The sequence below is a fragment of the Streptomyces sp. NBC_00829 genome (assembly GCF_045161795.1).
GTDB lineage: Bacteria > Actinomycetota > Actinomycetes > Streptomycetales > Streptomycetaceae > Streptomyces.
Genome location: NZ_CP108867.1, coordinates 3093601 through 3208943 on the forward strand (window position 1 = coordinate 3093601; position 115343 = coordinate 3208943).

95 protein-coding genes, 2 pseudogenes and 2 riboswitches (2 of these 99 only partly in view) are annotated in these 115343 nt (G+C 70.6%); of the genes and pseudogenes, 37 read left to right on the forward strand and 60 right to left on the reverse strand.

What is annotated here, in order from left to right; translation table 11 throughout:
- Nucleotides 1-219, forward strand: partial view of an FAD-dependent monooxygenase gene (locus OG293_RS13095; RefSeq protein WP_405998978.1) — the end only. 1245 nt of this gene lie to the left of the window's left edge; 219 of the gene's 1464 nt are visible here — the last part of the coding sequence; its start codon lies beyond the left edge, outside the window; the stop codon is at nucleotides 217-219.
- Here the strand turns inward: OG293_RS13095 and leuE are convergent.
- Both leuE and OG293_RS13105 read right to left on the reverse strand, forming a co-directional pair.
- Entirely contained in the window at nucleotides 206-859 is a 654-nt protein-coding gene (leuE, locus tag OG293_RS13100; RefSeq protein ID WP_405998979.1) for a leucine efflux protein LeuE, read from the reverse strand. The genes OG293_RS13095 and leuE overlap by 14 nt on opposite strands.
- Before the next feature lie 79 nt (nucleotides 860-938).
- Nucleotides 939-2519 (reverse strand): methylmalonyl-CoA mutase, encoded by a 1581-nt coding sequence (locus OG293_RS13105; RefSeq protein WP_405998980.1) that lies wholly within the window; start codon nucleotides 2517-2519, stop codon nucleotides 939-941.
- 234 nt (nucleotides 2520-2753) lie between these two features.
- Between OG293_RS13105 and OG293_RS13110 the strand changes: the two genes are divergently transcribed.
- On the forward strand, nucleotides 2754-3620 hold the full coding sequence (locus tag OG293_RS13110; RefSeq protein WP_405998981.1) for a peptidoglycan-binding protein: 867 nt from the start codon (nucleotides 2754-2756) through the stop codon (nucleotides 3618-3620).
- A gap of 225 nt (nucleotides 3621-3845) precedes the next feature.
- Here the strand turns inward: OG293_RS13110 and OG293_RS13115 are convergent, their stop codons facing one another.
- The 5 genes from OG293_RS13115 to OG293_RS13135 all read right to left on the reverse strand — a co-directional run bounded on the left by OG293_RS13115 (nucleotide 3846) and on the right by OG293_RS13135 (nucleotide 9707).
- Nucleotides 3846-4871 carry a hypothetical protein gene (locus OG293_RS13115; protein ID WP_405998982.1) on the reverse strand — a complete coding sequence of 342 codons (1026 nt, stop codon included), beginning with the start codon at nucleotides 4869-4871 and terminating at the stop codon, nucleotides 3846-3848.
- Complete coding sequence (locus OG293_RS13120) at nucleotides 4871-5635, reverse strand: RNA polymerase sigma factor (protein WP_405998983.1); 765 nt, start codon at nucleotides 5633-5635, stop codon at nucleotides 4871-4873. Before OG293_RS13120 ends, OG293_RS13115 begins: the two co-directional genes overlap by 1 nt.
- Before the next feature lie 328 nt (nucleotides 5636-5963).
- The gene (locus OG293_RS13125) at nucleotides 5964-6548 is read right to left on the reverse strand and encodes a hypothetical protein (RefSeq protein WP_405998984.1); all 585 of its coding nucleotides are present in this window, start codon (nucleotides 6546-6548) and stop codon (nucleotides 5964-5966) included.
- Between the two features lie 336 nt (nucleotides 6549-6884).
- A complete protein-coding gene (locus OG293_RS13130) occupies nucleotides 6885-7655 on the reverse strand; it encodes a DUF4328 domain-containing protein (RefSeq protein ID WP_405998985.1) in 771 nt (256 codons plus the stop codon).
- A 423-nt stretch (nucleotides 7656-8078) separates the two neighbouring features.
- Nucleotides 8079-9707: a beta-N-acetylhexosaminidase gene (locus OG293_RS13135; RefSeq protein WP_405998986.1), complete on the reverse strand. Its 1629-nt coding sequence runs from the start codon at nucleotides 9705-9707 to the stop codon at nucleotides 8079-8081.
- A gap of 265 nt (nucleotides 9708-9972) precedes the next feature.
- Here OG293_RS13135 and OG293_RS13140 point away from each other — a divergent pair, with 265 nt between their 5' ends.
- The 6 genes from OG293_RS13140 (at nucleotide 9973) to OG293_RS13165 (ending at nucleotide 14755) form a co-directional block, all read left to right on the forward strand.
- The gene (locus OG293_RS13140; RefSeq protein WP_405998987.1) at nucleotides 9973-10500 is read left to right on the forward strand and encodes a 2-oxo-4-hydroxy-4-carboxy-5-ureidoimidazoline decarboxylase; all 528 of its coding nucleotides are present in this window, start codon (nucleotides 9973-9975) and stop codon (nucleotides 10498-10500) included.
- Nucleotides 10501-10667: 167 nt separating this feature from the next.
- Nucleotides 10668-11048, forward strand: a complete 381-nt coding sequence (gene sdhC, locus OG293_RS13145; protein ID WP_405998988.1) for a succinate dehydrogenase, cytochrome b556 subunit — start codon at nucleotides 10668-10670, stop codon at nucleotides 11046-11048.
- Nucleotides 11049-11056: 8 nt separating this feature from the next.
- Nucleotides 11057-11533 carry a succinate dehydrogenase hydrophobic membrane anchor subunit gene (locus tag OG293_RS13150; RefSeq protein WP_405998989.1) on the forward strand — a complete coding sequence of 159 codons (477 nt, stop codon included), beginning with the start codon at nucleotides 11057-11059 and terminating at the stop codon, nucleotides 11531-11533.
- A 20-nt stretch (nucleotides 11534-11553) separates the two neighbouring features.
- A complete protein-coding gene (gene sdhA / locus OG293_RS13155) occupies nucleotides 11554-13308 on the forward strand; it encodes a succinate dehydrogenase flavoprotein subunit (protein WP_405998990.1) in 1755 nt (584 codons plus the stop codon).
- Nucleotides 13308-14075: a succinate dehydrogenase iron-sulfur subunit gene (locus OG293_RS13160; protein ID WP_405998991.1), complete on the forward strand. Its 768-nt coding sequence runs from the start codon at nucleotides 13308-13310 to the stop codon at nucleotides 14073-14075. Before sdhA ends, OG293_RS13160 begins: the two co-directional genes overlap by 1 nt.
- Before the next feature lie 134 nt (nucleotides 14076-14209).
- The gene (locus OG293_RS13165; RefSeq protein WP_405998992.1) at nucleotides 14210-14755 is read left to right on the forward strand and encodes a hypothetical protein; all 546 of its coding nucleotides are present in this window, start codon (nucleotides 14210-14212) and stop codon (nucleotides 14753-14755) included.
- A gap of 184 nt (nucleotides 14756-14939) precedes the next feature.
- Here the strand turns inward: OG293_RS13165 and OG293_RS13170 are convergent, their stop codons facing one another.
- A complete protein-coding gene (locus tag OG293_RS13170) occupies nucleotides 14940-16268 on the reverse strand; it encodes a VWA domain-containing protein (RefSeq protein ID WP_405998993.1) in 1329 nt (442 codons plus the stop codon).
- A gap of 265 nt (nucleotides 16269-16533) precedes the next feature.
- Between OG293_RS13170 and OG293_RS13175 the strand changes: the two genes are divergently transcribed.
- Genes OG293_RS13175 through OG293_RS13185 form a run of 3 tightly spaced genes read left to right on the forward strand, consistent with a single transcriptional unit; the run spans nucleotide 16534 to nucleotide 18100 of the window.
- On the forward strand, nucleotides 16534-16977 hold the full coding sequence (locus tag OG293_RS13175) for a hypothetical protein (RefSeq protein ID WP_405998994.1): 444 nt from the start codon (nucleotides 16534-16536) through the stop codon (nucleotides 16975-16977).
- Nucleotides 16978-16982: 5 nt separating this feature from the next.
- The gene (locus OG293_RS13180; protein ID WP_405998995.1) at nucleotides 16983-17387 is read left to right on the forward strand and encodes a thiol-disulfide oxidoreductase DCC family protein; all 405 of its coding nucleotides are present in this window, start codon (nucleotides 16983-16985) and stop codon (nucleotides 17385-17387) included.
- A gap of 11 nt (nucleotides 17388-17398) precedes the next feature.
- Nucleotides 17399-18100 (forward strand): TetR family transcriptional regulator, encoded by a 702-nt coding sequence (locus OG293_RS13185; protein WP_405998996.1) that lies wholly within the window; start codon nucleotides 17399-17401, stop codon nucleotides 18098-18100.
- 92 nt (nucleotides 18101-18192) lie between these two features.
- On the opposite strand, the gene OG293_RS13190 is transcribed toward OG293_RS13185, so the two are convergent.
- The 3 genes from OG293_RS13190 to OG293_RS13200 all read right to left on the reverse strand — a co-directional run bounded on the left by OG293_RS13190 (nucleotide 18193) and on the right by OG293_RS13200 (nucleotide 21456).
- The gene (locus OG293_RS13190; protein WP_405998997.1) at nucleotides 18193-19749 is read right to left on the reverse strand and encodes an ABC transporter substrate-binding protein; all 1557 of its coding nucleotides are present in this window, start codon (nucleotides 19747-19749) and stop codon (nucleotides 18193-18195) included.
- A 142-nt stretch (nucleotides 19750-19891) separates the two neighbouring features.
- Nucleotides 19892-21193 (reverse strand): metallophosphoesterase, encoded by a 1302-nt coding sequence (locus OG293_RS13195; protein ID WP_405998998.1) that lies wholly within the window; start codon nucleotides 21191-21193, stop codon nucleotides 19892-19894.
- An 11-nt stretch (nucleotides 21194-21204) separates the two neighbouring features.
- The gene (locus OG293_RS13200) at nucleotides 21205-21456 is read right to left on the reverse strand and encodes an SCO4848 family membrane protein (RefSeq protein ID WP_405998999.1); all 252 of its coding nucleotides are present in this window, start codon (nucleotides 21454-21456) and stop codon (nucleotides 21205-21207) included.
- A 148-nt stretch (nucleotides 21457-21604) separates the two neighbouring features.
- On the opposite strand from OG293_RS13200, the gene OG293_RS13205 reads away from it, so the two are divergent.
- Complete coding sequence (locus tag OG293_RS13205) at nucleotides 21605-22813, forward strand: D-alanyl-D-alanine carboxypeptidase family protein (protein WP_405999000.1); 1209 nt, start codon at nucleotides 21605-21607, stop codon at nucleotides 22811-22813.
- Here the strand turns inward: OG293_RS13205 and OG293_RS13210 are convergent.
- The 4 genes from OG293_RS13210 to OG293_RS13225 form a co-directional block, all read right to left on the reverse strand.
- The gene (locus OG293_RS13210; RefSeq protein ID WP_405999001.1) at nucleotides 22782-23729 is read right to left on the reverse strand and encodes a YihY/virulence factor BrkB family protein; all 948 of its coding nucleotides are present in this window, start codon (nucleotides 23727-23729) and stop codon (nucleotides 22782-22784) included. The genes OG293_RS13205 and OG293_RS13210 overlap by 32 nt on opposite strands.
- Nucleotides 23717-24169, reverse strand: a complete 453-nt coding sequence (locus OG293_RS13215; protein WP_405999002.1) for a GtrA family protein — start codon at nucleotides 24167-24169, stop codon at nucleotides 23717-23719. Before OG293_RS13215 ends, OG293_RS13210 begins: the two co-directional genes overlap by 13 nt.
- A 62-nt stretch (nucleotides 24170-24231) precedes the next feature.
- The gene (locus tag OG293_RS13220) at nucleotides 24232-25182 is read right to left on the reverse strand and encodes a decaprenyl-phosphate phosphoribosyltransferase (protein ID WP_405999003.1); all 951 of its coding nucleotides are present in this window, start codon (nucleotides 25180-25182) and stop codon (nucleotides 24232-24234) included.
- Nucleotides 25175-25732 (reverse strand): phosphatase PAP2 family protein, encoded by a 558-nt coding sequence (locus OG293_RS13225; RefSeq protein ID WP_405999004.1) that lies wholly within the window; start codon nucleotides 25730-25732, stop codon nucleotides 25175-25177. Before OG293_RS13225 ends, OG293_RS13220 begins: the two co-directional genes overlap by 8 nt.
- 152 nt (nucleotides 25733-25884) lie before the next feature.
- On the opposite strand from OG293_RS13225, the gene OG293_RS13230 reads away from it, so the two are divergent.
- Both OG293_RS13230 and OG293_RS13235 read left to right on the forward strand, forming a co-directional pair.
- Nucleotides 25885-27279 (forward strand): FAD-binding protein, encoded by a 1395-nt coding sequence (locus OG293_RS13230; protein WP_405999005.1) that lies wholly within the window; start codon nucleotides 25885-25887, stop codon nucleotides 27277-27279.
- 12 nt (nucleotides 27280-27291) lie between these two features.
- Nucleotides 27292-28047 carry a decaprenylphospho-beta-D-erythro-pentofuranosid-2-ulose 2-reductase gene (locus OG293_RS13235; RefSeq protein ID WP_405999006.1) on the forward strand — a complete coding sequence of 252 codons (756 nt, stop codon included), beginning with the start codon at nucleotides 27292-27294 and terminating at the stop codon, nucleotides 28045-28047.
- A gap of 105 nt (nucleotides 28048-28152) precedes the next feature.
- On the opposite strand, the gene OG293_RS13240 is transcribed toward OG293_RS13235, so the two are convergent.
- From OG293_RS13240 to glyA, 3 genes are all read right to left on the reverse strand, one after another.
- A complete protein-coding gene (locus tag OG293_RS13240) occupies nucleotides 28153-28734 on the reverse strand; it encodes a 2'-5' RNA ligase family protein (protein ID WP_405999007.1) in 582 nt (193 codons plus the stop codon).
- A gap of 196 nt (nucleotides 28735-28930) precedes the next feature.
- Entirely contained in the window at nucleotides 28931-29944 is a 1014-nt protein-coding gene (trpS, locus tag OG293_RS13245; protein WP_405999008.1) for a tryptophan--tRNA ligase, read from the reverse strand.
- Between the two features lie 236 nt (nucleotides 29945-30180).
- Complete coding sequence (gene glyA, locus OG293_RS13250; RefSeq protein ID WP_405999009.1) at nucleotides 30181-31446, reverse strand: serine hydroxymethyltransferase; 1266 nt, start codon at nucleotides 31444-31446, stop codon at nucleotides 30181-30183.
- 101 nt (nucleotides 31447-31547) lie between these two features.
- Nucleotides 31548-31638: riboswitch (ZMP/ZTP riboswitch) on the reverse strand.
- Between the two features lie 121 nt (nucleotides 31639-31759).
- Between glyA and rocD the strand changes: the two genes are divergently transcribed.
- Complete coding sequence (gene rocD / locus OG293_RS13255; RefSeq protein ID WP_405999010.1) at nucleotides 31760-32965, forward strand: ornithine--oxo-acid transaminase; 1206 nt, start codon at nucleotides 31760-31762, stop codon at nucleotides 32963-32965.
- Nucleotides 32966-33064: 99 nt separating this feature from the next.
- On the opposite strand, the gene OG293_RS13260 is transcribed toward rocD, so the two are convergent.
- On the reverse strand, nucleotides 33065-34246 hold the full coding sequence (locus tag OG293_RS13260; RefSeq protein WP_405999011.1) for a glutathionylspermidine synthase family protein: 1182 nt from the start codon (nucleotides 34244-34246) through the stop codon (nucleotides 33065-33067).
- A gap of 221 nt (nucleotides 34247-34467) precedes the next feature.
- Entirely contained in the window at nucleotides 34468-34743 is a 276-nt protein-coding gene (locus OG293_RS13265) for a hypothetical protein (protein WP_405999012.1), read from the reverse strand.
- Between the two features lie 122 nt (nucleotides 34744-34865).
- On the opposite strand from OG293_RS13265, the gene OG293_RS13270 reads away from it, so the two are divergent.
- Nucleotides 34866-35720 (forward strand): hypothetical protein, encoded by an 855-nt coding sequence (locus tag OG293_RS13270; protein ID WP_406003584.1) that lies wholly within the window; start codon nucleotides 34866-34868, stop codon nucleotides 35718-35720.
- Between the two features lie 28 nt (nucleotides 35721-35748).
- Here the strand turns inward: OG293_RS13270 and OG293_RS13275 are convergent.
- Nucleotides 35749-35859: pseudogene (locus OG293_RS13275) on the reverse strand (PLP-dependent aminotransferase family protein); the annotation flags it as partial.
- On the opposite strand from OG293_RS13275, the gene OG293_RS13280 reads away from it, so the two are divergent.
- On the forward strand, nucleotides 35846-35980 hold the full coding sequence (locus OG293_RS13280) for a hypothetical protein (protein WP_406003852.1): 135 nt from the start codon (nucleotides 35846-35848) through the stop codon (nucleotides 35978-35980). The pseudogene OG293_RS13275 and the gene OG293_RS13280 overlap by 14 nt on opposite strands.
- A gap of 50 nt (nucleotides 35981-36030) precedes the next feature.
- Here the strand turns inward: OG293_RS13280 and OG293_RS13285 are convergent, their stop codons facing one another.
- The 7 genes from OG293_RS13285 to OG293_RS13315 form a co-directional block, all read right to left on the reverse strand.
- Entirely contained in the window at nucleotides 36031-36549 is a 519-nt protein-coding gene (locus tag OG293_RS13285; protein WP_405999013.1) for a hypothetical protein, read from the reverse strand.
- Nucleotides 36522-37487, reverse strand: a complete 966-nt coding sequence (locus OG293_RS13290) for an ABC transporter substrate-binding protein (protein ID WP_405999014.1) — start codon at nucleotides 37485-37487, stop codon at nucleotides 36522-36524. The genes OG293_RS13285 and OG293_RS13290 overlap by 28 nt, the downstream gene beginning before the upstream one ends.
- Before the next feature lies 1 nt (nucleotide 37488).
- Nucleotides 37489-39441: an ABC transporter permease gene (locus OG293_RS13295; protein ID WP_406003585.1), complete on the reverse strand. Its 1953-nt coding sequence runs from the start codon at nucleotides 39439-39441 to the stop codon at nucleotides 37489-37491.
- Between the two features lie 40 nt (nucleotides 39442-39481).
- A complete protein-coding gene (locus OG293_RS13300) occupies nucleotides 39482-40600 on the reverse strand; it encodes a glycine betaine/L-proline ABC transporter ATP-binding protein (protein ID WP_405999015.1) in 1119 nt (372 codons plus the stop codon).
- On the reverse strand, nucleotides 40597-42132 hold the full coding sequence (locus tag OG293_RS13305) for a GMC family oxidoreductase (protein ID WP_405999016.1): 1536 nt from the start codon (nucleotides 42130-42132) through the stop codon (nucleotides 40597-40599). Before OG293_RS13305 ends, OG293_RS13300 begins: the two co-directional genes overlap by 4 nt.
- 16 nt (nucleotides 42133-42148) lie before the next feature.
- The gene (locus tag OG293_RS13310) at nucleotides 42149-43633 is read right to left on the reverse strand and encodes an aldehyde dehydrogenase family protein (protein ID WP_405999017.1); all 1485 of its coding nucleotides are present in this window, start codon (nucleotides 43631-43633) and stop codon (nucleotides 42149-42151) included.
- Nucleotides 43634-43948: 315 nt separating this feature from the next.
- The gene (locus OG293_RS13315) at nucleotides 43949-46318 is read right to left on the reverse strand and encodes an LPXTG cell wall anchor domain-containing protein (RefSeq protein WP_405999018.1); all 2370 of its coding nucleotides are present in this window, start codon (nucleotides 46316-46318) and stop codon (nucleotides 43949-43951) included.
- A 198-nt stretch (nucleotides 46319-46516) separates the two neighbouring features.
- Between OG293_RS13315 and OG293_RS13320 the strand changes: the two genes are divergently transcribed.
- Complete coding sequence (locus OG293_RS13320; protein ID WP_406003853.1) at nucleotides 46517-47044, forward strand: hypothetical protein; 528 nt, start codon at nucleotides 46517-46519, stop codon at nucleotides 47042-47044.
- Between the two features lie 27 nt (nucleotides 47045-47071).
- Here the strand turns inward: OG293_RS13320 and OG293_RS13325 are convergent.
- From OG293_RS13325 to OG293_RS13365, 9 genes and pseudogenes are all read right to left on the reverse strand, one after another.
- Nucleotides 47072-47191, reverse strand: a pseudogene (locus tag OG293_RS13325) (IS5/IS1182 family transposase); the annotation flags it as partial.
- A gap of 76 nt (nucleotides 47192-47267) precedes the next feature.
- Nucleotides 47268-47885, reverse strand: coding sequence for a DUF3455 domain-containing protein (locus tag OG293_RS13330; RefSeq protein WP_405999019.1), 618 nt, complete (start codon nucleotides 47883-47885; stop codon nucleotides 47268-47270).
- A gap of 682 nt (nucleotides 47886-48567) precedes the next feature.
- Nucleotides 48568-51453, reverse strand: a complete 2886-nt coding sequence (locus tag OG293_RS13335) for an Hsp70 family protein (RefSeq protein ID WP_405999020.1) — start codon at nucleotides 51451-51453, stop codon at nucleotides 48568-48570.
- Between the two features lie 2 nt (nucleotides 51454-51455).
- Entirely contained in the window at nucleotides 51456-51797 is a 342-nt protein-coding gene (locus tag OG293_RS13340; protein WP_405999021.1) for a hypothetical protein, read from the reverse strand.
- Nucleotides 51798-51862: 65 nt separating this feature from the next.
- On the reverse strand, nucleotides 51863-53242 hold the full coding sequence (locus tag OG293_RS13345; RefSeq protein WP_405999022.1) for a B12-binding domain-containing radical SAM protein: 1380 nt from the start codon (nucleotides 53240-53242) through the stop codon (nucleotides 51863-51865).
- An 89-nt stretch (nucleotides 53243-53331) separates the two neighbouring features.
- Nucleotides 53332-54321, reverse strand: a complete 990-nt coding sequence (locus OG293_RS13350; RefSeq protein WP_405999023.1) for a malate dehydrogenase — start codon at nucleotides 54319-54321, stop codon at nucleotides 53332-53334.
- 151 nt (nucleotides 54322-54472) lie between these two features.
- The gene (locus OG293_RS13355) at nucleotides 54473-55579 is read right to left on the reverse strand and encodes a DUF2690 domain-containing protein (protein WP_405999024.1); all 1107 of its coding nucleotides are present in this window, start codon (nucleotides 55577-55579) and stop codon (nucleotides 54473-54475) included.
- A 525-nt stretch (nucleotides 55580-56104) separates the two neighbouring features.
- Nucleotides 56105-56965: a DUF3017 domain-containing protein gene (locus OG293_RS13360; RefSeq protein WP_405999025.1), complete on the reverse strand. Its 861-nt coding sequence runs from the start codon at nucleotides 56963-56965 to the stop codon at nucleotides 56105-56107.
- Between the two features lie 24 nt (nucleotides 56966-56989).
- Complete coding sequence (locus OG293_RS13365; protein ID WP_405999026.1) at nucleotides 56990-57850, reverse strand: bifunctional methylenetetrahydrofolate dehydrogenase/methenyltetrahydrofolate cyclohydrolase; 861 nt, start codon at nucleotides 57848-57850, stop codon at nucleotides 56990-56992.
- 253 nt (nucleotides 57851-58103) lie between these two features.
- Between OG293_RS13365 and OG293_RS13370 the strand changes: the two genes are divergently transcribed.
- The 6 genes from OG293_RS13370 to OG293_RS13395 all read left to right on the forward strand — a co-directional run bounded on the left by OG293_RS13370 (nucleotide 58104) and on the right by OG293_RS13395 (nucleotide 63693).
- A complete protein-coding gene (locus OG293_RS13370; protein ID WP_405999027.1) occupies nucleotides 58104-58661 on the forward strand; it encodes a hypothetical protein in 558 nt (185 codons plus the stop codon).
- A 148-nt stretch (nucleotides 58662-58809) separates the two neighbouring features.
- The gene (locus OG293_RS13375; RefSeq protein WP_405999028.1) at nucleotides 58810-59556 is read left to right on the forward strand and encodes an FHA domain-containing protein; all 747 of its coding nucleotides are present in this window, start codon (nucleotides 58810-58812) and stop codon (nucleotides 59554-59556) included.
- On the forward strand, nucleotides 59553-61022 hold the full coding sequence (locus tag OG293_RS13380; protein WP_405999029.1) for a protein kinase domain-containing protein: 1470 nt from the start codon (nucleotides 59553-59555) through the stop codon (nucleotides 61020-61022). The genes OG293_RS13375 and OG293_RS13380 overlap by 4 nt, the downstream gene beginning before the upstream one ends.
- A gap of 108 nt (nucleotides 61023-61130) precedes the next feature.
- On the forward strand, nucleotides 61131-62063 hold the full coding sequence (locus OG293_RS13385; RefSeq protein ID WP_405999030.1) for a peptidoglycan DD-metalloendopeptidase family protein: 933 nt from the start codon (nucleotides 61131-61133) through the stop codon (nucleotides 62061-62063).
- 163 nt (nucleotides 62064-62226) lie between these two features.
- A complete protein-coding gene (locus tag OG293_RS13390; RefSeq protein WP_405999031.1) occupies nucleotides 62227-63138 on the forward strand; it encodes a hypothetical protein in 912 nt (303 codons plus the stop codon).
- 75 nt (nucleotides 63139-63213) lie between these two features.
- Entirely contained in the window at nucleotides 63214-63693 is a 480-nt protein-coding gene (locus tag OG293_RS13395) for a hypothetical protein (protein WP_405999032.1), read from the forward strand.
- Between the two features lie 103 nt (nucleotides 63694-63796).
- On the opposite strand, the gene purH is transcribed toward OG293_RS13395, so the two are convergent.
- Nucleotides 63797-65359 carry a bifunctional phosphoribosylaminoimidazolecarboxamide formyltransferase/IMP cyclohydrolase gene (gene purH / locus OG293_RS13400; protein ID WP_405999033.1) on the reverse strand — a complete coding sequence of 521 codons (1563 nt, stop codon included), beginning with the start codon at nucleotides 65357-65359 and terminating at the stop codon, nucleotides 63797-63799.
- Nucleotides 65356-66066 carry a phosphoribosylglycinamide formyltransferase gene (gene purN / locus OG293_RS13405; protein ID WP_405999034.1) on the reverse strand — a complete coding sequence of 237 codons (711 nt, stop codon included), beginning with the start codon at nucleotides 66064-66066 and terminating at the stop codon, nucleotides 65356-65358. Before purN ends, purH begins: the two co-directional genes overlap by 4 nt.
- A gap of 231 nt (nucleotides 66067-66297) precedes the next feature.
- On the opposite strand from purN, the gene OG293_RS13410 reads away from it, so the two are divergent.
- Entirely contained in the window at nucleotides 66298-67050 is a 753-nt protein-coding gene (locus OG293_RS13410) for a hypothetical protein (protein ID WP_405999035.1), read from the forward strand.
- Here the strand turns inward: OG293_RS13410 and OG293_RS13415 are convergent.
- Nucleotides 67040-69160 (reverse strand): DUF6350 family protein, encoded by a 2121-nt coding sequence (locus tag OG293_RS13415; RefSeq protein ID WP_406003586.1) that lies wholly within the window; start codon nucleotides 69158-69160, stop codon nucleotides 67040-67042. The genes OG293_RS13410 and OG293_RS13415 overlap by 11 nt on opposite strands.
- 125 nt (nucleotides 69161-69285) lie before the next feature.
- On the opposite strand from OG293_RS13415, the gene OG293_RS13420 reads away from it, so the two are divergent.
- Entirely contained in the window at nucleotides 69286-70800 is a 1515-nt protein-coding gene (locus tag OG293_RS13420) for a helix-turn-helix domain-containing protein (protein WP_405999036.1), read from the forward strand.
- A gap of 121 nt (nucleotides 70801-70921) precedes the next feature.
- Here OG293_RS13420 and sucD read toward each other — a convergent pair whose 3' ends face one another.
- Nucleotides 70922-71806 (reverse strand): succinate--CoA ligase subunit alpha, encoded by an 885-nt coding sequence (sucD, locus tag OG293_RS13425; protein ID WP_405999037.1) that lies wholly within the window; start codon nucleotides 71804-71806, stop codon nucleotides 70922-70924.
- A 16-nt stretch (nucleotides 71807-71822) separates the two neighbouring features.
- Complete coding sequence (gene sucC, locus OG293_RS13430) at nucleotides 71823-73001, reverse strand: ADP-forming succinate--CoA ligase subunit beta (RefSeq protein WP_405999038.1); 1179 nt, start codon at nucleotides 72999-73001, stop codon at nucleotides 71823-71825.
- 413 nt (nucleotides 73002-73414) lie between these two features.
- Between sucC and OG293_RS13435 the strand changes: the two genes are divergently transcribed.
- A complete protein-coding gene (locus OG293_RS13435) occupies nucleotides 73415-73753 on the forward strand; it encodes a hypothetical protein (RefSeq protein WP_405999039.1) in 339 nt (112 codons plus the stop codon).
- Between the two features lie 4 nt (nucleotides 73754-73757).
- Here OG293_RS13435 and OG293_RS13440 read toward each other — a convergent pair whose 3' ends face one another.
- Genes OG293_RS13440 through OG293_RS13450 form a run of 3 tightly spaced genes read right to left on the reverse strand, consistent with a single transcriptional unit; the run spans nucleotide 73758 to nucleotide 78495 of the window.
- The gene (locus OG293_RS13440; protein ID WP_405999040.1) at nucleotides 73758-74915 is read right to left on the reverse strand and encodes a VWA domain-containing protein; all 1158 of its coding nucleotides are present in this window, start codon (nucleotides 74913-74915) and stop codon (nucleotides 73758-73760) included.
- Nucleotides 74912-77386 carry a DUF5682 family protein gene (locus OG293_RS13445; RefSeq protein WP_405999041.1) on the reverse strand — a complete coding sequence of 825 codons (2475 nt, stop codon included), beginning with the start codon at nucleotides 77384-77386 and terminating at the stop codon, nucleotides 74912-74914. Before OG293_RS13445 ends, OG293_RS13440 begins: the two co-directional genes overlap by 4 nt.
- Complete coding sequence (locus OG293_RS13450; RefSeq protein WP_405999042.1) at nucleotides 77383-78495, reverse strand: AAA family ATPase; 1113 nt, start codon at nucleotides 78493-78495, stop codon at nucleotides 77383-77385. Before OG293_RS13450 ends, OG293_RS13445 begins: the two co-directional genes overlap by 4 nt.
- A gap of 130 nt (nucleotides 78496-78625) precedes the next feature.
- Between OG293_RS13450 and OG293_RS13455 the strand changes: the two genes are divergently transcribed.
- Complete coding sequence (locus OG293_RS13455) at nucleotides 78626-80008, forward strand: SWIM zinc finger family protein (protein ID WP_405999043.1); 1383 nt, start codon at nucleotides 78626-78628, stop codon at nucleotides 80006-80008.
- Nucleotides 80009-80024: 16 nt separating this feature from the next.
- The gene (locus OG293_RS13460) at nucleotides 80025-81671 is read left to right on the forward strand and encodes a DUF5691 domain-containing protein (protein ID WP_405999044.1); all 1647 of its coding nucleotides are present in this window, start codon (nucleotides 80025-80027) and stop codon (nucleotides 81669-81671) included.
- Between the two features lie 182 nt (nucleotides 81672-81853).
- On the opposite strand, the gene OG293_RS13465 is transcribed toward OG293_RS13460, so the two are convergent.
- On the reverse strand, nucleotides 81854-82267 hold the full coding sequence (locus OG293_RS13465; protein WP_405999045.1) for a cobalamin B12-binding domain-containing protein: 414 nt from the start codon (nucleotides 82265-82267) through the stop codon (nucleotides 81854-81856).
- Between the two features lie 383 nt (nucleotides 82268-82650).
- Between OG293_RS13465 and OG293_RS13470 the strand changes: the two genes are divergently transcribed.
- Together OG293_RS13470 and OG293_RS13475 are read left to right on the forward strand one after the other, a co-directional pair.
- Complete coding sequence (locus OG293_RS13470; protein ID WP_405999046.1) at nucleotides 82651-83505, forward strand: esterase/lipase family protein; 855 nt, start codon at nucleotides 82651-82653, stop codon at nucleotides 83503-83505.
- 305 nt (nucleotides 83506-83810) lie between these two features.
- Nucleotides 83811-85424, forward strand: a complete 1614-nt coding sequence (locus OG293_RS13475; RefSeq protein ID WP_405999047.1) for a M23 family metallopeptidase — start codon at nucleotides 83811-83813, stop codon at nucleotides 85422-85424.
- 103 nt (nucleotides 85425-85527) lie between these two features.
- Here the strand turns inward: OG293_RS13475 and pcrA are convergent, their stop codons facing one another.
- A complete protein-coding gene (pcrA, locus tag OG293_RS13480; RefSeq protein WP_405999048.1) occupies nucleotides 85528-87969 on the reverse strand; it encodes a DNA helicase PcrA in 2442 nt (813 codons plus the stop codon).
- A gap of 272 nt (nucleotides 87970-88241) precedes the next feature.
- Nucleotides 88242-88407: riboswitch (cyclic di-AMP (ydaO/yuaA leader) on the forward strand.
- Between the two features lie 2 nt (nucleotides 88408-88409).
- Here pcrA and OG293_RS13485 point away from each other — a divergent pair.
- From OG293_RS13485 to OG293_RS13495, 3 genes are all read left to right on the forward strand, one after another.
- The gene (locus OG293_RS13485; protein WP_405999049.1) at nucleotides 88410-89558 is read left to right on the forward strand and encodes an NlpC/P60 family protein; all 1149 of its coding nucleotides are present in this window, start codon (nucleotides 88410-88412) and stop codon (nucleotides 89556-89558) included.
- Between the two features lie 501 nt (nucleotides 89559-90059).
- The gene (locus tag OG293_RS13490; protein ID WP_405999050.1) at nucleotides 90060-91118 is read left to right on the forward strand and encodes an NlpC/P60 family protein; all 1059 of its coding nucleotides are present in this window, start codon (nucleotides 90060-90062) and stop codon (nucleotides 91116-91118) included.
- A gap of 93 nt (nucleotides 91119-91211) precedes the next feature.
- Entirely contained in the window at nucleotides 91212-91967 is a 756-nt protein-coding gene (locus OG293_RS13495; protein WP_405999051.1) for a GNAT family N-acetyltransferase, read from the forward strand.
- Here the strand turns inward: OG293_RS13495 and OG293_RS13500 are convergent.
- The 3 genes from OG293_RS13500 to OG293_RS13510 form a co-directional block, all read right to left on the reverse strand.
- Nucleotides 91956-93212 carry an alpha/beta hydrolase gene (locus tag OG293_RS13500; protein ID WP_405999052.1) on the reverse strand — a complete coding sequence of 419 codons (1257 nt, stop codon included), beginning with the start codon at nucleotides 93210-93212 and terminating at the stop codon, nucleotides 91956-91958. The genes OG293_RS13495 and OG293_RS13500 overlap by 12 nt on opposite strands.
- A 97-nt stretch (nucleotides 93213-93309) precedes the next feature.
- On the reverse strand, nucleotides 93310-94005 hold the full coding sequence (locus OG293_RS13505) for a LuxR C-terminal-related transcriptional regulator (protein ID WP_405999053.1): 696 nt from the start codon (nucleotides 94003-94005) through the stop codon (nucleotides 93310-93312).
- Nucleotides 94002-95294 (reverse strand): PspC domain-containing protein, encoded by a 1293-nt coding sequence (locus OG293_RS13510; protein ID WP_405999054.1) that lies wholly within the window; start codon nucleotides 95292-95294, stop codon nucleotides 94002-94004. The genes OG293_RS13505 and OG293_RS13510 overlap by 4 nt, the downstream gene beginning before the upstream one ends.
- 152 nt (nucleotides 95295-95446) lie before the next feature.
- Between OG293_RS13510 and OG293_RS13515 the strand changes: the two genes are divergently transcribed.
- Entirely contained in the window at nucleotides 95447-96745 is a 1299-nt protein-coding gene (locus OG293_RS13515) for a PspC domain-containing protein (protein ID WP_405999055.1), read from the forward strand.
- Between the two features lie 168 nt (nucleotides 96746-96913).
- Here OG293_RS13515 and OG293_RS13520 read toward each other — a convergent pair whose 3' ends face one another.
- The 4 genes from OG293_RS13520 to guaA all read right to left on the reverse strand — a co-directional run bounded on the left by OG293_RS13520 (nucleotide 96914) and on the right by guaA (nucleotide 101681).
- Nucleotides 96914-97435 carry a DoxX family protein gene (locus OG293_RS13520; RefSeq protein ID WP_405999056.1) on the reverse strand — a complete coding sequence of 174 codons (522 nt, stop codon included), beginning with the start codon at nucleotides 97433-97435 and terminating at the stop codon, nucleotides 96914-96916.
- Nucleotides 97436-97720: 285 nt separating this feature from the next.
- Nucleotides 97721-98962, reverse strand: a complete 1242-nt coding sequence (locus OG293_RS13525; RefSeq protein WP_405999057.1) for a hypothetical protein — start codon at nucleotides 98960-98962, stop codon at nucleotides 97721-97723.
- Nucleotides 98963-99118: 156 nt separating this feature from the next.
- Nucleotides 99119-99913, reverse strand: coding sequence for a class II aldolase/adducin family protein (locus tag OG293_RS13530; protein ID WP_405999058.1), 795 nt, complete (start codon nucleotides 99911-99913; stop codon nucleotides 99119-99121).
- A 175-nt stretch (nucleotides 99914-100088) separates the two neighbouring features.
- Entirely contained in the window at nucleotides 100089-101681 is a 1593-nt protein-coding gene (gene guaA / locus OG293_RS13535; RefSeq protein ID WP_405999059.1) for a glutamine-hydrolyzing GMP synthase, read from the reverse strand.
- A 303-nt stretch (nucleotides 101682-101984) separates the two neighbouring features.
- On the opposite strand from guaA, the gene OG293_RS13540 reads away from it, so the two are divergent.
- Nucleotides 101985-102296: a chorismate mutase gene (locus tag OG293_RS13540; protein WP_405999060.1), complete on the forward strand. Its 312-nt coding sequence runs from the start codon at nucleotides 101985-101987 to the stop codon at nucleotides 102294-102296.
- A 976-nt stretch (nucleotides 102297-103272) separates the two neighbouring features.
- Complete coding sequence (locus OG293_RS13545) at nucleotides 103273-104286, forward strand: LPXTG cell wall anchor domain-containing protein (protein WP_405999061.1); 1014 nt, start codon at nucleotides 103273-103275, stop codon at nucleotides 104284-104286.
- Between the two features lie 120 nt (nucleotides 104287-104406).
- Here the strand turns inward: OG293_RS13545 and OG293_RS13550 are convergent, their stop codons facing one another.
- The 6 genes from OG293_RS13550 to OG293_RS13575 all read right to left on the reverse strand — a co-directional run.
- Nucleotides 104407-106212 (reverse strand): GMC oxidoreductase, encoded by a 1806-nt coding sequence (locus OG293_RS13550; RefSeq protein WP_405999062.1) that lies wholly within the window; start codon nucleotides 106210-106212, stop codon nucleotides 104407-104409.
- 31 nt (nucleotides 106213-106243) lie between these two features.
- Entirely contained in the window at nucleotides 106244-107860 is a 1617-nt protein-coding gene (locus OG293_RS13555) for a succinic semialdehyde dehydrogenase (protein WP_405999063.1), read from the reverse strand.
- A gap of 134 nt (nucleotides 107861-107994) precedes the next feature.
- Nucleotides 107995-109653: a protein kinase domain-containing protein gene (locus tag OG293_RS13560; protein WP_405999064.1), complete on the reverse strand. Its 1659-nt coding sequence runs from the start codon at nucleotides 109651-109653 to the stop codon at nucleotides 107995-107997.
- Between the two features lie 29 nt (nucleotides 109654-109682).
- A complete protein-coding gene (locus OG293_RS13565; RefSeq protein WP_405999065.1) occupies nucleotides 109683-111278 on the reverse strand; it encodes a serine/threonine-protein kinase in 1596 nt (531 codons plus the stop codon).
- A gap of 89 nt (nucleotides 111279-111367) precedes the next feature.
- Nucleotides 111368-114316, reverse strand: a complete 2949-nt coding sequence (locus OG293_RS13570) for a protein kinase (protein WP_405999066.1) — start codon at nucleotides 114314-114316, stop codon at nucleotides 111368-111370.
- A 138-nt stretch (nucleotides 114317-114454) separates the two neighbouring features.
- Nucleotides 114455-115343, reverse strand: the final stretch of a protein-coding gene (locus OG293_RS13575) for a protein kinase domain-containing protein (RefSeq protein ID WP_405999067.1). The gene runs 1865 nt beyond the window's last position; the window shows 889 of its 2754 coding nt (coding positions 1866-2754); its start codon lies beyond the right edge, outside the window — the gene reads right to left on this strand; it ends in the stop codon at nucleotides 114455-114457.

A 115343-nucleotide genomic window follows, 5' to 3' on the forward strand; every position in this document is an offset into this window, starting at 1 on the left:
TTCGATCTCTTCCGCGGTCCGCACTTCACCCTGCTCGCCATCGGCACGGACGCCGAACTGCCACCGCTGGAGACCGCGTCCGTGCATGTGCACCGCGTCGAGGCGTACGAGGCGTACGGCAAGGGCCTCTTCCTGGTGCGCCCTGACGGCCATGTCGGCTGGGCCGGCGAGGACGCGTCGGGACTGGCCGACTACCTCACGCGCGTCATGTGCTGCTGAGCGACAGCTTCACCGCGAAGCCGAGGAACAGCGCACCGGCCGCCGATGTCGCTCCCGCCGACAGTCGCTTGCGGCGGCGGAAGGCCGCCGCCAAGTGCGTGCCGGTGAAGATCAGCAGGGTCAGATAGAGGAAGCTCGCCAGCTGGGCGAGGGTGCCGAGCACCACGAAGGACAGCGCGGGGTAGGCGTAACCGGGGTCGACGAACTGCACGAAGAAGGCGATGAAGAAGAGGATCGCCTTCGGGTTGAACAGGCTGATCACGAAAGCCCGGCGGAACGGCCGCTCGACGGCGGACGCGTCCGGCGGGACCGGCGTGCCGGCCGTCGTCTCGCGCCGGGTGCGCCACATCGACCAGGCGGCGCGCAGCATCCCGATCGCCAGCCAGGTCAGATAGCCGGCGCCCGCGAACTTCACGATCCCGAAGAGCACGGCATTGCCCTGGAGCAGCGAGGCCACACCGGCGGCGGAGAGCACCATCAGCACGGTGTCGCCGCACCACACACCCGCGGCGGCCCGGTAGCCCGTGCGCACACCTCGGCGTGCGGCGACGGAAAGCACGTAAAGAGAGTTCGGCCCCGGCAGCAGGACGATCAGGACAAGTCCCGCGATATAGGTCGGCAGATCGGTAACACCCAGCATGAGGCGGAGTGTCGCACACGGGTACGACACTCCGCTCTTGCGTTTCGGATGGCGGAAACCGGGTCAGAACGGAAACGGGTCAGAACGCGTCAGTCGGGACATAGGTGCCCCACACCGCGCGCAGCGCGTCGCACACCTCGCCGACCGTCGCCCGCGCCTTGAGCGCGTCCTTCATCGGATACAGCACATTGTCCGTGCCCTCCGCGGCCCTGCGCAGCGCCTCCAGCGCCGTGTCCACCGCCCGCTGGTCGCGCTCCGCCCGCAGCTTCGCCAGCCGCTCCGCCTGCCGCGCCTCGATCGCCGGGTCGACGCGCAGTGGTTCGTACGGCTCCTCCGCATCCAGCGTGTAGCGGTTGACCCCGACGACGACCCGCTCCCCGCTGTCGGTCTCCTGCGCGACGCGGTAGGCGCTGCGCTCGATCTCGCTCTTCTGGAAGCCGTGCTCGATCGCGCTCACCGCGCCGCCCAGGTCCTCCACCCGCCGCATCAGCGCCAGCGCCGCCTCCTCGACGTCGTCGGTCATCTTCTCGACGACGTACGAACCCGCGAAGGGGTCGACGGTGGCGGTGACATCGGTCTCGTACGCGAGGACCTGCTGGGTGCGCAGGGCCAGCCGGGCCGACTTGTCGGTCGGGAGCGCGATGGCCTCGTCGAAGGAGTTGGTGTGCAGGGACTGGGTGCCGCCGAGGACCGCCGCCAGGCCCTGGACGGCGACGCGCACCAGGTTCACCTCGGGCTGCTGTGCGGTCAGCTGCACGCCCGCGGTCTGGGTGTGGAAGCGCAGCATCAGCGACTTGGGGTTCCTCGCGCCGAACTCCTCCTTCATCACCCGGGCCCAGACGCGCCGCGCGGCCCTGAACTTGGCGACCTCCTCCAGGATCGTCGTACGAGAGACGAAGAAGAAGGACAGCCGTGGCGCCAAGTCGTCGACGTCCATGCCCGCGGCGACGGCGGTGCGGACGTACTCGATGCCGTCCGCGAGCGTGAAGGCGATCTCCTGCGCGGGTGAGGCCCCGGCCTCGGCCATGTGGTAGCCGGAGATGGAGATGGTGTTCCACTTGGGGATCTCTGCGCGGCAGTACTTGAAGATGTCGGCGATCAGCCGCAGCGACGGTTTGGGCGGGAAGATGTAGGTGCCGCGGGCGATGTACTCCTTGAGCACATCGTTCTGGATGGTGCCGGTGAGCTGGTCCGCGGGGACGCCCTGCTCCTCGCCGACGAGTTGGTACAGCAGCAGGAGCAGTGCGGCCGGGGCGTTGATGGTCATGGACGTGGAGACCTTGCCGAGCGGAATCCCGCCGAGCAGCACCCGCATGTCGTCGACGGAGTCGATGGCGACGCCGACCTTGCCGACCTCGCCGTGCGCGATCGGGGCGTCCGAGTCGTAGCCCATCTGGGTGGGGAGGTCGAAGGCGACCGAGAGGCCCATGGTGCCGTTGGCGATCAGCTGCTTGTAGCGGGCGTTGGATTCGACGGCGGTGCCGAAGCCCGCGTACTGCCGCATCGTCCAGGGACGGCCGGTGTACATCGACGGGTAGACGCCGCGGGTGAAGGGATATGCGCCGGGCTCGCCCAGCTTCTCGGCCGGGTCCCACCCCTCCAGCACCTCGGGTCCGTAGACCGGTTCGATCGGCAGTCCCGACTCGGACTCGCGCGCCATGTCTGTGCCTCCGCTCGAAAGCTACTCGCCGGTGACCGGTCCGGGCGAGGGACTGTGACCGGTCCCCGGGCGAGGGACTGTAACCGGTCCCCGGGCGGGCGGAGAGGGAGAGCCTCGCGCCGGGACCTTCTCCACAGACCTTCCTCAGAGCCTCTTCCCCATGATGCGCGGGATCGCGCAACCGAGCAGGGCCGGATTCTGTCTCATCATGCACAGGTGATACAGGGGGGCGACATGCTTCGGAAAAACGTCATACGCAGAACACTCGCCGCAGCCGCGGTGCTCGCCGTGACCGCGGGATGCACGGCTCAAGCCGCCGTGTCCGACCGCCCGGGGGACCCGAAGGCGGCCACCTCGGCCTCCGCGGCCTCCGTGGCCGAGGCCACCGGCACGCCGTCCGGCGCCGGTGAGGCCACGCCCTCGAAGAGGCCCGGCGAGAAGCCGAGCCCGTCGGCGACCACCGCGCCCGAGGTGCTGATGGCGAGTGGAAGCAAGAGCGAGAAGGTCCGCGAACTGCAGGCCCGACTGGCCCAGATCGGCTGGTTCGACGACACCCCGACCGGCACGTACGGTCCGGTGACGGTCGCGTCCGTCAAGGGTTTCCAGGGCAAGCGCGGGCTGCCCGCCACGGGTGACACGGACACCGTGACCTGGCAGAAGCTGCTCGGTATGACGAAGAAGCCGACGAGCGACGAGCTGAAGGGAAAGACCGTCAACAAACCGGCGGCGAAGCTCGACGCGCGGTGCATGATGGGCCGCGTGCTCTGCATCAGCAAGACCACCCGCACGCTGTCATGGGTGGTCGACGGCACGGTGCGCTCGACGATGGACGTGCGCTTCGGCTCCCAGTACACACCGACCCGCGAGGGCTCGTTCACGGTGTTCCAGAAGTCCAGGGACCACGTCTCGACGATCTACCACACGTCCATGCCGTACGCGATGTTCTTCAGCGGCGGCCAGGCGGTGCACTACTCCTCGGACTTCGCGGCCCGCGGCTACAACGGCGCCTCGCACGGCTGCGTCAATGTCCGGGACAAGGGAGCGATCTCCAGCCTCTTCGCCCAGGTCCACAACGGCGACAAGGTCGTCATCTACTGGTGAGAGCCGGCATCTGCTGGTGAAGCCGGCGGGAGAAGAAACGTCAGGGGCGCGGGCGGGACCGGGGGAACGTGTCCCGCCCGCGCCATTTGCGCCGAGTCGCAGGTACGGGGGGAACCCCGGCTCAGGCGCAGCCGATGACCAGTCGGCTCACTCTCTACAGCGCCGATGCGTCGAAAAACGTCACACCTGGCGGTCCGAAACTCATCCTGTCCAAGAAACCGCAGGTCAGAACGTTCCGATAGAGGCGTGCCCGGACGACGGGGAGCTACTTTCGGACGGCAGGGGCGGGACCTCCGCGGGCAGCGGGTTCCAGGAGACGGGCGGCAGGGAGGCCCCGTGCTGATGGAAGTCGCCGGGAGGCTTCGCGCCTCCACCGCTCCCTCCGGAGGCACCGTCACTGTCGCCGTCGTCACCGTCACCGCTGCCGCCGTCGTCACCGCTGCCGTTGAAGTCGTCGCTCAGCAGCCGGTCGCAGAAGCGCTCCACCCGGGCCGAGCCCTTGGCCGCCCTCTCCAGCCGGCGCTTGCGCTCCGGGTCGATGCGGCCGGACCGGTAGTCGCGGCACGCCTCGGCCGTCTTGCGGTACAGCTGGTCCCGGTCGGCGGTCATGTCGCCGACGTCGCCCCTGTGCTTGTCGGTGCCGCCTGCGGAATCACCGTCGCCGCTGCCGGCCGAGGGGCCCGGGTACGTGCCGTTGGACGCACCGGGCGAAGGCGAGACCTGCGAGGTGCCGGACGGGCTCGGCCCGCGCGAGGGGGACAGCGCTTCCCCGTCGGTGGGCGGCTCCTGCGAGGCCAGCGGCTCCGGAGTCTCGGCCGCCGAAACAGTTGAGGCGGGCAGCGGATTGCCGCCGAAGGGACTGGGCAGAAGGCCGCTGCCCGCGGCGACCGCGACACCGCCGAGCGCACAGCCGGCCACCGCGGCGACGAGGCCGAAGCGCATCGGGCGGGCGAGACGCGTGCCGAGCGTGGGGGGCGGTGAGGACACCAGCCGTACGGTCCCCACACTGTCACCGGCGGGCGCGGCGGCCCCGGCGCGCGCCTTGCGGAACGCGGCGAGCGCGGCTGCCTCACCGGGCATTTCACCGTCTGCGGCGCGGTCGTGGCCCCCGGCCGCGCCGGTGTCGTTCAGCGCACGGGAAAGCCGCGCGGCCTGGGCGCGGGCGTGTTCGTCACGGGTCTCGACCGGTTCGCCGCGCAGCAGCCGCTCCGCCGCTTTCCTGTCAAGCCACTCGTAACGCTCGTCGGCCATCACATGTCCTTCTGCGTCCGCAGACGCGAATGCGTCACACCGGCGGGCGTCGTCGCGCCCGGCCGGGGGCCGCGCTGCGGCGGAACACCGTTCAGATCCGCGGCCCGCTCGGCGGGTGCGGCACACGTGCCCACAGAGTCCCCGTCGGCGCCCTCAGCCCCACGAGCCCCAGGGAATACGTCAGAACTATCCGCATTGTCCGAGAAGTCAACGCGGTCGGCGCCGAGCAGCTCGGCGAGCCGCTTCAGTCCGCGGTGCGCCGCCGTCCGTACGGCTCCGGGCCGCTTGCCGAGCGTCTTGGCCGCGCTCTTGGCGTCGAGGCCGACGACGACCCGCAGCACGACCGCTTCGGCCTGGTCCTGGGGGAGCTGGGCGATGAGGGCCATGGTGCTGCCGGTGGTGAGCGACTCCATGGCCTCGTCGGCGGTGTCCGACTCCGCGGGCTTGCCCGTCAGTTCGCTCTCGTCGCCGCCGACCGCGGGGCGCCGGCCCCGCATGCGTATGTGATCGAGAGCACGGTTGCGGGCGATCCGCGCGGCCCAGCCGCGGAACCGGTCCGCGTCGCCGCTGAACCGGTCGAGGTCCCGGGCTATCTGCAGCCAGGCCTCTGACGCGACGTCCTCGGCATCCGGGTCTCCGACCAAAGTGCGTACATAGCCGAGCAACCGCGGGTGCACGGCGCGGTACACAGTCCGGAACGCATCTTCGTCCCCGCCCTGTGCCGCGAGCACCGCGGTGGTCAACTCCGCGTCGTCCCCCAGCACTACCTCAACCTGTCTTGAATCGCAGCCGGTCACTGCCGCGCCACTCTGCGCGAATCAGCACGCTACGTCCTACTGTGGGGCCACGTCCATGTCTTGTACAACCTGCAACAAAATGCGGACACAGGTCGGTGTGACAGAAAACGCCCGCCCGGCGCTGAGAGAAGTACGGAGCCGCCCCGCGGCTCTGGCGGACGACGACCGGGGCCTCTCCTGTGGGGGGTGGCGGCCCCGGTCGTCCTTCCACCCCACGGCACACGCCACCGCGCACCCACCGCGCACCCCACAGCTTCCCTCGGGCGGGCACGGCCGAGCCCACCGCGTCAGCGTGTCAGCGCTTGACGCGGGCGCGGCGCGAGACGACCGCGCGCAGCACTCTCTGGCCCTCGGTCGAGACATCCAGCGCCTGGCGCAGCCCGACACCGCCCTGCGCCTCCTCCAGGATTTCCAGTATCTGGATCTGGCGGCGCAGTTCACCGGCGACGAGCGGACCCGCGCCGCCCGGGTCGCCCTCACGGCAGCGCTTGAGCACCTCGACTACCTCGGCGGCGGCGGGCTCCTCGGCCCCGGGGCCCGCGTCGAAGCGGTTGTGGAGTTCGAGCGCGGCGACCGAGCAGTCGTCCGCCCACTCCCGCAGCGGCTCCGTCTCCCACTCCGAGGGGGCGGCACCCAGCATCTGGCGCACGAGCGCGGCGGCTTCGTCGTCGACGGCCGTGCCCTCCATGGTCGTTCGCGCCTCGGCGAGGCGTCCCGACCAGTCCTCGGCGCCGTCCGCCAGACCGGCCCACAGCGGGCGCAGCGCGTCGGCCTCCGACGCGAGCAGCGGCAGACAGCGGTCCAGACAGGCGAGCCCGCTCGCGGCCAGGCCTCGCTCATCCGCCTGTGCGATCAGTTCCCTCAGGCTCTTCGAAGCCACGGACGCCTCCCATTGCGGACGCAGTACTTCCTTTTACTGCGCCCCGTGGCTCAAATGCGTCACTCCGCCGAACCGGAAAACCCCAGATCCTCCCACGAATGGGAAGAAGGGTTCTCCGGCTCGGGCCTCGGGCCGCTTGGCGCAAAGTACCCCCTCGGACACCCGGCCCGCCACCGCCTTGCCCAAGCTGCCAACCACCGGTTCCCCGCCGATCGCACACATTTACGCCACAACTCTGTTACATTCTGCGCACCTGGAACTCGGCCTGCAGAGCGCCCTGATTGGTGCGCCGCGGCCGAGGCCCCGCGGTGTGAGCCCGCAGACCCCCGGGTGGGCTCACACCGCGACCTCCTCGGCCCGGCGCACCGCCTTCGCGCACTGCATGCCCGTCAGCCGGCGGACGACCGCCACGGCGAGCAGGGCGGCGGCGATGTCGACGAGACCGCCGACGACCAGGGCGTCCCCGGCCGTTCTGATCGCGTCGGCCGTCTCGGCATCGTCGTACTGCGCGCCCGCGATCCCGTCGACCAGCCCGGAGACGAGCCAGGTGATCCACCAGATGTTGAGGAGGGTGTGCCGCTCCTTCTGCCCCGCTCCGTACGGGTCCTGGCTGCTCGCCGCCCAGATGTCGGCGGCGATCCCCCGCGGGATGAAGAGATTGCCGATCGGGACGAACCAGCCGCCGATCGCCCACCCGCGCCCGCGCCGGTGCACATCCGGCGCGAAGACCTCGGCGTTGGCCCGCACCCGGTGGAACCAGATGATGAACAAGACCCCCGTCGCGAGATACCCGATCGCCTGAAGGTTCGCGGCGTGGCCCGTCAGCATGTCGGCCCGGTCCGCGCCCCTCGATGCGAAGGCCTCGAAGCCGCCGTCCTGCAGCGTGGACTGGAGGCTGCGCAGGTTGACCGCGGCGGCGATGGAGAAGACGTCGGCCAGGATGACGAAGCAGAGCAGCGCCACCACGGCGTGGGAGAGTCCCACCGGCGAGCGAAAGACGTCCGCCCGCCGCGGGGTGTGCGCCACCGGCGGCACCGGCGGCGTGAAGTCGACCGGGCTGCTCGTGCAGCCCCCGCAGAGCCCGTCCTTCGTCGTCGCCGTGTCCATCCGGCAGTTTGTGCAGAGCATGGCTGAGCAGCCCCCCGTGAGTGAGAAGACGCCCCTCCCCAGAGGCGTCGTGGCATCGCCGCCGGGCACCGCACGGCAGCGTGCGGAAGATATGCGCCGCCGGCTCCCGCCGTCCACCGGGATAACGGGGATCAGCCTGGCCCGGGCCTCGGATCCGCCCCCGTGGGGGCCGCGGCCCGCCCAGGATGGGACCCGCCGACCGCCCCGGCCCGGCACCTCGGCCGAGCCGATCGGCGCCGCGGCTCGGCCCGATCGGCACCGCAGCTCGGCCCGATCGGCACCGCAGCTCGGCCCGATCGGCACCGCGGCTCGGCCGGGGCGGAGATCCCCGGCTCTGCCCGGTTCACCATCAGCGGCCCCGGCCGGCTGCCGCGGATGGTGAACCGGGCACCGGAATCCCGCTCAGGCCAGCTGCAGCTGCCGCGCCAGCGCCTGGAAGCTCTGCCAGCCGCGGGTCGGCGTGCGCGGGTCCCACAGCTTCTGGGCCGTCGCCGCCAGCGGCAGCGCGATCCCGCGCGCGACCTGCTCCTGGGTCTGGGAATTGGCCAGATCGGCCCAGATCGCGAACCGGCCGCCCAGGATCTGGTCCGAGTACGTCCGCGGCACCGGCTGGGTGCCCCGGAGCACGAACGGCGTCCACTGCTCGTAGATCCGGCGGCCGGTGGGATAGGTGAAGTCGTTGGGCTCGCCGAGCACGTAGTACAGATACTCGTCGTTCAGGTTGACCAGGCGCCGGCCCTGGCTCAGATACTCCGTCGGCTGCCGCGCCCCGATCTCCTTGCCCGTCCAGTACTCGACCTCGATGTCCTTGTCCGCGGAAACCGCACCGCCCCGGAAGAAGCCGTCGTTCCAGGCCTTGGGCTTCTTGCCCAGCGGACGCACCACGGCCGCGCGGTCGTTCACCCAGTCGACCGCCAGGTCCTGGACGCGGCCCTGCGGTCCGTACTTCTGCCGGGCAAGCGCCGCCAGCTGCGGGAAGGACGCCTCGGGGTTCTTGCGGACCAGTGCCTGGTACTCGTCGCCGCCGAGGTGCCAGTACGCGCCGCCGAAGAGATCGGCGTACTCCCGCAGCAGCTCGTCCACGATCTTGGCCGAAGCCGGCTGCCCGATGTCGATCGCGCCGCGCACGGGCCTGCCCGCCGCGTCCTTCAGCTGGAGCTGCGGGTGCGCGGCCAGGACGGCGCCGAGGTGGCCCGGGGAGTCGATCTCGGGAACGACCGTGATGTGCAGCCTCGCCGCCAGGTCCACGATCCGGCGGACCTCGTCCTTGGTCAGATGCCGGCTCGAGACGATCTCGGGGTGCGAGTCCGAGGCGATGCGGAAGCCCTGGTCGTCGGAGAAGTGCAGACCGAGCTGGTTCATCTTGAGGTCGGCCATCTCCCGCAGCCGGTCCTCGATCCAGCCGGCGGTGAAGTGCTTGCGCGCGATGTCGACGTTCAGCCCCCGCTGCGGCCGGTCCGGCCCGTCGCGTACGACGCCCTCGGGCATCGCGCCGCCGGACTTCACCGCCTGCTTGAGCGTGCGGGTCCCGTAGAAGACCCCGGCCTCGTCATGGCCGGATATCGCCACCTTGCCGTTGCCGGTGCGCACGGTGTATGCCTCGGGCGCGCCCGAGGACGCCAGCGCCAGCTCGACATCGCCCGGGCGGGCGGCCACCGCGCCCCGGTAGCCGAGCTTCAGCTCACCGGCGATGAGCCTGCCCTCGTCGGCGAGGGCCTCGCTGCCCTTGGCGACGACGACCGCGCCGCCCTCTCCCGGCTTCCAGCCCGGCCCGCGGGCCGGCTCGAACATACGTACTGACGGAATGGTGGCGGGGGCCTTGGACAGCGGATAGGTCCGGGAAGGGGAGGGGCTCGGGGTGGGGCTGGCGGCGACGGGCACCTTGGAGACTCTCTGGACAGCGCCGTCAGCCTTGGCAGGTGTGTCGCCGGAACAACCGGCCAGCGTCATCGCGCCCGCGACCGTCGCGGCGAGGACCGCACCGGTGAACCGAGCATGCCCGAAGTGGCGTATCACTCGGATACCTCCCATGTATCGCTTACCTGGCCAAAACACCCCCACCATCGTCCATCACACGCTTTGAAACTCTCCCGTCCGGGTGAAAATCGCGCATCCGTCGGACAGTCCCCACCGGGCGTGGATAGCTTTGTGACTCACCCACCCCTCGCTTCCCAACCGTCCCGCTGTCCTTTTCGAGGAGTCCCCGCTGTCCAGCGAATCCCACGCCGGCCTCCCGAAGCGATCGCCGACACTCCACCACACTCCCCGCGCACCCGCCCCTTCGGCCATACCGTCCATGCTGCCCGGTCAGCCCCCCGGCCGGCGCGGCGGAGCCCCTGGCCTGGCGCGTTTCAACACCGCCGCGCCGACCGCCGCCGAAGCGACCCTGCTCTCCTGCTGCGGCAGCCGCCGCTGGGCCCAGCGGATGGTGGCCCACCGGCCCTACCCCGATCTCGACGCCCTCCTCGCGGCCTCCGACGAGGCCGGCTACGACCTCGCGCACGCCGACCTCTCCGAGGCCCTCGCCGCGGAATCGTCGGCCGGACTCCACCCCGGCGCCCCTCATGCCGCGCACACCGCGCTCTCGGCCGCCCATGCCGCGTACGAGTGCCGCTTCGGACATGCCTTCGTGATCTGCCTCGACGGATACCGCCCCGAGGAGTACCTCGACCAGGTACTCGCAGGCATCCGGGCCCGGCTCGGCCATGAACCGGACGAGGAGCGGGCCGTCTCCGCCGAGCAGCTCAGGGGCCTCACCCGCTCCCGGCTGACACATGTAGTGGCCAACCACCCGGAATCAGACGTGGCCGGGGCTTCCCGGTAGCCCGTCCGAGGCTGTTTGATTGCCTGTTTGATCACACCTGTGGACCCCGGGCGAGCGAACCGACAAAGCGTCGCTACGATGGCGAGGGCCGGTGGACCGTACCCGGCCGGGCCAGACCGACACCCCAAGCCGGCAGGCTCCAATCCCCGCTCCCGGAGGGTTCTTCCGTGCCGGCTGGAACGCTGTACCGCGGCCGGGAAGGAATGTGGTCCTGGGTGGCTCATCGAGTCACCGGCGTCCTCATCTTCTTCTTCCTGTTCGTACATGTGCTGGACACTGCTCTCGTCCGTGTCTCGCCCGAGGCGTACGACGATGTCGTCGCCACGTACAAAACGCCGATCGTCGCGCTGCTGGAATACGGCCTGGTGGCCGCCATTCTCTTCCACGCGCTCAACGGCCTGCGTGTGATCGCCGTGGACTTCTGGTCCAAGGGCCCGCGCTACCAGAAGCAGATGCTCTGGACCGTGGTGGGCATCTGGTTCGTGCTGATGGTGGGCGCCCTTTACCCGGTGCTCGGCCACGCCGCTCGTGAATTGTTCGGGAGCTGACGCAAGACATGTCCGCTGACACCTCTTCCGTGATCGGTCCCGTCGAAGGCGAGAGCCAGTACGGCGTGGACAATCCGGCCCCGTACATCGAGGCGCCCCGCAGGCGCACCAAGAAGACCCCGAAGTCCACCCGCGGCAACTTCGAGATGGCCGCATGGCTCTTCATGCGCCTCTCCGGTGTCGTCCTGGTCGTCCTGGTCATCGGTCACCTGCTGATCCAGCTCGTGCTCGACGGCGGCGTCTCCAAGATCGGCTTCGCCTTCGTGGCCGGCCGCTGGGCCTCCCCGTTCTGGCAGGTCTGGGATCTGCTGATGCTGTGGCTGGCGATGCTGCACGGCGCCAATGGCCTGCGTACTGTCATCAATGACTACGCGGAGCGTGCCAACACGCGTCTGTGGCTCAAGGGCCTGCTGTACACCGCCACGGTGTTCACCATCCTTCTGGGCACGCTGGTGATCTTCACCTTCGACCCGAACATCCGCTAAAGCCGGGGCTGACGAGACCAATGAAGATCCACAAGTACGACACCGTCATCGTCGGCGCCGGCGGCGCCGGCATGCGCGCCGCCATCGAGGCGACGAAGCGCAGCCGCACCGCCGTGCTGACCAAGCTGTACCCCACCCGCTCCCACACGGGCGCCGCGCAGGGCGGCATGGCCGCCGCGCTCGCCAATGTGGAGGAGGACAACTGGGAGTGGCACACCTTCGACACGATCAAGGGCGGTGACTACCTGGTCGACCAGGACGCCGCCGAGATCCTGGCGAAGGAGGCCATCGACGCGGTCCTGGACCTGGAGAAGATGGGCCTGCCGTTCAACCGGACCCCGGACGGCACCATCGACCAGCGCCGCTTCGGCGGCCACTCCCGCAACCACGGCGAGGCCCCGGTCCGCCGGTCCTGCTACGCCGCGGACCGCACCGGCCACATGATCCTCCAGACGCTGTACCAGAACTGCGTCAAGGAGGGAGTGGAGTTCTTCAACGAGTTCTACGTCCTGGACCAGCTGATCACCGAGGTCGACGGCGTCAAGAAGTCGGCCGGTGTGGTCGCCTTCGAGCTGGCCACCGGCGAGATCCACATCTTCCAGGCGAAGGCCGTCATCTACGCCTCGGGCGGCACCGGCAAGTTCTTCAAGGTGACCTCGAACGCGCACACGCTCACCGGTGACGGTCAGGCCGCCTGCTACCGCCGCGGTCTGCCGCTGGAGGACATGGAGTTCTTCCAGTTCCACCCGACGGGCATCTGGCGCATGGGCATCCTGCTGACGGAGGGCGCCCGCGGTGAGGGCGGCATCCTCCGCAACAAGGACGGCGAGCGCTTCATGGAGAAGTACGCGCCCGTCATGAAGGACCTCGCGAGTCGTGATGTCGTATCGCGCTCCATCTACACGGAGATCCGCGAGGGCCGCGGCTGCGGTCCCGAGGGCGACCACGTCTACCTGGACCTCACGCACCTTCCGCCGGAGCAGCTGGACGCCAAGCTCCCGGACATCACCGAGTTCGCGCGTACGTACCTCGGCATCGAGCCCTACACGGACCCGATCCCGATCCAGCCGACCGCGCACTACGCCATGGGCGGCATCCCGACGAACGTCGAGGGTGAGGTCCTCTCGGACAACACCACCGTCGTGCCGGGTCTGTACGCCGCCGGTGAGGTCGCCTGCGTCTCGGTCCACGGCGCCAACCGTCTGGGCACCAACTCGCTGCTCGACATCAACGTCTTCGGGCGCCGCGCCGGTATCGCCGCCGCCGCGTACTCCGCGAAGGCCGACTTCGTCGAGCTGCCGGAGAACCCCGCCTCGCTGGTCGAGGAGCAGGTCGAGCGGCTGCGCAGTTCCACGGGCAAGGAGCGGGTCGCGGACATCCGCCGCGAGCTGCAGGAGACCATGGACGCCAACGTCATGGTGTTCCGCACCGAGCAGACGATCAAGACCGCGGTCGAGAAGATCGGCGAGCTGCGCGACCGCTACAAGCACGTGTCCATCCAGGACAAGGGCAAGCGTTTCAACACGGACCTGCTGGAGGCCGTCGAGCTGGGCAACCTGCTCGACCTGGCCGAGGTCATGGCCGTCTCGGCGCTCGCCCGCAAGGAGTCCCGCGGCGGTCACTACCGCGAGGACTTCCCGAACCGCGACGACGTCAACTTCATGCGCCACACCATGGCGTACCGCGAGGTGGGCGACGACGGCGCCGAGTCGATCCGGCTCGACTACAAGCCGGTCGTCCAGACCCGCTACCAGCCGATGGAGCGTAAGTACTGATGGCTACACCGACGATGGACAAGCTGGAGGCACTGGAGGCGGACTCCACCTCCTCGCACCTCATCACGGTCACGTTCCGGATCCGCCGCTTCAACCCGGAGGTCTCCGCCGAGGCCGAGTGGCAGGACTTCCAGATCGAGATCGACCCGAAGGAGCGTGTACTCGACGGTCTCCACAAGATCAAGTGGGATGTCGACGGCTCGCTCACCTTCCGGCGCTCCTGCGCGCACGGCATCTGCGGCTCCGACGCGATGCGGATCAACGGCAGGAACAGGCTCGCCTGCAAGACGCTGATCAAGGACATCAACCCGCAGAAGCCCATCACGGTCGAGGCCATCAAGGGCCTGACGGTCCTCAAGGACCTGGTCGTGGACATGGACCCGTTCTTCCAGGCGTACCGCGACGTGATGCCGTTCCTCATCACGAAGGGGAACGAGCCGACGCGTGAGCGGCTGCAGAGTGCCGAGGACCGCGAGCGCTTCGACGACACCACCAAGTGCATCCTGTGCGCCGCGTGCACGTCGTCGTGCCCGGTGTTCTGGAACGACGGCCAGTACTTCGGCCCGGCCGCGATCGTCAACGCGCACCGCTTCATCTTCGACTCGCGGGACGAGGCCGGGGAGCAGCGCCTGGAGATCCTCAACGACAAGGACGGCGTGTGGCGTTGCCGCACGACGTTCAACTGCACGGACGCCTGCCCGCGCGGTATCGAGGTCACCAAGGCGATCCAGGAAGTGAAGCGCGCGCTGATCACGCGTCGCTTCTGAGCCCACGCCACACAGAAGGACCCGTCTCCCGCCCTCCCGGGAGGCGGGTCCTTTTCGTGCGGGCTTCACCACACGCCGGGATACCTGGCAGGATCGGAGCGGTCTGACATGAACAGCAGGGAAGCGGGGACGAGATGAGCGAGCCGAATCCGTACGCGGACGGAGAGCCCGAGTACAAGTGGGGGCCGGCACAGCCGCCGGGAGGAACGCCGGCCTACGGCTACCCCAACCCGACGCAGCCCGGGTACGGCTACCCCGACCAGTCTCCTTCGTACTCCCAGACTCAGCCCGCCCTGCCCATACCGGCATCGGGTCCGCCCGCTCCGATGGGCGGCGCTCCCCTGGTGTCGATCGGTGACATCACGGTCATGGGCGACTCGATCGTGACGCCGGCGGGCACGCTCCCTCTGCGGGGCTCGGTGTGGAACGCCACCGACATGTCGCGTACGGAGGAGAAGATCCCGACGCACGCCATCATCCTGGCGGTCATCTTCTTCCTCTTCTGTCTGCTGGGCCTGCTCTTCCTCCTCATGAAGGAGAAGAAGACCACGGGCTTCATCCAGGTCACGGTGACGAGCGGCGGCAAGCACCACTCGACGATGATCCCGGCGCAGGGGCCCGAGACCTTCCAGATGGTGATGGGGCAGATCAACTACGCCCGGTCGCTCAGCAGCATGTAGTCAGGGGCGGGACGCGCGGGGCTGGCGACCGCACCGGGTTCTGGTCGGCCGGCCCGCTGAGTCGGGGAGCGGTCGGGCCGGGAGTACAGCGCGCGGCGCGACCGGGACCCGGCCGTCGGGGGTGCCGGCCGGTGGGCAAACCGGGCCGGGTGGGCGACCGGCCCGGACGGTGATCCCGGGTCCATCAGTCGATGATGCCCGCCCGGCGGGCCGCGACGAGCCAGGCGGGGAACTCCGAGAGGAGCCTGTCGTACAGCTCGGGGTCCGAGGTCCCGGCGATGTCGTCGACGGCGAAGAAGCCGACGTTGTCGACCCGGCGGCCGGGGAGCGTGTCGAAGTGCTCCAGGACGCCGTAGTTCGACCGGCCGAGGCCCACGAACTGCCAGAACAGCGGCTCCTCGACGGCCTCCCGCAGCTCGCGTTCGATCTCGTTGTTGCGGTAGACGCCGCCGTCGGAGAAGAAGAGCACGAGCGTGGGGGCCTGCGCCGGGTTCTGGCGCACATACGCGCGGACTTCGGCGATGACCTTCTGTTCCTCGTTCTGGATGCCGACGAGCCGCATGTCGACCTGGTCGGGCAGCTGACCCTTCCTCGGCTTCTTCGGGCGGCCGAAGAGGCTGATCTCGCCGCCGCGGACGTGCAGGCTCAGCCACTCGGGCAGTTCGCCCAGGGTCAGGTCGGGCAGCCTCGCGGGGTGCGTGGCGAACGTCCATGCCTGCATCTCGCCGTCGTCGTCCAGTTGGGCGGCCACCGCGGCCATCCGTTCCACCACGTCGGCGACCACACCCCGCGTGTACAGCGCGGCCATGGAGCCGGAGGCGTCGAGGACCAGGATCACCCGGGCCGTGACCCCCACCGCTCCGTGTTTGCGCAGGCTGACGGCGACCTGTTCCTTGCGCAGTGACAGGCGTTCGCGCATGTCGACGGGGAGGCGCTCCTCGCCCTTGGCCGGGCGCATGTTCGGCAGGGGGGTGGTGGCCGCGGGCGGCGGCGCGTCGTCCACGGTGATGCCGAAGTCGGTGGCGAGCCCGGCCAGTCCGGCCGCGTATCCCTGTCCGACGGCACGGAACTTCCACTGGCCCGCGCGCCGGTACAGCTCTCCGCCGACGAAGGCCGTCTCGGTGGTGGCCGTCATGTCGAAGCGGGCCAGCTCCTCTCCCCGGACCGACTCCAGCAGCCGCAGCCGCAGTCGGCGAAGGTCACCGAAGGTGCCACCGTCGGAGGATGCGCAGAGGATGACCCGCTCGATACTCGGTTCGAGGGTGCCCAGGTTGACTTCGACGGTATCGGCGCCGGGCTGTTTGCCGAGGTGGCGGACGGCTCCCGAGGAGTGGCGCGGCTGGTTGTAGAAGACGAAGTCTCCGTCGTCGCGCACGCGCCCGTTGGCCGTGAGCAGCAGCGCCGAGGCGTCCGCGTCCGGTCCGTCCTGGCCCGGCGCCCAGCTGAGTTCGGCGCGCACGGCGGTGGCGGCGACCGGCACGTTGGCGCCCTTGCTGAGGGATACGGATGCCATCGGGCCAGTGTGGCCGGTCAGGGGGCCCCTGGGGAGACCGGTCGCTCGAAAAGGGTCTCCAGGGAGACCGTTGCCTGTGGGCGTGCGCCCGCGACGGATCCGCGGAGCCTGCCCGGGGACGGCGGCGGTGCCGGGAGTACGGCACTTCGGCGCCACCGCCCCCCGCCGCGGAAGAGCCTGCCCGCGAGGTGACTTGAACATGTTCAAAAGAGGGTCTACAGTCCATGACACCAGCTTTTGAACACGTTCAAGGGGAGGGTGGGGGATGGACCTCACTGTTGTCGCCTATGTCGTCTACCTGCTGATCAGCGTGGCGCTCACCATCTGGGTGGCGCGGACCCTGAGCCGCAACGGCCGGATCTTCATCGCGAGCGTCCTGCAGGGGGACGAGAAGCTCGCCGACGCCGTCAACCACCTTCTGGTGGTCGGCTTCTACCTGGTGAACCTCGGGTTCGTCGCCCTCTACCTCAAGGCGGCGGAAGCCGTCGAGAACGCCCGCGGGCTCTTCGAGGCCCTCTCGGTCAAGCTCGGCGTCGTCCTGCTCGTCCTCGGCGTGATGCACCTCGGCAACGTCTGGGTGCTCAACAAGATCCGCCGGCGCAGCGTGATGGAGCGTGGGCAGGTGCCGCCGGTCGGGCCGCAGGGCTGGACCAACCAGGCGGGCCCCGGCCCGTGGGCCGCCCCCGGCGTCGGTCCCGCGGGAGCGTGAACGCCATGGGCACCCCGGTCCGTTCGCTGACCGTCCTGTACGACGCCCGGTGCCCCCTCTGCGTGCACCTGCGGAACTGGCTGCTGCGCCAGCCGCAGCTCGTACCACTGGACCTGGTGCCCGCCGGCTCGGACGAGGCGCGACACCGGTATCCGCACCTCGACCACGCCATGACCCTGCGGGAGATCACCGTCATCGGGGACCTTGGCCAGATCTACACCGGGCCCGCCGCCTGGATCGTCTGCCTCTGGGCCCTGGCCGAGTACCGTCCGAAGGCCCACTGGCTCGCCACCCCCGCAGGGCAGCCGTTCGTCCGCGTCACCATGCTCGCCGCCGCCAAGTACCGCCAGGCGGCGGGGGGCGGGGCCATCGGGACGCCCTGCGACGACCGGTGCTCCGTCCCCGGTTAGGCTCGGACACCGTGACTGAGGCAAAGGCCCCCAAGAGCGAGCAGACGCGCACGCTGATTCTCGAGACCGCGCTCCGGCTCTTCCAGGAGCGCGGCTACGACAAGACGACGATGCGGGCCATCGCCAAGGAGGCCGGGGTCTCCGTGGGCAACGCCTACTACTACTTCTCCTCCAAGGAACATCTCGTCCAGGGCTTCTACGACCGGATCGCCGCCGAGCACCAGGCGGCGGTCCGGCCGATGCTCGACCGGGAGACCGATCTGGAGGCCCGGCTCGCCGGGGTGCTGCTGGCATGGCTGGACATCGCCGCCCCGTACCACGAGTTCGCGGCCCAGTTCTTCAAGAACGCGGCCGACCCGGAGAGCCCGCTCAGCCCCTTCTCGCCCGAGTCGGAACACGCCCGCGAGTCGGCCATCGCCGTCCACCGGGAGGTGCTCGCCGGATCCAAGGCCAAGGTGGCCGAAGAACTGGCCGACATCCTGCCCGAGTTGATGTGGCTCTCCCAGATGGGGCTCGTCCTGTACTGGGTCTTCGACCGCTCGGAGGGCAGGGAGCGCAGCAGACGGCTGGCCGAGCGCGGCGCGCGGCTCACCACGCGCGGTGTCGCACTCGCCCGCTTCCGGGTGCTGCGCCCGCTCGTATGCGAGGTGCACGAGCTATTCAGGGACTTCCTGCCCGGGATGGCGGAGACGGTCGCCTCCCGCAAGAAGTAGCGGGGACGGCCGCCCATGGAAAGCAGGAGCGGGGACGGCCGCTCAAGCCGCTCAATGTCTCAGCCGTCCGGGCCCTCTGGGACATCTGGGCCTCAGATCCGGCCGAGCTCCCACAGCCGCCAGACACCGGTGCCGTCCGACAGATACTGCGCGCCGGTGACGTCCTCACCGCTGAGGACGTAGTCCTTCTTCTGCCACAGCGGCAGCAGCGGCACATCCTCGGCGATCTCGTCCTGCAGTGCCTTGAAGTCCTTCATGGCGCGGGGGCGTTCGCTGTACTGCTGCGTGGAGGCGATCAACTGGTCGACCTCCTTGCTCCGATAGCCGTTGTGGAGGGTGGAGCCGGTGCCGACGAGGGGCTGGCTGAAGCTGTCCGGGTCGGGGAAGTCCGGGAGCCAGCCCACGGTGTACGCGTCGTACCTGCCGGCCGCGTATCCCTTCTGGAAGAGCTTCCAGTCCTCCGCCAGGACCTTGACCTTGAACAGCCCGGTCGCCTCCAGTTGACGGCGCAGCTCGGCCGCCTCCTGCGCGGGGCCGCCGTCGTCCCGGTGCCCCAGCGTGAAGCTCACCGGCGTCCTGATCCCGGCGTCGTCGAGCAGTTCCCGGGCGCGGGCCGCGCTGGGCCTCGGATAGGCGTCGAAGAAGGAGTTGCTGTGCGCGAGGGTGCCCTGCGGGATCAGGGAGTACAGCGGCTCCACGGTGGAGTGGTAGACCTCGGTGACCACCTCGGGGCGGTCGACGACGGAGGCGACCGCCTGCCGTACGGCCTTCTTCGCCATCGGCGAGCCGGGCCGTACGTTGAAGACGAGGTTGCGGATCTCCGCACTGTCCGACTCGCTGACCCGTACGCCCGACGTGCCCGGGTCGAGACCGGCGAGCAGCTTCGGCGGCAGCTCGCGGTGGGTGACGTCGACCCGGCCCGCCTTCCAGGCCGCGGCGAGCTCGTCGGACGCCTTGAACCAGCGGATCTCCACCGGCTCGCCGGTCCTGGTGAGCGCCCCCTTGTACGCGGGGTTGGGCACCAGCCTGGCGCGGACACCCGGTTCGTACTCCTTGAGCAGATACGGTCCCGAACCGTCCACGGCGGGGCCCTCGCGCAGGCGCTTGTCCGGGTACTGCGTGCGGTCGACGATCGAGCCCGCGCCGGTGGCGACCTTCTGCGGGAAGGTCGCGTCCCGGCTTCTGAGGTTGAAGGTGACGATCCGGCCCTTGGCGTCGACGCTGCTGAGCGTGCCGAAGAGGGGCTGCGGGCCGACGTCCGTCGTGATGCGGAGCATGCGTTCGAAGGAGTACTTGACGTCCTCGCCGGTGATCTTGCGGCCGTTGGCGAAGGTGAGGTCGTCGCGTAATTCGCACCGGTACGTCTGGAGCTGCATCCCCACGAACCCGCAGCCGGTCGCGGCGTCGGGGACGGGTGTGACGCCGCCGGGCTTGAAGGTGAGGAGCGACTGGTAGACGTTGCTGTACAGCGCCCAGGAGCCGGCGTCGTAGGCTCCCGCCGGGTCCAGCGAGGTGACCTGGTCCGTCGTGCCGACCGTGACCGGGTCGCCGCTGACGGCGTCGGAGGGCAGTAACTGCCAGCCGCCGCCGACGGCGGCGGCCAGGACCACCGCACAAGTGACGAGCACCCGCGGACGGATCGACCGCATTGTCCAGCCCCCTTCACGCCGACCCCTGATCGTGATGTGTCGTCAGCCAATCACAGAGCGTGCGGCGGAAGGGAAGAGTCCGGACGCTCACAGACAACCGTGGCCCCAGCGATGCCTGGACTACGCCTGGACTATTCCTGCGCTATGCCTGGCGCGAAGCGAGCTGTACGACGGTGATGTCGGAGGGCGCTCCGACACGCACCGGCGGGCCCCAGGCGCCCGCTCCACGCGATACGTACAACTGGGTGTCGCCGTAGCGTTCGAGCCCGGCGACTGTGGGGTTGGCGAGCTCGGCGACGAAATTGCCGGGCCAGAGCTGGCCGCCGTGGGTGTGGCCGGAGAGCTGGAGGTCGACGCCGTGCTCGACGGCGTCGTCGATGACGACGGGCTGGTGCGCGAGGAGCAGGGAGGCACGGGTACGGTCCCGGTCGCCGAGCGCCTTGCCGAAGTCGGGGCCCTCGCCCTCGCTCTCGCCCGCGACGTCGTTGACCCCGGCGAGATCGAAGCCGGCGATCTCGACGCGCTCGTTCTGGAGGGGGTGGAGTCCCAGTTCGCGGACGTGATCGACCCAGGCATCCGCGCCCGAGAAGTACTCGTGATTGCCGGTCACGAAGAATTGGCCGAAGGGCGCGCGCAGGCGGGAGAGCGGCTCGGCGGCGGGGCCGAGGTCGGCGACGCTGCCGTCGACGAGGTCCCCGACGACCGCGACCAGGTCCGGGGAGGTGGCGTTGATGGTGTCGACGATCCGCGTGGTGTGGGCACGGCCGAGGATCGGACCGAGGTGGATGTCGCTGACGACGGCGATCCGGAACCCGTGGGCGGAGCGCGGAAGCTTGGCGAGCGGCACGGTGATCCGCTTCACCCGGGGGCCGCGGAGGACTCCGTACGTTCCGTACCCGACGGTCCCGAGTGCGACGGCCGCGGCACTGCCCCCGACGATCCGCGCGACGAACAGCCTCCGCGAGAGCGCGGCTTGCCCGGGTGTGTTCCCGGGCACGTCGGAGGCCGGTTTCACCGGTGCCCGTACGGCCGCGCCCGTTCCGGCCGGTGGCGTGTCGCTCGGGGCGGTCTCGGCGCCGCCGGGGGTCCCGGGCGCCTGCCCGCCACTCGGCGCAACGGGCGGGGCGGGGGTGAGCACCCGTCCCAGCAGAGGCCGGACGGCCTCCCCGACGAGCAGCGCCAGCACCAGGTACAGCAGTACGGCCAACCAGAGATACCCCGGCCACGCCACCATCTGCTGGACCAGGAACGGCGCTCCCGCCCGCCCGGAGACGAGCGCGGCCACCGAGAGCAGCGGTAGCACCCACACGGCGACGGTGCCCGCCCTGCGCGCAGCCGTGCCGGGTGCCGTCGTGTCACGGACGAGGCGCCGCCAGACGTACCAGTGCGCCCCCGCGAGCACGGCGAGGACCGCGGCCACCACGAGCAGAACGATCACCAGCACGGAGCGTGCTCCTATTCGTTGTTCGCTGCGTGGCGCAAAGCGCGAACGCCGCGCAACCCGATACCGCCGACGGCCGTCCCCAGAAGAAAGGACGTAATGGCGAGCAGCAGATGGACCCAGAAGTACCCGGTCGGGTCACCCGCGTCGTCGAAGGCGAGCCCGCTGCCGTCCTTCCACAGGTTCTTGACGAAAGTGATCCAGATGAACCAGCTCCACACCCCGAAGGCGAGCAGGAACCAGGAGACGGGGCGGCTGAGCTTCATGTACTCAGTATCGCCGCTGCCCTCGGGCCGGGTCCTGCGGGGTGGCCGGGGCGCCGGGATCGCCCACGGTGGGCTGTCTCGGGGTACCTCTCGGCGGGTCATTGGACTGATGAGCATATTTTCTTCAAGGCCCTGTACGTTCTCGTCCGTGTCTGCTCTGAAGAAGACCGCGTTGACGGTCACCGCCGCCGCGTTGTTGCCCGCCCTCGCCATCGCACCCGCATGGGCGGACACCCATGACGACAAGGGCGGCAAGAAACAGCCGAACCCGCCGGCCTCCATGTCCACGGTCGGCGGCGCCCTGCTCGGGAAGGCGGGCACCCAGGTCAGCCTCGGGCCCGGCGTGCCTGTCCTGCCCAAGGACCTGAGCGGCCGTTCCTGGATCGTCGCGGACGCGGAGAGCGGCGATGTGCTGGCCTCACACAACGCCCACTGGCGGCTGCCCCCGGCGTCCACGCTCAAGATGCTGTTCGCGGACACCGTCCTCCCCCGCCTGCCCCAGACCCAGGTCCACCTGGTCACCGAGCCCGAACTCGCGAAGGTCGGCGAGGGCAGCAGTCTGGTCGGGGTCAAGGAGAACCAGACGTACTCCGTCCACGACCTGTGGCTCGGCGTGTTCCTGCGCTCCGGCAACGACGCCGTGCACGTGCTCTCCGAGATGAACGGCGGCGTCCCCAAGACCGTCCAGGACATGCAGGCACACGCCGAGGAGCTCCAGGCCCTCGACACCCATGTCGTCTCTCCCGACGGCTACGACGCCGACGGCCAGGTCTCCTCCGCGTACGACCTCACCCTCATCGCGCGCAGCGGCATGCAGAAGAAGGACTTCCGGGAGTACTGCTCCACGGCCAGCGCCAAGTTCCCCGGCGAGAAGGTACCGGGCAAGCAGCGCGGCTACTTCGAGATCCAGAACACCAACCGGCTGCTCACCGGGGACTACGGCATCTCCCCCTACAAGGGCATCGCCGGCGTCAAGAACGGCAACACCACCCACGCCGGCGCCACCTTCACAGGGGTCGCCGAGCGGAACGGCAAGGTGCTGCTGGTCACCGTCATGAACCCCGACTCGGGCGAGAGCCACGCCGTCTACAAAGAGGCGGGCCGCCTCCTCGACTGGGGTTTCGCCGCGGCCGGGAAGGTGAAGCCGGTCGGTGAGCTGGTGGCACCGGCGTCCGCGACTCCCCCCGTGTCCAAGGGCAACGAGCCGGCCAAGAACGGCGCTCCGGCGAAGACCGCCACGAAGAAGAAGAGCTCCGGCGGCATCGGTACCGCCCTCGGCATCACGGGCGGAGTGCTGGTGGTGCTCGCGGCAGCGGTCTACCTGGTCAACCGTCGCTGGCCGCTCCGCCACCGCTAGTGCCGGGGCTTCCGGGCCGCCCGGCGGACGGTTCGTCCCCCGGGCCGTCGGCCGGAACGGACGTCTCCTCGCTCTGCGTCGCCGTCCAGGCGGCGCAGAACAGCAGCAGTTTCGCCGTGAAGTTGATCCACAACAGCAGGGCGACCGGGACGCCGAACGCCCCGTACATGCTCTTGGAGGCGACGTCCCTCATATAGCCGCCGAGCAGCAGCTTCAGCAGTTCGAAGCCGACCGCTCCGAGCAGCCCCGCCACCACCAGGCGGCGGCGCGGCGGCTCCACGCCCGGTAGCAGCGTCAGCAGGTACAGCAGCATCAGGAAGTCGGCGGCCACGCCGATCGCGAGGCCCGCGGCCTGGAGCAGTACGCCCTCGGCCCCGCCCTCGTCGAGGCGGACTCGTTCGGCGCTCCATCCGACGGCGGTCGAGCCGAGGCCGGAAGCGGCGATCGAGGCGAGCGCGGTGGCGCCGAGCCCCAGCAGGACGATGCCGTCCTTGAGCTTGCGCACGATCGGGTTGCCCTCGTCCTGGTCGTCCAGATCCCAGACGGCGCGCAGACAGTCCCGCATGGAGCCGACCCAGCCGATGCCGGTGAACAGCAGCAGCGCGCCGGCGATGAGGCCCACCGTGCCCGCGTTGGCGACCAGGGAGTTGACGTCGAGCTGGTCGGAGATGCCCGGCACCTGCTCGGTGATCTTGTCCTCCAGCTTGGCCAGCTGCTCCTTGTCGAGCAGTGCGGCCCCCACCGCGGCGGCGACGGTGATCAGCGGGAAGAGCGCGAGAAAGCTGATGAAGGTGATCGCCGCGGCGAGCCGCGTCCAGTGGGCCCGGTCGAGCGTCTCGTACGAACGCCAGGCGTGGGTGTGCGTCATCCGCTCGACGAGGGGGCCGATGACGGGGAGCTTGGTCAGCCAGTCCATGGCGTACGCCTACCCTCCACACGGAAGACCAGCGTCCGGGTACCCCAGAATCGCAGGCAGGTGGCGAGGAACATGCCGACGCCGAGCCCGGAGACCGTGTCCGCGCGGGGTGAGGTGAGTCCCAGGCCGTGGTGCGAGATGCCGAGACAGAGCAGTTGCACGACCGCTCCCGCGAGGTTGACCGCGAAGAAGACGGCGTACTCCCGCAGACCGACGCCGCGGCGGCGGTAGGTCCCGAGCGCGTTGCCGAGATACGCGACGGTGCACCCGGCAAGGAACGAGAGCGCCTTCGCCCCGAGCGGCTCCCACCCCAGCGATCCGCGCAGCCAGAGGAAGGCCGCGACGTCGGTGGCGTAGGCGCAGCCTCCGACCAGGGCGAAGGAGACCACCTCCGGCCAGGGGATACGTCCGGACCGCAGGACACGCCCCCGCCGGAGCACGCGCCCAGGCCGCAGGACGTGCCCCCGGAGCACGCGCCCTGCCCTCTCGCCGCGCCGCGGGCTCACAGGTCGGCGACCGCCAGTCCGTACATCGCCACCCACACCAGCCCGATGACGGCCAGCGCCCGGTCCCGCAGCACCACGTCCTCGGGAGCGCCGGCCGCGCCCCGGTCGGCGAAGACGGCATAGCGCAGTACCGCCAGGATGAAGGCGATCATCGACAGCTGCCGCCAGGGAAGCAGAGCCTGGGCGGCCACTCCGCCGCTCTCCAGGGCCCACAGACAGTAGGCGAGTACGGCGACTCCGGCCGCGAGTTGCCAGACGAAGCGCAGATAGCCGGTCGAGTACTCGTTGAGCAGGGCCCGGGTCGCGCCCTGTGCCTCCTCCATCTGGACGGCTTCGGAGTAGCGCTTCGCCGCCACCATGAACAGCGCGCCGAAGCCGGTCGTGATCAGGAACCAGCGGGAGAGCGGGATGCCGAGCGCCACCCCGCCGATCATCGCCCGCATCAGGAACCCGGTGGTGACGACGGCGAGATCGACGACGAGGACGTGCTTGAGCCAGACGCAGTAGGCCAGTTGCATGGACAGATACGCGGTCAGCAGTGCGCCGGTCATGGGGTTGCTCAGGGCCGCTGCCCCGGCGACGGCGGCGGCGGCGAGGACACCGCCCGCGGTGTACGCCAGGGACACGGGGACTTCCCCGGCGGCGACGGGCCGGCGGCATTTGACCGGGTGCGCCCGGTCGGCCTCCGCGTCGCGGGCGTCATTGATCAGATAGACGGCCGCTGCCGCGGCGGTGAACAGGACGAAGACGATGGCCAGTTGGAGCGCGGTGTGCCGGGAGGCGAGGTCTCCGGCGGCGGCGGGCGCGGCCACGACCAGGACGTTCTTGACCCACTGGCGCGGGCGGGCGGTCCGGAGCAGGCCGGCTGGCAGGCTCCCCCGCCGGGGCGGGGCGGTCCGCGGGGGCCGTTCCGGGCGCTCAAGCAGCGCGGCCCCGCGCTCAGCCATGCCGTCCCCCTCCTGCCGAGAGGTCCGCGAGGGGACGGGTCATCCATGCCACGCCGAGGCCCGCGGTAAGACCGCCGAGTGCGGCCCCCGCGGCGACGTCCGTGGGGTAGTGGACACCGACGACGATCCGGGACACGCACATCACGGCGGCCAGTGGCGGCACGATCCGGTGCCCGGCCGGGCAGAGCGCGCCGAAGGCGACGGCCGCCGCCGCGGCCGATGTGGCGTGCGAGCTCGGGAAGGAGTGGCGGCTCGCGGCGCGGACGAGGGGCTCGTGGGAGGCGAGACGGGGGCGGGGGCGGCGCACGGCCCGCTTGATGCCCATGCTCGCCAGATGCGCTGCGGCGACCAGGGCGGTGGCCCGCAGCCAGGCTCCGCGCCGCTCACGGTCGGCCGCGGCGCCGGCGAGCCCGGCGGCCAGCCAGAGCGCACCGTGCTCGCCGGTGCGGGAGAGTGCTCGGGCGGCCGTGGCGATGCGCGGGTGTCCGCCGCAGTCGCGCATCGCCGCCAGCAGCCGCCGGTCGGCCGCCGCGCAGTCGACGTATCTCATTCGCCACCCCTTCTCATGAGCCAGGGGCGACTCTTCTCGGCGACCGGCCGACTTTCACGTCATTCTTTGATGACACTCGTTTAATCACCCATTCCGGCGAGTCTCATGACGCACCACCTAATTGGGGCATAAGCGGCTATACGGTCGCTTTTATGGTTGCCGACACCTCCATCACCGACGCCGGCGGTTCGGGGTTCCCCTTCGTGCCCGTCACCGGCTGGGGGCGCACGGCCCCCACGCACGCCCGCATGCTGCGCCCGCGCACCGCCGAGGAGGCGGCGTCCGCGGTACGGGACTGGGGCGCTCGCGGCGGTATCGCACGCGGCCTCGGCCGGGCGTACGGAGACGCCGCACAGAACGCCGGCGGATCCGTCCTCGACATGACGGCCCTCGACCGCATCCGCACCATCGACGCCGAGACGGGCACGCTCGTGTGCGACGCGGGCGTGAGCCTGCACCGGCTGATGGAAGTACTGCTCCCGCTCGGCTGGTTCGTGCCGGTCAGCCCCGGCACCCGCCAGGTCACGGTCGGCGGGGCGTTCGCCGCCGACATCCACGGCAAGAACCACCACGTCTGCGGCTCCTTCTCCCGCCATGTGAGCGCCCTGGAGCTGCTGACGGCGGACGGCCGGATCCGCACGGTTCTGCCCGGCACCGGCCTGTTCGACGCGACGGCCGGCGGCATGGGCCTGACGGGCGTGATCCTCGGCGCGACCGTCAGACTCCACCGGGTCGAGACCTCCTTGATGTCCGTCGACACCGAACGGGCCACGGATCTGGACGACTTGATGTCCAGGCTCGCCGCGACCGACCACCACTACCGGTACTCCGTCGCCTGGATCGACCTCCTCGCGCGAGGCCGTGCGCTGGGGCGCTCGGTCCTCACCCGCGGGGAGCACGCACCACTGGACGCGCTGCCCCCGCGCGCCCGGCGGGACCGGCACGCCCCCCTCGGCTTCCGCCCCGGGCAACTGCCGGCCGCGCCCCGCTTCGTACCGGAGGGCCTGCTCGGACGAACCACGGTCGGGCTCTTCAACGAGCTCTGGTACCGCAGGGCGCCCCGCGCGCGCACCGGTGAGCTCCAGCGGATCTCGACCTTCTTCCACCCGCTGGACGGCGTCCCGCACTGGAACCGGATCTATGGCCGGAGCGGCTTCGTCCAGTACCAGTTCGTCGTCGGGTACGGGCAGGAGGAGGCCCTGCGCCGGATCGTGGGGCGCATCTCGCGGCGCCGCTGCCCGTCGTTCCTCGCGGTCCTGAAACGCTTCGGCGCTGCCGACCCCGGGTGGCTCTCCTTCCCGATGCCCGGCTGGACGCTCGCTCTCGACCTCCCGGCCGGACTGCCCGGACTCGGGGCCTTCCTCGACGAACTGGACGAGGAGGTCGCCGTCGCCGGCGGGCGGGTCTATCTGGCCAAGGACTCCAGGCTGCGGCCCGAACTGCTCGCCGCGATGTATCCACGCCTGCCCGATTTCCGTGCCCTGCGGGCCGAACTCGACCCGCAGGGAGTCTTCACCTCCGACCTCGCCCGCCGTCTCGCCATCTGAGGAGCCCCTGCCATGAAGGACGCCTTCGGCACCCCGCAGTCCCTGCTCGTTCTCGGCGGTACGTCCGAGATCGGGCTGGCCACGGCCCGCCTGCTGATCGCCCGCCGCACCCGCACGGTCTGGCTGGCCGGCCGCGACACACCGGCCCTGGAGGAGGCGGCCACCGATCTGCGTGCTCTCGGCGCCGATGTCCGCACCGTCCCCTTCGACGCCCTGGACCGCGCCGCCCACGCGGAGGTGCTGGGCAAGGTCTTCACCGAGGGCGACATCGACATGGTGCTGCTGGCCTTCGGGGTTCTCGGGGACCAGGCGAACGACGAGGCCGACCCGCCCGCCGCCGTGCGGGTCGCCCAGACCAACTACACGGGTGCGGTCTCGGCCGGTCTGGTGTGCGCGGCGGCCCTCCAGAACCAGGGGCACGGCTCGCTGGTCGTGCTCTCCTCGGTCGCGGGCGAGCGCGCCCGCCGGTCGAACTTCATCTACGGCTCCAGCAAGGCCGGCCTGGACGCCTTCGCCCAGGGCCTGGGCGACGCGATGGACGGCACAGGAGTGCACGTGATGGTCGTACGGCCCGGCTTCGTGCGGACGAAGATGACGGCGGGACTGCCCGACGCCCCGCTCGCCACCACCCCCGATGCGGTCGCCGCGGCCATTGAACAAGGACTGCGGCGCAGGTCGGAGACGGTGTGGGTGCCGGGTACGCTCCGCGTGGTGATGTCGGCGCTACGGCATGTGCCGCGCCCGCTGTTCCGCAGACTGGCGCTCTGACGGCGGTGCTCCGAAGCGGCGGGCGCTCCGGGCACGGGCGCCACGGCGGGCAGCCGCTGGCTCCGCGGGCAGGCGCTGCGACAGGCAGAGCGGGGCGCCGGCGGGTCAGGAGGTCGCGGCCGGCTCGTCGACCGGGGCGCCCTGGGCGGGAACGGCCGCGATGCCGCCCCCGAAGGCGTACTCGTGGAGCTTGCGCCACACGCCGTCCGCGCCCTGCTCGTACAGCGCGAAGGAGGCGCAGGTCCAGGCCGCCTCGAACGCCGACAGCTCCTCGTACGCCCGGTCCATCGCCTCCTCGGCGATACCGTGCGCCACGGTCACATGCGGGTGGTACGGGAACTGCAGCTCACGCACCAGCGGCCCGGACGCGCCCCGGATCCGCTTCTGCAGCCAGGAGCAGGCCGCCGCGCCCTCGACGACCTGGACGAAGACGACGGGCGAGAGCGGGCGGAACGTCCCGGTGCCGGACAGCCGCATCGGGAACGGGCGGCCGGTCGCGGCGACCGCGGCCAGATGCGCCTCGACCGCGGGCAGGGCCTCGGCCTCGGCCTCGGTGGGCGGCAGGAGGGTGACATGCGTGGGAATCCCGTGCGCGGCGGGATCACCGAAGCCCGTGCGCTGCTGCTGGAGCAGGCTGCCGTAGGGCTCCGGGACCGCGATCGAAACGCCGAGCGTTACGGTCCCCACGTCGTTCTCCTCAGTCGTCGGTAGGTCGTCGGTAGGTCGTCGGCAGGAATGGTGTGCAGCCGCCAGTGTGGCGGCTGCACACCATGTGTGGCCAGAGTCCCTGGACACAGTGCTGATTCCGTGACGACGCGCTACGGAATCGGCACCGATCAGCACGGTCCGGACATCCCGCCCGAAACGTCGTCCGGTGCGTGGTTCAGTGCTTGGCGGGAAGGAACCCGAGCTTGTCGAATGCCGAGGCCAGGGTCTCGGCGGCGACCGCGCGGGCCTTCTCGGCCCCCTTGGCCAGGATCGAGTCCAGCGTCTCGGGGTCGTCCAGATATTCCTGCGTACGGCTCCGGAACGGTGTGACGAAATCCACCACGATGTCGGCGAGGTCCGTCTTCAGCGCGCCGTACATCTTGCCCTCGTACTCCGCCTCCAGCTCGGCGACGGTCTTGCCGGAGAGCGTGGAGTGGATGGTGAGGAGGTTGGACACGCCCGCCTTCTCCACCGGGTCGAAACGGATGACCGTGTCGGTGTCCGTGACGGCGCTCTTGACCTTCTTGGCGGTCGCCTTGGGCTCGTCGAGCAGATTGATCAGGCCCTTGGGGGTGGACGCCGACTTGCTCATCTTGATCGACGGGTCCTGGAGGTCGTAGATCTTCGCGACCTCCTTGACGATGTGCGGCGCCGGGATGGTGAACGTCCGGCCGTAGCGGGTGTTGAAACGCTCGGCGAGGTCACGGGTGAGCTCGATGTGCTGGCGCTGGTCCTCACCGACCGGGACGGCGTTCGCCTGGTAGAGCAGGATGTCCGCGACCTGCAGTATCGGGTACGTGAAGAGACCGACGGTGGCGCGGTCGGTGCCCTGCTTGGCGGACTTGTCCTTGAACTGTGTCATCCGGGAGGCCTCGCCGAAGCCGGTGATGCAGTTCATGATCCAGCCGAGCTGGGCGTGCTCGGGGACGTGGCTCTGGATGAAGAGGGTGCAGCGCTCGGGGTCGAGTCCCGCGGCGAGCAGCTGGGCCGCGGCGAGGCGGGTGTTGGCCCGCAGCTCGGCCGGGTCCTGGGGCACGGTGATCGCGTGCAGATCCACGACCATGTAGAAGGCGTCGTGGGTCTCTTGAAGCGCCACGTACTGGCGGATCGCACCGAGGTAGTTCCCGAGGTGGAACGAGCCTGCGGTGGGCTGGATACCGGAGAGCGCGCGGGGTCGGTCTGAGGCCATGTTCATCATTCTCTCAGGTGTGGAACCGATCTCCGGCCGCCGGTGCATCAACGGAAACACCGTGTGCTCGGCGGTGCGGCTGCGGGCGCTCGCCGGGTGGCCCTGGGGGCCGGTGGCGGCAGCTGCCCCGGGTGTCCGGCAGACGGCCGGACACCCGGGGCCTCCCCCAGAGCCCGGCCCCGGGGCCACTCACAGGCCCTGGGGCCGGGCCCGCCGACGGCGGGGGCCCCGGGCCCTTAGGAGAGGCCGGGCGCGGGGAATGCGGCCATCAGCTCGGCGACCTCGGCGCGGATCGCGGCCAGAGCGTCCTCGTCGCCGGTTCCGGCCGCGGTCACCCCCCGGTCGATCCACTCGGCGACAGCGGCCATGTGCTGCGTGCCGAGACCGCGGGAGGTGAGCGAGGGGGTGCCGATACGGACGCCGGACGGGTCGAACGGCTTCCTCGGGTCATAGGGCACCGTGTTGTAGTTGACGACGATCCCCGCCCGGTCGAGCGCCTTCGCCGCCACCTTGCCGGGGACGTTCTTGGGGGTGAGGTCCATCAGGATCAGATGGTTGTCGGTGCCGCCGGAGACCAGATCGAAGCCGCGGGCCAGCAGTTCTTCGGCAAGCGCGCGGGCGTTGGCCACGACCGCGTGGGCGTAGTCGCGGAAGGAGGGCTGGGCCGCCTCGTGGAGTGCGACCGCGATGGCGGCGGTGGTCTGGTTGTGGGGACCGCCCTGGAGGCCGGGGAAAACGGCCTTGTCGATCGCCTTGGCGTGCTCCTCGCGGGACATCAGCATCGCACCACGCGGCCCGCGGAGGGTCTTGTGGGTGGTCGTGGAGACCACGTCCGCGTGCGGGACCGGCGAGGGGTGGGCGCCGCCCGCGATCAGACCGGCGATATGGGCGACGTCGGCGACCAGGACCGCTCCGGACTCCTGGGCGATGTCCGCGAACGCGGCGAAGTCGATCGTGCGGGGAAGGGCCGTGCCACCGCAGAAGATGATCTTCGGTCGCTCCTTGAGCGCGAGTTCGCGCACCTCGTCGAAGTCGATCAGCCCGGTGTCCTGGCGCACGCCGTACTGGACGCCGCGGAACCACCGGCCGGTGGCGGAGACGCCCCAGCCGTGGGTGAGGTGGCCGCCCATCGGCAGGGCCATGCCCATCACGGTGTCACCGGGCTCGGCGAAGGCGAGATAGACGGCGAGGTTGGCCGGCGAGCCGGAGTAGGGCTGGACATTGGCGTGCTCGACGCCGAAGAGGGCCTTGGCCCGGGCGACGGCGAGCCGTTCCACCTGGTCGATGTTCTGCTGGCCCTCGTAGTAGCGGCGGCCGGCGTAGCCCTCGCTGTACTTGTTCTGCAAGACCGTCCCGGAGGCTTCCAGGACGGCTCGGGATACGTAGTTCTCGCTGGGGATGAGGCGAAGGGTGTCGGCCTGAAGCTGTTCCTCGGCGCCGACGAGGGCCGCAAGCTCGGGGTCCGCGGCCTGGAGCGCGGGGTGCGGCAGGGGAAGAGTCATGGTGTCCTCCGGGGCGATCCGTGCTGGTCGTGGTCCCGGGATGCCGCTCGGGATTCCCCTCGACGAAACGGGAGGACGCGCGGCACCACACGGGACGTGTCCCGCGGTGCCCAGGCGGGCGGCACCTCGTGTGATCTTCCGCGCGCGGTTCCCTCGGGGTTACTTCCCCGTACGCCAGTCGCCGTGCGTACTGTCCAGCCTAGCGGCCCCACCCCGCAGCAAGGTTTCTTCGTCCGCCATACGAGCGACGATAGAAACAGGGGCACACCCCGTCCCACGCCGAATACCTTGTCACTACGTGAACGGAGATCCCGTGTCGCAATCGGAGAGCGCCATCGCCTCTGCTGAGGCCCACAGCGCGCACAACTACCACCCGCTCCCCGTTGTCGTCGCCTCGGCGGACGGCGCGTGGATGACCGATGTCGAGGGGCGCCGCTACCTCGACATGCTCGCCGGGTACTCGGCGCTCAATTTCGGCCACGGAAACCGCCGGTTGATCGACGCCGCCAAGGCGCAGCTGGAGAGAGTCACGCTCACCTCCCGCGCGTTCCACCACGACCGGTTCGCCGACTTCTGCACACAGCTCTCCGAGTTGTGCGGCATGGAGATGGTGCTGCCGATGAACACCGGGGCGGAGGCGGTGGAGACCGCCGTGAAGACCGCCCGGAAATGGGGATACCGGGTCAAGGGCGTCCCGGACAACATGGCGAAGATCGTCGTGGCCGCGAACAACTTCCACGGCCGCACGACCACAGTGATCAGCTTCTCGACGGACCAGGAGGCACGGGCGGACTTCGGTCCGTACACCCCCGGCTTCGAGATCGTTCCGTACGGGGATCTGACCGCGATGGAGGCGGCGCTCACCGAGAACGCCGTGGCCGTGCTGCTGGAGCCGATCCAGGGCGAGGCCGGGGTGCTGGTGCCGCCGCCCGGGTATCTGGCCCGGGTCCGGCAGCTGACCCGCGAGCGGAATGTGCTCTTCATCGCGGACGAGATCCAGTCCGGCCTCGGCCGGACCGGCAAGACGTTCGCCTGCGAGCACGAGGGCGTCGTGCCGGACATGTATGTGCTGGGCAAGGCGCTGGGCGGCGGTGTCGTCCCGGTGTCGGCGGTCGTCTCCTCCCGCGACGTGCTCGGTGTCTACCGTCCCGGTGAGCACGGCTCGACCTTCGGCGGCAATCCGCTCGCCTGCGCGGTGGCCCTGGAGGTGATCGCGATGCTGCGCTCCGGCGAGTTCCAGCAGCGCGCCACCGAGCTGGGTGAGCACCTCCACCATGAGCTGGGCCTGTTGACCGGCGGTGGCGCGGTGGAGGCGGTACGCGGCCGCGGGCTGTGGGCAGGCGTCGACATCGTGCCGAGCCACGGCACGGGCCGCGAGATCTCCGAGAAGATGATGGACCGCGGAGTCCTGGTCAAGGACACCCACGGTTCGACGATCAGGATCGCCCCGCCGCTGGTGATCAGCAAGGAGGACCTGGACTGGGGCCTGGACCAGTTCAGGGCGGTGCTCGGGGCCTAGGGTCTCTCGTTTGGATCTTGCCGGGCTCGCGTGCCCTGGTGCCGCGCCTCGCGGCGGGGCCGCCGACGACGGGAGGCCTGGGCGTCAGAGGCCGGGACGTCAGAGGATGACGTGGGGCAGGAAGCGGGCGTACTCGTCCGTGACCGGCCCCGCCGACTCCCTGATGCCGAGGCCCGCCGCCTCGTCCTCGACCACCCAGGCGCCGAGCACCACACGGTTGCCTTCGAAGTCCGGCAGCGGAGCGAGCTCCTGGTAGCAGCACGGCTCGTCCCGCAGCACCGGCTCGGCGCCCGGCTCGTGGAGCGTGACGCCCGCACCCTCCCGGCCGAGGAGCGGCTTGGCGACGTACCCCCGCTCGGCGGCGAGTTCGCGCGGGCCGTCGAGATAGGCGGGGAGCAGGTTCGGGTGGCCCGGGTTCAGTTCCCACAGGACCGCCAGCAGCGCCTTGTTGGAGAGCAGCATCTTCCAGGCCGGCTCTATCCAGCAGGTGGTGCCGGTGCCGCCGCCGTTGTCCAGCGTGTCGAGGACGTGCGGTCCGAAGCGGTCGGTGGTCAGCCACTCCCACGGATAGAGCTTGAAGCAGCTGCGGATGAACCGCAGCCGGTCGTCGACGAAGCGTCCGGACAGCCGGTCCCAGCCGATCCGTTCGACGGACAGTGCCTCGGTGGCGAGCCCCGCCTGTTCCGCGGTCTCGCGCAGATACGCCACGGTCATCAGATCCTCGCCCAGTTCGTCGCCGTCCGAGTGGACGAAGTGCAGCGGCCCGGGCGGCAGCAGGGGCGCCTGTCGTTTCCAGGCGTCGATCAGGCGCTCGTGGAGGGAGTTCCACTGGTCGGCGCCGGGGAAACGATCCTCCATCCAGAACCACTGGGGACTGGCGGCCTCGACGAGGGACGTGGGGGTGTCGGCGTTGTACTCCAGCATTTTGGCCGGCCCCGTGCCGTCGTAGCGCAGATCGAACCGGCCGTAGACGGAGGGGAGTTCGTCACGCCGTCGCCAGGATTCGGCGATCAGCGAGGCGAGCCTCGGGTCGGTGATGCCGAGATCGGCGAAGCGGTCGTGCTCGACCATGTGCGCGGCGGCGGCCAGGCACAGGGCGTGCAGTTCCTCGACGACTTCTTCCAGGGCCTCGACCTCGGGCAGCGAGAAGGAGTAGTAGGCGCTCTCGTCCCAGTAGGGACGCAGGGATTCGTCGGGATAGCGGGTGAGCGGATAGACGAGGCCCTGCTCCTCGACGATCTCCTGCCAGCCGGGCCGGGGTTCGATGGTGTGCCGCTTCATGCTCGGCGCGCCTCGCCCGCTCGTACGCTCATCTACCTGTCCGCCTGTCCGCCGTCCACGCCTTCGCTCGCGCGTGCCGGTGTGCCCGAAAGCCCGTGTGTCCGTGTGTCCGTGTGTCCGTGCGTCCCCATGCCCCCGGGGCTGGGGCCTCTCGCTGGATCCTGCCGGGCTCGCGTGCCCTCGCACCGCTCACCGATCCGGCCTGATCCAGACGAAGGAACCTAGCCGCCGCTGGAACCGGAGTGGCCGAAACCGCCGCTCTCGACGGCCGACCGGTCGAAGCTGCCGCCGCCGGCCTTGCCGTTGCGGTAGTTGCCGCCGTAGTAGTACCGGCCGCTGCCGTCACTGTCGTCGCACTCGTAGCTGGGCAGCTTCTCGTAGGTCACCGGATCGACGCAGCGCCGGTCCGGGTCCGAGCCGCAGGAGGTCAGCGTCGCCGCGAGCATCCCCATGCCACCGAGCACGACCGTGCCCGACCTCAGCCTGCGTCCCGCCATCAGCCCGTCTCCCCGTTCGATTCCAGCCAGTGAGCCGCCGGACAGACTAGAGGGCCGCCCCGCCCGCCTGGAAACCCGGCCCGCCAACCCTCCTCATCTACAGTCGCTTTGTGCTCTTTGGGATGCTCTGCGCGCTCGGTTCCGCGGTCTGCTTCGGCACGGCCTCCGTCTTCCAGGCCGTCGCCGCCCGCGCCACGGAGCCGGGTACCGGCTCCGGCGTGGACGCCGCACTGCTGCTGCGCGCCCTGCGCCAGTGGCGTTATCTCGTCGGTCTCGGCCTGGACGGCCTCGGTTTCGTCCTTCAGATCATCGCCCTGCTCTCCCTCCCCATCTATGTCGTCGGTGCGGCGCTCGCCGCCAGCCTCGCGGTCACCGCGGTCGTCGCGGCCCGCCTCCTCCATGTCCGCCTCAGCGGCACCGAGTGGGCCGCGGTCGGCGTGGTCTGCGCCGGTCTGGCGATGCTCGCGCTCTCCTCGGGCGAAGAGGGTGACCGCACGGGATCGACCGCGCTGCGCTGGTCGATGCTGGGCGTGGCGTTCGGCGTGCTGCTGCTGGGCGCGGCGGCGGGCCGCCTTCCCGGCAAGCCGCGCGCGCTTGCCCTCGGCCTCGGCGCGGGCTTCGGTTTCGGCGTCGTCGAGGTCTCGGTCCGGCTGATCGATTCGCTGGCGCTGCCCGAAGTGCTCGCCAACCCGGCCCTGTACGCGCTGCTGATCGGCGGCGGCGCGGCGTTCCTGCTGCTCACCTCCGCCCTGCAGCGCGGCTCGGTGACGACGGCCACGGCCGGCTTGGTGCTGGGCGAGACGATCGGTCCGGCGGTCGTGGGAGTGGTGTGGCTGGGCGACCGGACCCGGGAGGGTCTGGAGTGGCTGGCGATCACGGGCTTCGCGGTCGCGGTGGCGGGCGCGCTCGCGCTGGCGCGGTTCGGCGAGCCTCCGGCCGTCCCGGGTGAGGCGCCCGAACCCGCTGCCCCCGCATGAAAACCTGAAGGCCGTGGACGTCACGGCCTCACGGCAGCGCCCGGCACAGCGCGTCCAGCGCGGGTGTCCATGCGCTGTCCGGTGGCGTCCCGTACCCCACCACCAGGGCGTCCCTCCCCGCCGGCGTGTCCTTGTGCCGGAGCCCGCCCATCCCCGAACTGGGACGCCTGGGCGCGACCCGGATCACCTTCGGTCCGGGCCTGCACAGCAGGGCGATGGAGGCGGTACGGAAGATCGCCGAGACCCTGCGCCGGAACTAGGGTCTTTCGTTCGGACCTTGCCGTGCTCGACCTGGTCCGGTCGGAAGACCCTAGGGCGTTGTCTGCGGACCAGGCCTGGTCGCCTCGGCGTCCTTCGCCAGGTTCACCGCCGACAGCAGGCTCAGCCCCGGCTCCGCCTGCCGCAGCGCCTTGATCGCGTTGATCGAGTCCGCGGGTTCCTTGATGCCGGCCGCGTCCAGCTGCTGGCGCACCCAGCGGCCCCGCAGTTCGGCGACCGAGGTGTCCGCGGCCTCGGCGACGATGGCGGCGGCGCGCTCCAGTCCGGGGCGCTCCTCCGGGGTTGCCGTGGACAGCGCGGCGCGGACGGCATCAGCGATGCCGTCCGCGTCACGCAGGACCAGTACGTTGAGTTGCTGCTGCCTGCCGAGTCCGAACATGCACCGATCCTCGTACGCGCCCGCCGTCCGTTCAAGCCACTTGAGCCCTTTCAGAGGTGGCGGACCGGCGGCAGAGGCGGCGGACCGTCCCCGCAGCGGCGGCGAACGCGACCACAGGCGGGCGACCATCGAGAGCCGGCGGGCTACTTCTTCGCCAGCCAGGCCTTCCATGTCGGCCCGTTCTCCTTGACCCATTTCTCCGCCGCCGCCTCCGGCGACATCTTCCGGTCGGCGATCATCAGCGCGACGTCGTTCTGCTCCTTGGTGGTCCAGGCGAAGTTCTTCAGGAAGGCAGCCGCCTTCCCGCCTGACTTCTCGAACCCCGCGTTGAGGAACTTCTGCAGCGGCGTGTGCGGATAGGCGCAGGCCACCTTCTTCGGGTCGGCGTCGCAGCCCTCCTTGTACGGAGGAAGCTTCACCTCCGTCATCGGCACCTTCTCGAACAGCCACTGCGGCTTGTACCAGTAGGTGAGGAAGGGTTTCCTCTCCTTGGCGAACTGCTTGATCTGGGTGATCTGCGCCGCCTCCGAACCGGAGAACACGACCTGGTAGTCGAGCTTCAGGTTCGAGACCAGCGCCTTGTCGTTGGTGATGTACGACGGCGAACCGTCCAGGAGCTGCCCCTTGCCACCGCTCTCCGCCGTACGGAGCCGGTCGGCGTACTTGTCGAGGTTCCTCCAGTCGGTCACGTCCGGATGGGCCTCGGCGAAGTACGCAGGGACGAACCAGCCGATGTGGCCGGTCACGCCGAGTTCGCCGCCGGGCGCGATCGTCTTCTTGTCCTTGACGTACCGCTGTTCCTGCTCCGGGTGGCCCCAGTCCTCCAGGATCGCGTCCACCCGCCCCTGGCTGAGGGCGTCCCAAGCGGGCACCTCGTCGACCTGAACCGTGTCGACGCGGTAGCCCAGCTCGTGTTCGAGCAGATATTTCGCCACGGCGACATTGGCCTGCGCGCCCACCCACGACTGGACGGAGAGGGTGACCGTCTTCGCGCCCTGGGCTGCCGCGTACGGCGACGACTGCTTGGTCATGTCGGCGGCGCCGCAGCCGGTGAGCGCCATGAGCGCGGCAGCGGCGGCGAGTGCGGTGATTCTTGTACGAGCGGCCATCTCAGGCCCCCTTTCCGGCGCGGCGTTCCGTCGGCTGTGTGATCCGGTCGAGCATCAGGCCGAGGCAGACGATCGCCGCGCCCGCGACGAGGCCGGTCGCCAGGTCGCCCTGGGCCAGGCCGAACACCACGTCGTAGCCGAGGGCTCCCCCGCCGACCAGGCCGCCGATGATGACGACGGCGAGGACGAGAACGACGCCCTGGTTGACGGCGAGGAGCAACGCGGGCCGGGCAAGGGGAAGTTGAACCTGCCACAGCTGCTGCGTCGCGGTCGCGCCCAGGGAGCGCGAGGACTCCGTCGCCGCCGGGTCGACACCGCGCAGGCCCTGGGTGGTGATGCGTACGACGGCGGGCAGCGCGTAGACGACGGCCGCGGCCACCGCCGGGGCCCGCCCCACGCCGAACAGCGCGACGACGGGGATGAGGTAGACGAACTGCGGCATGGTCTGGAAGATGTCGAGCACCGGGCGGAGCAGCCGTTCGAGGCGCGTGCTGCGGGCCGCGGCCACGGCCACGGCGAAGCCGAGTACCAGCGTGACCGCGACGGCGGCGAGGACCTGCGAGAGGGTGTCCAGCGCCGGGTCCCACACCCCGAGCACCCCGATCGCCGCCATCGCGACGACGGCGGTCAGGGCGGTGCGCCAGGTGCCGATCAGCAGCGCGAGGACGCCCACGATCAGCAGGACGGACCACCAGGGCAGCGCCTGGAGGCCTTGCCGTACGGGGTCGAGGACCCAGGTGGTGAAGTGGGCGGCCCAGTCGGCGGTGCCGCCGACGACGGGGACACCGGAGTAGAGGTGCGCGGTCATCCAGTCGACGGCACGGTTGACGGGCTCGGCGATGTCGGCCGTCCAGTCGTCGGGCCAGGTGAGCCGGCCGGCGAGGCGCCCCGCGACCGCGACGGCCACGACCGCGACCCCCGCCAGGGCCCGGCGCAGACCCGGGCGGCTGTCCGGCTCGGTGCCGATCCGCTCCCCCGCCGCGCCCGCGGTGCGGTCCAGGACGACGGCGAGCAGCACGATCGGGATGCCCGCGGCGAGCGCCGCGCCCACGTCGACGGAGGCGAGGGCCTGGTAGACCCGGTCGCCCAGGCCGCCGGCGCCGATCACGGACGCGATGACGGCCATCGAGAGGGCCATCATGATCGACTGGTTGACGCCGAGCAGCAGTTCCTTGCGGGCCAGCGGGAGCCGGGCGGTCAGCAGCCGCTGCCGGGCCGTCGCGCCGAGTGAGGCGGCGGCTTCCATGACCCCGCTGTCGGCGCCGCGCAGACCGAGCGCGGTGAGCCGGGCCATCGGCGGAGCCGCGTACACCACGGTCGCGAGGACCGCGGCCGGGACGCCGATGCCGAAGACGAGGACCACCGGCAGGAGATACGCGAACGCGGGCAGCACCTGCATGGTGTCGAGGACGGGCCGCAGGGCCCTGTTCGTACGGTCCGAGAGCCCGGCCGCAAGCCCGAGCAGCGCCCCGACGGCGACGGACGCGGCGACCGCGACCACCATCAGGGCGAGGGTCTGCATGGTCGGCACCCACATGCCGAGCAGTCCGCAGGCGGCGAACGCGGCGACCGCGCCGAGGGCGAGGCGCACACCGGCGACCCGCCAGGCGATCAGTCCGGCCGCGGCGGTGACTCCGGCCCAGCCGCCGGCGAGCAGCACCAGGTAGACGCCGCGCACGGACAGGACGACGGCGTTGCTGATGTGCCCGAAGAAGTAGAGGAACAGCGGGTGGCTGTCCCGGTTGTCGATGATCCAGTCGCTGGCGTGGCCGAGCGGCCCGGACGGGTCGACGGAGAGCGAGTCCGGCCAGTTGCTGCCCGCGAAGGTGATGCCGAGCGGTACGAGCACGATCACGGCGAGGGCGAGCGGCAGGAGCCTGCGGACGGCAGGGTTCGAGAGCGGCCCGCGGGTCGCGGGGCCGGCCTTGCGTACGAGCGTGGTGACGGCGGTCATCGGCGCCACCGCCTCGGGTTCCCGGCGGGTTTCGCGCACCTCATGCCGCCGCCTTCCCGGTCGGCACGCCCGCCACGACCCCGAGCAGGCCCGCGTGGTCGACCACGCCAAGACACCGGCCGTTCTCGACGACCCGCGCCGACACGCCGCTGCGGGCAACCGCCTCGATCGCCTCGAAGACGGTCGCGTCGGGGCCGATCGACGGACCCGCCTCGGCCTCGCCCGCGACCGCGGGGCGCATCGCCGTACGGACCGTCATCACCTGCTCGCGCGGCACATCGCGCACGAAGTCCCGGACGTACTCGTCGGCGGGCGAGCCCACGATCTCCTCGGGCGTGCCCAGCTGCACGATCCGGCCGTCCCGCATCAGCGCGATGCGGTCGCCCAGTTTCAGCGCCTCGCTCAGATCGTGCGTAATGAAGATCATGGTGCGGCCCTCCTCGCGGTGGAGCCGGATGACCTCCTCCTGCATGTCACGGCGGATCAGCGGGTCGAGCGCGCTGAACGGCTCGTCGAAGAGGAGCACTTCGGGGTCGACGGCGAGCGCGCGGGCGAGTCCGACGCGCTGCTGCTGACCGCCGGAGAGCTGGCTCGGCCTGCGGCTCTCCATGCCTTCGAGGCCGACCTTGGCGACGATCTCGGCCGCCTTCTCGCGGCGGGCCGCCTTCCCGAGGCCCTGGATCTCCAGCCCGTAGGCCACGTTGTCGATCACCGAGCGGTGCGGGAGCAGCCCGAAGTGCTGGAAGACCATGGAGGCACGGTGGCGGCGCAGTTCGCGCAGCCGCGCCGGGCTCATCGCCAGCACGTCCTCGCCGTCGATGGCGACCGACCCGGACGTCGGCTCGATCAGCCGGGTCAGACAGCGCACAAGGGTCGACTTGCCGGAACCGGAGAGGCCCATGACGACGAAGACCTCGCCCTTGCGCACGTCGAAGGAGACGTCGCGAACGGCGGCGGTGCAGCCGGTGCGTTCGCGCAGTTCGGCGGCGGGAAGCGCGGCGAGTTCGGAGCCGGGTATCCGGTCCGCCCTCGGCCCGAAGACCTTCCACAGGTCGCGCACCGAGAAGACGGCCGGCGCTTGTGTTCCGTCGCTGCCCGGGGCTGCGACGGCGGTCGTGGTCCCCGTATTCGTTGCCTTGCTCGTTCCGGCTCCGGTCATCGGACGGGACCCCTTTCCTCGGGCGCCACTGCGAGCAGCTCCGCGCATTTCTCGCCGACCATGAGCACCCCGATCATCGGGTTCACGGCCGGAATGGTCGGGAAGACGGACGCGTCGGCGATCCTGATGCCGTCGAGCCCCCGGATCCTCAGGTCCGGTGCCACCACGGCCTGTTCGTCGTCGGCCGCGCCCATGCGGCACGTACCGGCGGGGTGGTAGACGGTGTGGGCGACCTTGCGGGCGTACTCGCTCAGGTCTTCGTCGGAGGTGATCTCCGGCCCCGGGCAGACCTCCCGCTTGAGCCAGCCGGCCAGCGGCCGGGCCGCGGCGATCTCGCGGGCGATCTTGATCCCGTCGACGAGCGTGCGGCCGTCGTGGTCGTCCTCGTCCGTGAAGTAGCGGAAGTCGAGAGCGGGCTTGGCGTGCGGGTCCGCGCTGGTCAGAAAGAGCCGGCCGCGGCTGCGTGGCTTGGGGATGTTCGGTGTCATCGACACGCCGTGCGCGGGCCGTTCGTAGCCCAGCCGCTCGGGATGGTCGGTGAAGGGGATCTGGTAGAAGTGGAACATCAGGTCCGGGCCCTGAGCTGCGGGATCACGCTGTACGAACAGGCCCGCGTCGCTGTCCGTCGCCGAGTTGCCGGGGATGGGCCCGTGTGTCTCCCAGACGATCACCGACTCCGGGTGGTCGAGGAGGTTCTCGCCGACGCCCGGCAGGTCGTGGACGACCGGGATGCCGAGGGCTTCGAGGTCGGCGCGGGGGCCGATGCCGGAGTGCAGCAGCAGCCGCGGGGTGTCGACCGCGCCCGCGCAGACGAGGACCTCGCGCGTCGCACCGACGAACCGCTCCTCACCGTCCTTCGTCCACACCTGCACGCCGGTCGCCCGCGTGCCCTCCAGCTCCAGCCGGTACGCCCAGGTCTCCAGGGCGATATGGAGGTTCGGCCGGTCCAGGAAGGGGTGGAGATAGGCGACCGAGGCGGAGGAGCGCTTGTTGTTCTCCGGGTGGTACGCGAGGTCGAAGAAGCCGACGCCTTCGTGGAAGGGCTTCTTGTTGAAGCCTTCGACGCGCGGGACGCCGAGCGCCGCTCGGGCGGCGTCGACGAAGTCGCGGGCGACGGCGTTACGGTCCGCCTCGTCGACCGGGACGATGTTGTTCCGCAGCCGGTCGAAGTACGGGTCCATGGCAGCCGCGTCCCAGCCCTCGGCCCCGGCAGCCGCCCACTCGTCCCAGTCGGACGGCAGCGGCCGGAAGGCGATGAGGGTGTTGTGGGAGGAGCAGCCGCCGAGCACCCGGGCACGGCTGTGCCTGATGTGGGAGTTACCGCGGGGCTGTTCGGTGGTGGGGTAGTCGTAGTCGAGTTCGCCGCCGAGCAGTCCCGTCCACCGCCGCAGGGTGAGGACGTCGTCCCGGCCGACATCGCTCGGCCCGCCCTCGATGACGGCGACGGTGACGTCCGGGTCCTCGGTGAGCCGGGAGGCGAGCACCGATCCGGCGGTACCGCCGCCGACGACGACATAGTCGTACCTGGTCATGGTCTGCTCCCTCCCGTCAGCCCGCGAACCAGCGCAGGGGGCGCGGGGCGAGGTTCTGGTAGATGTGCTTGGTCTCGCGGTACTCGGCGAGACCGGAGGGGCCGAGTTCGCGCCCGATGCCGGACTTGCCGAAGCCGCCCCACTCGGCCTGCGGGAGGTACGGGTGGAAGTCGTTGATCCAGACGGTCCCGTGCCGCAGCCGCCCCGCGACGCGCCGCGCCCGGCCCGCGTCGGCGCTCCAGACGGCGCCCGCGAGCCCGTACTCGGTGTCGTTGGCGAGGCTGACGGCCTCGTCCTCCGTGCGGAACGTCTCGACGGTCAGGACGGGCCCGAAGATCTCTTCGCGGACGACGCGCATGGTGCGGTTGCACTGGTCGAGGACGGTGGGCCGGTAGAAGTACCCGTCACCGGCGGGCCGCTGTCCGCCGGCCCGCAGCACGGCGCCTTCGGCCAGCGCGGAGGCGACGTACTCCTCGGTCCTCGCGAGCTGCTGCCTCGATACGAGGGGGCCGCACTCGACACCGTCGTCGGTCCCGCGACCGAGGCGGATCTTCTCGGCGCGCCGGGCGAGTTCGGCGACGAAGCGCTCCCGCAGGGACTCCTCGACGATGAGCCGTGATCCGGCGGAGCAGACCTGTCCGCTGTGGATGAAGGCGGCGTTGAGGGCCTGGTCGACGGCGGTGTCGAAGCCTTCGTAGCTCGCGCAGGCGTCGGCGAAGACGACGTTGGGGTTCTTGCCGCCGAGTTCGAGGGCGACCTTCTTGACGCTGTCGGCGGCGGCGCGCATCACCTTCGTACCGCTGGTGAGTCCGCCGGTGAACGACACGAGGTCGACGTCGGGGTGTTCGGACAGCCGGGCGCCGACGGTGTCGCCCGGGCCGGTGACGATGTTCGCCACTCCGGAGGGCAGGCCCGCCTCCTCCAGCAGCTGGATCAGCTCGACGGTGGTGAGCGGAGTGATCTCGCTCGGCTTGATCACAAAGGTATTGCCGGCGGCCAGCGCCGGGGCAATCTTCCAACTCGCTTGGAGGAGTGGGTAGTTCCACGGAGTGATCAGGGCGCAGACGCCGACGGGCTCGTGGACGACCACACTGTGGATGTCCGGCGAACCGGCGTCGACGACGCGTCCCGCGCTCTCGTTGATGACGAGGTCCGCGAAGTAGCGGAAGGCGTCGCTGACGCAGTCGACGTCGACGCGCCCTTCCTCGACGGTCTTGCCCGCGTCCCGGCTCTCCAGCTCGGCGAGCGCCTCCCGGTTCCGCTGAAGCAGGTCCGCGACGCGCCGCAGCACGGCTGCCCGCTCGGCGACGGGGGTACGCGGCCACTCACCGTGGTCGAACGCGGCACGCGCCGCGGCGACCGCGGCGTCCGTGTCCTTCACGCCGCCCTCGGCGACGACGGCGAACACGGTCCCGTCAGCGGGGTCGAGTATCTCGCGCGCGGTGCCGGATGCGGCGCCGCGCCACTCTCCGCCCACATGAATGGTCAATTGTGCCGACACGTCCCGTTTTGCCTTCCGTTACTGATGGATTTCCTGCTGGCAGGGCCAGCGGACGGGGCGCCTGCCCCTCGGGCAGGAATCCATGCGCAACGGGTAACCGGAAGTGTCCGGTGTCACTTGTTCACCAGCTATGTCCCCGCGGCGGGCGAAGACAGGTGGCGCGGCTCACACCTGAGCCAGGTCCGCGACCTGCCCGGCCGTGCTCACCGGGCGTCCGGCGGCGCCCGTCCCGCCTGCTCCGTTCCAGCAGGCGTTCAGCTCCGGCGCCGGCCCCCGCACCCTGCCCGAAAAGCGGGTGCGGGGGCCGACGTCGTCTCACCCGACAGGCGTCCGAGGACCGGCTGTCCTGCGGCGGCGCCACCAGACGAGTGCCGCGCCGGAGGCCGCGAGGGCCGCGGCGATGCCGCTGATGAGGCCGACGGGGGTGTCGGAGCCGGTGTGGGCGAGGCCGCCGTCGGGGGCGGGCTTGTTGCCGTCCGGCTTCGGGCCGCCCGGGTCGGGAGCAGTCGGGTCGGGGGCCGGGGTGGAGGGCCGGCCGGTCGGCTTCGAACCGGTGGGGGTGGGCGTGGGCGTGGGCGTGGGCTTCGGGTCCGTGTCGTCGTCGCCGCCGTCACCGGTCTGGGTGTCGGTGCTGCCGCCCAGGAGCAGCAGGCTCTCGTTCTCGGCGTCGTCGGTCATCGCGCCGGTGGAGATCTTCGTGGTGCGCGGCAGGTGCCGGTGCTCGGCGGTGAACTGGACGCGGGTGGTGTTGCGCTTGGGGGCCTTGGAGAAGTCGACGCCGCCCATGACGCAGGTCTTGTTCTGCCCGTTCATCTCGCAGGGGTAGCTGTAGTCGCCCTTGGTGAACGACTTCACGTAGTCGTCGAAGGTCTGCTTCGGCTTCCAGTTCTTGTTCTCGCCCCGCAGAGGCCACCGGGTGACGTCGTTGCTGTTGATGACCGGCCGGTAGTCGGTGGCCTGCCGGGCGTCCTGCTGACGGATCCACTCGGCGGCGACGCGGGCGGTGTAGGTGCGGCGCAGGTCCGCGTATGCGGGCGCCTCGTTCACCTTCTTCTCCACGAGCGGGATGATGAACTGGTTGACCAGTCGCTGGGACGTCTGGCGCTGGGCCTGGGTGAGTTCGCAGTCACCGTTGGGGCTGGGGGTGTCGACGTCGGACGCTTCGGAGTTGACCTTCAGCGGTGCGTCGAGGATGTAGATGCCACCGTCCTGTTCCCGGACCTTCGCGGGCTGGGGAACGATCCAGTTGCGGACGACGGTGCCGCAGGGGATGTTCGCCGCGCGCATGGCGTCCCAGTACTGCTTGCCCGGGGCCACGCGGGGATCCATGGCCTTGGCGTAGTCGTGCTTCATCTCCAGGTCGGCCACGAGCAGGACACGTCCGGCGTCGGTCTGGCCGAACTTCCTGTCCATGACGCGGTCGGGCTCGTCCGGGTTGAGGTTGACCCAGAACTTGTCCGGGGTGAGCGCGAGCCAGGTGAGGAAGGAGTCGGAGATGAGCTGCGACGTGGCCTTGCCGCCGTAGCCGAGCCCCGCGTCCTCGTCGACCTTCTGTGCGGAGAACGCGTACGGCAGACCCTTGCCCTTGACCGGCTTGCCGACGTAGGAGAGTTCGAGGGTGGAGAAGTCGACGCCGCCGGCCCCCCGTCCACGCATGCCGTTCGGATCGGCCGCGCGGATACGGTCCATGCGCTCCTTCATCTCCTTCGGGGAGGGAGCGGAGCCGTCGATGATCCGGGATGCTCCGCCGGCGGCGCGGTTGTTGCCTCCGGGGCTGAAGTTGGTGTCGGGCTTGGAGTACTTGCCGCGCGTGTAGTCGGGCTTGCTGGTGGAGCGGTGCTCGTAGGCGGTGACCCTGGGGCGGCCCTTGTCGTCCATTCCGCCCTTCTCGCTCAGCCGCTCGAGGTACCTGCCGGTGGCGCCGTCCTTCGACTCGCCGTTGACGTAGGTGATGCGGGCGTTCTTGCGCCGCGGGTCCTCCAGGAACTTCTCGTTGGCGAAGTCCTGATTGGTGTCGCGCGTCGGGCCGGCCTTGAACTCCAGGAACTGGTTGGTCTTGTAGTTGACGGCGTCGAACTTGCGCACGACTGGCTTGCCGTCCTTCATGACCGGCTTGCCGTCCTTGTCCAGGACGGGGACGTCTTCCTGACACAGCCAGTCAGGACCGAGCAGGCGCATGTCCTTGACGACCTTCTTCTCGAAGAAGTAGCCGCGGCGGTTGTTGTTGTTCGGCAGGATCCAGGCGTCCGACAGCCACTTCTCGAAGCCGCCGTAGCGGGTGTCCTGCCAGGAGTTCCTCGTGAGGTAGTCCCGGTACTGGGCGTAGACGCGGTCCGGGCTGCCCTTGGGGTAGTCCGTGTAGGGCTTGTCGAGGCTTTCCAGGAACTTCCTCTGCTCGTCCTTGGTGCCCTTGAGGGTCAGGCCGTCCAGGGACTGGCGCGGGGCGTCGTAGGTGTACGAGTCCCAGTTCCTCTTGTCCCGGACGTGGATCGACTGCTCCCACGGGAAGTCCGAGCCAGGGTTGCCGGTCAGCTTGAACGTGTCGTCGCAGCGCTTCCCCTTCGCCGCGTGGGCAGTGCCCTGAAGGCCGGGAAGACCGGTGAAGGTGAGCACGCCGGCGCAGCTGAAGGCGACCGCGGCGCGTATCCACATGCGTCGCCGACGCGGCGGTATCGGTTGAGTCACGAGGGTTCTCCAACGGGAGCCCTGTCTACAGATGGCGTGCGGCGCCAGGGGCCCCCGTGACGTGTGTGGCGCCGCAACTACCCACACTAGGCGTCGAGTTGCTGCGGCGGCATACGATATTTCCTGCGCGTCACGGGTCAACTCCCTTTGCTCACAGGATCTTTACGAGCCCATGAGCATCTGCCTTAGGGTGATTCCGTGGATGACATCGACACGCCCGCGTGGGCCGACAACCCCCGGCTGAACGCGTGGCTGGCCGCGCAGCAGGCCGACTTCCCCGCATGGGACGCCGCGCACGGGGGTGGCTGGGACTTCGGCCCGTCGTCGCTGGACCGTCTCGAAAGGCTGATCCGCAGCCGGTTCTCGACGTGGGAGGAGACCGACGGGGCACGCGACACCGTCCTGCTGTCCGTTGCGGCCTGGTACCTGGGCGAGGTCCAGGTACGCCACTGCGGAGCGTCATGGCGCTGCGACCCGGACGAGCCCGACGAGCCGGTTGTGGCGGGCGGCCACCCACTGGTGACCATTGCCCGCGAGAACATGACCGCGGACGAGTGCGCCCGGCTGGACACCGGCGATGACGACGATGACGGCTTTGTTCCGGTCCCGGTCATCGACCCCGCGAGCAGGATCCGCTCCCTGTACGCCTCTCCCGACAGCCACCTGCACGACGTGTTCACCTGGTACGCCCGCTTCACACGATGGCGCCACAGCGTCGCGGACTGAGTCGCCGGCCGGTGCGGGGAAAGGGGCGGCGCGCTCGTCCGGCTCGGCGGCCGGGGCCCTGGTACGGGCCCCGGCCGCATGCTGATGAGCGCGCACGATCGTGGAGTCCACCGAGACGGCCCAGTTCAGATCCTCATCGGCCTCAGACGGTGTGAAGGCCGCCGGGATCTGCCGGGATCCCTTCATCTGGGAGTGCCGGAATGCCCTGCGTGTCAGAGGCGGGTCACAGGCGGGCCGGAGTCGAGGGCGCGGGCGTGCGCTTGCACAGACTGATGAACTCGTAGTCGGCGCCGTAGCGCACTTCGGTGGTCGGAGTCTTCGCCGGGTCACAGGCCCCGGCCGGGGCCACGCCGCCGCTGGTGTTCAAGCGGCGGATCTTCACCACCTCGGACAGCTTGCCGGTGGACTTGCCCGACTGTGTGGCGGTCAGCTCCAGTTCGGGGATGTTGCCCGCACCGTGCGGGGTCTTGCTCGCCACCTTGCCGGTCACGGCACTGCCGTCGCGGGCGATCCACTGCGGGGGGCCGGAGTCCGGGTTGACGAACGAGTGCTTGATGCCGCCCTGAAGGGTGGCGCGGACGCCGCGCTGGGTGAAGGCGAAGGTGTTGTCCGCCTGCTTGGTGCAGGCGTAGATCTGGACGCCAGAGACCACCGACGCCGTGAATCTGCGCTCGACCTTGCCCTGCGCCTCGGCGGCAGCCTGGGGCGCGGCGGCCTGGACCCCGGGCTGAGACGCGAAGCCGGATCCGGTCGTCACGGCGAAGCCGCCCCCGACTATTCCGACGCCCGCAACCAGCCAGGCGATCTTCTTTTTCCCGGTGGCAGTTCGTTTCCTGGACATTCCACTCCTCATTTCGTCATCACGTACAAGCAATCGCAAGCGCGAAAGGATGCATTTCGGGGAACGAAGGCACTGCGCGCTTTCCGGCCTCACCTTCTCCATTCTCCGGAGCGGATGTCAACCGCGAACATTCGCATTTCCGGAGCTACTTTGATGGTGATTACCGGCATCCTTCCCAGCCATTCGACCGGTGCGGAGATCCGCTCTGCGCCCTGATGTACGCACCGGGTCCACCAGGCACTCAGCCATCGCCGGACTCATTGCGGGGATGTGCCGGAACGTCGTGGCAGAGGAGTGCCCAACCCCGGACGCGGAGAGCAGATGTTATGAATCACTGCAGGTCAGAGCAGCGTGATGAACCCGCCTCGATCTCCTTCGCAGGGTCCCGAAATCTTTGGCACGAGGACCGAAACGCCACACCGAAGCGACCGAAATGTTACGACCCGCGGGCTGTTGCTCTTGCCAGAATCCATCGCACTGTGATGCTATGACCCTTTTGGCCTGCGTGCTTTTCTGGTCTCCGGGTTCCCGAAAATGCAGTACGACGCGCACGACCGGGCCGACCGAGAAGAGGTAAGGGGAGCGGCGGATGCGGACTTCCGCATCCGATCCGCATTCTCCCCCTGCGGGGGGGCGCGGTGGCTGTTCGCGCATTCCTCGGCGCGAAACGGCGCCGCCGGTCTCACCCGGCGGTCAACCGCTCCAGGTGTCGCGCCTCCTTTTTCGCGCCGATGCCCTTCAGAGCATCAACCGCCACCGTCATGCCCTTGAGGGCGTAGGCCGGAATCGACCCGTCCAGGTCGAGCAGGCGTGTCAGGGGCTGCCGTACCAGGGAGAGGGACGCGCGGTCCTGGGACAGTTCCCGCCGGGCCAGCCCGAGGTCGTCGGCGAGGCGCGACCACCACAGCGTGCCGTCCGGGCGGGTCGTGAGTGAGGCGCGCAGGGAGTCCGCGAGGGCGTTCGCACCCTCTTCCCTGCGATCGGCGGCGAACAGAAGGCGGGCCTTGCGGCGAAGGGCCGTTGCCTGGGTAATGCTGATTCCCGCGGCGTACCATCCGCTCGCGCGGTGGGTCGCGACATCGCGTTCGAGGTCCGACTCCAGCTTGGCGATCTGCTCCGGGATGTCGAGTCCGGCCAGGGTCTTCGGCGGCCTGCCGACCGACGCGTCCGTGGTGCGGAAGGCGGGATCGATCGGTTCGATGTCGTAGACGGCCCAGCCGTCCAGCAGCAGATCAAGAGTGTGGTGGTAGACCCAGTTCGGATCCCGGAAGTACTGGTTCAACTGGTAGCGACGGCGCGTGCGGTTCGTCAGGTCCGCCACATGCAGCAGGATCGCGCTGTTGGCGTCGATCTCGACCGTCAGCTCGATATCCACCTGCTTCTGCTTCACGGGGAAGGTGATCGTGCCGATCTCCACGTCCTCGTGGGACGTCTTGGACTTCTCGATGACAGGCAGAACGATCTCGCCGCCCGCCCTGCCCACGAAGGAAAGGAGCTCGCTGCGCTGCGTGGGGATGGTCGTCAGCCGCTCCAGCAGGACATGGCCGGCACCGTCCGGGCCCGGCGACTTCTTCATCCTCAGGACGCCGGCGTTCTCTCCTGCGGAGGAGCAGACGATGCCGATGCCCCGGTGGCTGAGGTCCAGCAGCAGCGGGACGGCCCCCTCCCGGGCCGCTGTGGAGCCCGAGAGGAGAGAGGAGTACAGCGCCAGCCCCTGACTCACGGCGAGATCCTGGTACGAGGCCACGAACTCGACATCGCCCAGGATGGCCTCCAGGGACTCCCTGACGGTGAAGATCTTCCCGCCCTGCCCGCTGAGCAGCACGACACCGATCGGCTCGTCGAGGTAGGCGTCGTCGATCGCCGCCCGTACCACCGCCGCGAACCGCTCGGTCAGTTCCTCGCAGACCTCCCTGAACAGCGCCCGGTCGATGGTGAAGTGGTGCGACAGCACCTGGGATCCGACCTCGATGTCCTGGAGCGAGACGACGGCCGACTCGTGCACGGTGAGAAGTTGTTTGGCGCGTTCGGCCTCTCTGAGGATCTGCGCCTCCAGTTCGGCGTCGAACGTCACCTCGCCGTTCCATGCGAACAGGTGCGCCTTGAGCAGCCCCGCGAGCGCGATGTCGAAGTCGAGGCCCCCGAGGTGGTTGTCGCCGTAGACCGACTTGATCTCGTGCACACCGTCGCCGATCTCCGCGACCGCCACGTCGAGGGTGCCGCCGCCGAGGTCGACCACCAGCGTGCAGCCCTCCCACTGCGGCCGGTCCGTGTGCAGCAGTACGCAGGCGATATTGGGCTCCCCGACCATGCGGCGGATCTTCAGCCCGGCCAGCTCGAAGGCTCGCAGCAGGCTGTTCGCCTGCTTGATGCTGAAGTTCGCCGGGTAGGCGATCATCGCCTCGCGCGGCAGCCGCCCCAGCACGTCCTCGGCGTTGCTGCGCAGGCTCCGGATCACGAGCGACGACAGCAGCTCCGCCGAGAGCTCCTTCCCGTCCAGGGAGAGGGCGTAGTCGGTGCCGAGGTGCCGCTTGACCGCGCGTACCGTACGGCCCGCCGAGAACCGTTCCAGGTCGACCGCGCGTGAACCGACCAGATAGTCGAGATCCGGCACGAAGGTGACGACGGACGGCACGAGTCTTCTGCCGTCGCCCGCCGGGACGAAGTGGATCTTCGATTCGTCGTCCGCGACCGCGATGGCGGAGCTGGTGGTCCCGAAGTCGATGGCGAACAGCGGGTTCTCAGGAATCTTCGCGCTGCTCAACCGGATGACAGAGCGCTGCCTGAGCTCCTCCCCCACCCCCGCCGAGGCCCGCCACTCGTTCCGCTTCCTGGGCGAGACGATCTCCAGCTCCACCAGCGCCGCAGGCTCGACCCGTGAGTACGGCTCCTGGAGCGGCTTCTCGTACTCCCGGGCCAGCCGTGGCACCTGCGTCGTCAGATACGCGTCGAGGTTCTCGACGGTGACGCACCGGCCGTCGTCACCGAAGGCGCCGCAGAGGGCTTCGGAGAAGATGCCGGACTTCAGCCGGTCGCTCTCGTACGAACTGGTCCCCGGGGCACACGAACAGAACGAGACCATGCCGGGCGGACAGAGGTTCTCGACATCGACCTTCTCCGTGGTGGCGAAGAGCGACTTGCCCCCCGCGACCGGCGTCCTGCACGCGTCCAGCAGCAGAACGATGTGCATGGCCCCTGTCGCCCGGAGCATCCGGACGAGGAGCTCGAACCTCAGGCTGGTCTCCTCCAGGGCGGAGGTGATCGACTCGCTGGTGATCAGGTAGTCGTTGCCGTCCGCCGTCGAGTGGAAGCCGTGGCCGCTGAAGAAGAAGAACAGCCGGTCGATCGGGTCCGCCGCGTGCCGGGCCAGTTTGGACAGGGTGCGGAGCACGTTGTGCCGGGTCGGGCCGGCGTCCGGCAGACCGTCGGCGAACGTGAAGACGGCTCCGGCCGGGATGTCCATCGAGGCCATGAACATCTCGCGCATTCTCATGGCGTCGAGATGGGCGAACCGCAGGTCCGCGATGTCCTCGTCCTCGTAGTGGGAACAGCCGACGGTGACCGCCACGTTCAAGACGTGGCCCCCGGCTTCCGCTGGAAGATGAGCTTCATCCCACCGTTGACCTCGGCGGAGGTGGCACCGATGAGCCGGACCTCGCCCTTGCCCGTGACCTGGACATGCACTTCGAGCCCGGTCAGTTCCAGGGTGTCCGAGGCGGTCGACGCCTGCTCGAAGACGCCTCCGACGTACTGGCAGAGAGTGGCCACGTTCTGTGCCAGTACGTCGGAACTGATCCGGGTGATGTGCGTGACCGCCGTGCGGGTGCGGGTGAAGACCGACTTCTCGCCGTCGTCGACGCCGTAGTCGATCGTGATGACAGGTACCTGCGCGTCGAGGTGATCGCTGCTCATCTGAACAGTGTTGCGGTTCGGATACCGGCAGACCCGGTAAATCCCCAACTCCCCCTGAAAGAACGTCAATGTGCCTCTCTGCCCCCGAAAGCCGCCAGCGTCCGCTCCAGCATCGGCATCGCCCGCACCACCCTCCGGCTGCGGATCAGCGCGTCCCAGGCCGGCTCGAACTTCTTCCAGCCGCCCGCGTACGCGAGGTGCCGCAGCCGCTCGTGGGTGCCCGGCTGGGCCCCGGCGCCCCGCCAGATGTTCCGCCAGCGGTAGAAGTCCCGGTACGCGCGCCAGTAGCCGTCCTCCAGCTGGCGCGGGGTCATTCCCTTCGGGCGGTAGACGACATGGCGGGTGTCGTACAGGTCCCAGTCCCGGTGGACGATCCGGTCCTCCGCCTCCATCTGCTTCCACAGGCCGGTGGACGGGTACGGCGTCATGATGTGGAAGGTCGCGGTCTCGATGCCCTGCCCGACGGCCCACTCCACCGTCCGGTCGAAGACGTCGGGGCCGTCGTGGTCGAGGCCGAAGACGAAGCTTGCGTTCACCATGACGCCGGCGTCGTGCAGTCTGCGCACCGCTGCGGCGTAGTCCTTGCCGATGTTCTGGTCCTTGCGGCGCTCCGCGAGGTTCGCGCCGTTGACCGTCTCGAATCCGACGAAGAGGCTCCGCAGTCCCGCGTCGACCGCCCGTTCCAGCAGGCGTGGCTGGAGCACCGAGTTCACGGTGCCGGCCGCCTGCCACAGGCGGCCCATGCCGGACATTCCGTCGAACAGCGCCTCGGCGAACCGCCGGTTGCCCAGCAGATGGTCGTCGAGGAAGTACAGATGGCGGCCGGGCAGCCGCTCGATCTCCGCCAGCGCGTCGTCGACGGCCTGGGTGTAGAAGGACTTCCCGCCCTCGAAGAAGGCGTCCTTGTAGCAGAAGTCGCAGTGGTGCGGGCAGCCGCGCGAGACGACGATCGAGTTGGGCACGAGATAGAGATGCCGCTTGATCAGGTCCCGGCGCACGGGCGGGAGTCCGGAGAGGGTGCGCAGCCTGGAGTCGTAGCGGCGCCCGGGGACGCCGTCCCGGAACTCCTTCAGGAACAGCGGCCAGGTGTCCTCGCCCGGTCCGGTGAAGATCGTGTCGGCGTGCCGGGCGGCCTCCTCGGGCAGTGAGGTCACATGCAGGCCGCCCATGGCGACATGAACACCCCGGGCGCGGAAGTGGTCGGCTATCTCGTAGCCGCGCCGGGCCGAGGTGATGTACGGCTGGACGACCAGCAGATCGGGACTCTCCAGCGACTCGATGTCGATCCGCTCGACATGCTCGTCGTACAGCGTCACCTCGTCGTCAGGGCCGAGATAACCGGCGAGGGTCGCGAGTCCCAGCGGCGGGAAGAGCGAGTACTTGATCGGGCGGAACAGCGGGCTGGTCGCTTCGGTCAGTGCGGGCAGGATCATCATCACGCGCATGACAGCCTAGACTCACGGGGCGGCGCGTCCGGTTCCGGCAGAACGCCCCCGGCAGCGATGGCTGCCGGGGGCGGTCGGGTTCAGGCGCCTCAGATGAGGCCGAGCTCGCGGACCGCCGCGCGCTCCTCCTCGAGCTCCTTCACCGACGCGTCGATGCGCGCACGCGAGAACTCGTTGATGTCCAGGCCCTGGACGATCTCGTACGTGCCGTTCTCGGTGGTGACGGGGAACGAGGAGATGAGGCCCTCCGGCACACCGTACGAACCGTCCGAGGGGATGCCCATGGAGGTCCAGTCACCCTCGGCGGTGCCGTTCACCCAGTCGTACACGTGGTTGAGCGCGGCGTTCGCGGCCGACGCGGCCGAGGACGCGCCACGCGCCTCGATGATCGCGGCGCCGCGCTTGGCGACGGTCGGGATGAACTCCTCGGCCAGCCACTTCTCGTCGTTGACCGTCTCGGCGGCGTTCTTGCCCGCGATCTCCGCGTGGAAGATGTCCGGGTACTGGGTCGCCGAGTGGTTGCCCCAGATGGTGAGGCGCGTGATGTCGCCGACCTGCGCGCCGGTCCGCTTCGCCAGCTGCGAGATCGCGCGGTTGTGGTCCAGACGGGTCATCGCGGTGAAGCGCTCGGCCGGTACGTCCGGGGCCGCGGCCTGCGCGATGAGCGCGTTGGTGTTGGCCGGGTTGCCGACGACAAGGACCTTGATGTCATCCGCGGCGTTGTCGTTGATGGCCTTGCCCTGCGGCTTGAAGATGCCGCCGTTGGCGGCGAGCAGGTCGCCGCGCTCCATACCCTTGGTCCGCGGGCGGGCGCCCACGAGCAGGGCCACGTTGGCGCCGTTGAAGGCGACGTTCGGGTCGTCGGTGATGTTGATCCCGCGCAGCAGCGGGAAGGCGCAGTCGTCGAGCTCCATCGCGGTGCCCTCGGCGGCCTTGAGGCCCTGCGGGATCTCAAGGAGGCGCAGCTTGACCGGCACATCCGCGCCGAGCAGGTGGCCGGATGCGATGCGGAAGAGCAGCGCGTAGCCGATCTGGCCGGCCGCGCCGGTCACGGTGACGTTGACGGGAGTGCGGGTCATGGCGATCTCCGTAAGACAGCTGGCGGTAGGGGTCTTCGCCCCTGGTGCTGGACATCTCCTTGATCGATCGGTGTCTCGACATGAAGAGATATCCAGCGGTCAGGCTATCCGACCCGGCACCCTGCCCGCCCGCACCCCCTTGTGGTGCGGCTCACTGCTGTCCGGTGCAGCCGGTGACTCCCGTCTTCAGCTTCGCGCACGCCTTGGCCGCGGTCGGCGCGGTCACCGCCGTCATCGGCGTGTACGCGTCGGTGTCGGTGTTCACCAGACCGTTCTGCGCACGCTCGCCGCCCGCGCTTATCGTCACCGTGTCGCCGAGAGCCGCCTTGGTGATCCGGGCCCAGGACGCCTGGCAGGTCTTGCTGTAGCGGACCTCGACGAGGGTCTTGCCCACCGTCGCGGATGAGACGGTCCTGGCCAGCTCGCCGCCGCAGCCCATCGCCTCCGGGTCCTGGCCCGTGCAGTCCTTGCCGGCGCACTTCACCCCGGCGGGCAGCGGCGGGGTGCTGGTGGCCGGGGGGACCGAGGGGGGCTTGGCCGCGGGCTTGCCGTCGCCGTCGCCGCCGAGGTCGGTCAGGAGAACGGCCGAGGCGATCACCAGGAGCGCGCCCACGACACCGGCCAGGAACATGACGACCTTGCGCTTGCCGCCTTCCCGGCCGGGGGCGGGCGTGGCGCGTCCGGGGGCCGAGGGGCCCTGGTGACCGGATGCTCTCCCGTTGCCGGGCGCGCTGCCGGCGGATATGTACGGCGGGCTCTGGGACGGGTCCTGCGGGTGGCCGTGCGACGGAGGCTCGGTGACGTCCGGCTCCCCGGCTTCCGGCCCTCCGGTGCCCTGGTTACGGCCGCCTGCCGGGTCCGCGGGCGCAGCGGTGCGCCCGCCGGACCGGCCGCTCGCGGCGCCGGCAGCCGCGGGCCCGGATTCTCCGAGCGCCGCGCGCGCCTGGGAGATCCGTATCGCCTCCATCGTCATGTCGTGACGCATCTCGGAGCGGCTCCAGGCGCGCTCCGCGAGCTCCCACATCGTGGTCAGATGGGCCGTGTTCGTGCCGGTCACCTCGGCCAGGGCGACGATCGCGCCCTTGGGCGCGAGCAGCCGTCCGTTCAGATACCGCTCCCACGACGTCTTGCTGTATCCGGTCCGGTCCGCCACCGCCGCGATGTTCAGCCCGCTGCGGTCGACAAGCCGCCGCAGCTGGCTTGTGAACTCTCTGACCTGCGGGTCCAGCTCTTCCGGCAGTGCCTTCCAACGAGGCATGTGTTACCCCCCTTGTCCCCCGAACGTGCCTGATGTGCTCCGCGCAGGCCGACCCCCCGCCGTCCCCACCCGGAGTCCGTGTACCGGACTACCCAGTGGGATGCGCAGGGTCAGGATGTCAGTTCCTGTTGGCGGCGTGCACGGGAGCATCCGGAACGAAGGGCGCGCCCCGTTGCGCGCCCCGCCCCGGCTGCCGCAACAGTCTCCCACCCGTTGCGAGACGATCACACCGTGGCGGAACGGTCACTTCCGTGCCACAGGCACCTGGCGTCCCTTGTCCAGGCTTGGCGCGTCCATGACCCTTGAAACACGGCAGCGCCCGTCCTCCCACGGGGGAGAGGACGGGCGCTGCCGACGTCACAGGGCCGTTCACCGAGGTCGAAGGTGGTCAGAAGCGTCATCCCGGCCAAGGGGCGTATCCGCATCGCCGCAGCGCAGCTCCGGCGCGAGGGCCCTACGTCAAACCCTCGATGTACCGCGGAAGTTGCAGGAATCGCGCGACTACCGCCGCAGGAGGGACAGCCCTTATCTGACGGTGAAGTGGACCGCGTCCTCCAGGAACGGGACGTCCAGCCACGGCTTGGGCTGGGTCACCAGTGCGAGCAGGACGATCAGCGTGCCGAGCAGCCCGTACGTGACCATGTCGGTGAAGCGGGAGCGCACGGCGAGCATGCCGACGGACGGCAGCGTCCGGCGCATCGCGGCGCCGGTGATCAGGGCCACGCCGATGAGCATCGTGCCGACGCGGAAGGCGTCCGCGAAGGCGTCGGTGCCGACGACGATGAGCCCGAGCCCGGCGAGCGAGAGCACGGTGAGCAGCGGCCACTGGCGCGCGGGCGCGGGCGCGCCCCCGGGGGCGGCCCGCCCGCCGCCCTCGGGCCTGGCTGTGTCCCGGGTGAGGGACGGGGGCCGGCGGGAGGGGGGCTTGGGGGCGGCTTCGGGGGCTTCAGGGGCTTCGAGGGCGGGCGTACCGGGCGTGCTGTCCGGGGTGCCGGGCTCGGAGGCTTCGACGTCGGTCCCGGCGCCCGGGGTGCCCGCTTCGGCGTCGGGGGAGTCGCTCTGCGCGTTCATCCCGGCCACCCTCTCTCCGTCCTTGTCCGTGTCCCCGTGCATGTCCCCGTGCGTGTCCCCCTGCGTGTTCCTGTCGTCGGCGCGGCCGGGCCGGGGGTGGATCGCCTCGGCGAGCACGGCCGCTGCCGCCGCGTCCGGGGCGGCCCCTTCGCCGGTGCCCGACCCGCCGGTGCCGCCGCTCCCGTCCCTACGGCCGCCGTCGGCGCCCGCACCCCGGTCCGGGCGCTCGGCCGCAGGGCCGGAGGCCCCGCCACTGCCGACGGGACCCGTACCCGCACCCGTGGGCTCCGATTCGTCGTTCGTGCGTACGCCCATGGGCTCAGCCCTTCCCGGTCCCGGTCAGCCCGCGGCGACGGCGCGCTCGGCGGCCTCGACGACGTTGACGAGCAGCAGCGCGCGGGTCATCGGCCCCACGCCGCCCGGGTTCGGCGAGATCCAGCCGGCGACCTCGGCGACGCCCGGGTGGACGTCTCCGGCGATCTTGCCGTCCTCGTCGCGGCTGACGCCGACGTCGAGGACCGCGGCTCCGGGCTTGACGTCCTCGGGCTTGATGATGTGCCGCACGCCCGCCGCCGACACGATGATGTCGGCCTGCCGCAGATGCGAGGACAGATCGCGGGTGCCGGTGTGACACTGCGTGACCGTCGCATTCTCGGACTTGCGGGTCAGCAGCAGCGGCAGCGAGCGCCCCACGGTGATGCCACGGCCGAGAACCACGACGTCCGCGCCCTTGATCTCGACGCCGTGGTGGCGGAGCAGCGCGATGATGCCGTTCGGGGTGCAGGGCAGCGGGCCGTCGATGCCGAGCACGAGCCGGCCCAGGCTCACCGGGTGCAGCCCGTCCGCGTCCTTGGCCGGGTCCATCAGCTCCAGGACACGGTTGGTGTCGATGTGCTTGGGCAGCGGGAGTTGGACGATGTAGCCGGTGCACTCGGGGTTGTCGTTGAGCTCGCGGACAACCGCCTCGATCTCCTCCTGGGTCGCGGTGTCCGGCAGCTCGCGCTGGATCGAGGCGATGCCGACCTGCGCACAGTCACGGTGCTTGCCGTTGACGTACCAGCGGCTGCCGGGGTCGTCGCCGACGAGCAGCGTTCCGAGGCCGGGGGTGATGCCCCGCTCCTTGAGGGCCGCCACGCGGGCGGTCAGATCGGACTTGATCGCGGCTGCGGTGGCCTTGCCATCGAGAATCTGGGCAGTCATGGCCCCATCCTCGCGGATGGACCCGTCCCGGTTCCAATTCGGGCCACATCCGGGCCTCCCGAAGCGGCCGGAGCCCGGACACAAGAGGTTGCACTTGCACAACACATACGGATACTGACTGGACAAATTGTCGATGTAATAACACGATGATCCGCGCAGTACCGCGGCAGCGTTGGGGGGCAAACCGCTGATCTTGTGACGTTCCTCCGCCCGGACCGCATCGTCCCCGCACTTTCAACAGAGGAATCACGCCATGAGCTTCGGCGACCCGAACAACCCCTACGGCCAGCAGCCGGGCTACCCCCAGCAGCAGCCGCAGGGCCAGCCCGGCTACGGCTATCCGCAGGCCCCGCCCGTACAGCCCTACGGTTCCGGCGGCTTCGTCCCCGGCCCCACCGAGATGCCGGGTATCACCAAGGCTGCCCGTATCTTCCTGTATGTGATCGCGGTCTGCCAGGTCATCGTCGCGGGCATCTACGGCTACACCCTGTCGCAGTTCGACGCCGCCGCCGACGACGCCGGTCTGAGCGGCTCCGACGCCCAGACATTCGCCAACTTCGGCAAGGGCGTCATCGGCTTCTTCCTCGTGCTCGCCCTGGTGTTCGCCGTGCTCGGGCTGGTGCTGGCGCTGAAGTACGGAAACGGCGCCAACGGCGTCCGTGTCTGCTCGATCGTCTATGGCGCCTTCGCCATCATCAGCGGCATCTTCACCATCCCGGTCGGGCTCATCACCCTCATAGTCGCGATCCTCCTGGTCGTGTTCGCGTCCAAGAGCGCCACGGCCGAGTGGTTCCGGCGACCGCGCCACTGAGCCCGGTCACCGCACAAGTACTGCGCGAAGGCCGTAACACCCGCCAACGGCGCGGTGTTACGGCCTTCGGTACAGGTGGCCATTGTTGTGCGGACGTTTAACGGCGCTTCCTACTCTGGCCCCGAGACCTCGGGGAAGGAATCGCTCCATGTACAGCATCATTGTGGTGCCGGCCCACACGGCGGATCCCACGGACCAGATCCGGCTCGCACCGGGAGAGAAGCTCTCCTTCGGCCGTACGGCGCCACCGAACGCGGAACGCCATCTCACGCTGCGGCACCAAGGGGTCTCGCGGCGGGCAGGGGAACTGGCCGCCACCGGGACGTACTGGTCGCTGAGCAACTCAAGTGCCGACCAGACCTATGTCGTCGAGAATCCCGAAGGCGCCGGGGAACACATCAAGATCGCACCGGGCCGTATCGACGCGCCCGTACCGTTCGAGTTCAGCCGAGTCGTGCTGCCCGCGGGCGGCGAACTGCTCCACTTCGACGTATGGGCGCCACGCCACGAATACGCCGAGGCGGCTCAACCGTCTCCCGGCGGCGAGCCCACCGCGACCGCCTTTCCCCTCGATCGCTCCAAGCGGTACTTCCTGGTCCTGGCCGCTCTGTGCGAGCCCCGGCTGCGTGGTGAGCCGCACGCCCCGCTGCCCACCGCCGAGCAGACCGTCGAGCGCCTGCGGCCGATCTGGCCGGCGGCGAACCGCGCGGCCGTGCAGTGGAACATCGACTACCTGGCGGTCAAGCTGCGCCTCAAGCCCGGCCCCGACACCGCCGATCCGGGACCGCGGCTGAACGGCAAGAAGGAATCGCTCGTCTCGCTCGCGCTCCGCTTCGACCTCGTACGCGAGACGGACCTGCTCGCCCTCACCGCCGAGAACGGAGGGCTCGGATGACCGGCACCAGTGGACCCGGGGCGAACGGCCCCGGCGCAAGCGGATCCGGGGCGAGCGGGCCGTCACTTCCGGTGTCCGCGGGGTACCGGATCGGCTCCTGGGTGGTGGACCGGCCCCTGGGCGCGGGTGCGTTCGGCAGCGTGTACGCGGCCCGGCGCGACGCGTCCGTACCGGGACAGCCGGAGCGGGCCGCGCTGAAGTTACTGCCGACCGGCACACGCACCCCTCGCCAACTGCGTCATCTTCGGGAACTGGCCGAACGGGAGGTGGACCTGCTGCGCAGGGTGCGCTCCCCCCGCCTGATCCGGATGTACGAGACGCTGACGGTGGACGACCCCGCGCAGCCGGAGCTCGACGGCGCCACCGTCGTCGTCCTGGAAGAGGCTTCGAGCTCGCTCGACGCCGTCCTTGCGGCAGGGGCTCCCCCGCCCGAGGGGCCAACGCTCCTCACCGAGGTCTGCGAAGGACTCGCCCAACTGCACGGCGCAGGATGGGTGCACGGCGATCTCAAGCCCGGGAACGTCCTGTTGATGCGGGACGGGTCCGTCCGGCTCGCCGACTTCAACATGGCGGCGGAAATGGAAGGCACCCACGCCTACTCCCCCGCCTTCTCGACGGCCGACTACACACCGCCGGAGCTCCTCTGGTCCGAGATCGGCGAGCGCGGCAGGCAGATCCGTCCGACCTCGGACATCTGGGCCTTCGGTGTCCTGGCCCATCTCGTACTGACGGGCACCCTGCCCCTCCCCGGCGGCACGCCGACCGCTCGCCGGGACGCGGCACTGCGCTACGCACGGGGCGAGGACGAGCTGCGTCTTTCGCCTGAACTCCCTGGTCCCTGGCATGACATCGTTGCCGACTGTCTGACCCGTACGCACCGCGAGCGTGCGGCGCACGACGCGGAGTCACTCCTGCGGCGGGTGGAGGCGGCAGGGGCGACCGGCGCGGGCTCAGAAGGCCCCGGACGGCGACGACGCGGGCTCAGACGCCGACGCCCCCTGCTGGTGCTGCGCCGGCCCCTCCCCGCGACCGTCGCGGCGGTGGCCGCCCTGGCCGGACTCGGGCTCGGCCTGAGCACCCTGGCCGACGCGGGCGAACCGGAGGGCTACGACCGCTGCGCCGCCGGCACCGTGTGCTTCTTCGCCCAGGAGAACGGCCGCGGCGAGATGTGCACCTGGGTGGACGGCGACGAGGACTGGCTGAAGGGGACGCTCGTCTGCCCGTGGACGCGGACCGGGCCGCCGCGGTCCGTCTTCAACAACGGCTACGACACGGACATGGGAGCGCACCTCGTCGATGTCGTCTACTTCGCGCGGACGGGATGGAAGGAGCGCCTGGGCTGCATCAAGGTGCGTACGAAGACGAATCTCCCCGACGTGGTGCTCGCCCGGTCCCACAAGTGGGTCGAGGTCTGCACGGCGTCGACACCCTCGGAGGTACCAGTAACGGACGGCGGGGGTCAGTAGGGACCGTGGGCCGGAACCGCCCCGGCCGGGACACCTCCCGGCACCGGCACCCCGTGCCCCGGGGCCCTGAACCACTGGCCCCCTGAAAGGGATTCGATGCTTCGGTACATGAGAAGGCCCGAGCGCCTCGCGCGGCGCCTGCGGCCTGCCCTGCTCGCCTGTGCGGCGGTGCTCGCCCTCGGTGCGGGTACGGTCACGCCCGCCGCCGCCACCGCCGATGAGCCGGCGGGCTCGACGGCCAGGGGCTCCGCGCGGGGCTCCACGGCGGCGGTCGCGGAACGGCCCGCGTTCCAGATGCCGTTCCCCTGCGCGACGACCTGGCAGCTGAACACCTGGGGCCACAACCCCGCGCTGGACATGGTGGTGGAGGGCAACACCGGCTCCGACGCGAAGCCGGTGCAGTCCTCGGCGGCCGGCACGGTGTCGGCCACGTACAGCCACCCGGGCTCCGGGAACACCATTCAGATCAACCACGGCAACGGCTGGTTCACGGCGTACTACCACCTGAAGGACGCGCCCGACGCGTATGTGCACAAGGGCGACGCCGTCACGACGTCCACGCAGATCGGCCGCATCGGCACCACGGGCAACTCGACGTGGTCGCATCTGCACTACGAGCAGCGGTACTTGGCCGACGGCGACTTCACCGACGAGAGCCACCGGGTGGCGGTCCGGTTCGACGGCGTCGAGTACACCGGCGCGGCCCGCGAGTGGCTGAGTGTGCGGAGCAACAACTGCGGGGGCGGCGGTAATCCGTCGCCGCCCTGGAAGGACTGCCCGTCCGGCTTCGTCTGCTTCTACTCCGGCGCCGACGGCACCGGCAGTGTCTGCAGGACCGGGGGCGACGACCCCAGCAGCGATTGCGGGCTGAGGAAGTCGTACTTCAACAACGGGACGGAACTTCCCGGTTACGACCATGTCCAGGTCGCCTTCGCCGAGGGCGGCGGCCAATGCCTGCACTACGGCTCGGACGAGGGCCGCGGGAACTTCCCGTCCGGCGGAAGAACCGTCGCGTCCGTCACCTGGCGGGGTGAATGCTGATCTGCCGGCCTGCCGAGCGGACAGAAGGCCGAGTGACCAGGTGACCGGGTGAGACGCGCCACCACGGAGCCCTCAGAGGTACGAGGTACCTCTGAGGGCTCCGTACTCCGATGGTGGTCGTGTGCCGCCGCGGGGGAGCGGCACCCGACCGAGGGGGACGCTCGTGCGACGCGCCATCGCTGCTCTGTTCACCGCGACGGTCGTCGCGGCCATTCTGACCGGCTGCGCCGGCACGCGGGACACGCAGACCCGCACGGCCGAAGCCGCCGCCGAGGTGCGGCCGCTCACCGACGCCGAGCAGCTGCGGATCTCGGACGCCCAGCAGCGGCTGATCAGGCAGTGCATGAACCGGCAGGGCTTCTCGTACTGGGAGGCTGAGAAGCTGAGCCTGGAGGAGAGCCGCACCCTCGGCTATGTGTCGGACGACGTGGAGTGGGCACGCAAGCACGGCTACGGCAGCGAGATCCGGGCCAAGGAGGACCGCGCGCGAAGCGCCAACCCCAATGCGGCCTACCGCAAGGGGCTGCCGCCGAAGCGGCGCGAGGCCTACGACACCGCCCTTGACGAGGGGGTGGACGCCCCGGTGATCTCGGCCGAGCTGCCCAATGGCGGCACCGTCCGCAAGCGGGTGGGCGGTTGCGTGGCCGCCTCCGAGAAGGAGCTGTACGGAGACTCGGCGGCATGGTTCCGGGCGCAGAAGACCACGGGGAGTCTCCAGCCGCTCTACGTTCCCCGGGTGATGGCCGATCCCCGGTTCACCAAGGCTCTGACGGCCTGGTCACGGTGCATGGAACGGGCGGGCCACCCCTACAAGGACCCTGGCGCGGCCCGCCAGGCAGCTCTCCGGCTGGGCCTGAAGACCACGCCGGGCACGGCGTTCGCGGCTGAGCGGACGCTGGCCGTCGCCGACGCCACCTGCACTCGGGACACCGGGCTCCGGTCCATCGGCGAGGAGCGCGAGACCCACTATCTGAACGGGTTGCGCGGCCGGTACGGCGAGGCGCTCGACGCGCACGGACGGCTGCAGCACAAGGCTCTCGCACACGCCATGGAGATCGTCGGGCCCCGGTCCTGACCCCACCACAGATGTCCGCGGTCACCGGCCGTGGATCAGTTCGCCTCCGACGAGGCAGACAAACGGGAGTGAATCATGCGCAAGTTGGGCACAGCTATCGCAGTTCTCGGTCTGACGGCCCTCGGCCTCGCTGTCCCCGCCACGTCTGCCCAGGCAGCCGCGTTGGGGCCCACGTGCAACGCCAAGTGGCCGGGCCGTGACGGGAATGTCCGCGCCTGGCAGCACAACGACTGCACGGGCGACCTTCTCGGCGTGACCCAGGGCAGTGACCCGAACTGGGGCGACGGCGCGGGCCCCTTCCAGGGCAACGACTTCAACGATGCGTCGTCCGTCATGAACAGCGGGTACACCGGGGGCAAGGATGTCGTCGCCTTCTATCTGACAGCCGACTACGCCTACCAGTACGGGTACGTCTGCCTCTCGCCGAACGAGCTGTACGCGGACAACCTGACCGACAACTACTTCACCAGCAACGGCGGGGTGGTGAACGACCGTATCGGCTCACACACATGGGTGACGGCCTCCGCCTGCGCGGCAGGAAGCTGGCTCACCTGACCGTGACACATCGTGTACGGCCCGCCGGTTCCTGACCGGCGGGCCGTACACGATGTGCGTTGCGTCGTACGCGTCGTACGCGTCGTACGCCGTGCTTTGTGCGTCAGTGGAAGAAGTGGCGCGTCCCGGTGAAGTACATCGTCACGCCCGCGTTCTTCGCGGCCTCGATCACCAGCTCGTCACGGACCGAACCGCCGGGCTGCACCACTGCCTTGACTCCCGCCGCGGTCAGGATCTCCAGTCCGTCCGGGAACGGGAAGAACGCGTCGGAGGCCGCGTACGACCCCTGCGCACGCTCCTCGCCCGCGCGCTCGACCGCGAGCTTGGCGGAGTCGACGCGGTTGACCTGGCCCATGCCGACACCGACGCTGGCGCCACCCTTGGCAAGGAGGATCGCGTTCGACTTGACCGCGCGACACGCCTTCCAGGCGAAGGCGAGGTCGGCCAGCTCATCGGCGGACAGGGCATCGCCCGTGGCCAGGGTCCAGTTCGCAGGGTCGTCGCCTTCGGCCTGGAGACGGTCGGTCACCTGGAGCAGCGCACCGCCGTCGATCGGCTTGAGCTCGACCTCGCCGGCCGGCGCACCCTCGGCGCGCAGCACCCGGATGTTCTTCTTGCGGGCCAGGACCTCGACCGCGCCGTCCTCGTAGCCGGGGGCGACGATGACCTCGGTGAAGATCTCGGCGACCTGCTCGGCCATCTCCTTGGAGACCGGGCGGTTGACCGCGATCACACCGCCGAACGCGGACAGCGGGTCGCAGGCGTGCGCCTTGCGGTGCGCCTCGGCGACATCGGCGCCGACCGCGATCCCGCAGGGGTTGGCGTGCTTGATGACCGCGACGCACGGCTCGTCGTGGTCGTACGCGGCCCGGCGCGCGGCATCGGTGTCCGTGTAGTTGTTGTACGACATCTCCTTGCCGTGCAGCTGCTCCGCCTGTGCGAGGCCGCCGGAGCCGGACGTGTACAGCGCGGCGGGCTGGTGCGGGTTCTCGCCGTAGCGCAGCACGTTCTCGCGCTCCCAGGTGCCGCCCAGGAAGTCGGGGAAGTCCGACTCGTCGGCCGGGGCGTAGGAGCCGGCGAACCAGGACGCGACCGCGACGTCGTACGCGGCGGTGTGCTGGAAGGCCTCGGCCGCCAGGCGCTTGCGGGCGGCAAGGTCGAAGCCGCCCTCCTTCACCGCGGTGAGGACGTCGGCGTACCGCGCGGGGCTGGTGACGACCGCGACGGAGGGATGGTTCTTGGCGGCGGCGCGGACCATCGACGGCCCGCCGATGTCGATCTGCTCGACGCACTCGTCGGGGGACGCGCCGGAGGCGACGGTCTCCTTGAAGGGGTACAGATTCACGACCACCAGGTCGAACGGCTCCACGCCCAGCTCGGCGAGCTGCTCGCGGTGCGATTCGAGGCGCAGGTCGGCGAGGATCCCGGCGTGCACACGCGGGTGCAGCGTCTTGACCCTGCCGTCGAGGCACTCGGGGAAACCGGTGAGCTCCTCGACCCTGGTGACCGGCACTCCGGCCGCGGCGATCTTCGCGGCGGTCGATCCGGTGGAGACCAGCTCCACGCCCGCCTCGTGCAGACCCCGGGCGAGCTCCTCAAGACCCGTCTTGTCATACACACTGACCAGCGCTCGCCGGATGGCCCGCTTCGCAGCCTCAACAGTCACGGGAAAACTACCTTTCGTCCCTCAATGCGGTAGCCGTTACGGGCCAGACGCCCCACGACATCGACGAGCAGCCGTCGCTCGATTTCCTTGATGCGCTCATGAAGAGCGTCACCACCGTCTGCGTAATCCTCGTCCCGGACCTCGACCACGCCCTGGGCGATGATCGGACCGGTGTCGACGCCGTCGTCGACGAAGTGGACGGTGCACCCGGTGACCTTCGCGCCGTACGCGAGCGCGTCGCGCACGCCGTGGGCACCGGGAAAGCTGGGCAGCAGGGCGGGATGCGTATTGACGCAGCGACCGCCGAACCGGGCGAGGAATTCCTTCCCCACGATCTTCATGAAGCCGGCCGAGACGACGAGGTCCGGTTCGTACGAGGCAGTGGCCTCGGCGAGCGCCAGGTCCCATGCCTCGCGGGACTCGAAGTCCTTCACCTTGCAGACGAAGCCGGGGATCCCGGCGCGTTCGGCGCGCTCAAGGCCGGCGATCCCGTCCCGGTCGGCGCCGACGGCGACGATACGGGCGCCGAAACCCTCGGGGTCCTCGTCGATGGCGTCGATCAGGGCCTGAAGATTCGTGCCGGATCCGGAGACCAGAACCACCAGGCGGGCCGGTCGGGCGGAAGGGGGCGGGGAGGCCACGGCGGGTCTCTTTCTCGCGGTGCGGTACGGCTTGCGTGCGTTGGTGTGCACCGTGCGGTGCGTCATGCTTGCGCCTTGCGGCGCGTCTTTGTGCGGTCGTACAAACGAATCGTGCTTCCCGATAGGGGAACTCTACGAACGGGCCGACCGTCAGCAACGATACCGGCACACAGAACGGCCCCCACGGGACGGGGGCGTGGCCGGGAGGTAGCGTCTGGGGACAGGGCCCGTTCCCAGGCGGGCACGACGACACAAGACCCCATGTGCGCACGGGTCTGAGGGGAAGACGTTCACCTGATGCCGGACCGACGCCGCCGTACGGACCTCCTGTTGCCGCGGGAGCGCCAGTCCACGGACGACAACAACCCCTTCGCGCCCCCGCCCGAGGGCAGGCCGGACCAGCCCTGGCAGCCGCGCCGACCGTCGAACGAGGACAATCCCGGCGACTCGCCCTCATCCGGCGGCCCCGAGGAATCCGGCGATCGCGAGAACGCGGGCTGGGGCAGCCAGTGGAGCAGCCGCCAGCCCGGCCGCACCTCGGGCGGCGGCTTCGGTGGCCGGCCCGGCGGGCAGAACGGCGGCGGCCAGCAGAGCGGCCCCGAAGGCGGCGGCCCCGCCGGCGGCCTGAAGTGGGACCCTACGGACCCGGCTCAGCGGCGGGCACGGTATGCGCTGCTGTCCGGGATGTGGGCGTTCTTCTTCGCGCTGTTCGACTTCCCGGAGATCGCTCTGCTGCTCGGTGCACTGGCGCTGTACTGGGCGATCAGCTCTCTGCGCGCCAAGCCCGGGCGCCCCGCCCCGGACCCGTTGTCCCCGCCGCCGCCTCCGTCGGCCCCGGCCGCGCCGAACAAGCCTCAGCTGACGGCGGCCGTGAGCGGCCTGGTGATGGCGAGCATCGCCCTGGTGATCGTGGCGGCGTCCTTCACGGCGCAGCTCGTCTACCGCGACTTCTACACGTGCGTGAACGACTCGCTGACGAAGTCGGGCCAGGTGGCCTGCAACGACCTGCTGCCCGAGCCGCTGCAGGGCGTGATCGGCGTCAAGGAGTAGCCGAAGGGGGCGGGCCGGGGGCGTCGGGCGCCTGCGGCGGCGCCCAGCCCTCGGGCGTGCCCTCCGGTTCGCAAGGCCCCCAGATCTCGGCGACGCCGGGCACCTGCGACACCCAGGCCTCGGGCGCGCCCGGCATCCGCGGCACCCGGACTTCGTGTACTTCGTGTACTTCGTGTACCGGCGGTCGCTCGACGTCGGCCTCGGCCCCTTGCGGTTCCGCGCCGCCCCGGGCCGCGTGCGGTTCCGGGACCGACAGGATCTCGGCCGCCCGGGGCGCGCCCGGCCGCGGTGCCCAGGACTCTCGCGGACCGTGTTCCGGCGGCGCCTCGGCCTCGTACATCTCGGACTCCGGGCCCCAGAGCCCGGCCGCTTCCCGGTCGGGCGGTACCAAGGCCCCGGGCACTTCCGGTTCGGGCTGAGTCCAAGGCTCGGGCATCTCCGGCTCCGGCTCCAGTTCCGGCTCCGGCTCCGGCTCCGGCGAACCGCAGGCATCGTCCGGAACCGGTCCGGCCGCCGTCCACGCCTCGGGCACTTCCGGTTCCCGCGCCGTCCCGGCCTCGGGCGCGACCAGTTCGAGCGGGACCCATGCCTCGCGCCCTTCCGCCTCGGGCTGCGTCCGTGCCCGGGGTGTACCCGGTTCCCGCAGCGCCCAGGCGACCGGCGTCGGCTTCAGCGCCTCGGGCTCCGACGTCACAGGCACCGGTACAGCCCGTGCCCTGCGTACCGCCCGCGCGCCCGCCGGCAGGAAGTCGTACCCCTGCGCCTGCCCCCGCCACTGCTCCTGCCCCCGCTCCTGTTCCTGTTCCTCGTCATCCGCGGGCGGGATGACCAACTCGTCCCCGCCCCACTGCCTCCGTACCCGCCACGCCCGCACCACCAGCGCCGCCGGCATCGCGATCACCGCCGACCACGCCATCGCCGCCGCGCCTGTCAGCCACCACACGGGACCGAAGGCCGCCAGCCGTCCCGTGCCCATCGGGCCGCCCGCCGTCGACGCCAGCAGAGCCGCGAGGAGCCCGCAGCCCGCCGAGCCGAGCAGTGCGGTCAGCGCCGTCTCGCCCGCGCCCCAGGCCAGCTCCCGGTCGCCGTAGCGCGGCGCCGCCCTCCGTAGCGTGAACGACACGATCACCGCCCCTGCCAGCACCGGCACGGCCACCGCAGCCCAGTTCAGCGGGGTCCCCCGCCCCACCGCAGGAACCGCGGCGAGCAGCGGGAAGTGCGGCAGCGCGGGGGCGCCGACGAACGCGAGGGGGGTGGCCGTCGCGCCCGTGCCCAGTGCGAAGCCGGGACCGAGACCGTACGCCGCACCCCACACCGCCGCGTTCGGCACCAGCGCCAGTCCCAGCAGGAGCACCGCGAGCCGCCCCGACCACACTTCCGCGAGCTGGAGGAACGATTCCTGCGTCGCGTTCGCGTGCCACAGGAGCGACACCGCGACCAGCAGCGCCCCGCCCCCGAGCAGCCCCGTCGCTCCCGCCGCCGCGGCGCGCGCCGCGACCGTCGTGCGGGTGCGGGCGAGTTCGATCCGCAGGCGCCGGGGCAGCCACAGGGGCAGCGGCCCGAGTGGCCGCCCGCTCGCCGTCCATGCGCCGACCGCCGCCGAGAGAACCGCCATCGCCGGCAGATGGATCAGCGCGCTCAGCGGATCAGCCGCGAGCGGGCCGCCCGCCGCGTAGATCACCGTGGCGGTGCCGATGAGCAGATATCCCGAGGTCACCGCCCACAGCACCCCGCGCACGGAGGCCCTCGGCCGTTCCTCGTCCGGTTCCAGCGCATCGCGTGCGGCCCGGTGCACGAGCGCGGCCGGCAGAGCCACGAGCAGCAGCGGTACGACACCGACCGGCACGGGGGCGCCCGAGACGGTGACCGTGCGCACGAGCTCCGTGCCGTGCGCCAGCAGCCACAGTCCGGCAGCGACATGCAGCGCTCCGCTCGGGCCGCTGTCGGGGTAGGGGGAACTGATCCACAGCACCATCACCAGGACGGCGAGCGCGCCGAGCCCGAGCCCCGCCGCGGTGGCCCCGCGCACGAAGGCAGCGGCCAGCGCGGGGGCGCGGCCCCCCTGGACGATGGCCGGAGCCTGCGGCACGGGCGGGCTGAGCTCGGTCATCTGGGTCACGCGGCCATGCTGCCAACGACACGCGCTTTATCCATGTAACAGGCGAATGACCGCTGTGTCGCTCAAGATGCGTTTATGTACTTTTTTGCCGAGTGCAGAGCCGCGGGGAGCCTTCCATGACTCAGAGCACCGGACACGCCACCTCCTCCCTGCCCTCTCCCAAGGAGCTGCGCAGGCTGCGCGAGGCGATGTCCCTGAGCGAGGAGCAGGTCGCCGCGGCCGTCGGCGTCACCCGGGCGACGGTCAGGAACTGGGAGACCGGGCGCGGCAGACCCCGGGGACGCAAGCTCAAGCTGTACGCGCGACTCCTCGCGGACGCCGACGGAGGCCCCGACGGCACAAGCCCGGCGGAGACGACGTCGAAGATCACGACGAAGACCACATCGAAGATCACGGAGAGCCGGGAAGCGAGCCGGGAAGCGGCGCCCGCGGGTACGCCGGGCGCGCACCCGGCCATGGCACCCACTCCGGCACCCGCAATCGCACCCGCACCCGCGCCAGTGTCCGTGTCCGCGCCCGTGTCCGCGAAGAGTCCCGAGGCCGAGTCCGGGCCGCCCACGCTTCAGCCGCCGGTCCGGACCGAGGCCCCCGCCCCGGACCGCCCCACGTCCCAGACCCCTCCCGCGCCGCCCCCGCGCGCGAAGCGGTCGCATGCCACCACCCGGCCGAAGCCCGCCGTCAAGCGCGCGGCCAAGCCGCCCACGATCCCCGGCAATCCGGCACCGCCGCACTCGGCCGTACCCCAGAAGCCCTGGCACGCCGAACCGTCGCACGCCGAACCGCCGCCTCCCGTCGACGCCCCGCCGCCCGCCGGATCACCGGCGGTCCCCGAGCCGACTCCCGCCGAGGCCTTCGACGCGCTGTACGCGTTCGCCGCCCCCGCCCTCGTACGTCAGACCTATCTGCTGACCGGCCGGCGCAGGCTCGCCCACGAGTCGGTCGAGCGCGCCTTCCACCTCGCCTGGGAGCGCTGGCCCGAGGTCGCCGTCGACCGGGACCCGGCCGGCTGGGTGCGGGCCGCCGCCTACGAGTTCGCCATGTCCCCCTGGCAGCGGCTCCGGCGCGCCCACCGTCACCCCGACGCCCCGCTCGCCGAGCCCGACCGGCGCGAACTGCTCGACGCGCTGCTCCAACTGCCGCCGACCTACCGTCGCACGCTGCTGCTGTACGACGGTGTGGGCCTCGACCTGCCCGAGACGGCCGCCGAGACCGAGGCGAGCACCCCCGCCGCGGCGAACCGAGTGCTCCACGCGCGCGCCGCCCTCGCCGAGCAGCTGCCGGAGCTGACGGCCGCCGAGACACTTCACGAACGGCTCACCGACCTGGCGCTCGCCGGACCGGCACCGACGCTGCTGCCCTCCCAGGCCGTACGGACGAGCAGTGAGCGCCGGGCCCGGTTCTGGACGCGGGCCGCCGTCACCGTCACCACGCTGATCATCGGGGCCACCGCGTTCACCGTGAACAACGCGCCGACCCGGTACGAGCCGCCCGTCTCCCCGGGACAGCAGGTCGGCGGCGTACCTCCGCGCGAGGGGCCGCAGCGGCTCACCGACCAGGACAAGAAGCTGCGCGCGAGGCTGCTGTCGGAGCCGGTGCACGGTCCGGCACGGCTCGTACCGCAGGAGCGCTGACACGGCCGGGACGGCGGGGACCGCCGACACGGCCGGGAACACGTGTGGGCCCGCGCCTCGGAGCGAGGTTCGGGCCCACACGTACGTACTGCGTTACTTCCGTACTGCTGTACCGCGAAGGTCAGGCGCCGAGGATCTCGCGCGCCAGCTTGGCCGTCTCGGTCGGCGTCTTGCCGACCTTGACGCCCGCGGCCTCAAGGGCCTCCTTCTTCGCCGCGGCCGTGCCGGAGGAGCCGGAGACGATGGCGCCGGCGTGGCCCATGGTCTTGCCCTCGGGCGCGGTGAAGCCCGCGACGTAGCCGACGACCGGCTTGGTGACGTTCTTCGCGATGAAGTCCGCCGCACGCTCCTCGGCGTCGCCGCCGATCTCGCCGATCATGACGATGAGCTCGGTCTCCGGGTCCGCCTCGAACGCCGCGAGGGCGTCGATGTGCGTGGTGCCGATGACCGGGTCGCCACCGATGCCGACGGCGGAGGAGAAGCCGATGTCACGGAGCTCGTACATCATCTGGTAGGTCAGCGTGCCGGACTTGGACACGAGACCGATGCGGCCGGGCTTGGTGATGTCGCCCGGGATGATGCCGGCGTTGGACTGGCCGGGGGTGATCAGGCCGGGGCAGTTCGGACCGATGATCCGGGTCTTGTTGCCCTTGCTGACCGCGTACGCCCAGAAGGCGGCCGAGTCGTGGACGGCGATGCCCTCGGTGATCACAACGGCCAGCGGGATCTCGGCGTCGATCGCCTCGACGACGGCGGCCTTGGCGAACGCCGGCGGCACGAAGAGAACTGACACGTCGGCGCCCGTCTTCTCCATCGCCTCGGCGACCGAGCCGAAGACCGGTACCTCGGTGCCGTCGAAGTCGACGCTGGTGCCCGCCTTGCGGGGGTTCACGCCACCGACGATGTTGGTGCCGTCGCCCAGCATGAGCTTGGTGTGCTTCATGCCCGTGGAGCCGGTCATCCCCTGGACGATGACCTTGCTGTCCTTGGTGAGGAAGATAGCCATGGTGGTCTGAATTCCCTTACTTCGCGGCCGCGAGCTCGGCGGCCTTGTCGGCCGCGCCGTCCATGGTGTCCACGCGCTGCACGAGCGGGTGGTTGGCGTCGGACAGGATCCTGCGACCCAGCTCCGCGTTGTTGCCGTCGAGGCGCACGACCAGCGGCTTGGTGACTTCCTCGCCCTTGGACTTGAGCAGCGCCAGGGCCTGGACGATGCCGTTGGCGACCTCGTCGCAGGCGGTGATGCCGCCGAAGACGTTGACGAACACGGACTTGACGTCCGGGTCGCCGAGGATGATCTCCAGGCCGTTCGCCATGACCTCGGCCGAAGCGCCGCCGCCGATGTCGAGGAAGTTGGCAGGCTTCACGCCGCCGTGGTTCTCACCGGCGTACGCGACGACGTCGAGGGTCGACATGACCAGACCCGCGCCGTTGCCGATGATGCCGACCTCGCCGTCGAGCTTGACGTAGTTGAGGTTCTTGGCCTTGGCAGCGGCCTCGAGCGGGTTGGCCGCGTCCTTGTCCTCCAGCGCCTCGTGCTCCGGCTGGCGGAAGTCGGCGTTCTCGTCGAGGGAGACCTTTCCGTCAAGCGCGATGACACGGCCGTCGGCGACCTTGGCCAGCGGGTTGACCTCGACGAGGAGCGCGTCCTCATCGATGAAGGTCTTCCACAGCGTCACCATGATGTCGGCGACCTGGTCGGCGACCTCGGCCGGGAACTTCGCGGCCGCGACGATCTCGCGGGCCTTCTCCAGGTCGACGCCCTCGTTGGCGTTGACGGGGATCTTCGCGAGAGCCTCGGGGTTCTCCTCCGCGACGACCTCGATCTCCACGCCGCCCTGAACGGACGCCATGGCAAGGAAGGTGCGGTTGGTGCGGTCAAGGAGGTACGAGACGTAGTACTCCTCGGCGATCTCGGGCGCGGTCTCGGCGATCATCACCTTGTGGACCGTGTGGCCCTTGATGTCCATGCCGAGAATGTCGGTCGCCCGTGCGACCGCCTCGTCCGGGCTGGAGGCCAGCTTCACGCCGCCGGCCTTGCCGCGGCCACCGACCTTCACCTGCGCCTTGACGACCGAACGGCCGCCGAGACGCTCGGTCACCTCGCGCGCCGCCTCAGGCGTGTCGATGACTTCACCGGCCAGCACCGGTACACCGTGCTTGGCGAAGAGGTCCCTCGCCTGGTACTCGAACAGGTCCACGCGCGTCCGTCCCTTTTCTGATGATCGCGGTTCGTTGTCTGCGTGGGCGTGCCGCTACGGGCAACGTGACTGCGCTGTCACAAGGGAGGCGTACACGGTGTCCGGGTACGCGGCATGTCCGCCTCGCAGGTTATCCCCGGCGGACGTGGGTCCCTAAATCGCAGGTCACACCTGAGCGGTGATACCTGTCACAGATCGCGTGCGAGAGAGAACCCTGCGATACGACGGCGGGCGGCCCTCACCCCAATGAGGACCGCCCGTGGAGCACCGGGCTCGCCGGCCGGCCGCATGTCAGATTCCGGCCGTCGGATTCCGGCCGCCGGATTCCCGGCGTCAGATTCCCGGCGTCAGATTCCCGGCGTCAGGTTCTGGAGGTAACCGGGGGTCACCGAGGACGCGGCGCCCTGCGCTTCGTGGACCGCGTTGCCGGCGAGCGGGGTCGAGGCGGCCGTACCCGTCAGGTCCTGCCCGAAGGGCCGGACCCCGGAGACGACACCGCCCGCGAAGGGCTGGACCTCGCCGACGATCCCGCCGGCGAACGGCGTGACATCGCCGACGACACCCTGCGCGAGGCCACCGATGTCACCGACGGCCTCACCGGCGACCGGGAGGACTCCGGCCACGGCCCGGCCCGCGACGGGCGGCAGCACATCCTGTGCGGCGGCGTCCGCGACCGGCGTGGCGGCGGTGACGGCACCCTGCGGGGCGATGCGCGCACGACCCTCCAGGGCACGCGAACCCCCGGTTACTGATACATCACTTGTCCGGTATGGGCAGGGGCCGCTTCTCGATCGCGGCGGCCATCACCTCGGGGAAGAGATCCGGTGTGCACGCGAAGGCCGGTGCGCCCAGCGCCGCGAGAGCCGCCGCGTGCTCGCGGTCGTACGCGGGCGTCCCCTCGTCGGAAAGCGCGAGCAGCGCGACGAACTGCACGCCCGACGCCTTCATCGCCGCGACCCGCTTCAGCATCTCGTCCCGGATGCCGCCCTCGTAGAGATCGCTGATCAGGACGACGACGGTGTCGGCGGGGCGGGTGATCTGCGACTGGCAGTACGCGAGGGCCCGGTTGATGTCCGTGCCGCCGCCGAGCTGGGTGCCGAACAGGACGTCGACCGGGTCGTCGAGCTGGTCGGTGAGGTCGACGACCGCCGTGTCGAAGACGACGAGGCGGGTGGCGATGGAGCGCATCGACGCCAGGACCGCCCCGAACATCGAGGCGTAGACGACGGAGGCGGCCATGGAGCCCGACTGGTCGATGCAGAGCACGACGTCCTTCTTCACGGACTGCGAGGACCGCCCGTATCCGACGAGGCGCGCGGGCACGACCGTGTTGAACTCCGGCAGATAGTTCTTGAGGTTGGCCCGGATCGTGCGGTCCCAGTCGATGTCCCGGTGACGCGGGCGGTTGATCTTCGCCGAGCGGTCGAGCGCGCCGGTGAGCGTCGAGCGGGTGCGGGTGGCCAGCCGCTTCTCCAGGTCGTCGACGACCTTGCGGACGACGGCTCGCGCGGTCTCCTTGGTCGTCTCGGGCATGGCCTTGTTGAGCGAGAGCAGGGTGCCGACGAGATGGACGTCCGCTTCCACGGCCTCCAGCATCTCCGGCTCAAGCAGCAGTGTGGACAGCCCGAGCCGGTCGATCGCGTCGCGCTGCATGACCTGGACGACGGAGCTGGGGAAGTACGTACGGATGTCGCCGAGCCAGCGGGCGACGGACGGTGCGGACGCCCCGAGCCCGGCCGAGCGGCTGACGCTGCGGCTGTCCGATCTGCCTCCGCCGTTGCCGTAGAGGGCGGTCAGGGCGCCGTCCATCGCCGCATCGGTGCCGGCGAGGGCACAGCCTGTGCCGTCGGCCGACTCGCCGCCGAGGACCAGGCGCCACCGGCGGAGCCGCTCGGCGCGCGCGATCTCCGTCATCGGGCCACCCCCACAAGGTCGTTGTCGTCGATTCCGAGCAGCAGCCCGAGCACGGGCAGCACCCCGTCCGCACGCTGCTCGTCGAGGCCCGCGCCGAAGCCGGGCACCGTGGCCTCGGCGCGCGGCGGGCCGGAGGCCGCCGTGGGACCCCGCCGGACCAGCTCGCCCAGGGTGCGGCGCACACCCGCTTCGTACGCGGAGAAGGTGCGGCGCAGCAGCGGCAGCACATCGGTGAACGCGTCCGCCGCAACCCCGGTCAGCCAGGCGTCGACGAGCCCGAGGAGCCGCTCGTCGTGGACGAGAAGCATCCCGCCTCCGGACGCTCCGCCGACGAAGCCCTCGATCCACGTCGCCGCGTCGGTGGGTGGGGTGCCGGGCGAGAGTGCGAGGCCCATGAGCCGCGCGGCCTCGCCCTCCTCGAGCCGTCCGTCGTCGAGCAGCAGCCGGGCGGCCCGGCCGCGGATCACACCGGGCACGGTGTCCCTCTCCCCGAGCCGGTGCAGGACGGAGCCCCAGCGCTCGCTCAGCTGCTGGGCCTCGGGCAGCAGCCCGATCGCGGTGTGCACTCCGTCGAGGTGCCCACGCATCTCGGCCGCGCCGTCCGCGTCGAGCCCGGTGCACGCGGGCGGGAGGCCGACGCAGATGCGCTCGGCGATCCCGGCCGCGACCTCGCCGAGCGCTGCCGTGTCCGTGGACCGCACGTCTCCGTAACGCAGGGAGCGGGCCAGGGCGGGGAGTGCCTGGGCGAGATGGCCGACGTCGGTGTCGAGCGCGGCCCGGTCGGCGAGGGCCCGCATCACGACGGGCAGTGCGTCCGGCAGTTCGGCGAGGAGGCAGCGCTCGGCGAGCGCGGTGACATCGGCGAGCGCGGACGCCGACACCGCCTCGTGTTCGGCCTTCGCCGTGGCCGCGGAGAGGACCGTGGTACCCCACACTCCGGCCTCCGCGACCTTGACGAAGAGCTCCGGCTCCCAGCGCAGCCGCCAGCTCTCCCGGAAGGTGCCGGTGCTCCCCCGCCCCGTGACGGGCTCCCCCCAGCCGATGCCGAGCAGCCGCAGCCGGTGCAGCAGCCGGCTCTTGGCCGCGTCGGTGTCCTTGCGCAGATCGAGGTCCAGCTCTCGCTCCAGCGCCTGGGGTTTGAGCCTCAGGCTGCGCTGGAGCCGGCTCAGGTCGCGCTGCAACGGCACGGCCGGAGCGTCGTCGGGGACCTCGCCGAGGACGTCCCCGACGATGAGCCGGTCCCTGATGAGGTCGAGCGGGACGTCGGAGCCCTCGCACATCACCGCCCGCACCGCATCGGTCGTCTCGGTGAGACCGGCGAGCGGCCTGCCGCGCATCGCGGCCAGCGTCGCGGCCAGCCGGACGGCCTCGATGACGTGGGCCGACGAGACCATCCGGTCCTCGTCCCGCAGGAGTCGCGCGACTTTGGTCATCCAGCGCTCGACGGGCCGGTCGGGCACGCCGAAGAGATGTCCGTACCAGCCCGGCGAGTCGATCCCGGCGCCGTACCCGCTGTGCCGGGCGAGCCTGCGGTGGGTCCAGGGCACCCAGGTCATCTCGGTCCTGACCCTGGGCAGCCCCTTGAGGAGCGCCCTGTCGGCGGCGACGGTGGTCTTCTCGCCGAGAGCGGGAACATGCCAGGCGCCGCAGACGACGGCGACGCCGTCCCCGAACTCCTTTCGCGCGGCCCGCAGCTGGATCCGCATATGGGCCTCGCGGGCCAGATCGCGTTCGTGTCCCCCGTGCCCGTACATCTCACGCAGCGCGGTCATGGCTTCGCCAAGGGCCGCGAAGGGCGCGCGGGGGTCCATGTCGCCGTCGCCCGTCCCCCGGTGCTCGATGACGTCCTCCCACCACCGCTCGGGGTCGTCGTACCCGGCTGTCTCGGCCAGGACGGCGATGGGGTCGATACGCATGTCGGCGGCATCGGGCACGGCGTCCCGCTCCGGGTCGCCGCGCTGCGCCTGCGCCCGCTGCGGTTGCCGCCCTGCCGGGGGTACGTCCTGTGGGACCGCGTCCCACTCGGGGTCCGCCGAGAGGGCCGTGGGGACAGCGTGCTCGGCGCCTTCCGGCGGACCTGGCTCGCCCGCGTGGTCCGGGCATGCCGGCTCCTGCGGATGGCTGCGGTCCGCCGACTCCTCCTGTGCCGCCAGGGCCAGCGAATGCGCCGCCGGGAGGTCGATGAAGCGCACCGGCACTCCCCGCCCGAGCGCCCAGCGGATCGCCACCCACTCCGGCGAGAACTCGGCCAGCGGCCAGAACGCGGCCCGGCCCGGGTCGTCCACGGCATGGGCGAGCAGCGCGACCGGGGGTCGCATCTGCTCATGTGCCGCCAGCGCCAGCAGCGCGTCGGCCTCGGGCGGCCCCTCGATCAGCACCGCGTGAGGCTCCGCGGCCTCCAGCGCCGCCCGCACCGCCCGTGCCGAGCCGGGTCCGTGATGGCGCACCCCGAGCAGCAGCGGGCCCGTCATGCGCTCACCTCGCGGCAGGCGCGGTAGAAGTCCTTCCAGCCGTCCCGCTCGCGGACCACCGTCTCCAGATACTCCTGCCAGATGACACGGTCGGCCGCCGGGTCGCGCACGACCGCGCCGAGAATGCCGGCCGCGACATCGGCGGGGCGCAGCACGCCGTCGCCGAAGTGCGCGGCGAGCGCGAGACCGCCCGTGACGACGGAGATCGCTTCGGCCGTGGAGAGCGTGCCGGAGGGTGACTTGAGCTTGGTGCGGCCGTCGGCCGAGACCCCGTCCCGCAGCTCGCGGAAGACGGTGACGACCCGGCGGATCTCCTCAAGTCCCTCGGGCACCGCGGGCAGATCGAGCGAGCGCCCGATCTGGTCGACGCGGCGCGACACGATGTCGACCTCGGCCTCGGATGTGGCGGGCAGCGGCAGCACGACGGTGTTGAACCGGCGGCGCAGCGCGCTGGAGAGGTCGTTGACCCCGCGGTCGCGGTCATTGGCGGTGGCGATGAGGTTGAACCCGCGGACGGCCTGCACCTCCTGACCCAGCTCCGGGATCGGCAGGTTCTTCTCGGACAGGATCGTGATCAGTGTGTCCTGTACGTCCGCGGGGATGCGGGTGAGCTCCTCGACCCGTGCGGTCATGCCCTCGGACATGGCGCGCATGACGGGGCCGGGCACGAGGGCGTCGCGGCTGGGGCCGTGGGCGAGCAGCTGCGCATAGTTCCAGCCGTAGCGGATGGCCTCTTCGGGGGTGCCCGCGGTGCCCTGGACGAGCAGGGTCGAATCGCCGCTGACGGCCGCGGCGAGATGCTCGGAGACCCAGGTCTTGGCGGTGCCGGGAACGCCGAGCAGCAGCAGCGCACGGTCGGTGGCGAGTGTGGTGACGGCGACCTCGACGATCCGTCGCGGTCCCACGTACTTGGGCGTGATCACCGTGCCGTCGGGCAGCGTGCCGCCGAGCAGGTAGGTGGCCACGGCCCATGGAGACAGCTGCCAGTTGACGGGCCGGGGCCGGTCGTCGGCCGCGGTGAGCGCCTTGATCTCCTCGGCGAAAGCGTCCTCGGCATGCGGCCGCAGAGCCTCGGCGCCCGTGCCTGCGCCGGTTTCGGACACGGTCATGGATCCCCCTCCAGATCGTCGACCAGATCGTTCGACCCGATGTGGGATCCACCGTGCACCATGCCACTGACAATCGGCCGTCTCCGCAGGTCAGAGGCGATTGTCAGTGGTGGCCCTTAGCGTCGTTCCCATGCTGCTATCCAATGGGGAAGAGCCCCCGAACCTCTCCGGGCAAGAGGTGCGCTGGACGTCGGAACAGGTGCTGGCACTGGCTCCTGACGATGCGTCACGCAAGGCGGGAAACAGACTCGGCGCGGCCGGGCCCTGGTCCGGTGCGGGCCGCAGCGCCTCGGGGGCCGTGTGGGGCCTGTGCAAAGGCAGCGGAAGCAAGCCGTACCAGACCGTCGTCGACACCAAAGGCCCTGCATACAAGTGCAGTTGTCCGAGCCGTAAGTTCCCGTGCAAGCACGCGCTGGGACTGCTGCTGCTCTGGGCGGCCGACGAGGCAGCCGTCCCGGTGTCCGGCACCCCGGACTGGGCCGAGGAGTGGCTGGAAGGACGCAGGGAGCGCGCCGGGGACAGGGAACAGGGCGGAGCGGGTGCGGGACAGGCCGCGAAGAGGGCCGATCCGGAGGCTTCCAGGCGCAGGGCCGAGCGCCGCGCCGGGCGGATCACGGCGGGCGCGGGCGAGTTGGAGCGGCGGCTCGCCGATCTGCTGCGCGGTGGGCTGGCGACGGCTGAGCAGTCGGGATACGGCCTGTGGGAGGAGACCGCGGCCCGCATGGTCGACGCTCAGGCTCCCGGACTGGCCGGCCGGGTGCGCGAGTTGGGCTCGATACCCGGCTCCGGACCCGGGTGGCCGGTGCGGCTGCTCGAAGAGTGCGCGCTGATCCATCTGCTGGACACGGCCTGGCTGGGGATCGAGCGGCTGCCTCAGCCGCTCGCGGCCACGGTCCGCACGCGAGTCGGCCTCAGTCTGCCCGCCGAGGGCGCGCCGGTCAGGGACGACTGGCTGATCCTCGCTCAGTACGACTCCTCCGACGGCAAGATCACCACACGCCGCATCTGGCTGTACGGCCGGGAGTCGGGGCGCACAGCTCTGCTGCTCTCCTTCGGAGCGGCCGGCCGCTCACCGCAGCAGGCCCTTCCGGTGGGGCTGATGATCGACGCCGAGCTCCGGTGGTACCCGGGCGCGGGGACACTACGGGCCGACCTGGGCCAACAGTTCGGTGGGCCGGCCCCGATCGCCTCGCCACCGCCGGGCGGCCCGACCGTCGCGGCCCTGGACGCGTACGGGCAGGCTCTGCGGGACGACCCCTGGCTGGACTCCTGGCCGGTGACGCTGAGCCGCGTCGTGCCCCTGCCGACGGACACCGGGTGGCAACTGGCCGACGCCGACGGCGAGACGGCCCTGCCCGTCGCTCCCGCCGCGCTCGGCAGGTCCGGGTTGATGAAGCTCGTCGCGATATCCGGCGGCGGCCCGGTCACCGTGTTCGGCGAATGCGGCCACCAGGGCTTCTCACCGCTCACCGCCTGGTCCGAGGACGGGTCCGGGACGGTCCCGCTCATCTGAACGTACGGAGGTTTCCATGACCGGCACCACCACCTCGCCCTGGGAAGACCTCGTCACCACGGCTCTTCTCGGCACCGACCGCCGCACACCGCCGGACGGCGTCCTGACCTCGGGCAAGGACACGCCCGCCGCGCTGCTGGACGCCGCCGTGGTCCACACCGTGCGGCGCCGGGCGGGGCTGCTGCCCGCCCCCGCCGCGCCCCGCCTCGAACCCGCACCGCACGACGTACGCCCGCAGTTGCCCGGCGCTGCCCGGCGCCGACTGGCGCAGCTGCTGGCCGACCGCTCCGCCCCCTCCCCCGCGGGCGGTCGGCGCGGCACGGCACCGGACCTGACCGAGCTGCTCCCCCAGTGGCTCGCCACGGCCAACGAACACAGCTACCAGGCTCCGCCGTCGCTGCTGCCCTCGCTGCTGGAGGCGGCCCGTGCGCGTACGGACCTGCGTCCGCAGGCCCTCGCCTTCGCCGGATCGCGCGGGCTGTGGCTCGCCCGTCTGAACCCCGACTGGAAGTACGCGTTGCGCGGCGCGTCCGGCGCATCCGCGCTGCCGGACACCGAGGACGCGGAGGCGGTCCAACGTCTGTGGGACGAGGGCCTGTTCGCCGAGCGGGTCTCGCTGTTGGCCGCGGTGCGGGTGCGGGACGCCGCCGCGGCGCTGGAACTGCTCAGCGCGACCTGGGCCACGGAGCGTGCCGAGGACCGGCTGATGTTCCTCGACTCACTGCGTGCGGGGCTGTCCGACGCGGACGAGCCCTTCCTGGAAACGGCCCTCACCGACCGCAGCCGCAATGTCCGTGCCACCGCCGCGGAACTGCTCTCCGCGCTGCCGCACTCCGCCCTCGCGGGACGGATGGCGGCACGGGCCTCGTCGTGCGTCAGCCTCGACCGCAGCGAAGGTGCCGCGTCGATCTCCGTCGAGGCGCCGCACGAATGCGATACGGACATGCAGCGCGACGGAGTCGTACCCAGCCCGCCGTCGGGCCGAGGCGAACGATCATGGTGGCTGGGCCAGTTGGTGCAAGCGGCCCCGCTCTCCGCCTGGCCGGGACGGCTCGGTGGACGCACGGCCGCCGACATCGTCGCGCTGCCCGTCGCCGAGGGCTGGAGACAGGAACTGCACGCGGCGTGGTGCCGGGCCGCGGTGCGGCAGCAGGACGCCGAGTGGTCCCGCGCGCTCCTCGGCGCGCCGGCCACCCCGCCCGAGACCGGGCCGGGCACATCGTCCCTCGCCGAGCGGGCGCAGCTGCTCGCGACGCTGCCGGCGGACGAGAGGGCCGCATGGGTGGCGGAGTTCATCGCCGCGCACGGCCTGTCGGAGGCTTTCCAGCTCCTCGGTGTCTGCGCGCTGCCCTGGGCCGAGCCGCTGGGCCGCGCGGTGGTGGACGCGCTGGACATCGCCCGGGACGCCGGGAGCTACCCATGGAGCTTCAGCGGCGTGATGGGCCTGGCCGAACGCTGCCTGGACCCGGCGGAGGCTGGCCGCCTGGAGCTGCTGACGGCGACACCCGACGAGACGGAAGGAGCGTCACCAGGGGCGGGAGGGTACTGGTCGGAGGCGTTCCAGAGACTGGTGTCGACGCTCAGGCTGCGGGCGGCGATGAGGCTGGAGCTGGAGGGCGGCTCCCCCACCCCACCCCCTCCCGGACCGACGCCCCACAGCTGAGCGCGGTGGCCCCGGAGACCGGCCGCGGTTCGAGCACCAACCGCGGCCGAGGCGACCGAAGGACCCTGGAGCCGCTCGGAGCACACCGCCAGGGAACGTATGTTCGATAGCGGGAGGTGCACTCACCAGGCACCCCCCGGGCCCCGGGAGCTCGTGACCCCGGGGTCCAGGGGCGGACCCCGTCAGGCTCCCGCGGGCTGCCGCACGTTTGCGTTGACCCAGTCAACGATCGACGTGGTCGTCGCGCCCGGCGTAAAGATCTCCGCCACACCCAGCGTCTTCAGCGGCGCAATGTCCGCCTCGGGGATGATCCCGCCACCGAAGACCTTGATGTCCTCCGCCTCGCGCTCCTTCAGGAGCCCGATCACCTTCGCGAACAGCGTGTTGTGGGCGCCCGAGAGGATCGAGAGGCCGATCGCGTCCGCATCCTCCTGGATCGCCGTGTCCACGATCTGCTCCGGGGTCTGGTGGAGTCCGGTGTAGATGACCTCCATGCCCGCGTCACGCAGGGCCCGCGCGATCACTTTGGCCCCGCGATCGTGGCCGTCGAGACCCGGCTTGGCCACCACCACACGGATCGGACCGGTCACACCCATCACTGCCTCCACATACCGACTGCGCCGCCATGGGCACGGGTCCCGCACCAGCAAATGGGCGGGGAAGTGAACGAACGTTATCTCCAGCATCCCGCAACCGGCCGTTTCGCGGTGGATACCGAGGGGGAAATCACACGTGGGACAAGTTCGCCAAGCGTCGTACCCGCATCAGGCGGCGCACAAGCCGCACGACCGCAGGCACGGTCGCAAGGGAAGCTGCTCCAGGGTCGTACCACCGTGCCGTCAGCCGCGCGGCACGAGGGTGCGACACCGTTCGGTTCCGGCCCGTCGCGGGCACAGAGCCGCACAGTGACTGAAGCAGCGACCCACGAGGGCACACGGGGGCCGGAGCCGTCTCCCGCGTGCCGCACGGGAGGTCGGCCATGAAGGTTCTGTCCTTCTTTCCACTGAGTCTGCGCCCGGTCCGCCAGCTGCACCTATCCGCCGCACTACTCCGCGCCACCGCCCTGGAGCTGGCCATCCTCGCCGGGCATCTGCTCCTCTACCCCTCCGGACTCACCCCGGAGCGCCCCGCCCGCCCCCCGTTCCCGGGCCCGGACCCCCACCCGGACGGCGCGACCGTCCTCCCGACCGCCGGCCCCGATCATCCGCCCGTCGTCCTCCTGCACGGCTTTGTGGACAACCGCTCCGTGTTCGTCCTGCTGCGCCGCACCCTCGCCAAGCACGGCCGGGAGCATTTGGAGTGCCTCAATTACTCCCCGCTGACCTGCGACATCCGCGCCGCGGCCGAGCTGCTGGGACGCCACATAGAGCAGATCTGCGCCCGCACGGGCCGGAGCGAGGTCGACATCGTCGGGCACAGCCTCGGCGGCCTGATCGCCCGGTACTACATCCAGCGCCTGGGCGGCGACGAGCGCGTACGCACCCTGGTCACGCTCGGTACACCGCATTCGGGCACCAAGGTCGCCCCGCTCGCCAGTGCGCACCCGATCGTGCGCCAGATGCGGCCCGGCTCTCCCGTGATCGAGGAGCTGAGGCTGCCCGCGCCCGGCTGCCGCACCCGGTTCGTGAGCTTCTGGAGCGATCTCGACCAGATCATGGTCCCCATCGAGACGGCCTGCATCGACCACCCCGACCTCATCGCCGAGAACGTCCGCGTCAGCGGAATCGGACATCTCGCACTTCCGGTGCATCCCGCCGTCGCGGTCGGCATCCGGCAGGCGCTTGAGTCGAGCGAGTCGGCGACGGGCGCATCGGGAGCGGTCTCCGTCGCCTGACCGTCGCCCGGTCCGGCGCCTGACCGACGTCGGTCAGGCGCCGGGCCGACTCGGCGACCGGCGCCCGGACGTGGCCCCGGAAGGCAGCCGCGGATCGAACGCTTTTCGAACGTAAGGCCAAAGGTGTGTCCGCAGACCGCCGAAAGACGGCCGAATGCCCGTTTCCTGATTCCTTAAAACCTGCTGAAGATTGTCGCCATCGCGTACCGCCGGGTACAGTCACGCCACTGCTTTCCCTCTGGGACCCCCGCTCCCCCGCGGCGCCCCAGAACCCAGGTCCTGCTGCCGAGGCGAGAGAGAAGTTGGTGAACGACCAGCACACCCACGCCGGGTACGTCGGATACGACGGGTACGCCACGGGCAGCTTCGACACCGACCCGCTGTTCGGCGCGCTCCCGGGGAACTACGAAGCGGGCCACAGCGGCCAGTACGACAGCACCCAGTGGGACACCGGGTCGCACACGACCTCCGGCTACGGCACCTACGACGCGCAGCCGGTCGAGCAGCACGCGCAGGCTCAACACCCGCAGCAGACGCAGCAATTCCCGCAGTACGACACCACCGGTCCGTACGAAACCTCGGCGGCGCAGTACGACACGACCGGCCAGTGGGACGCGAGCGCCTGGAACCAGGCCAACCAGACGGGTCAGTTCGAGACGGCCGCGGCGACGTTCGCGTACGGCGCGACCGGCCAGTGGGCGGTGCCCGCCAACGAGACCGGAACGTACGACGCCACGGCCTGGAACACGGGCGCGGAAGCCGTCGTACCGCAGCAGTTCACTCCGGAGCACGAGCATCTCCAGGAGTTCGGCCACGAGCCCGGCCACCAGGCGGCAGCCTCGGAGTACGAGAGCGCCCCTTCCGAGTCCCAGCAGGACTTCTCGCAGGACTTCCAGCCGGAATTCACGGCCCAGTTCGAGACGGAGCAGTTCGAGACGGCCCAGTTCGAGACGGTCGACTTCGAGGCAGTGGACTTCAAGGCAGTGGACTTCGAGGCGGTCCAGTTCGAGGCCGAGCCCGAGCTCGACTCCCAGGCCGGTCCCGACGCCGAATTCGACATCGAGGCCGAGCCCGAGGAAACCGACGGCGCCGAGTCCGAGTCAGCCCAGGAAGACCGGGCTCCCGAGCCGATCGCCGCAGTCGCCACCGCCCGTCCTGTCCGCCGTTCCGGCGGAAGCCGCGGACGTCGCCGTACCCCCGCCAAGCGTTCGGCACTCCTGACGGTCGCCGTCCCTTCGGCCTGTGTAATGGGCGTTGCCGGCGTCGCCGCCGCGTCCGTCGGCGGTCTCGGCACCGGAGCCGACAAGAACGACGCCACCAGCCTCGCAGCCGCGGATCCGTCCTCCGTCCAGCCCGTCGCGGCGAACAACAAGATGGACACGCAGCTCGCCGCCCTCAGCGCCGACGCCCGTGACTTCGGCGACCGCGCGTCCCGTACCCAGGAGCGCATCGATCTGAAGGCGCGCCAGGAGGCGGAGAAGCAGAAACGTGAGGACGAGGCCAAGCGCCGCGAGGCACTGCGCCCCAAGTTCGTACTGCCGGTGAAGCAGGAGGGCCTGAGCGCCTACTACGGCCAGGCCGGCGTCAACTGGATGTCCGTGCACACGGGCATCGACTTCCCGGTGTCGTACGGCACCAAGGTGATGGCCGCGACCGACGGCACCGTCCGTACGCAGTGGAACAGCGCCTACGGCAACATGGCGATCGTGACCGCCCCCGACGGCACCGAGACCTGGTACTGCCACCTCAGCAGCACCAAGATCCGGTCCGGCTCGGTCAAGGCCGGCGATGTCATCGCCTACTCGGGCAACTCCGGCAACTCCACCGGCCCGCACCTCCACTTCGAGGTCCGGCCCGGCGGCGGCTCGGCGATCGACCCGCTGCCTTGGCTCCGCAGCCACGGCCTGGACCCCACCTAAACGACGGCTCCGCCTCTTCCCGGACGACAGGCCTCGGCCCCCCGGTGCGGGCCCCTGTCACAGGACCCGGCCGGGAAGCCATCGGCCGTGACGGCAGCGGCCGTCAGAGCTTCTCGACCGGCGCGTAACGCAACAGCAGCCGCTTCGGCTTCGTGTCGCCGAAGTCGATCGTCGCCTGAGCGTCCGAACCCGAACCCGTCACTCCCACCACGGTCCCCAGGCCGAACTGGTCGTGCGTGACCCGGTCGCCGACCGCAAGCGAGATCACCGGCTTGTCGCTCGCACGCCGCGTGGCGAATCCCGACGCGCCGCCGCCCGACCTCGAACGGGACGAGGACAGCGACGAAGTGATACCGGAGGTCGGGCCCGCGGGCGCGGCCATCGGTCCGGTCCGCTTCCACTGCAGGTGCCGGTCCGGGATCTCCTCCAGGAACCGCGACGGCGGGTTGTACGAGGGCTGGCCCCAGGCGCTGCGCAACGACGACCGCGTCAGATAGAGCCGCTCCCGGGCGCGGGTGATGCCGACGTACGCCAGCCGCCGCTCCTCCTCCAGCTCCTTGGCCTGCCCCAGGGCGCGCATGTGCGGGAAGACACCGTCCTCCATGCCCGTCAGGAACACCACGGGGAACTCAAGGCCCTTGGCCGTGTGCAGGGTCATCAGCGTGATGACGCCGGAGCCGTCCTCGTCCTCGTCGGGGATCTGGTCGGAGTCGGCGACGAGCGCGACCTTCTCCAGGAACTCGGCGAGGGTGCCCGCACCCTCCTCCTCCGCGCGTTCCTGCTCGAACTCAAGCGCGACCGCGGCCAGTTCCTGAAGGTTCTCGATGCGCGTCTCGTCCTGCGGGTCGGTCGACGCCTGGAGCTCGGCGAGATACCCGGTCCGCTCCAGGACGGCCTCCAGCACCACCGCCGGGCCCGCGCCCGAGTCGACGACCGTGCGCAGCTCCTCCATGAGGACGTTGAAGCGCTTGACGGCGTTGGCGGAGCGGGCCGCCATGCCGTACGCCTCGTCGACGCGGCGCAGCGCCTGCGGGAAGGTGATCTTCTCGCGCAGCGCGAGCGCGTCGATCATCGCCTCGGCGCGGTCGCCGATGCCGCGCTTGGGGACATTCAGGATGCGGCGCAGGGGCACATTGTCCTCGGGGTTGGCGAGGACCCGCAGATAGGCGAGGACGTCCCGGACCTCCTTGCGCTCGTAGAAGCGCACTCCGCCGACGACCTTGTACGGCAGGCCGACGCGGATGAAGATCTCTTCGAAGACTCGGGACTGGGCGTTCGTACGGTAGAAGATGGCGACGTCACCGGCCTTGGCGTCACCCGCGTCCGTGAGCCGGTCGATCTCGTCGGCGACGAACTGCGCCTCGTCGTGCTCGGTGTCGGCGACATAGCCGGTGATCTGGGCGCCCGCCCCGGCGTTCGTCCACAGGTTCTTGGGTCGGCGGCTTTCGTTCCGCTCGATGACGGCGTTGGCGGCGGAGAGGATCGTCTGCGTCGAGCGGTAGTTCTGCTCCAGCAGGATCGTCGTCGCGTCCGGGTAGTCCTCCTCGAACCGGAGGATGTTGCGGATGGTCGCGCCCCGGAAGGCGTAGATCGACTGGTCCGCGTCACCGACGACGCACAGTTCGGCAGGGGGCAGATCCTCCTGGCCCGTGCCCACCAGCTCGCGCACGAGTGTGTACTGAGCGTGGTTGGTGTCCTGGTACTCGTCGACCAGCACGTGCCGGAAGCGGCGCTGGTAGTGCTCGGCGACGTCGGGGAACGCCTGGAGCAGATGCACCGTCGTCATGATGATGTCGTCGAAGTCCAGGGCGTTGGCCTCGCGCAGCCGCGCCTGGTACATGCGGTACGCCTCGGCCAGCGTCTTCTCGAAGCCGTCCACGGCCTGGTCGGCGAAGGTCTCCTCGTCGATCAGCTCGTTCTTCAGATTCGAGATCTTGGCGCTGAAGGACTTCGGGGGGAACTTCTTGGGGTCGAGGTCCAGATCACGGCAGACGAGCGCCATCAGCCGCTTGGAATCCGCCGCGTCGTAGATCGAGAACGACGAGGTGAAGCCCAGCCTCTTGGACTCGCGGCGCAGGATGCGCACGCACGCGCTGTGGAAGGTCATCACCCACATGGCGTTGGCGCGCGGGCCGACGAGCTGCTCGACGCGCTCCTTCATCTCGCCGGCGGCCTTGTTGGTGAAGGTGATCGCCAGTATCTGACCGGGGTGGACGCTGCGGGTGCCCAGCAGATGAGCGATGCGGTGGGTCAGCACGCGCGTCTTGCCCGAGCCGGCTCCGGCGACGATGAGCAGGGGCGAACCGGTGTGCACGACGGCGGCGCGCTGCTGTTCGTTCAGCCCTTCCAGCAGGGCGGCCGGGTCCACGACGGTGCGCGGAGCGCCGTCGCGGTGGTACGGATCCCGGGCCGGGGGCACGTCGAACGCACCCTGGAAGAGATCGTCGGGGATCTCCTCCTGGGCCGAATCCTCGGGCGGCGGCGGAGGGTGCTCCGAGCTGGGCTGGAGGTCCGCCAGGAAGCTGTCGTCAAAGAGGCTGCTCATCGCTCTACGAGTCTAGGCCGCCGCACTGACAGCTTGCCGCCGCATCGGGATACGGCCGGAATCCGACGCTGCCCGGACCCGGCGGCCACCGGGCAACCCTCCGTGACGAAACGATGCCACCAGGTCATCAGCCGGAACACAACGCTCCATGGATCACTCATGTCACGAAAATGTATCGGACAAATCGAACATCAACCTTCACAGCAACCATACGAGTTGGCTACCGTGCTCGATCAGGCAGCCCGTACCCCCCTGGCGATCCACGTCACATCGGGCGGCCTGCGCCGAATCCGGACTTTCCGCAGGGGAGTTCGGAACCGGGGACCCACCATGCACGACCTGGGGTGAATCGGACCGTGACTCCATCCGGTCCGTAGGGCGATCTTCCGTTCCGCCCGAACCCGACAGCTAACCCGGTAGGCGGTCCACGGAAGAAGGAGATGTCGGCCTTGGCGTCGCATCGCAAAGCGCGAAGTCGAACCGTAAAGACCTCCCCAGCCGTCGGATTCACGACGGCCGCCCTCGCCTCCGTCTCGCTGCTGTCGACGCAGAGCGCCGACGCCTCGCCCGCCGAGCCGAAGCCCTCCGTCGAGGAGGTGCAGAAGAAGGTCGACGATCTCTACCGGCAGGCCGGCACCGCGACCGAGAACTACAACAAGGCCAAGGAGTCCACCGACGAGAAGCGGCGCGAGGTCGACAAGCTCCTCGACGACACCGCCAAGCGCACGGACAAGCTCAACGAGTCCCGCCGGGCGCTCGGCTCGTTCGCGGCCGCGCAGTACCGCACCGGCGCGGTCACACCGACCGCCGCGCTGCTCTTCGCGGACAGCCCCGAGTCGTACTTCGACCAGACCCAGCTGATGAGCCGGATGACCGACCGTCAGCGCGTGGCCGTCACCGACTACGAGACCGAGCAGGCCGCCGCCGCCAAGCAGCGCGCGCGGGCCACCAAGAGCCTGGAGTCGCTCACCGACTCGCAGGAGGCCCTGCGCACCAGCAAGCAGGAAGTCCAGACGAAGCTCGCCGAGGCCCGGTCGCTGCTGTCGAAGCTGACGGCCGAGGAGAAGGCACGGCTCGCCGCGCTCGAGCGGGAGAAGCAGGAAGAGGCCCGGCGTAAAGCCCAGGAGAAAGCGGAGGCCGAGGCCCGCGCCAGGGCCGAGGCCGCGCGCAAGAAGAAGGAGGGCGGCGGCCAGGACGGGGACACGGGGACGGGTTCCGGTTCCGCCGACGGCTCGTACACGGCCAAGGCCGACAAGGTTCTCGCCTTCGCCCGCGCCCAGATGGGCAAGCCGTACGTCTGGGGTGCGACGGGGCCGAGTTCGTACGACTGCTCGGGACTGACCCAGGCCGCCTGGAAGGCCGCGGGCGTGGACCTGCCGCGCACCACCTGGGACCAGGTGAAGGTCGGCAAGCGCGTCGAGACGAAGGACCTGCTCCCGGGCGACCTGGTCTTCTTCTACGACGACATCAGCCACGTCGGCATCTACATCGGCAACGGCAAGATGATCCACGCACCCAAGCCCGGGGCGAACGTGCGCGAGGAGTCGATCTACTACATGCCGATCTACGGGAGCGTGCGTCCCGCCTGATCGTCGGCGAGGCGGCGGCGCAGGAACGGAGATGGGCCCGGAACGCCCGGACGCGGATGCGCGTCCGGGCGTTCCGGCGTCCGCGCCCCGCTCCGGCGTTCACGTCCCGGTTCCGGCGTCCGCGCCCCGCTCCGGCGTCCGCGCCCCGCTCCGGCGTTCACGTCCGAGGCCTCACTCCCGCCATACCACCGCACTCCCGGCAACAGTGCCTCATCCGCCGCATCGGTCGCAGCGGCACAGGGATGGGCGACCGTGACCGCAGTCCCGTTCTCAGAAACGCTCGTGACCGTCCACCTTCGGGCACTTTCGGTCCTTACACCGCATGTCCGCGACCCTCAGGCTTAGCGTCCTCCCTCAGGTGACCGACTCCCCACCGCCGCCGGGCTCCCGGGCGGCAGCCGATCACCACCGCCGAGAGATCCGGCGGCGGACCGCTCCCCCTGTGCGGACCGCCGTCGGAGGCTCGGACCGCAGGGACGACGGAAGGACGTGGACGCCCCCGTGGCTTCGCACCGGAAACCGAAGCAGCATCCGCTCACCGGGCCTGCTGCCCGGACCGCCGTCACGCTTGCGCTCGCGGGTGCCGCAGCCGCGACCGCATTCGAGGGCACCGGGTATGCCGAGCCCTCTCTCACCCCCGCGCAGATCAAGACCAAGGTCGACCGGCTCTACCAGGAGGCCGAGGAGGCCACCGAGAAGTACAACGGGGCCAAGGAGCAGACCGCGTCCGCCCGCGGCTCACTGGACGAGCTGCGCGACGAGGCCACCCGCAGGACTGAGCGGCTCAACACCTCGCGCAACGCGCTCGGTTCGATCGCCACCGCTCAGTACCGCGCCGGAGGTATCGACCCCGGGCTCCAGCTCGCGCTCACGTCGGACCCCGACGAGTATCTGGAGCGGGCCGCGCTCGCCGAGCGGGCCGGCATCCGGCAGGCGGACGCCATCGCCGGAGTGCACCGGCAACTGGTGGAGATCGCCCGGCTGAAAGCCGAGGCGGGCGAGCGGATGACCGCGCTCAACGACCGGCAGACCGAGCTCGCCCGGCACAAGAACACCGTCCAGGACAAGCTCGCGGCCGCTCAGCGCCTGCTGGCCCGGCTCACCGCCGAGCAGCGCGCCTCCTACGACAGCGCGGACGGCCCCGACGCGTCGGCGGCGGGTGCCCGAGCCGACCGCTCATCGGCCCCCCGCGGCTCCCTCCAGGCCCCCAACTCCCGTGCCGCACAGGCAGTCGCGTACGCCTACGGCGCACTTGGCAAGCCGTACGTCTGGGGCGCGACGGGACCCGAATCCTTCGACTGCTCCGGTCTCACCCAGGCCGCCTGGCGTTCCGCCGGCGTGTCGCTGCCGCGCACCACCTACACCCAGATCAACGCGGGCGGCCGGGTGCCGCGCTCCCAACTCGCCCCCGGTGACCTGGTGTTCTTCTACTCCGGCATCAGCCATGTCGGTCTCTACATCGGCGGCGGCCAGATGATCCACGCGCCCCGGCCCGGGGCTCCCGTGCGGGTCGCGCCGCTCGACGAGATGCCCTTCGCCGGAGCGACCCGTCCCGCGTGACGCCCCGCGCACTCTTCTCCCGCCCGGCTCCGCATGGCATGCCCGCGTAAGATCCGCGGCATCCCGAGTTCCCGAGCGCGGCAGGAGTCCGACGTGGACGTCGACGTCCAGAACTACGTACGCAGCCTCACGCTCCGCTCACCCGACCACGTGCGGGTGGGCCCCTTCACGATCCGCTACAACCCCGACTGGGCCATCCCGCCCGCCAATTACGCGATACCCGACCAGGGCGCCGAGCCGACCGCCGCTGAGGTCGCGGCCCTGATCGCCGTCTTCCGCGAACGGGAGCGGACCCCGCGGCTTGAGTTCCTGCCGTCCTGCGCGCCCGAGGTCGAGCCGGCACTGGCCGACGCCGGGTTCACGGTCGACAGGCGCGCCCCGCTTCTCGCCTGCGCCCCCGGCTCCCTCGTCGAGCCGCCCCCAGCCGCCGGAATCACCCTCGGCGAGCCCCATGACCTGGCCGGATACACGGCCGCGGCCGGTGTGCAACATCTCGCGTACGGCGAGAGCGGTGAGCCGACCGAGGGCGAGATCGACTGGCTGCGTCAGGCTCGGGCGGGCGGCGGTGTCGCGGGCATCGCCACGGACGACACGGACGGGGGCGCGGTCGGCGCGGGTGGCTGTTCCATCCCGGTCGACGGGCTGAGCGAGCTGTGTGGTCTGGCGGTCGCCGCCTCGCACCGCCGCCGCGGTATCGGCGCCGCCCTCTCCTCGTATCTGACGGCGAGGGCATTCGAGCGTGGCTGCCGCATGGTGTGGCTGGAGCCGGGCGACGCGGACGTCGAGCGGATCTACGCCGGGATCGGCTACCGGCGGATCGCCGTCAAGACCGACATGTCACTCCAGTAGACGGGTGCCGCCGGCCGCCTGGTCGTCCGGATGCGCCGTGCCCTGCCTCCCCGTGCCCCGCTTCTCCGCACCCGCGTTCGCCGTGCCCTGGTTCCCCGTGCCCGCGCTCGCCGCACCCGCGTTCGCCGTGCCCTGGTTCCCCGTGCCCTGGTTCCCCGTGCCCTGGTCCGCCAGGTGCATGCGCTGCGTCAGCCACTGGAAGGCGTACGGCAGCTGCCTGATCCACACCGGTGTGACATGCCCGCCGGTCGTCGCCCGCAGATCGATCCGCGTCGGCGGCTTGGCCACGCGCTGCAGCGCGAGGCCCTGCTGGTAGCCGTCCCAGCCCTCGCCGGTCACGAGCAGCGAGACCCGCGGCGGGGTCTTCGCGGATTTGAGGATGTTCAGGACGTTGTTCTCCCGGCGCAGCTTCGGGTCCGTCGCGGTCAGCGATCCGTGCTCGGCGGCCGGGTCGCTGTAACCGGAGAAGCTGACGGCCGCGCTGAAACGGTCGGGGTGGGCGAGGGCCAGCTTGGCGGCGCCGTGCGCGCCGGCCGAGTAGCCCGCGATCGCCCAGTTCTCAGGGCTCAGCGACACCCGGAAGTTGTCGGCGACCATCTTGCGGACGTCGACGGTCAGCCAACTGTCCGCGTTGACCTTGCCCGGGATGTTCGCGTACCCGGTGTCCTTGTCGCCCAGCATGGTCCGGGGCGAGACCAGGATGAAGGGCGCGACCTCGCCCGACTCGATGAGCGGCCCGACCTTTTTCTGGAACTTCAGCGTCCGGAACCAGTTCTTGGAGGAGCCGGGGAAGCCGGACAGGACCTCGACGACCGGGAACTTCTTGGTGCGGTAGGCCGGGTCGTTGTACTGCGGCGGCAGCCAGACGTACACCTCGCCCTGCACCCCGGATATGGCCCCCTTGAGTTCAGTGCGCACCAGACCGCTGCCGAGGTCGGAGTCGTCGACCTTCTCGAACTTCTGGATCACCTTGGGCAGGGAGGAGATCGGCTTGTTGCCCGTGCCGTTCGGCCCCAGGTCGGCCGCCCGGTCGACATGGTTGGACGTGCCGAGCAGATCGTCCCAGTTGTCATAGAGCCCGTTGGCGTTGTTGACCGCCACGAACACCACGAGGACCGCCGTGGCCTGAGCGAACAGCACCATGACCAGCCGGCCGGCGGCCCGCACCATGGCGGGGCCGCCCAGCCGGCTCCAGAACAGGAGCGGCAGCAGTACGGCGATCACGACCAGAACGATCGTGATCACGAAGAAGGAATGCCCCGTCAAATTCATCACGTAAAACAAGAGGTGAACATGGCGCAGTCGGTTGCCCGGCCATGTACCAGTTACCTCACAACGGAGCCTAGACCAGACGTCGGGCGGTCGCCCATCGGGTCAATTCATGACGGTTCGACAGCTGAAGCTTCCTCAGCACCGCTGACACATGTGACTCCACGGTCTTCACGGAGATGAACAGCTGCTTTGCGATTTCCTTGTACGCGTAGCCACGCGCGATCAGCCGCAGAACCTCACGTTCGCGCTGGGTGAGCCGATCGAGGTCCTCGTCCATGGGAGGTGCGTCCGTCGAGGCGAAGGCGTCCAGGACGAAGCCCGCGAGCCGCGGCGAGAACACCGCGTCCCCGTCCTGCACCCGGAAGACGGAGTCCACCAGATCGGTGCCCGTGATGGTCTTGGTCACATAGCCGCGGGCGCCGCCCCTGATCACGCCGATGACGTCCTCGGCGGCGTCCGAGACGGACAGCGCCAGGAACCGGACGGGATTCTCCGCTGCCGCCATCAGCGCGGCGCACCGGCGCAGCACCTCCACGCCTCCGCCGCCCGGCAGGTGCACGTCCAGCAGCACCACTTCGGGCCGTGTCGCCGTGATCACGGTGACCGCCTGGTCGACGTCGGCGGCCTCGCCGACCACCTCGACGCCGGTGCTGTCGGTCTGCCCGATCTCGGCCTGCACGCCGGTGCGGAACATCCGGTGGTCGTCGACGAGCACGACCCTTACGCGCCGCCCGGCAGTCTCTCCAGCAGCCTCGGTCTCGGTCATTCGCTCGCCCTCTCCATCTCCAGCTCGACCTCGGTGCCCCCGCCGGGCACCGAGCGAAGCCGTGCGGTCCCGCCGTTGCGCTGCATCCGGCCGATGATCGATTCTCTTACGCCCATCCGGTCTTCGGTCACCGCATCCGGATCGAATCCGGGTCCCCTGTCCCGCACGGAGACGAAAACCGTGCGGCCCTCGACCTCCGCGAACACCTGAACCGCCCCGCCCTCGCCACCGTACTTGGCCGCATTGACCATTGCCTCGCGTGCGGCCTGCATCTGTGCGACCAGTTTCTCGTCCAGCGGGCAGTCGCCCACGACCACGACCTCCAGCGGGACACCGTGCTTGTCCTCGACCTCCGCGGCCGACTTCTTCACCGCCTCGGCCAGGGTGTCCGGTTCCTCGTCCTCGTCCTTGCCCGTGCCCTCGGGCTTGTACAGCCAGTTCCGCAGTTCGCGCTCCTGGGCGCGGGCGAGCCTGCGCACCTCGCCGCCGTCGTCGGCGTTCCGCTGGATCAGGGTGAGGGTGTGCAGCACGGAGTCGTGGACATGGGCGGCGACCTCGGCACGCTCCTGGGCGCGGATACGCATCGTCCGCTCCTCCGAGAGGTCCTGGGTCATACGTACCAGCCAGGGTCCGGCGAGCAGCGCGACTCCGGCGATCACGGCGATCGCCGCCGTCAGTACGTTGCCCAGTTGCGCGGCCGATCCGCGGACCACGATGAAAACGGTCAGTCCGAGGCCGACCAGGGCCACGCCCGCGAGCGCCCGGCCCAGCTGGAGCAGCCTGCGGCGGCGGCCGACTTCGCTCCAGCGGGCCCGCCGGGCGTTGTCCGCCTGCCGCCACACCAGCACCACACCGGCGCCGATCAACAGAATCGGCCAGACATAGCGGCTGGCGTTGCTGCCCATCTTGACGTTGCCGACGAAGATCGCAGCGCCGACCATCAGGGCGACCATCGCGACGAGCTGTCCCCTGTCGGGCTTGCGCAGCCGGCGTCTTCCGTCGGGGGTCAGCTCGAAGACGGAGCGCGGCTCGGCCGTCCTGCCGCCGACACCGAGCGGGACCACGATCCAGAACACGGCGTACAGCAGCACGCCGAGGCCGTCGGCCATGAACAGGCCGAGGAAGACCAGACGCACCCAGACGACGGGCAGCCCCAGATGGCCGGCGAGTCCGCGGGCCACACCGCCGAGCATCCGGCCGTCGGCGCTGCGGTAGAGCTTGCGCAGCGGCTGGTCCTCGGGCGCGGGCGCACGGGAGGGTCCGGCGGGTCGGGGCGTGGCGACTGGCATGCCCCGATCGTCACACGCGGGGGCAGACCGCGGTATCAGGGTCGTCCCTTAATCCGACCCTGATCCGGACCCGTGCGGCCGGGGCCGATATCAGGGAAGGGCCAGGGTCGGCGTGGGTGCCGCCGCGGACCGGGGCCCGTCACCATGGACGTATGACTCAGCCGACCACGTCGCCGCAGCCGGATGTGCCGCCCGACACGCATCCCGGGGCGCAGCAGCTGTGCCGCATGCCGAACCACAAGGTCGTGGCCGGTGTCTGCGGCGGGCTCGGCCGGTACTGCGACATAGACCCGGTGATCTTCCGGATCGTGATCGGTGTGCTCTCCGTGACCGGCGGCATCGGACTGATCTTCTACGGCTTCGCGTGGCTGCTGATCCCCGCCGAGGACGAGGAGGAGAACGAGGCGCGCAGGCTGCTGTCGGGCCGGGTCGACGGCGCCTCGCTGATCGCCGTGCTCCTCGCGCTGGTCGGCTGCGGAGTCTTCCTGTCGATGCTGAGCAACGGCGGGACGCTCGCCTTCGCGGCCCTGCTCTCGCTCGCGGTGGTGGGAGCCTCCGTGTGGTCCCAGCGCCGGCGGATCACCGCGCCCGACGGCGCTCCGCTGGACCAGGCGGCGGCGCACGCGGCGGCCGAGGCCCCGCCCGAGACGAAGGCACCGCCCGTGCCCGGCAGCCCCTCGTGGTGGCGGGACCCGATCGTCAAGGACGGCACGACGGGACCGGTGACGACCGGCTATCTGTGGGGCCCCGAGGACGCGGTCGTGAGGCCCGGCGTACCGGCCTCACGGCGGACTCCGGCGGCTTCCCCGGCGTCACGCGGCCCGCGCGGGATCGGAGGCACCGTCTTCCTTCTCGCGCTGATCGCGGGCGGACTGGGCACCGGGCTGAGCTGGGACGGTCATCCGCTGGGCACCAGCCTGCAGATCGGGCTGGTCTGCGCGCTGGCGGTGTTCGGGCTCGGCATGCTGGTCAGCTCGCTCCTCGGCCGCACCGGCTTCGGGACGATCATGATGACGGCGATCACGGCGGGGCTGCTGGCGGGTGCCGCCGCGCTGCCCAAGGACATCACCACCGACTGGGTGCGCACGGACTGGAAGCCGGCCTCGGTCGCCGCCGTGCAGGAGCGGTACGAACTGGGCTCGGGGGTCGGGACCCTCGATCTGTCCTCGCTCGTCGTGCCCAAGGGGCAGACGGTGTCGACGGCGGCGGAGGTGGGCGCGGGGCAGCTCAAGGTCGTGATCCCCAGGAACACGCTGGTGAAGCTGCGGGCCGAGACGGGCATCGGCGACATCCGGCTCCCTGCCGACGGGGCGAACGACATCGACATCGCGGCCGGCCGGACCCGGGAGCTGACCCTGCCCCCGCCGGCCGGGGCGAAGCCGTCCGGCACTCTTGAACTGCATCTCGAAGTGGGCATCGGACAGGTGGAGGTGACGCGTGCCGCGTCGTGAATTCCGGCACGGTTTCCAGCCGGGCAAAGTGGTGGCGGGCCTCGCCGTGCTGGCCGCAGCGCTCCTGTACGCGGGCGATGCGGCCGGCTCGTGGCGGACTCCCTGGTTCGTGGTACTCCCGGTCGTCTTCGGCGGTCTGTTCCTGGCCGGGGCGGTGAACCTCGTGTACTACGGCATCCGGCGGCGCCGGGCGGCCAGCATCGCGTCGAGGGAGAGCACCGAGGCCCCGGCGAGCACCAACGGCAGCCAGGCCATGAGGTAGGCGAGGTCGTTGCCGTAGTAGTACGGCTCGGTCTGCCAGCTCACGGTCAGCCACAGGCTCAGCGAGATGAGCGCCCCGCCGAGCGCGGCGAGCCGGGCCAGCAACCCGACGAGGGTGCCGATGCCGACGGCGAGCTCACCGAAGGCGATCGCGTAGCCGAAGCCCTCGGGGCTCTTGAGCGCAAGGTCGACCAGGGCGGGCACGGCGGACGTGTCGCGCACGCTTCGCATCAGATCGCCGATGGAGCCCGCGCCGCTCGCCGCCATGAACTGGCTGTCGGTGAGCTTGTCGATGCCGGCATAGATGAAGGTCACGCCGAGGAAGATCCGCAGGGGTACCAGGGCGTAATGACTGGCCCGCTCGCGCCAGCCACCACGCCCGCCGTCGATCGTTCCGTAGTTCGCCGTCGTCCGATATGTGTGTGTCATCACTGGTCCCGCCTTCGGTTGACCCGTCAACTGACCATACGTACGACCAAGCGCTGCCGCTCGCCAGTCATCGGGCTCACACTGTGACAACCGGAAGCTGTGAATCGGTCCATCGCCACCGGTAGGCCGGTCGCACCGGAGGGGCCGATCCGGTGGTTCGGCCCGGTTCGTCCGGTCGATCGGCCGGACCCGTCGCTCGGTCCGCCACCGTCGCCCATCGTCCACCGTCGTCCACCGTCGGTCAGTCGGTCAGTCGGTCACCGTCGGTCAGTCGGTCACCGTCGGTCAGTCGGTCACGTCGATGGTGCAAGGGTTGCTCTCGACCCCCGCCGCCGTCACGACCCGCACGTCCACCCGCCCGGCCTCGACCTCCGCCGGGACCGGCACGGTGAGGACCGTGTCCGTCGGATTGGCGAACCCGCCGGGGACCGGGATCAGCGGGACATGGACATGCACCGGGCCGATACGGACGACCATGCGGGCCATCCGGTCGGGCGCACCCGCGCCCGGCGGCACAAAACCGGCCCCGCGGATCTCGATGTCATCGCCCGTACGGATGGGGGCGTCCAGGTCCCCGGCCTCGCGGGCCCGGACGACCGAGAGGACCACGGGCCGGCCGCCCTCCGCGTACTTTCCCGCCAGATACGTCGCCGCCGAGACCCCCACCAGCAGCGCGAGACCCCACGGCAGATCGGGCAGCTGCTCCGGCCGCCGGGCCAGCCGTACCAGAGCGAAGACCACGGCCACCCCGCTCACCAGGGCGTACTGCACATCCGCGAAGCTGCCCCGCCCGCCGTCGTCGCAGAGCAGATCCGCGCTCCGCGGACGGTCGGCCCGGACCTTCTGGAGCCGCTGGCCCGACACGCGCACGACCACCACACGGCGTACGACGACGGCCACCGCGCACACCAGCGCGAGGACGGAGAGTGTGCCCGCGCCCCGGGCCAGTTCGAGGCCCGCGATGAGGGCGTCACGGTCGGCGGGCGAGGAGGCCCCGGCCAGCTGGACCGCGAGCGCCAGCACCGCGAAGACGACGAGCAGCACCCACGCGGTGGCGATCGCGCGCGAGGTGGAGAGGCGGTTGTCCTCGCCGATGAGCGGCGCGAGCAGACCGCCGCGGGCGCGATGCAGACGGGCGGCGGCGGTCAGCAGAGCGCCGACCGCCAGCGCGGCGATCAGTGCCGCTGTCCGGGCGCCGGTCCAGCCCGCGCCGATCGCGGTCGTCGACTGCCCGAGCACCAGCGCCGTCACGGCCGTCCAGACGACCAGCAGCGAGCGGAGCCAGACCAGTTGAAGCCAGGCCTCACCGGCTTCACGGCTGCGGTCGGCGACCGCGCGAGCGGACTGGGTCAGCTCGTCCGACACCCACTGGCGCGAGGCGCTCGGCGAGTGCGAGAGGGCGACCGGAAGCCCCTGCCCGGCGGCCAGCTCGTCCCGCTTGGCGAGGAAGGCCGCCACGGCACGCCGATGGCCTTCGCGCGCGCCGTGCGTGCATTCGTCGCACTGTCCCGCTTCTTGCACCGCCACGACCGATGCCGCCCTTCCCCGCCCACATCTCCGAACTTCCCAGTAATTCTTGGGAATTGTGCCGTACGGACCGGGTCTGCGTGCCGGTGCCCAAGGCTACGGCGGGTGAACGTCCGGTCACAGTGTTGACCCGGCGGTGCGGACCCCCGCTGTGGATCAGTCCTGGCGGAGCAGATCGGGCTCCTCGCGGCTGATCTGCCGCCACAGCGGCTGGTAGTTGATCCACGCGACCAGATCGCTGCCCAGCTGCTCGCGGGTGGCAACCGCGTCCCGGTGCTCGATCAGCACGGGCTTGCCCGCCGCACGGGCCGTGAGCTGCACCTGCGCGCAGCGTTCCATGGAGATGAACCACCAGGCCGCCGCGTCGACGGAGTCGCCGACGGTGAGGAGGCCGTGATTGCGCAGCACGACGGCCTTGTACGCGCCGAGGGCGCCCGCGATCCGCCGGCCCTCCTCCTCGTCCACGATCACCCCGGTGTACGAGTCGACCAGTGCGTGGTCCTCGTAGAAGCCGCACGCCTCCTGGGTGATCGGCTCGATCAGCTCGCCGAGGGCGGACAGTGCCCGCCCGTGGACCGAGTGGGTGTGGGCCACGGCGACGATGTCCGGCCGTGCGAGGTGCACCTGGGCGTGTACGGCGAAGGCCGCCTGGTTGACGTGGTACTTCCCCGCGACGACCTGGCCCCGGCCGTTCACCAGAATCAGATCACCGGCAGTGACCTGGGCGAACGGCACGCCGAAGGGGTTGACCCAGAAGCAGTCCGCGAACTGCGGGTCCCGCGCGGTGACATGGCCGGACACGCCCTCCTCGTAACCGAACCGCCCGAACAGCCGCACCGCTCCGGCGAGCCGCTCCTTGCGGTGGGCCCGCTCGTCCGCCGACGACTCGTGGACGGGCGGCAGGGCGAATTGCAGCTGGTCGACGGGTATGGGCGCGGGTGTCTCTGTCATGGCTGGAAGCTACCTCCGGGTAGCGGAAGAGACCAGAGATATGCCGGGGCTCGTAAGGGAATGCGTGCATGACCGGCACGACGTCTCCGCTGGTCGAGCTGGCCGGCCCCGGAAACGACCGACGCCGCCGCCCACACGGGTGGACGGCGGCGTCGCGTTCAGGACTCGGGGCGGGTCACTCCCACTCGATGGTGCCCGGCGGCTTGCTCGTCACATCGAGCACCACGCGGTTGACGTCCGCGACCTCGTTCGTGATCCGTGTCGAGATCTTCGCCAGCACGTCGTACGGCATCCGCGTCCAGTCCGCCGTCATCGCGTCCTCGGAGGAGACGGGACGGAGCACGATCGGGTGACCGTAGGTACGGCCGTCGCCCTGGACGCCGACGCTGCGGACGTCCGCGAGCAGAACGACCGGGCACTGCCAGATGTCGCGGTCCAGGCCCGCGGCCGTGAGCTCCTCGCGGGCGATGGCGTCGGCCTCGCGCAGCAGGTCGAGGCGCTCCTTGGTGACCTCGCCGACGATGCGGATACCGAGGCCGGGACCCGGGAAGGGCTGGCGCTGGACGATCTCGTCCGGAAGGCCCAGTTCCTGGCCGACCATCCGGACCTCGTCCTTGAACAGCTGGCGCAGCGGCTCGACAAGCTCGAACTCGATGTCGTCGGGAAGCCCGCCCACGTTGTGGTGGGACTTGATGTTGGCCGTGCCGGTGCCGCCGCCGGACTCGACGACGTCCGGGTACAGCGTTCCCTGCACCAGGAAGGCCACGTCCTCGCCGCCCTCGGCGATGATCTCGGCCTGGGCCTGCTCGAAGACGCGGATGAACTCGCGCCCGATGATCTTCCGCTTCTCCTCCGGGTCGCTGACCCCGGCGAGCGCGTTGAGGAAACGCTCCTCCGCGTCGACGACCTTGAGCTGAACGCCCGTGGCCGCGACGAAGTCCTTCTCGACCTGCTCGGTCTCGCCCTTGCGCATCAGACCGTGGTCGACGTACACGCAGGTCAGCTGGGAGCCGATGGCCTTCTGCACGAGGGCCGCGGCGACCGCGGAGTCCACGCCGCCCGAGAGCCCGCAGATCGCGCGCTTGGTGCCGACCTGCTCACGGATGGCGGCGACCTGCTCGTCGATCACGTTGCCGGTCGTCCACGTCGGCTCGATGCCGGCGCCGCGGTAGAGGAAGTGCTCCAGCACCTGCTGGCCGTACGTCGAGTGCATCACCTCGGGGTGGTGCTGGACGCCGTACAGCTTCTTCTCGTCGTTCTCGAAGGCCGCGACGGGCACCACGTCGGTGGACGCGGTGACGGTGAAGCCCTCGGGGGCGGCGGAGCAGGCGTCGCCGTGGGACATCCACACGGGCTGCTCGGCCGGGGTGCCCTCGAAGAGGGTCGAACCGGTCTTGGAGACATGCAGCGGGGTACGGCCGTACTCACGCGCGCCGGTGTTGTCGACGGTGCCGCCGAGCGTCGTCGCCATCAGCTGGAAGCCGTAGCACATGCCGAAGACGGGGACCCCGGCCTCGAAGATTCCGCGGTCGAGACGGGGAGCGCCCTCCGCGTACACGGAGGAGGGGCCGCCGGAGAGGATGATCGCCCTGGGGTTCTTGGCCAGCATCTCGGCCACCGGCATGGTGGACGGGACGATCTCGCTGTAGACCCGGGCCTCGCGGACGCGGCGGGCGATGAGCTGGGCGTACTGGGCGCCGAAGTCGACAACGAGGACTACGTCCGGGTTGGAGGGATCTGGCGCGGCAGCGGGGGACGCTGAGGACACTGGCGGCCTTCCGGCGGTGGGAGGGGGTCGGTTTTGTCGATTCTACCGGCGCGCCGGGTGCGCTTTTCGTCTCACCATCCGAACCCGGCTTGGGGCCGCGCGGGCGGGCGGTCCATACTGCTCCCATGCACAAGCAGCTGACCTTCGTCTTTACCTATGGCACCGGCCCGTCCGGCTGCCATGGTCGTGCTGCTTGAGCCACTGACAAGCAACTTCCCAGGCGCCCCGGGCCGACAAGGCCCGGGGCGTTCTGTCGTTTCCGGGCCGTACCGCTCCGGGGCCTCCCGTAAAGGAGCCCCACCCATGACCGCCCTCGACACGACCGCTCCCGGCAAGACCGTGCTCGACAAGACCGGCGCCCGCACCGACCAGGCGGCGGACGTCATCACCGGCGCACGCGAGCGCATCGACGCGCTCGACGACCGGATCATCGGCCTCGTGCAGGAACGGATGGCGGTCTCGGCCGTCATCCAGGAGGCCCGGATCTCCTCCGGCGGGCGCCGCGTGAACCTCTCGCGTGAGATGGAGGTGCTGAGCCATTTCCGCGAGGCGCTCGGCAAGCCCGGGACGGCGCTCGCGATGACGCTCCTGGAGCTGTGCCGGGGGCGCATCTGAGACCGCGGGAATCCGCATCTGCGTTCGGCCGCATCCTCACCCGTACGGCGCGTGACCGCAGCCGACGGGGCTTCGTTGGTACCCATGTCCGTGCCAGCCAGGGGCGGGCTTCGAAGAAACCACGCGTGGCTTCGCTGGGGCGTGTGACGTACTGCAGGTGCGTCGTGGGACCTCGCCCCAGCGCGCGTGACCGGTCGGCAGGGGACAGCAGCCCGGTCACCCCAAGGGCGGTCGGCTCCGGGGACGCCCGGGGCCGACCGCATCCGGTCCACATGGCTGCGCACTGCGCAGCCCGTCCATCACGATGCAGACAAGCGCAGTCCCCGTGCGCGCGACAACACTTCCACAGGTCGATACCACCCGCGCGCCGTCGGTGCGCCGGGTCGGCGACCCTCCCCACCGCGGCGCTACCCCCCGGCGCCGCGCCTCGGCACCGGCGCTGCCCTGACGTCGGTGCTGACCCAAGGGCCCCGCGGATCGTGATCCGCGGGGCTCTTGCCCCGCGCGGTTCTCCCTGCTGACCCAACCGCTCGGCGCCCATCCGCTTCCGGGCCGAGGCTCCCTGGAGGGTCGCGCTGGCGGGTCTGCCGCTTCCGTCGGCGGCACGGATGTCCGCTCGGCCTCGCTCCGGAATGTTCCCCTGGCCTCGCCGGAAATGGACGGCTCGCCACCGTGCCCTTCGGCGACCGCCGGGTTCCGCCGATCCACCCGTCGCCGCTCGGCCTCTTTCCTCACGAACCTTCTGGCGCCTGCCGGTTGCGGCGGCAGTGTCGTTGGCCGCGCGGCGCGACGAGGGGTTCGCGGCAGACCAGGGGTGTGACGCGGGCCACATAAAATTTCTGTGAAAGCGGGGGCAACTATTCCGGCCATTCACCGGTCAAAGCATGCGTACCAATGGCCCCACCCGTGCACCCCCACCTCGGACGGCCCCAGATTCCGTACCGCATGCGGTACGCCGGACTTCACTGAGGTCTTGATGAAGCTTCGCCGCGCTATGGCCGTCGCAGCCGCGACCGCTGTCATAGCCCCCGCCGTGTTCCTGTCGGCTCCGGCCGCGTTCGCGACGGAAACCCCGAGCCCGGCCGCGACGTCCCCCTCCGCCGACGCGCCGGGCGCGACGCCCTCCACTCCGGCCGCCGGTGAGTCGACCCCGGCCGCGGTGGAGAGCACCCCGGCCACGCAGAGCGCCTCTCCCGCCGGGAACACCGCGGCGGCCGTCGAGGCCGACACCACGCCGTCGCCCTCGGCCACTTCGCCGAGCCCGTCGGCCGGCGCGTCGGACGAGACGTTCAGCTGTGACGTCGACAAGGAACCGACGTACGACGAGAACCTGCGCACCAGCCTCACGGGACTGCCGTCGAAGATCGTCGCCGGCAGCGGATTCCACGGGTTCAAGCTGAACGTCACCAACAAGGGCGGCAACAGCTACAAGCGCGTCGACCTGGGTGTCTTCACGGCACAGGTCGACGAGGACTCCTGGGAGGAGTCCACCGGTCACCTCTCGCTCCAGTACAAGGACCCGGAGTCCGGTGTCTGGACCGACATCTCCCTGGACGAGAACGACGAGGGCGCCGGCTACCTCGGCTACACCGACGTCAAGGCGAAGGAGTCCCTCTCCATCGACCTGCGGCTGAGCGTCGACAAGAAGGCCCCGGCCGGCTTCGGCTTCGCCATCAGCATCGGCGCCTACGCCGATGACAAGGGCAACTGCGTGTTCTCGGACGACGAGTCGTTCTACGAGTTCGACATCCTCGCCGCCGACTCGGAGCCCGGTGACGTCGACGACGCGGAGCCGCAGGAGGGTGGCAAGAAGCCGCTGCCGTCCAAGCCGTCCGGCAACACGGAGATCCAGCCGCAGGGCAACCTCGCCCAGACCGGTTCCAGCTCCATGCTGCCCACCGTCGGTATCGCGGGCGGCCTCGCCATCGTCGCCGGTGCCGGTGTCGTGTTCGCGATGAAGCGCCGCCGCAGCGGTGACGCCACCGCGTAACACCGGCCCCAGGGCCAGAAGGCCGCTGCACTCGGAGGGGGGTGCAGCGGCCTTCTCATGTCCTGGCCGGGGCTCCCGATCCGTCTGGGGCCGGGGCCGGCTGTCCGGGGCCGGGGCCGGTCAGCTCTTCGGTGGGACCGCCGGCATTCCGAGGAACGGCAGCTTCAGCGCGCCGAAAGCGGATTCCGGGACCGCCGGGCACTTCGGAGCCACCGGGGACAGCCGCTCGTACACGGCTCCCTGCTCCGGACGCGTGTCCTCCTCGCCCTTGTTGGGCCAGAACGACATCGCCCGCTCCGCCTGCGCCGTGATCGTCAGAGACGGGTTCACACCCAGGTTCGCCGAGACGGCCGCGCCGTCCACGACCGAGATACCCGGGTGTCCCCACAGCCGGTGGTACGGGTCGATCACGCCGGCCTCGGCGGACGATCCGATCGGGCAGCCGCCCAGGAAGTGGGCGGTCAGCGGGGTTCCCATCAGCTCGCCGATGTTCGAGCCCGCGAAACCGTTGATCTCCTCGGCCAGCAGGGCCGCCGCACGGGTGGCCTCCGGGATCTGGGTCGGGTTCGGAGCGCCATGGCCCTGGCGGGCCGTGAGCAGGCCCTTGCCGATGCCCTTCGGCTTGCGGTAGGTGGTCAGCGAGTTGTCCAGCGACTGCATCACCAGACCGATGATGGTCCGCTCGGACCAGCGGCGGTTGGAGAGCGAACGGAGCGCGAGCATGGGGTGCCTCGCCACGCTGCCGAACCAGGCCGACACCCGCCGCTTCGTGTTGTACGGGACCTGGAGGACGGTCAGACCGCCCATCGCGTTCGAGCCCTTGCCATAACGCACCGGTTCGATATGGGTGTTCTCGTCGGGGTGGATCGAGGACGTGATCGCCACACCGCGTGTGAAGTCGACTTTCTGCGCGCCGTGGCGCTTGCGGTAGCGGCGGTTGTCGGTCTGCGCGCCCACCAGTGCCTCGGAGTTGGTACGGGTCAGCTCGCCGAGCCGCGCCGAGATCCGCGGCAGCAGCCCGCTGTCCTTCATCCGGTGCAGCAGGGTCTGCGTGCCGTACGTCCCGGCGGCGACAACCACGCGGCGGGCGGTGAAGTCACGGCCCTGCCCCTTGCGCTTGTTGTCGCTGGGGAGGGTCTTCACGGCGAAGCCGCCGCGCGAGTCCTCGGTGACGGTGACGACGGAGGTCATCGGGTGGATGACCGCGCCCGCGCGCTCAGCCAGGTAGAGGTAGTTCTCGTTGAGGGTGTTCTTCGCGCCGTGGCGACAGCCGGTCATGCATGCGCCGCACTCGGTGCACGCCTTGCGCGAGGGTCCGGCTCCCCCGAAGTACGGGTCCTCCACCTCCCCGCCCGGCCTGGTCTTCGACCTGCCGTCCGCGTCCTCGCCGTCGCCGAAGAAGACGCCCACCGGGGCCATGTGGAAGGTGTCGCCGATCCCCATCTCCTGGGCGGTCGCCTTCAGATGCACGTCCGAGGGGGTCATCGTCGGATTGAGCCGGACACCGAGCATGCGCCGCGCCTGGTCGTAGTACGGCTTCAGCTCCTCCTGCCAGTCCGTGATGTCCTTCCACTGCGGGTCGTCGAAGAAGGGCTTCGGCGGTACGTAGAGCGTGTTGGCGTAGTTCAGCGAACCGCCGCCCACACCCGCGCCCGCCAGCACCATCACCTTGCCGAGCAGATGGATCCGCTGGATGCCGAACAGCCCGAGGGCCGGGGCCCACAGGAAGTTGCGCAGGTCCCAGGAGTTCCGGGGCAGCGTCTCGCGAGTGAAACGGCGGCCCGCCTCCAGGACACCCACCCGGTAGCCCTTCTCGGTCAGCCGCAGCGCGGTGACCGAGCCGCCGAAGCCCGAGCCGACGACGATGACGTCGTAGTCGTAGGCGTCGTTCTCGTCCTGTTCCAGGGCAGGGGGTACCTCGGGCATGGCTCTCCTCCGTGCGAAAGGGGGTGCTGTGTCAGCTCAGGCGCAGGGCCTTCATCGCCTTCAGACTGCGGCTCATGAACGCCGCGTACTTCTCGTCGTCCATCCCGAAGGCGGGCGCCAGCGGGATCAGCCGCTGCTGGGCCACGGTCTGGGCCTCGGTGTACTTCAGGATGCCCTCCGATCCGTGCCTGCGGCTGAGGCCGGAGTCCTTCATGCCGCCCATCGGGGACTGCACACTGCCGTACGCAGGGGCATAGCCCTCGTTGATGTTGACCGTGCCGGTGCGCAGCTTCGCGGCGACGGCGTGGCCGCGGCGGCCGTCGCGCGTCCAGACGCTGGAGTTCAGGCCGTACGGGGTGGCGTTGGCCTGCCTGATGACCGCGTCCTCGTCCGTGAATCGGTAGACGGAGACGACCGGTCCGAAGGTCTCCTCGGTGCACACGGCCATCGGGGCCTCGACGCCGTCGAGAATGGTCGGCTCGTAGAACAGCGGGCCGATGTCGGGGCGCGCGACACCGCCGGCGACAAGGGTGGCGCCCTTGGCGACGGCCTCCTCGACATGGCGGGTGACGGTCTCCAACTGGCGCTCGCCGACCAGGGAGCCCATGTCGGCGCCGTACGCGAGGGAGTTGCCGAGGCGCATCGCCTTCGTGCGGGTGGCGAAGCGCTCCAGGAACGCGTCGGCGATCGACTCATGGACGTACAGCCGCTCTATGGAGATGCACAGCTGGCCGGCCGAGGAGAAGCAGGCGCGGACGGCGCCCGCCGCGGCCTTCTCGACGTCGGCGTCCTTCAGCACCAGCATGGCGTTCTTGCCGCCGAGTTCGAGGGAGACGCCGACGAGGCGGGCGGCGGCCCCCTGGGCGACCTCGCGGCCGGTGCGGGTCGAACCGGTGAAGGAGACGTAGTCGGCGTGCCTGACGACCTCGGGGCCGACCACGGGGCCCTCGCCGATGACTATCTGGAAGACCCCGGCGGGCAGTCCGGCCTCGATCAGGAGGTCGCGGGCCCACAGGGCGGTGAGCGCGGTCTCGGTGTCGGGCTTCATGACGACGGCGTTGCCGGAGACGAACGCGGGCAGCGCATCGCCGACGGAGAGCTCGAACGGGTAGTTCCAGGGCGCGATCTGGCCCACGACACCGCGCGGCTGGCGCAGTTCGGTGGTCTTGGTGAGGACGGGGACCACACCGGTGTGCCGCTTGGGCCTGAGATAGGCGGGGGCGCGGCGGCCGTAGTGGCGGGAGGCGACGGCGACGGCCTGGACCTCTTCGTGCGCGTGGAGGCGGGCCTTGCCGGTCTCCAGCTGGATGAGGTCGAGCACTTCGGCCTGACGTTCCAGGACGAGGTCGTGGAAGCGCAGCAGGACGGCGGCGCGGGCGCGGGCGGGCAGGGCCGCCCAGGCGGGCTGGGCGGCGCGGGCGCGCTCGAAGGCCTCGGCGACATCCTCGGGGGTGGACTCGGGCAGGTCCGCCAGCTTGTCCCCGGTGAACGGGGTGTGGTTGGCGGTACGGCCGGAGCCGACCACCCCACGGGTCAGCTGGGCGACCACCTCGGGGGTGACCACATCGGCCGCGGTGCGCGCACCGGCCGGGGCGGTTGCTGTCGGATTGGTGCCGAGGGCGGCGGCGGGGGCCTGCGAGTCCGTCATGGGGGCGAGAGTATGTCGCATCCGGAACTTTGGGTACCCGTCGGTAACAGCTTTTCACCAGGCCCTCACCACCGCGCCAGCGATCACTGGCAGGTAAGCCCTGATCAGGGGCTCGTCCCGGCCATCCGGGCCGGTCAGCCCGCGGGCGTGAAGGAGTCCAGGGCCGTGTCGAAGTGCCGCCGCGCCTCGTCCGCCCTCCCGACCGGGGCCGACACCCATACGTCGTACATCCGGCCGCTCTCGTCCCAGCAGATGTCGATGGTGTGCCGGTCCCCCTCCGCCTCGGAGAAGCCGTTCCAGGTGAACTCCCAGAGCGCGGCGGGCAGTCCGTTGTGCGTGGTCGGCGTGACCTTGCCGTCGCGGTAGCCGGGGTTGGTGCTCGGACCGTCGGCGTGCGAGCGGCGCATGGCTCCGAGCGACCCGTCCGGGGTCGCGTTCTGCACCCGGACGCCGATCCTGATTCCCCGGTCCGGCGCCACGTAGTAGACGCGCTTGTCGTCCTGGGAACGGGTGAAGCCCTCGGGGACGGCGAGCGCGAAGCCGCCGGGGTCGGCGACCGAGAGATAACCCTTCGGTGCCACCGGCTTCTTGACTGAGGCCACGGGCGGGGTCGTGACCGTCACGGTGGGGTTCGGCTTGGGAGCGTTGGCGGGCGACTGCTCCGTACGGGCCGTGGGCGCGCTGCTCGCCGCCGTACGGGAGGGACCGGCCTGCGCGCCGCTCCCGTCATCGCCGTGGAACAGCACGGCGGCAGCCCCTGCCGCCCCCGCCAGCGCGGCGACCAGGGCAGCCGCGACCAGCAGCGGGGCCCGCCTGCGGCCACCGCTCGTGGGCGCTGCGACCGGCTGCCGAAGCGCGGGAGCGCCCGCTGCGGACCCGTCCGGTACGGACGCGGGAGACGCGGGCGCGGGGGACGTGTTGTCCTTGCGGGTGGGCGCCGGACGCGCGGCCGACAGCGGTACGGACCCTGTCGTGACGTACGTCCGCAGCAGTTCCTCCGCCTCCCCCGCGCCGATCCGGCGCTCCGGGTCCCGCTCCAGCAGCCCCAGCACCACCGGCAGCAGCGGCGCGGCCTGCGCGGGCGGACGGATCTCGTCCTCGACGACGGCGTGCAGGATGCCGCCCAGCGAATCGCGGCGGAACGGCGATTCGCCGCTCAGCACCGCGCACAGCAGCACGCCCAGCGACCACAGATCCGACTCCGGTCCCGCCCGCACGCCCTGCATCCGCTCCGGAGCGGTGTACTCGGGCGAACCCACGAACGACCCCCCGTCCGTGATCGTCGTGGACCCGGCGAGCTGCGCGATCCCGAAGTCGGTGAGGACGATGCGCCCGGTGGACTCCTCCAGCAGGACGTTGGCCGGCTTCAGGTCCCGGTGCAGCACGCCCAGCTGGTGCGCCGCCTTCAGCGCGGCCAGCAGAGCGAGCCCGATCCGCGCCGCCTCGGGCACGTCGACCGGTCCGCCGCGCGCGATCCGCTCGGCGAGTGAACCGCCGTCGACCAGTTCCATGACGATGTACGGGAGTCCGTCGTCGACGACCACGTCATGGACGACGATCACATGCGGATGCTTGACCCTGGCGACGGCACGGGCCTCACGCAGCGGCGCCGCCGCGGAGCTGTACGGGGAGGAGTTGCGTCCTCCCCCGGCATCTTCCGGGTGCAGCTCCTTGACGGCGACACGACGGCCCAGCAGTTCGTCGTCCGCGCGCCAGACGGTGCCCATCCCTCCGCGCCCCAGCCGGTCCAGGAGCCGGTAGCGGCCCGCGATCAGCCGCGATTCCTCGGACACGCAACTCCCTCTCGCTCAGCCTGCGTCCATCATGCCCGAGGACGCCAGCCCCGCAGCATGATGTCGAACTGCTGACGTGTCGTCGCCCAGTCCTCCTCGGGACCCGACATGTAGAGGGCGTACTCCGTACCGTCATCCGCGATATAGATCTGGTCGATGGCGTGCCGCGGGCCGGGGAAGTCCTTCTTCTCGATCCAGGTGAACTCCCAGAGCGCGGAGCTGGGCTGGTCACGGAAGGTGTTGGGACGCAGCTTGACCCTTTGGTACTCGGGCAGCCGCTTGAGGTTCTTCTCCATGGCGAGCATGTGCGTGTACGGGTTCTCGAACTCTGGAGAAGCGTTACTGCTGATCCGGATGCGATGGTGGCCGTTGTCAGGGGTGTAGTCGATCTGGTCGCCGTCCATCTGACGCGTCCAGCCCTTCGGCACCAGCAGACTGAAACCCTCCGGGTCGTCCACGCGCTGCCAGCCGGCCGGCACGTCGGAGGAACCGCCCGGCTGGTTCGTCCGGGACTGCGTCTGACCTCCGCCATCGTTGTCGCTGTTGGCGTACTTCATGGCTGCGACGCCCGCACCGCCGCCGACGACGGCCGCGAGGACCACGACGACCAGGGCCCTGCGCAGTCTGCCGCCGCGCCGGGGCTGCGCGGCCGGGGGCGCCGCGGGGCCGGGCGGCGGCACCGGAGCGGCCTTCGTCACAGAAGGCTGCCTCGAAGGCGCCGGCCGCTCGTGCCGCTCTGTCGTGCGCTGCGCGGGCACCTGGGGTGTGCGGTGCGCACCGGCCGACCCCGACCCCGAGTCCATCGCCTCGCGCAGCATCCGCTCGGCCTCGGCGGCCGAGGGGCGTGTGGCGGGATCCTTGGTCAGCAGCGCCATGATGACGTGCGCCAGCGGTCCGGCCGAGCCGGGGTGACGCGGCTCCTCGCTCACCACGGCCTGCATGGTGGACAGCGGCGACGACCTGCGGAACGGCGATTCACCCTCCACCGCCGCGTACAGCGTCGCGCCGAGCGACCAGAGGTCGGACGCGGGCCCCGGATCGGCGCCACGCACGCGCTCGGGGGCCAAGTAGTCGATGGACCCGACGATTTCACCGGTGCGGGTGATCGTCGAGTCGCCCTCGATGGCGGCGATCCCGAAGTCGGTGATGAGCACCCGGCCGTCGCGGTTGAGCAGGACGTTGGCGGGCTTGACGTCGCGGTGGAGCACTCCGGCGGCGTGCGCGGCGCCGAGGGCTCGCAGGACCTGCAGTCCGACGCGGGCGGCCTCGGCGGCCGGTATCCGCCCGGACTCCTTCGCCGCGTCGGCGAGCGAGGGCCCGTCGACGTACTGCATGACGATCCACGGGCGGTCGTCGTGGTCGAGGACGTCGTGGACGGTGACGACACCGGGGTGGCTGATCCGGGCGGCGGCCCGGGCCTCCTTCTGGGTGCGGGCGTGCAGGACGATCCGGTCCGCCTCCGAGGCGTACCGACCCGCCGTCAGCTCTTTGATCGCGACGACGCGGTGCAGCACCTCGTCGTGGGCGCGCCAGACCTTGCCCATGCCACCGCTGCCGATGCTCTCGCCCAGCCGATAGCGTCCGGCGAGCAGCAGCCCTGTGCCCGTGCTCTGTGAGTGTTCCACGTCCCCCGCCCAGTTCCCTTGGATGACAGGTTACGGAGGTGAAGTACGGGCGTGGTACCCCGGATGCCTCAAGTGACCTCGCCGTGATGCTAACGGGTGGCGCGATAGGCGTTCGTGGCCTCCTGGTACGCCTCCGCCACCTTGTCCCGCTGTTCCTCGGGTCCGATCACCTGGACGACGTGGTAGCTCCCGTCGACGATCATCGCCAGATTGCGGACGTACACCTCGCGTCCGTTGGTGTCCTGCCAGGTGAACTGGCCCTCGGCCATGGCCCGCTGCCCCACGTCTATCCGGCGTAGTCCGGCCGCCCCGGCCCAGGACGAGTCCCGCCACGGCTGGAGCTCACGTTCCTTGACGCGCTGGTACATCAGCGGGTCGTCGCCGTTCGCCTTCACGCTGTCACGGCCGGGCACGACGATCAGGGTGAAATCGCCGTCGCTGTAGCGGACTTGGCCGATGTCGTTGACGGGCCGGCGCTGCCAGGTCTTGTCGACGGCTATCTGGAAGCCTTCGGAATCCTTGCGCAGTGTGTAGCCGTACGGAAGGTTCCCGGCAGGCGCGGAGGTCTGGGGCTGCTGACCGGGGCTGGCTGCGGAGGAAGGGGGCGGCGGCGCGGAAGCGGAACGCTCCGGGCTCGCACCCGCGGCCGGGGGACGCCCGCCGTCCTTGCCCCGCGAACGGTCCTGCTGCTGCGAGTCGGCCTTCGGCATGAACAGCACGGCGTACGCCACGGCGGCGACGAGGAGCAGCAGGACGAGCAGCAGGAGGGTACGGCCGAGGCTCCGCGGCCGGCGCTCGCGCCTGCTCGGCTCCTTCTTGTGCCGATGACGGCCGTGCACCACCTCGGCCGAGCCGCGGCGCTTGCGCACCAGCTCGCCACGGCGGCGTACGACGGGCAGTCGGGAGCCGTCGACGGCGCCCGGCGGGACCGGCACGACGTCCATCCCGGCCTCGGGTTCGGGAGCGGACCGTACGAGTGAGCGGAGCCAGCCGCGCAGCTCCTCGAAGTCCGGGCGCTCGGTCGGATCCTGGCGCAGCAGCGACTCGACGACCGGGCGCAGCGGCCCGCACTCCTCGGCGAACGCGGGCGGTTCGGCGCAGACGAGCTGGACCAGCTCGACGGCGCTCTCCTCGGGGTACGGGGCGTGGCCCTGGACCGCGCGGTAGAGCAGCGCCCCCAGGGCCCAGAGGTCGGTGGCGGGGCCGACGGGGGCCGCGAGCTGCCAGTTCTCGTGGACGGGCCCGGCCTGTTCGGGGGCCCAGCGCTCGGTGACGGCCCCGACGACCGCGATCCGCGCCTGGCGGGCGCGCTCGGCGGCGAGCGGCGTGGCGGGGCCGCGGTAGGCGGGGGTGCCGCCGCTCGCGACGATCTCGTCCCACCGTCCGGTGAGGGAGGGCGCCCCGGCGACGACGGGCGCGCGTCGGGAATCGGCGCGCTGAGAGTCGGCGCGCAGCGCTTCCCGTCCGGCGCCGCCGCGGTCCCAACTGCCGGTGGCGGGCGCGGAGGAGGATCCGGGACGCGCGCCGGGAAGGGCGGGCCGGGTGACAGGGGGATCGCCGCCGCTCTCGGCACGGGGAAGGGCGGGGCGCGCGCCGTACGGATCGCTGTCGCCCCGGGCCGCCGGCAGCGCCGGGCGTGCGCCGTAAGGGTCGTTGTACCGGAGCGGCGCGGAAGGGCCGGTGCCGCCGCCTGCCGGAAGGGAACGCGGACCGTCCTGGCCCGGGAAGGGTCCGTCGTGCCAGGTGCCGGCGAGCCGGGCGTGGCCGTGTCCCTGGCCGTGTCCCTGGCCTCGGGAGGCGTCGTCGGGACGCCAGCCGGTGCCGGCCTCGGCCTCGTCGTCCATCTCGTCGTCGATGTCGTCGTCGATGTCGTGCGCGACCAGGCCGGAGCCCTGTTCGCCGGGCCGCCTGGCCCACCAGTCCGGGTCGAAGCCGGCCTGGACCGGACGGTCCGGCCCGTCGTCGGGACCCTCACTCCGGCGCTGGTCCTCGCTGACCCGTGCCGCGGCCCTGGCGCCCGCGCGGTACGCCGCGATGGCTCCCGCCCTGGCGGCCCGGACGTCGGGCACACCCGTCTCCTGGGCGGGCAGCCTGACGGGCGCGCCCGGATCGCCGGGATCGGCCGAACGCGCGGGCTCCACCGCGGAACGCCCGGGCCGGTCGCTGTACTCCGGACCTTCGAGCTGCCGGAAGGGACCTTCGGGCAGGACACCGCCCAGCGATCCGTCGGGCAGTCCGTCCGGCGCGTCGTCCGGCGCGTCGTCCGGCGCGTCGTCCGGCGCGTCGTCCGGCGTTCCTTCCCGCCACTGCCCTGCCTGCCGCGATCCTTCCCGCCACGGTCCGGGCAGTGCTTCCGAAACCGGACCGGGCAAGGCGTGGGGAGGCTCTTCGGACAGATCCGGGAGACCTTCCGGCAGCGCTTCCTGAGGCCCTTCCTGAGGCCCCGGCACAGGGGCGTAGCCGCACAGCGCCTCCTCAGCGGCGCCCGACGCGAGCCCGGTCAGGACCACCCGCCCGTCGTCGCAGACAAGAACCGTACGGGCGGTGATGTTCCGGTGGGTCCAGCCGTGGGCGTGCAGCACCCGCAGCGCGGTGAGAACGTCGGAGGCGACCTCTGCTGCCCGGTATGGACTGAGCGGCTTATCCGCGAGAAGCGCCGCGAGCGGCCGTGCCGCGACCCGTTCACTCACTATCCAGAGCGAACCGCCCTCCGCGAACACGTCGAAGACCTGGTCCAGGCGCGGATGGTCGGGGATCCGGGCGGCGGCCTGCGCGGCCTCCATGGCCCGCCGCACCGCCGGGTCTGTGGGCCTGCGTGTCGTACGCCCCTGGGTCCTGCGCGGGACCGCGGTTCCGGCCGGCCCGTCCGCGTCGACGACCTCGGCGTCAACGACCTCCGGCAACGGCACCTGGCGCACCAGGACTTCCTGCCCGCTGTAGGTGTCGAACGCGCGGGTCTCGACCAGTTCGTACTCGTCGGAAGGAGGCAGCGGCAGACGGTAGCGGTCGGCCAGCACCCTTCCCGCATAGTCGTCCACGTCGCCTCCCCACGCGCGCACTGTCCCCCGGACGGCCGCGAAGTCCGTATCAAACCGTCAATTCCGGTCGGTTGACGGCTTCTTACGACCCCTTGCGGCTGCGTACCGTCCGCGAGCTCTCACGATACGTGTCCTGGCTCAGTCCTTGGGCTTGAATGTGGCGAACGCCGTCTTGCGCAGCGTCGCGCACTCCGCGCCGTCCCACTCACTCGCCTTGCAGGAGATCATGATCGAGTAGCCGCGCTTCGCATCCACCTTGAAGCCCCTGTTGAGGATCCGTACCCGCTCGCCACCCTGATTGCGCTCGAACTGCCAGTCGGCGACGGTCGGGTAGCCGTTGTACTCGACCTGGCCGATGCCCAGATGCTTGTAGCCGTCGCTGCTGGCCTGGGTCACGGCGACGGCCGCGGCCCAGGCTGCGGCGGCGTCGTCCTTCGGGCTGGCGTTGAAGTCGACCTGGACACGGGGGAAGCCGCCGTTCAGGCTGAATATCCCGCCGGAGTTCTGGCCCGCGATACCGGTGAGGTGGAAGCCCTTCGGCATCGCCATGGAGAAGTGGAACTGGTCGTTCGAGATCAGCGCATACCCGGCCGGGACAGCGCCCCCGCCCGTGGAGTCGTCGACTTTGGGCTTGCCGGACGGCTTGCCGCCCTGCCCGGCCCCGCTTCCGTTGTCGTCCTTGGGAACGTCCTTGCCGGTTCCCTTCGTCTTGTCGCCGCCCGTGCCCTGGCCGGCGTCCGTGCCCTTGCCGCCGCTGTTGCCGCTCGTGGCCCCGGCCGAGGCGGTCTTGTCGCTCTTGGTCTTGTTCTCTCCGCCCTCGCCGCCCTCGTCACCGCCGCCGAGCGTCAGATACAGCCCGGTCGTCAGCACCGCGAGCGCGGCGACCACGGCGATGATGACCAGCGTGTGGCGAGGCACCACATCGGTGAGCAGAGCCCGCGCCCGCATGGGGCGGGCGGACGGGCTCCGCGGAGCGGACTGCGGCTTCGGTTCCGGCTTCGCTGCGGCTGCCGCGTTCCGGACGGAG

Bases quoted from the DNA above. Each gene is read 5' to 3' on its own strand.
- leuE (WP_405998979.1), bottom strand. From the start codon at position 859: ATGCTGGGTGTTACCGATCTGCCGACCTATATCGCGGGACTTGTCCTG.
- OG293_RS13105 (WP_405998980.1), bottom strand. From the start codon at position 2,519: ATGGCGCGCGAGTCCGAGTCGGGACTGCCGATCGAACCGGTCTACGGA.
- OG293_RS13110 (WP_405998981.1), top strand. From the start codon at position 2,754: ATGCTTCGGAAAAACGTCATACGCAGAACACTCGCCGCAGCCGCGGTG.
- OG293_RS13115 (WP_405998982.1), bottom strand. From the start codon at position 4,871: ATGGCCGACGAGCGTTACGAGTGGCTTGACAGGAAAGCGGCGGAGCGG.
- OG293_RS13130 (WP_405998985.1), bottom strand. From the start codon at position 7,655: ATGGACACGGCGACGACGAAGGACGGGCTCTGCGGGGGCTGCACGAGC.
- OG293_RS13135 (WP_405998986.1), bottom strand. From the start codon at position 9,707: ATGGGAGGTATCCGAGTGATACGCCACTTCGGGCATGCTCGGTTCACC.
- OG293_RS13140 (WP_405998987.1), top strand. From the start codon at position 9,973: ATGCTGCCCGGTCAGCCCCCCGGCCGGCGCGGCGGAGCCCCTGGCCTG.
- OG293_RS13150 (WP_405998989.1), top strand. From the start codon at position 11,057: ATGTCCGCTGACACCTCTTCCGTGATCGGTCCCGTCGAAGGCGAGAGC.
- sdhA (WP_405998990.1), top strand. From the start codon at position 11,554: ATGAAGATCCACAAGTACGACACCGTCATCGTCGGCGCCGGCGGCGCC.
- OG293_RS13160 (WP_405998991.1), top strand. From the start codon at position 13,308: ATGGCTACACCGACGATGGACAAGCTGGAGGCACTGGAGGCGGACTCC.
- OG293_RS13165 (WP_405998992.1), top strand. From the start codon at position 14,210: ATGAGCGAGCCGAATCCGTACGCGGACGGAGAGCCCGAGTACAAGTGG.
- OG293_RS13170 (WP_405998993.1), bottom strand. From the start codon at position 16,268: ATGGCATCCGTATCCCTCAGCAAGGGCGCCAACGTGCCGGTCGCCGCC.
- OG293_RS13175 (WP_405998994.1), top strand. From the start codon at position 16,534: ATGGACCTCACTGTTGTCGCCTATGTCGTCTACCTGCTGATCAGCGTG.
- OG293_RS13180 (WP_405998995.1), top strand. From the start codon at position 16,983: ATGGGCACCCCGGTCCGTTCGCTGACCGTCCTGTACGACGCCCGGTGC.
- OG293_RS13190 (WP_405998997.1), bottom strand. From the start codon at position 19,749: ATGCGGTCGATCCGTCCGCGGGTGCTCGTCACTTGTGCGGTGGTCCTG.
- OG293_RS13200 (WP_405998999.1), bottom strand. From the start codon at position 21,456: ATGAAGCTCAGCCGCCCCGTCTCCTGGTTCCTGCTCGCCTTCGGGGTG.
- OG293_RS13210 (WP_405999001.1), bottom strand. From the start codon at position 23,729: ATGGACTGGCTGACCAAGCTCCCCGTCATCGGCCCCCTCGTCGAGCGG.
- OG293_RS13220 (WP_405999003.1), bottom strand. From the start codon at position 25,182: ATGGCTGAGCGCGGGGCCGCGCTGCTTGAGCGCCCGGAACGGCCCCCG.
- OG293_RS13225 (WP_405999004.1), bottom strand. From the start codon at position 25,732: ATGAGATACGTCGACTGCGCGGCGGCCGACCGGCGGCTGCTGGCGGCG.
- OG293_RS13230 (WP_405999005.1), top strand. From the start codon at position 25,885: ATGGTTGCCGACACCTCCATCACCGACGCCGGCGGTTCGGGGTTCCCC.
- OG293_RS13235 (WP_405999006.1), top strand. From the start codon at position 27,292: ATGAAGGACGCCTTCGGCACCCCGCAGTCCCTGCTCGTTCTCGGCGGT.
- trpS (WP_405999008.1), bottom strand. From the start codon at position 29,944: ATGGCCTCAGACCGACCCCGCGCGCTCTCCGGTATCCAGCCCACCGCA.
- glyA (WP_405999009.1), bottom strand. From the start codon at position 31,446: ATGACTCTTCCCCTGCCGCACCCCGCGCTCCAGGCCGCGGACCCCGAG.
- OG293_RS13260 (WP_405999011.1), bottom strand. From the start codon at position 34,246: ATGAAGCGGCACACCATCGAACCCCGGCCCGGCTGGCAGGAGATCGTC.
- OG293_RS13265 (WP_405999012.1), bottom strand. From the start codon at position 34,743: ATGGCGGGACGCAGGCTGAGGTCGGGCACGGTCGTGCTCGGTGGCATG.
- OG293_RS13270 (WP_406003584.1), top strand. From the start codon at position 34,866: ATGCTCTGCGCGCTCGGTTCCGCGGTCTGCTTCGGCACGGCCTCCGTC.
- OG293_RS13285 (WP_405999013.1), bottom strand. From the start codon at position 36,549: ATGGAAGGCCTGGCTGGCGAAGAAGTAGCCCGCCGGCTCTCGATGGTC.
- OG293_RS13290 (WP_405999014.1), bottom strand. From the start codon at position 37,487: ATGGCCGCTCGTACAAGAATCACCGCACTCGCCGCCGCTGCCGCGCTC.
- OG293_RS13295 (WP_406003585.1), bottom strand. From the start codon at position 39,441: ATGACCGCCGTCACCACGCTCGTACGCAAGGCCGGCCCCGCGACCCGC.
- OG293_RS13300 (WP_405999015.1), bottom strand. From the start codon at position 40,600: ATGACCGGAGCCGGAACGAGCAAGGCAACGAATACGGGGACCACGACC.
- OG293_RS13305 (WP_405999016.1), bottom strand. From the start codon at position 42,132: ATGACCAGGTACGACTATGTCGTCGTCGGCGGCGGTACCGCCGGATCG.
- OG293_RS13330 (WP_405999019.1), bottom strand. From the start codon at position 47,885: ATGTCCAGGAAACGAACTGCCACCGGGAAAAAGAAGATCGCCTGGCTG.
- OG293_RS13340 (WP_405999021.1), bottom strand. From the start codon at position 51,797: ATGAGCAGCGATCACCTCGACGCGCAGGTACCTGTCATCACGATCGAC.
- OG293_RS13345 (WP_405999022.1), bottom strand. From the start codon at position 53,242: ATGCGCGTGATGATGATCCTGCCCGCACTGACCGAAGCGACCAGCCCG.
- OG293_RS13350 (WP_405999023.1), bottom strand. From the start codon at position 54,321: ATGACCCGCACTCCCGTCAACGTCACCGTGACCGGCGCGGCCGGCCAG.
- OG293_RS13355 (WP_405999024.1), bottom strand. From the start codon at position 55,579: ATGCCTCGTTGGAAGGCACTGCCGGAAGAGCTGGACCCGCAGGTCAGA.
- OG293_RS13360 (WP_405999025.1), bottom strand. From the start codon at position 56,965: ATGGGCGTACGCACGAACGACGAATCGGAGCCCACGGGTGCGGGTACG.
- OG293_RS13365 (WP_405999026.1), bottom strand. From the start codon at position 57,850: ATGACTGCCCAGATTCTCGATGGCAAGGCCACCGCAGCCGCGATCAAG.
- OG293_RS13370 (WP_405999027.1), top strand. From the start codon at position 58,104: ATGAGCTTCGGCGACCCGAACAACCCCTACGGCCAGCAGCCGGGCTAC.
- OG293_RS13375 (WP_405999028.1), top strand. From the start codon at position 58,810: ATGTACAGCATCATTGTGGTGCCGGCCCACACGGCGGATCCCACGGAC.
- OG293_RS13380 (WP_405999029.1), top strand. From the start codon at position 59,553: ATGACCGGCACCAGTGGACCCGGGGCGAACGGCCCCGGCGCAAGCGGA.
- OG293_RS13385 (WP_405999030.1), top strand. From the start codon at position 61,131: ATGAGAAGGCCCGAGCGCCTCGCGCGGCGCCTGCGGCCTGCCCTGCTC.
- OG293_RS13395 (WP_405999032.1), top strand. From the start codon at position 63,214: ATGCGCAAGTTGGGCACAGCTATCGCAGTTCTCGGTCTGACGGCCCTC.
- purN (WP_405999034.1), bottom strand. From the start codon at position 66,066: ATGACGCACCGCACGGTGCACACCAACGCACGCAAGCCGTACCGCACC.
- OG293_RS13410 (WP_405999035.1), top strand. From the start codon at position 66,298: ATGCCGGACCGACGCCGCCGTACGGACCTCCTGTTGCCGCGGGAGCGC.
- OG293_RS13415 (WP_406003586.1), bottom strand. From the start codon at position 69,160: ATGACCGAGCTCAGCCCGCCCGTGCCGCAGGCTCCGGCCATCGTCCAG.
- OG293_RS13420 (WP_405999036.1), top strand. From the start codon at position 69,286: ATGACTCAGAGCACCGGACACGCCACCTCCTCCCTGCCCTCTCCCAAG.
- sucD (WP_405999037.1), bottom strand. From the start codon at position 71,806: ATGGCTATCTTCCTCACCAAGGACAGCAAGGTCATCGTCCAGGGGATG.
- OG293_RS13440 (WP_405999040.1), bottom strand. From the start codon at position 74,915: ATGACGGAGATCGCGCGCGCCGAGCGGCTCCGCCGGTGGCGCCTGGTC.
- OG293_RS13445 (WP_405999041.1), bottom strand. From the start codon at position 77,386: ATGACGGGCCCGCTGCTGCTCGGGGTGCGCCATCACGGACCCGGCTCG.
- OG293_RS13450 (WP_405999042.1), bottom strand. From the start codon at position 78,495: ATGACCGTGTCCGAAACCGGCGCAGGCACGGGCGCCGAGGCTCTGCGG.
- OG293_RS13455 (WP_405999043.1), top strand. From the start codon at position 78,626: ATGCTGCTATCCAATGGGGAAGAGCCCCCGAACCTCTCCGGGCAAGAG.
- OG293_RS13460 (WP_405999044.1), top strand. From the start codon at position 80,025: ATGACCGGCACCACCACCTCGCCCTGGGAAGACCTCGTCACCACGGCT.
- OG293_RS13465 (WP_405999045.1), bottom strand. From the start codon at position 82,267: ATGGGTGTGACCGGTCCGATCCGTGTGGTGGTGGCCAAGCCGGGTCTC.
- OG293_RS13470 (WP_405999046.1), top strand. From the start codon at position 82,651: ATGAAGGTTCTGTCCTTCTTTCCACTGAGTCTGCGCCCGGTCCGCCAG.
- pcrA (WP_405999048.1), bottom strand. From the start codon at position 87,969: ATGAGCAGCCTCTTTGACGACAGCTTCCTGGCGGACCTCCAGCCCAGC.
- OG293_RS13485 (WP_405999049.1), top strand. From the start codon at position 88,410: ATGTCGGCCTTGGCGTCGCATCGCAAAGCGCGAAGTCGAACCGTAAAG.
- OG293_RS13505 (WP_405999053.1), bottom strand. From the start codon at position 94,005: ATGACCGAGACCGAGGCTGCTGGAGAGACTGCCGGGCGGCGCGTAAGG.
- OG293_RS13510 (WP_405999054.1), bottom strand. From the start codon at position 95,294: ATGCCAGTCGCCACGCCCCGACCCGCCGGACCCTCCCGTGCGCCCGCG.
- OG293_RS13515 (WP_405999055.1), top strand. From the start codon at position 95,447: ATGACTCAGCCGACCACGTCGCCGCAGCCGGATGTGCCGCCCGACACG.
- OG293_RS13520 (WP_405999056.1), bottom strand. From the start codon at position 97,435: ATGACACACACATATCGGACGACGGCGAACTACGGAACGATCGACGGC.
- OG293_RS13530 (WP_405999058.1), bottom strand. From the start codon at position 99,913: ATGACAGAGACACCCGCGCCCATACCCGTCGACCAGCTGCAATTCGCC.
- OG293_RS13540 (WP_405999060.1), top strand. From the start codon at position 101,985: ATGACCGCCCTCGACACGACCGCTCCCGGCAAGACCGTGCTCGACAAG.
- OG293_RS13545 (WP_405999061.1), top strand. From the start codon at position 103,273: ATGAAGCTTCGCCGCGCTATGGCCGTCGCAGCCGCGACCGCTGTCATA.
- OG293_RS13550 (WP_405999062.1), bottom strand. From the start codon at position 106,212: ATGCCCGAGGTACCCCCTGCCCTGGAACAGGACGAGAACGACGCCTAC.
- OG293_RS13555 (WP_405999063.1), bottom strand. From the start codon at position 107,860: ATGACGGACTCGCAGGCCCCCGCCGCCGCCCTCGGCACCAATCCGACA.